We start from the raw sequence: 114,805 nt of genomic DNA, 5'->3' as shown, positions 1-114,805 counted from the left end.
ACGGCCCCCACGAACGGCGCGGCCGGCATCATCCCGGCGGTCCTGCACTACTACATCAACTTCGTCCCGGGCGCGGATGAAGAGGGGGTCGTGAGGTTTTTGCTGGCGGCGGGCGCGATCGGCATGCTCTTCAAGGAGAACGCGTCCATCTCCGGCGCCGAGGTCGGCTGCCAGGGCGAGGTCGGCTCGGCCTGCTCGATGGCGGCGGGCGCCCTCGCGGAGGTCCTGGGCGGCTCGCCCGAACAGGTCGAGAACGCGGCGGAGATCGGCATGGAACACAACCTGGGCCTGACCTGCGACCCCGTCGGCGGCCTGGTCCAGATCCCGTGCATCGAACGCAACGGCATGGCGGCGGTGAAGGCGGTCACGGCGGCGAAGATGGCGATGCGGGGGGACGGCTCGCACAAGGTGTCCCTCGACAAGGTCATCAAGACGATGAAGGAGACGGGGGCGGATATGAGCGTGAAGTACAAGGAGACGGCTCGGGGTGGGTTGGCTGTGAACATTATTGAGTGCTGAGGATCCCCGGCCCTGGCCCGAACTCACCCGATATCCACAGCCAGTTCACAGCTTGTGAAGTTCGTCCCGCCTCTACCGGAAGGTAACCATCCACTCCTAGGCTTCCGCCCGCCTGGACAACTGTGAAGCACTCGGGAGTGGTTGATGCGCGGGATCAGACGGATGACGGCGGTGTGCGGGGTGGTGGCCGCGCTGTTGGTGGCGGGGCCGGGGAACGCCGAGGCGGCTTCGCCCAAGTTCTCCGAGACGACCACCATCGGGACGCACAACGCGTACGACAAGAGCAAGTACACGTACTGGGCACAGGCGTTGGACTCCGGGGCCTCGCTGCTGGAGCTGGACGTGTACGCGGACAGCGTCAGCAAGCGGTGGCGGGTCAGCCACGCCAAGCCGCTCGCGAACGACAACAACTGCGAGTACGCGAGCACGCCGGCCGACCTGTACAGCAAGGACCGCAACCAGGACCTCGGCAGCTGCCTCGACAACATGGCGGCGTGGAACCAGCTGCACCCCGACCACGCGCCGATCATCGTCAAGGTCGAGATGAAGGTCGGCTTCAACAACGACGTCGGCCTCGGCCCGTCCGCGTTCGACACCCTCGTCTCGCAGAAGCTCGGCAGCTCCGTCTACAAGCCCGCCGACCTGCTGGGTTCCTCGTACTCGTCGCTCGACGCCGCCGCGAAGGCCAACGCGTGGCCGACCCGGGACGCCCTCAAGGGCAAGTTCATCTTCGAGCTGATCCCCGGCACGGTCGAGATGAAGAACCCCCTCGACACGTACTGGACGGACCAGGAGTACGGCGACCACCTGCGGGACCTGTACGCGGCCGGCGACATCTCAAGTGCCCAGGCGTTCCCGGCGGTTCTGGGCGCGGCGAGCGGTGACCCGCGCATCAGCCGGTACGACTCCTCCATCCGGCCCTGGTTCGTGTTCTTCGACGGGGACGCCGCGACGTACGTCAACAACGCGTACGACACGTCGTTCTACTCGACGAACCACTACATCCTGATCATGACGGACGCGTACGCCGTCGCGCCCGCGATCTCCTCGACCACGCCGACGGACGACGAAGTCGCCGCGAAACTGGCGCTGTTGGCCGGGGATCACGCGAGTGTCATCACCTCGGACTGGGCGGGGAAGTCGGCGGGGGTGCTGAGCGAGGTCGCGACTCGGGGCTGAGGCCGGCCCTGGCGGGCGGTCTCGGGAGGGGTGCGCGGTTGTGCCTGAAGGGGCGTGCGGCTGTGCCCGAAGGGGCGTGCGGCTCAAGGGAGTTGAGCCGCACGCCGGGCGGTTGACCGGGACGCCGGGCGGTTGACCGGGACGCCGAGCACTTGCCCCGCGCGCCGGGCAGTCCAGCCGCATGCCGGGCCGTCCAGTTGCGCGCCGGGCAGTCCAGCCGTCCGCCGGGCAGTCCGGCCGCACGCCGGGCAGTCCGGCCGCCCGCCGGGCAAGAGCCGCACCCCCTCACCCCGCGCAGCCCCAGACCTCAGCCCTTGAACCCCTCCGGCCGCTCCGGCGAAGCCTCCGCCAGTGCCTTCGTGACCTCCTCGACCCCGCCCCGCAGCCCGTACACCGGGCTGTCCGGCTGCTGCCGCCACGACTCGTCGATGCTCCCCGAGTCCACCGTGTCGAAGCCCAACTCCTCGATCAGCGCCCGCACTTTGGCCTTCGCCGCCGCGTCGTCGCCGGCGACGGGCAGCGCGAGGCGGTCGGTGGCGCCGGCCGGACGGTGGCGGTCCAGGATGTCCTGGGCGAACGTCCCGTTGAACGCCTTGACCACCTCGTGCCCGAGGTGGTCGGAGACCCAGCGGCTCTCGGTGATCCCGCCGTCCTCGATCTCAGCGATCCGGCCGTCGCGCTCACGCGGGTAGTAGTTGTTGGTGTCGATGACGGCCACGCCCTCGGCGGCCCCCGCGAGCAGATCGCCGGGCAGCCCCGGGACCGCCTTCAGCGGGACGGTGACGACGACGACCTCGGCGCCCTTGGCCGCCTCGCCGGCCGTGACGGGGGTCGCCCCGGTCTCGGCGGCCAGCTCGGCCAGCGTCTGCGGACCCCGCGAGTTCGCGACGGCCACGTCGTGCCCCAGCGCCGCCAGCCGCCGCGTGAGGTTGCCGCCGATGTTGCCCGCCCCGATGATGCCGATCTTCATACCGGACCCTCCAGATGGATGCACACGCATACGATTCAGGGGCGACAACGGGGAGCGGCGGAGGTCTATTCCGGGATTGCGCCAAACGGACGGGGAACTCCGGCCGGGGAGGCGCCGAACGGACGGGCGAGCGCGCCCCGGGACGCGCCGAACGGACAGGCGAGCCGCACCCCGGGGACGCGCCGAACCGACAAGCGAGCCACACCCCGGGTACACACCGAACCGACAAGCGAGCCACACCCCGGGTACACACCGAACCGACAAGCGAGCCACACCCCGGGTACACACCGAACCGACAAGCGAGCCACACCCCGGGTACACACCGAACCGACAAGCGAGCCACACCCCGAGAACGCGCCGAACATACGGGCTCCGCCCTCGAAAACCCCCGCCCCCTACCCCGCCCCACCGAACGGATCCGCCAGCTCCCCCCGCAGCACCTCCGCCGCCCCCTCCCCATCCCCCTCCCGCACCGCCCTCACCAACGCCTCATGTGCCGCCTCATGGACGTTCGCCTCCTGCTCCCGCCACGGCGTCAGCGCCAGCAGTTCGGTCAGGCCCTCCCGCAGCACCGGCGTGAAATCGGCGAACAGCCCGGCCAGCACCGGATTGTGCGCGGCCCCGACGACCGCCGCGTGGAACGCGATGTCCGCCTCGACGAACACCCGGTCGTCCTCCCGGGCAGCCGCCCGCCGCGCCGCCAGCGCCTCCTCGATGACCGTCAGATCCTCCGGCGTACGACGCCTCGCGGCGAGCCGCGCCGCGTGGACCTCCACGGCCGCGCGGACCTCGTACACGTCCGAGACGGCGGCCTTCCGCAGCCGGGCGGGCCAGTCGCCGAGGGCGGGTTCGGTCGCCACGACGAACACGCCGGCCCCCTGCCGCGCCCGCACGAACCCCTCCCCCGCGAGCCCCCGCAACGCCTCCCGCACCGTCGACCGGCCCACCCCCAACTGCGCGGCGAGCGTGGTCTCCCCGGGCAGCCGGCTCCCAACTGGCCACGCCCCGGCCACGATCTCGGCGCGCAGCCGCTGCGTGGTCTGCTCGACCAGCGGGCTGGGACGGAGGGGTTCCAACGGCATCGGGGATCACCCAACTCGGGGAGGGGAACGGCGACTTGCCCGAGATCCACGCCAACTTGTCCGAGGACCTGAGGAGTGGCTAGCGTACCGCCATGTCCGACACCCTCGTCCTGCACGCCGCCGGCACCCACGTCGTACGCGACGGCCGCCCCATCCTCCAAGAGGTCGGTCTGGAGGTCCGCGAAGGGGAGCACTGGGCGCTGCTCGGGGCCAACGGGGCGGGGAAATCAACCCTGTTGGGGCTGCTCGGGGCGCGGGTGCATCCGACACGGGGGACGGTGGACGTGCTGGGGCGCCGGCTCGGGCGGGTGGATCTGCGGGAGTTGAGGACGTACGTCGGCCATGTCGACCCCCGGCATCCGCTGCACGAACCGCTCACGGTCCGGGAGGTCGTCCTCACCGGACTCACCAACTCCGTGGCCCTGCTCCCCCGTTGGCGCCCGACGCCCGAACAGGCCGACAGGGCCGAGCAGTTGACCGGGACGCTGGGGCTGGCGGCACTCAGGGACGCCCGCTGGCCGACCCTCTCGCAGGGGCAGCGCGGGCGGACGCTCATCGCGCGGGCGCTGATGCCGAGTCCCCGGCTGCTGCTGCTCGACGAACCGGCGACGGGGCTCGACCTGCCGGGCCGGGAGCAGTTGATCGGCGCGCTGGGGACGCTCGCCGCCGAGCACCCCCGGCTGGCGACCGTCCTGGTCACCCACCACCTGGAGGAACTCCCCCCGCACACCACGCACGCCCTGCTGCTGCGCGAGGGCCGCGCGCTCGCCCAGGGCCGCGCGGACGCGACGCTCACGCCGGACCTGGTCGGCGAGTGCTTCGGCCTGCCGCTGGCCCTGGACCGGCACGCGGACGGCCGCTGGAGCGTACGCGTCCAGCGGCCGTAGCGCGGCAACTCCCGGTCGGCGCCCGGGAGTTGCCGTGAACATTTCTCAGGCGTTCAGGTGCGCCCAGAACTCGTCGAACGACAGCTTCTTGTCGCCGTCGAGGTCACGGGAGTTGATGATGGCCTGCGCGACCGTCTCGGTGACGTTCCAGTCACCGCCCTGCGCGAGGGCGGTCTTGAACTCGGCCGCGGTGATCTCGCCGTCACCGTCCGTGTCGATCCGGTCGAATTCCTTGCGCGCCTCGTTGATGTCGGCCACCGATCCGCCCCTTTTCCACTGCTTTACGGGTCTAACTGTCGTACTGACGGCAGTCAGACTAACCGCCCACGGCCACCCTCAGCGCCGCCGGCGTCGTCGTAGAGCCGGTAGCCGCCCGTGGTGCGGCTCGCCGATGGTGTGCGGCCCCGTACCGTGGTCGGTCATGTGAGCGAGTCTGTGGGTGGAGACTCTGGAGAGGACGCGTGTGGAGAGCTTGCGGGATGTCCTGGAGGCGGCGGCGGGCGGGCGGTTCCCGGCGGCGGACGGGCGGACGGCGGTCGTGCCGCAGGCGTGCGCGCGGGACGCGGGGGTGCTGTCGTTCACGGCGCACGCGGTGGTGTTCGTGGACGAGGACCCTGAGTGGGTGCGGGCTCAACTCGCCGCCGTGGACTGCGATCCGCTGTCCGCCGCCATGAACCCCCGTTTCCTGACCGCCCTGTTGGAGCGGACCGGGCGGGTGGCGGAGACGGTGGACGCGATGCTCGTCGCCGGGCCCCTCGGCGGTCGACTGCCGCTGGAGATGCGGGAGATCGAGCCCGCCGCGCATCCCCGGATCTCCTACGCGCTGCGCCGCCGCGACGAGGTGCGGGCCTGGCAGGCCGAGGGCGGGGTGCTGGTGCTCGGGCGGGGCATCGGGGGACGGCTCGAAGTGTCCGTCGAGGTCGACGAAGACGCGCGGGAGAAGGGGCTGGGGCGGCAACTCGTGCGCGCCGCACGGCATTTGGCGGGCGAGCCGGTGTGGGCGCAGGTCGCGCCGGGGAACGCCCGCAGTGTGCGGGCGTTCCAGGCGGCGGGGTATCAGCCGGTGGGCGCCGAGGTGTTGATGATCAGTGCCAGGTCTCGTAGTACGGGTTGCTCTCGCAGTGATCCATGATCTCGATCTTCTTGACCTTGTCGACCGGGCAGACGCCGATGATGTACTGCCGGGCGACACCGCCGGGGAAGGCGACCTCGACCTGGTCGGCCCATTTGTGGGTGTCGCCGATGGTCTTGTTGACGTCGACGCCGCCGGGGGCGTCGATGTAGTAGTTCCAGCCCGACTTGTACCAGGTCTTGTACAGGTCGTGGTCGTAGGTCGTCGAGACGTACGGGGAGGGCTGGTTGACCAGGACGTACTTCTCGATGTCGTACTGGCCGTTCATGTCCTTGGGGAAGAAGCCGACGGGGAAGACCTTGTCGGGCGAGCGGCTGTCGCTGCGGTAGAGGGTGCCGCAGGTGGTGCGCCAGACCGGCTTCGGGGTGATGCGGTGGAGGTCGAGGTCGTGGTCGGCGGCGGCCTTCAGCTTGTCCTCGAACTGGGGGCACTTCTCGGGGGCGACGGCGGCCGGCGCGGGCGCGGGGGCGGCGGCCGAGGTGGCGAAGACGGCGGACAGGCACAGGACGGCGGCAGCGGCTCGCCGCCGCAGGGAGCTGGTGATCATGCCGGGCAGCCTGCCGGTCGCGGGGCTGCCGGGGCGGGATTCACCCTTTCGGCGGCGAGTCAACTGACCCCGGTTTACCGGGGGTTCAGCGGAAGATGCCGGTGTGGCCCAGGGAGTAGCGGCCCGGCTGGGGGTAGACGGCGAGGCCGTGGGGTCCGCTGCCGACCTTGATGCGGGCGAGCTGCTTGCCGGTCGCGGTGTCGACGGCGTACACCTCCGCGTCGTAACGGCCCGACAGCCAGAGGACTTTGCCGTCGGCCGAGACGCCGCCCATGTCGGGGCTGCCGCCGTGCGGGAGGTGCCACTTCTTGGTGAGCTTGCGCTGGCGGAAGTCGAAGATGGAGATCGAGCCCTCGCCGCGGTTGGAGATGTACATCTCGTGGGAGTCGCGGCTGACGTAGAGGCCGTGGCAGCCCTTGCCGGTGGGCAGGAACTCCGGTTTGCCGAAGGTCTTCCCGTCGACGATCCACATCCCGTCGGCCATCATGTCGGCGATGTAGAAGCGGCTGCCGTCGGGGGCGATCTTCACGTCCTGCGGCATCGCGCCCTTGAAGGGCAGCTTCTGCTGGCCGACGACCTTCATGTGCTCGGTGTCGACCTTCAGCAGCTCGCCGCTGAACTCGCAACTCACGATGAAATAGCGGCCGTCGGGCGAGAAGTCGGCGTGATTGACGCCGTAGCAGCTGACCGGGACGGTCTTGACGGGGGCCATGGTGTGCGCGTCGCGGAAGACGAGTTCGCGGTCCATGGAGGCCATGACGACCGCGTACTTGCCGTCGGGCGTGAAGTACAGGTTGTACGGGTCGTGCACGTCAACGGGCTCGCCCGCCTCGCCCGTCGCCGGGTCGATCGGCGTAAGGGTGTGCCCCCGGTTGTTGTTGACCCACAGCGTCTTCAAGTCCCAGGAAGGCACGACGTGTTGGGGCTGGCGGCCGACGTGGATGGTGTCGATGACCTCGTACGTCTTCGGGTCGATCACGGAGACCGTGTCGGACTCGGTGTTCGGGACGTACACGCGGGAGGGGAAGTTCTTGACGACCGGGGAGAGTTGGCCCGGCCGGTCGGCGGCGTACACGTCCTTGGGGTCCAACAGGGGTGGCATGCCCGGCAGTCCGGCGGGCTTCGCCGGAACGGGCGCCGCCGCCTTGGTCGTCGGGGCGTCCGACTTGTCGTGCGCGCCCTGGCCCCCGCAGGCGGTGAGCAGCAACGCGGCCAGGAGGAGGGCGGATCGGGTGTGTCGCATCAGCTGAGCAGCTCCGTGGTGGTGACCGCGCGCAGCCCGCGGCGGTCGAGGGCGGTCAGTACGCCGGGGAGGGCGGCGACGGTGTCCTCGTACCCGAAGTGCAGGCTCACGACCGAGCCGGGGCGGACGGCGTCGAGGACGTTGCGGGTGACGGCGTCGCGGCCGGGCGAGGTGAAGTCCAGCGAGTCGACGTCGTACGACAGGATGTGCGGGTAGCCGGCCTCGCGGGCCAGGCGGACGACCAGCGGGGAGGCGCGGGCCGTGCGGGAGGGGCGGAACCAGTTGCCGATGCCGCCGGTGAGCTGCTTGAGGCGGGCGGCGCAGGCGGTGATCTCCTGTCTCGCCTCGGTCTCGCCCATCTCGTTGACGCTGAGGTGGCGCTGGGTGTGGTTGCCGAGGTCGTGGCCGCCGGACAGGATGCGCCGGGCCAGCTCCGGGTGGGCGTCGAGCCAGGTGCCGACCGCCAGCACGGTCAGTTTCGCGCCGTGCCGCTCGGCCTCGGAGAGCAGGGCGAGCGCGGTGGCCGGGTCGCCGCCGCCGTGGAAGGTGAGGGCGACCTGGGGGCGGCCGCGGGGGCCGCTGTCGATCTGGGCGGGGAGTCTGGGCAGGGCGCGGGGGACGGGAGGGCCGGGGTGCGTGCCCGGTTGCGGGTCCGGGGAGGCGGTGGGTCTCGCGGGGGCGGCGCGGGTGGCGGAGGGGGCGGACGCCTGGCCGCCCCCGGAGCACGCCGCGACGAACACGCCCCCGGCGAACAGCCCGGCACCTGCCCGCAGCGCGGCACGACGGTCGGTGGGAGTCACCTGGACCATTTAAGGGGGTTGGGCGGTGAAATGGGGTTATTTGCATTCACTCGACATCGGGGCGCCGTTCCTTCATCCTTCGGCCAGCACCAGGAGGTACGCAGCCGCATGAACACCCCCGACATCCACCGCCTCAGCCGGCGCCAGCTCATCCTTCCCATTGTGGTGGGCTACCTGCTGGCCTACGCCCTCGTCTTCACCCTCTTCGCCGTCACCGAAGGCCCGCTGACCCTCCGTGAAATGGGATCGATGCTGGCCGGCCCCACGCTGGCCATCGCCGTCGTGTCGCTCCTCCCACGCCCGTGGATACGGCTCACCCCTCAGGCGCTCATCGCCCGGGGCGGGTTCCGCAAGCTGACGATCCCTTGGACGGACGTCAGACACATGGAGATCCGGAAGCTGCTCGGCATCCGCACGCTGACCGCGCACACCGTCTCCGGCAGGGCGTACAAGCTCCCGGCACCGATTGCCCTGGGCGACCCCGAGTTCGACGCCAAGGCGGAGGCGGTGCTGGCGTACTGGCGGCGGGCGGTGTCCGGCTGAGCGAAACCCCTGCCGAGCGAAGCCCACTGCCGAGTCGCCCCCGTTCCAGGAAGGCGAACCCTTTCCGCTCCCCCTACCGGTCCGAGACCCGCATCTCGAACCACGTGGTCTTGCCGCGCGGCAATAAGTCGACGCCCCACCGGTCGGAGAGCTTGTCGACGAGGAACAACCCCCGCCCGCTGACGTCGAGTTCATGCACCGGCATCAGACAGGGCAGCCCCCGCGAAGGGTCGCGGACCTCCACCCGGATCCACCCCCGCCGCCGCCGCATCCGCAGCCCGAAGACCCGCGCCCCGGTGTGCCGCACGGCGTTGCCGACCAGTTCGGAGACGAGCAGCACGGCGTCCTCGGCGAGCTTGGGCGAGAGGTTCCAGTGGCTCAGTACGACGACCTGGGTGAGCCGGCGGGCCGCGGCGGCGGACTCGGGGCGGGAGGGGAGCGGAACCTCACCCTCCGTCGGATCCCCGAACAACTCGACCGCTTTGAGCGCCCGGTCGTCCTCGACCGCGGGCGACCAGCGCGCCGCGTCGTCCACACGTCCGTGTCCCCGCGGCTGTTCGATACCCTCCAGCCCCGCCATGCCCCCATCATGGCCGCCCGAAGCGCCTTCCGTGGCCGTTCCCGAGGAATACGCCCCCCGCAAGCCCCCACCGGATTCGACGCCCCCGGCATATGCCTCCGGCAGTACGGGACCCGGTAAACCCCCGTTGAGCTGCGACGACTGCTCGCGCTGGGGCAATGACGGCTCCCTCGGCAAGGCGGGCTTCCAAGTCAGCCCAAGGCTCCCACAAACCGCCCCAACGAGGGACCCGGATGAGACATCCCGTCAATTGCAAGCCCCGGTAAGGGACTTCCGGAAAAAATTTCCCCGCCGGGGCGAACTCCCGCATATGCAGACGAACTTCGCCGCCTCAGGCCGACTTCGCCGCCCAGCCTCTCTTCAGACGAACTTCGCCGTCCCGGGCCCCTCCTCGACTCAGACGAACTTCGCCTTCCCAGGCCCCTCCTCCACGAAGCTCCGCATCCCCCGCTCCCGGTCCTCCGTCGCGAACAGCCCCGCGAACCAGTTGCGTTCGACGGTCAGCCCGGTCTCCAGGTCCGTCTCCAGACCCGTGTCCACCGCCTCCTTCGCCGCCCGCAGCGCGATCGCAGGACCCTGCGCGAGCCGGGCGGCCCAGGCGTGCGCCTGCTCGTACACCTCGGCGGCCGGGACGACCCTGTCGACCAGGCCGAGCGCCAGCGCCTCGTCCGCCTTCACCATGCGGCCGGTGAAGATGAGGTCCTTCGCCTTCGACGGGCCGATGAGGCGCGGCAGGCGCTGGGTGCCGCCGGCGCCGGGGATGACGCCCAGCAGGATCTCCGGCTGGCCGAGCTTCGCGTCGTCCGCGGCGATGCGGTAGTCCGCGCACAGCGCCAGCTCGCAGCCGCCGCCGAGCGCGTAGCCGGTGACGGCGGCGACGACCGGCTTGGGGATGCGGGCGACGGCCGTGAACGCGTCCTGGAGGGCGCGGGCCCGCAGGACCATGGCGGCGTGGTCCATGGCCTGCATCTCCTTGATGTCCGCGCCCGCCGCGAACACCTTCTCCCCGCCGTAGATCACCACGGCCCGCACATCAGCGCGCCGCGCCGCCTCCTCGGCGGCCTCCTTCAGCCGGTCCTGCATGGCGGCGTCGAGCGCGTTCATAGGCGGCCGCTCCAGCCGCAGCGTGCCGACACCTTCGGAGACTTCGAGATTCACGGTCATGCGGCCAGGCTAACGGGGGCTAACGGGAGCCGTCTTGGTGCCGTGGACCACAACCGGCCGGGGGTCCGGGGGTTGCCCCCGGGCAGGCACAGCACGGGGGCTAACGGCAGCCGTCTTGGTGCCGTGGACCACAACCGGCCGGGGGTCCGGGGGTTGCCCCCGGGCAGGCACAGCACGGGGGCTGACGGAAGGCGCCCCGGTGCGGTGCGTCACAGCGCGAGCCCACCCCGAGGCGCCGAAAGGTTCCCTCAACCCGCTACTTGATCCACTCCGCCCACGGCATGTTCCACCCGTTGAGCCCGTTGGACGGATCGACGACCGGGTCGGTCGAGTTCTTCACCGTCACCACGTCCCCGATCAGCGAGTGGTCGTAGAACCACGCGGCCGGGGCGCTCTTCTGGTAGCCGCCGCGCACGTCCCGCAGCCCGATGCAGCCGTGGCTCGCGTTGTAGTTCCCGAACGCGTCGCCGCCCCAGTAGTTGCCGTGCGCGAAGGTCCCGGAGTCGGTGAGGCGCAGCGCGTGGGGGACGTCCTTGATGTCGTACTCCCCGTTGTAGCCGACGGTGTCCCCGTTCATCCGGGTCACCTCGTACTTCTCGCTGATCACCATCTGCCCGTTCCAGGTGGCGTACCCGGGCTTGCCGGTCGTCACGGGGATCGTCTTGACGGTCCTGCCGTCCTGCTGGACGGTCATCGTGTGCTTCTTGGCGTCGACGACCGAGACCTGGTTGCGGCCGATGGTGAAGGAGACGGTCTTGGACTGCTCGCCGTAGACGCCCTTGCGGCCCTCGACGCCGTCGAGGTCGAGCTTGACGGTGACCTTGGTGCCGGACTTCCAGTAGGTCTGCGGGCGGAAGTCGAGGCGGTCGTTGCCGAACCAGTGGCCGCGGACGTCGACGGCGGGCTCGGTCTTGACGCTGATGGCCTTCTCGACGGCGTCGGGGGCGGTGATCCCGCGCGTGAAGCGGATCGAGAAGGGCATCCCGACGCCGACGGTGGAGCCGTCCTCGGGGGTGAAGTTGCCGAGGAACGTGTTCTTCGGGCTCAGCGTGGTGAAGGCGGAGTCCTCGGCCGCGGTACGGCCCTGGGAGTCCTTCGCGACCGCGTGCACCTGGTACTCGGTGGCGGCGGCCAGATGTGTGGCGGGCGTCCAGCCGGCGCCGTCGGCGGCGAGGGTGCCCGGGACGGCCGTGCCCTTGGCGTCCTTGACGGTGACCTCGGTCAACTTGCCCTTGGCGGCGGTCACTTTGAGGGCGCCGCTGGTGTCGACGGCCGTCGCCCCGTTCGCGGGCGCGATGCTGACGACCGCCTCGGACTGCTTGCTCTGCGCGCTGCCGGCCGGCTGGGCCTTCGCGTCGCCGCCGCCGCCCTTGCCGTCGTCGCCCCCGCCGCAGGCGGTGACCGTCAGCAGCAGGGCGCCGGATATGAGCGCGAGCCTGCGCCGCGCGGAGCCCCGCCGCGCAGAGCCCCGCCCCGCGAGCGCCTTCCTGTTCCCGGACGTCCCCGGCATCGACCGCACGTTCACTTGTTCTCCCCTCGCGAAGCCCTGGTCAGGGCCCCCACCCCCGCGCATCCCGCGCGATCATGCGCCGCATCCTAACCTCAGGCCCCCGCGCGGATCGCCGGTCAATTGTCACCGTCTGGTCGCAAACCTGATCCCTACCCGACCGCACCTCCCGCGACCCACTCCTTCCAGCCCATGTTCCAGCCACCGAGCCCGTTGTCGGCGGCCACCGTCTTGTCCCGGCTGTTGACGACCTCGACGACGTCCCCGACCAGACTCCGGTCGAAGAACCACCCCGCCGGCGTCTCCGAAGAGCCCCCCTTCACGTCCAGCAGCCCCACACACCCATGGCTGACGTTTGCCTTCCCAACGGCCGACGGCAGCCAGTAGTTCCCGTGCAGGAAGGTCCCCGAGTCGCTGAGCCGCATCGCGTGGGGGACGTCCGGGATGTCGTACTCCCCGCCGAAGCCGACCGTGCGGCTGTTCATCCGGGTCACCTCCAGCATCTCGGTGACGACCATCTTCCCGTTGTAGGTGGGGGTCTTGGGGGCGCCGGCCGTGATCGGCACGGTCGACACGAGTTCCCCGTCCCGGCGCACCTCCATGGTGTGCTCGGCGGCGTCGACGAGGGAGACCTGGCTGCGGCCGACGGTGAAGGAGAACGTCTTGTACTGGAGGCCGTACACCCCGCGCGCGCCCTCGACGTCGCGCAGCCGCAGGGAGACGGTGACATGGGTGCCGGGCTTCCAGTACTCCTGCGGGCGGAAGTCGACGCGGTCCTTGCCGAACCAGTGCGCGCGCACCTCGACGGGCGGCTGCGCGGTGATCTCCACGGCCCGCTCGACGGCCGCGCGGTCGTCGAGTTCGCGGTTGAACTTCAGGGAGACGATCATCCCCGTGCCGACGGTCGAGCGGTTCTCCGGGGTGACGTAGGCGATGAACCGCTCCTCCGGCACGAACGTCGTGAACGTGCTGTGCCGGGCCAGCCGGTTGCCGGACTCGTCCTTGGCGACGACGTCGACGGTGTACCGCGCGGCGAGCGCGAGCCGGTCGTCGTCGGGCCGCCAGCTCTCCCCGCCGTCCACGATCCGCCCGGGTACGACGGTCTCCTGCGCGTCCTGCACGCGCGCGACCCGCACCGACTCCAGCCGCCCGAACGGCGCGCGCACCCGCAGCCCGCCGTCCGCGCGCACGCCTTTGGCGCCGTCGTCGGGGCTGACCCGGATGATGTCCTGGGGCGCCGCGGGCTTGCCCAGCATCCGGTCGAGCTCACTGCGCCCGTCCCCGGACGTGCAGCCGGTCACCAATGCCATTCCGACCGCCAGCGCGGCCCCCGCGCGCGTCGCGCGCCCATGTCCATGCGTCACACCCTGCCCAACGAGCGGGTGCACTCCGGGGAAACGTGAGTGCGAGGCGCGGTCTGGGCGAGCGGAGCGCTGGGCAGAACTTCTGGGCAGGGACGACGACATCGCGCGGGGCGTCCGCAGCGTCCGGCGCGCACGAGCCGACGACAAGAGGGGCCTCACCCGTGTCCAGCGCAGCCGAGCGGAAGGCGGTCACCGCCGAGGGCCTGCCCCCTCTCGGCGCCCGCGTCCGCCCCGGCGCCCCCGTCCCCCTGGGCGCCCGCTCCCACACCGCCCCCGACGGCACCGCGGGCACCAACTTCGCCCTGTGGGCGGCCGGCGCGGAGGCCGTGGAGCTGTGTCTGTACGACGACCGGGGCGCCGAGACCCGCCTGTTCCTCACCGAGCTGACGCACGGGATCTGGCACGGCTTCGTCCCCGGCGTCCGCCCGGGCCGGCGTTACGGCTACCGCGTGCACGGCCGCTGGGACCCCTGGACCGGCGCCCGCTGGAACCCGGCGAAACTCCTCCTCGACCCCTACGCCCGCGCGGTGGACGGCGAGTTCTCCCTCCCGCCGGAGGTGTACGGGCACGTGCGGGACTGGCCGCAGCAGCAGTTCGCGGACACCGTGCGCGACGAACGCGACTCGGCGCCGTACGTCCCCAAGGGGGTCGTGGTCGACGATGACGACGACTGGGAGGACGACCGGCGGCCCAAGACGCCGTGGGCGGACTCCGTCATCTACGAACTCCATGTGCGCGGCTTCACCAAGGCGCACCCCGGGATACCGCCCGAACTGCGGGGCACCTACGCGGGGTTGGCGCATCCGGCGGCGGTCGGGCATCTCGTCCGGCTGGGTGTGACGGCCGTCGAGCTGCTGCCCGTGCACCAATTCGCCCACGAGGACCACCTGTTGCGGCGGGGGCTGCGCAACTACTGGGGGTACAACTCGATCGGCTACTTCGCGCCGCACGCCGGGTACGCCTCCTCGGGGACGACCGGGCAGCAGGTCGGGGAGTTCAAGCGGATGGTGCGCGCGCTGCACGCCGCCGGGATCGAGGTGATCCTCGACGTCGTCTACAACCACACGGCGGAAGCGGGCGAGTTGGGGCCGACGCTGTCGCTGAAGGGCATCGACAACCGGGGCTATTACCGGCTCCAGCCGGACGCGCGCCGGTACGCCGACTACACCGGCTGCGGCAACACCCTGCACGTCGTCCAGCCGCAGGTGCTGCGCCTGATCACCGACTCGCTGCGCTATTGGGTCACCGAGATGGGCGTCGACGGCTTCCGCTTCGACCTCGCGGCGGCGCTGGCCCGCTCGATGCACGACGTCGACATGCTCTCCCCCTTCCTCGCGGTGATCGCCCAGGACCCGGTGCTGCGCCGCGTCAAACTCATCGCCGAGCCCTGGGACGTGGGCTCCGGGGGCTACCAGGTCGGCGCGTTCCCCCCGCTGTGGACCGAGTGGAACGACCGGTACCGCGACACGGTGAGGGACTTCTGGCGCGGCGCGCTGCCGGACGTGCGGGAGATGGGGTACCGGCTGTCGGGCTCCAGCGACCTGTACGCGTGGGGCGGACGGCGCCCGTACGCGTCCGTCAACTTCGTGACCGCGCACGACGGTTTCACCCTGCGGGACCTCGTCTCCTACGAGCGCAAGCACAACGAGGCCAACGGGGAGGGCAACCGGGACGGGACCGACGACAACCGCTCCTGGAACTGCGGGACGGAGGGCGACACCGCCGACGCGGCCGTACTCGCCCTGCGGCGGCGGCAGTTGCGGAACCTGCTGACGACGCTGCTGCTGTCGACGGGGGTGCCGATGCTGGTCGCCGGGGACGAGATGGGCCGCACGCAGGGGGGCAACAACAACGCCTACTGCCAGGACGACGCGACGAGCTGGCTGGACTGGGGGCTCCTGGACGACCCCGGCTGGCAGGGCCTGTTCGCGCTGACGGCCCGGCTGATCTCCCTGAGACACCGTCACCCTGTCTTACGCAGACGGGCGTTCTTCTCCGGCCGGGCCCATTCCGCCGACGGATTACGGGACTTGGCGTGGTTCACCGCGCGGGGCGAGGAGATGAGCGAGGCGGACTGGTACGCGCCCGCCGCGACGCTGGGCATGTATCTGTCCGGGCGGGACATCCCGGGGCGCGACGAACTCGGGGAGCCGGTCGTCGACGACAGCTTCCTGGCGGTGCTGCACGCGGGCGCGGACCCGGTGGAGTTCCTGCTGCCGGGGGCGCCTTGGGCGGAGCGGTACGAGGTGGTCGTCGACACCGCCGAGGAGTCGTCCGGCGAGGGGCGCGTGCATCGGGCGGGGGTGAAGGTGAGCGTGCCGGGGCGGGCGGTGCTGCTGTTGCGGGTGCGGTCGTGAGTGAAGGGGGCTGCCGCGAGGGGCTGTTGCCGTGTGGGCGGGCTAGCCGAGGATGCCCCGCTCGTACGCGGCCGCGACCGCCGCCGCCCGGTCCTTCGCGCCCAGCTTCGTGTACAGGTGGGTGAGATGGGTCTTCACCGTCGCCTCGCTGATGAACAGCTCCCGGGCGATCTCCCGGTTGGAGGTGCCCTTGGCGACCAGCGCGAGGACCTCGCGTTCGCGGGCGGAGAGCGGTTCGGCGGCGGGTGAACGGACGGCTGTGACAAGGCGGGTGGCGACGGCCGGCGAGAGGACCGTACGGCCCTCGGCCGCCGCCCGTACGGCCGTGAACAGCTCGTCGCGCGGGGCGTCCTTGAGGAGGTAGCCGGTGGCGCCCGCCTCGATCGCGGGGAGGGTGTCGGCGTCGGTGTCGTAGGTCGTCAGGACAAGTACCTTGGCCCGCGCGCCCCTTCGGGTCAGCTCGCGGATCGCGTCCACCCCGCCGCCGCCGGGCATCCGCAGGTCCATGAGGACGACGTCGGGGTCGAGGGCGGCGGCGCGGGCGAGGGCCTCGACGCCGCTGGCGGCCTCGCCGAGGACGCGGAAGCCGGGCGCGGACTCGAACATGCCGCGCAGGCCGTCGCGGACGACGGGGTGGTCGTCGACGATCAGCAGGGAGATGTTCTTGAGGGGGGCGTCGTCACTGGTCATGGCGGACCAACGGTACGCGAGCCGACAGGGCCGTGCCGCCGCCCGGTTCGGACTCGACGGTGAGGGTGCCGGCGATGCGTTCGGCGCGGGCGCGCATCCCGGGCAGGCCGAACCCGCCGCTGCGGCCGGGCAGTCGGACGGCGTCGGGGTCGAATCCGGTGCCGTCGTCGCGGATGTCGAGGATGACCTCGTCGCCGAGGTAGCTCAGGGTGACGCCGACGCGGTGGGCGCGGGCGTGGCGGGCGGTGTTGGAGAGGGCCTCCTGGGCGATGCGCAGGAGGGTCGCGGCGACCTCGTCGTGCAGGGGTTCGGGGCGGCCGGTGAGGGTGAAGTCGGCGCGGGTCTCGGTGCGCGCGGACCAGGCGGCGGTGGTCTTCTTGAGGGCGTCGGGCAGGTCGTCGCCGCACAGCGCGGCCGGGGAGAGGTTGTGCACGGAGCGGCGGGCCTCGCCGAGGCTCTCGCGGGCCAGCGTCGAGGCGCGGTCGAGATGGCGGCGGGCGGTCGCCAAGTCCCGGGCTCCTGAGACGACTTGGAGCTGGGCGATGATCCCGGTGAGGCCCTGGGCGAGGGTGTCGTGGATCTCGGCGGCGAGCCGGCGCCGCTCGTCGGCGACCCCGGCTTCCCGCGCCTGGACGAGGAGTTGGCTGTGCAGGGCGGCGTTCTCGTCGAGGGCCTGCTGCAACGCCGTGTTGGTGCGCTCCAGTTCGGCGATGGTGGCGGCGCGTTCCCGGGAGCGGGTCTCCTCCTGCTCGACGAGGTGCGCGATCGCCGACTGGAGCAGGAAGTTGGCGCCGACGAGCCCGGTGAACGCCATCCCCTGGGTCACGCTCTTCAGCGGCAGCCCGCCGGACTGCGAACCCGCGAGGGTGATCGCGGCGGCGAGCAGCCCCGCCCGTTTCCAGCGGCCGGGCAGCAGTTCGTCGGCGTCCATGAAGCCGGCCGCCGCGTAGAACCCGAAGAACGGGTTCAGCCAGGTCAGCCCGAAGGCGATCGCCGTGCGGGTGAGGTAGTAGGCGGTGCCGGCCGCCGAGGGGGCGCGGCCCCGGTCGCGGCGGCGCGGCCGGCTGGCGTTCCACCACACCTGGAGCAGCAGCGCGGCGGCGACGAGGGCCCCGGCCGCGTACCAGGCGGCGGAGCCCTTCGTCAGGTCGTGGGCCACGGCCGACAGGACGACGCCGATGCCGAGCAGGGCGTAGGGGGCGAGCGCGTGCGTCTGCTCCCAGCGCCGGTCCATCTGCGGGTCGCCGGTGTTCATGGGCCCAGTGTCCGGCACATCGGGGCTCACTCCCAGCGGAACCAGCGCGCGGCGCCGGCCGTCAGCAGGGCCGTCCAGGCGGCCAGGACGACCAGGTGGGTGCCGCCCGGCCAGTTCCCGGCGGCGGCCTGGTTGAGGGCCTGCGCGGCGGCTCCCATCGGCGTGTAGCCGACGGCCATGGCGAGGGCGTGCGGCATCTGCTGCACGGGCAGCCACACGCCCGCGCAGAACATCGACGGGAAGAACACCCCGGACCCGATGGCCGTGGCGATCTTCGTGGTGGGCGCCAGCGCGCACACCAGGGCTCCCAGGGCCAGCGCCGCGAGCACCGCGAGCAGCAGCGCCAGCGCGTACCCGGCGCCCTGCTGCGGCAGCCGCACGGCGAACGCGAGCCGGCCGACGGCCAGGGCGAGCAGCGCGGAGACGAGGGCGGCGCCGCCGTAGACGACCATGTGCGCGCCGATCAGCGCGGACGGCCGGACGGGGGTCGTCGACATGCGGCGCAGGATGCCGCGTTCGCGGTAGCCGGTGAGGGTGGCCGGCATGGATTGCAGTCCGCCGACGATCAGCCCCAGGAGGACGGCGACGGGGACGTAGGCGTCGACCGGGCGCAGTCCGCCCAGGGCGGGGTCGGCGTGCCGGAACGACGGGATGGAACCCAGGATGACCAGCAGGACCGTCGGGAAGAGGAGGATCCAGAAGAGGGCGCCGGGTTCGCGGCGGAAGAGGCGCACTTCGGTGCGCAGGACGTCGGTGTTCATGAGGTGGTCCTAGGGAGGGCGGTTTCGGCGGTGGTCATGGGGTGGCCGTCTCGGTGAGGTCCAGGAAGGCGTCGTCCAGGGTGGCGTCGGTGACGCGGAGCTGGTGGGCGGTGACGCGGTTGCGGGCGAGGAGGGTGAGGACGGCGTTGACGGTCTCGTCGGTGCCGGAGAGGGTGACGCGGCCGTCCTTGTGCTCGGCCGACGCCAGGTGCGGCAGCCCGGCCAGTTCGCACTCGTCGAGCGGGGCGGAGGGGGTGAAGCTGATGACGGTGGCCCCGGCGGAGCGGCGGATCAGCCCGGCGGGGGTGTCCAGGGCGGCGACGCGTCCCTTGTCGATGACGGCGACGCGGTCGCACAGGCGCCGCGCCTCCTCCATGAAGTGCGTGACGAGCAGGACGGTCACGCCCCGGTCGCGGACGTCCTCGATGAGTTCCCAGGTGTCCCTCCGCGCGCGCGGGTCGAGGCCGGTGGTCAGCTCGTCCAGGACGACGACCTTGGGGTCGCCGATCAGCGCGAGCGCGATGAACAGGCGCTGTTTCTGGCCGCCGGAGAGCTTCGCGAACCGGGTGGTCAGCTTGGCGGTGAGCCCGAGGCGTTCGGCGAGGGGGCGCCAGTCGGCGGGGCGCGGGTAGAACGAGGCGTACAGCTCCAGGGCCTCGCGGACGGTGAGTTTCGGCTGGAGCTCGCTCTGCTGGAGCTGGGCGCCGAGGACGCGGGCGACGTCGGCGTGCTGGGTGACGGGGTCGAGTCCGGTGACGCGGACGCGGCCCGCGTCGGGGACGCGCAGTCCCTCGACGCATTCGACGGTGGTGGTCTTCCCGGCCCCGTTGGGTCCGAGCACCCCGAAGATCTCGCCCTCCTCCACGGAGAAGGACACCCCGTCCACGGCGGCGTGGGCGCCGTAGCTCTTGCGCAGGTCGGTTACTTCGATGACGGACATGAGTCCAGGTTCCCGGCGGGGCCGGGGGCGGCACATCGGACGTCGGGGTGGGGCGGGTCGGCCGATCGGTTGATGCGGGGGTACGACTGCCCTGATGTGACCCTGAGTTCTGCGGGGGCGAGCCCTGGTCTTGGCCTGGGGGCGGTCCCTGAGCGAACCCTTACCCGGCCGGTGAAACCGCAGGTCGTAGGACCAGCGACGGAGGGAGGTGGGGCCGAAACTCGGTGGGCGTTGTCAGTGCGGGTCCGTAGCTTTGTCGTCGTGATGACTGCGAAGCCTGTGGGCGCGAAGGAACAGTCCGCGACGCGGACGCTGCTGCGGATGTGGCCGTACGTCCGGCCGGTCCGGGCGCGGCTGTTCGCGGCGGCGTTCGTGGCGGTGCTGGCCTCCTGTGTCGGCCTGGTCATCCCGCTCGTGCTGAAGTGGCTGGTCGACGGGCCGGTCGCCGAGGGGGACACCGCCGGGGTGTGGCTGGGGGCGCTGTATCTGCTGCTGCTCGGGTTCGCCGAGGCGCTGCTGTTCGGGCTGCGGCGGTGGCTGGTCGCGCGGCCCCTGTCGCATGTCGAGGCGGAGATGCGGGCCGATCTGTACCGGCATCTCCAGCGGGTGCCGGTGTCGTTCCACGACCGGTGGGCATCGGGTCAGCTGCTGTCGCGGGGGACGACGGATCTGATGCTGCTGCGGATGTTCCTCGCCTTCCCGCTGACGTTCCTCTTCGTCAACGCGGTCACGATCCTCGTGGGCCTCGCCATCATGCTGGCCCAGGACTGGACGCTCGGCCTGGTCATCCTGGGTCCGGCGGTCCCGGTGATCGCGGTGTGCGTGGTCTTCGAGACGAAGTACGCGCGGGTGGCGCGGCTCGCGCAGGATCAGGTCGGCGATCTGACGACGGTCGTCGAGGAGAGCGTCCTCGGTATCCGCGTCATCAAGGGTTTCGGCCGCCACCGCAGCCAGGCCCGCGCCTTCCGCGAGCTGTCGGGCGGGCTGCGGGGGACGGAGCTGCGCAAGGCGCGGCTGCTGGCGGCGATCTGGGGCGTCATCGTCACCCTGCCCGAGGTCGCGATCGGCGTCGCCCTGGTGGTGGGCGCGATCCAGGTCTCCGACGGCTCCCTGTCGGCAGGCACGTTGGTGGCCTTCCTGTCCACAGCCCTGGCCCTGCGCTGGCCGGTGGAGTCGATCGGCTTCCTCCTGGCAATGAGCCAGGAGGCGGCGACGGCGACGGCACGGTATTTCGAGGTGCTGGACGAGCCGGCGGAGGTGGAGGGGGCTCCGGGATCGGGCGAACGGGGAGGCCCGGCGGGTTCGGGGGACGGTGGTCTCCGGTTCGACGGGGTCGTCTTCCGGTACCCCGATGCCGCCCCCGACTCCCCGCCGCTTCTGGCCCGTGTCGATCTGCATGTCCGGCCCGGTGAGTCGATGGCGCTGGTCGGGGCGACGGGGAGTGGTAAGACGACGCTGACCGCGCTGGTGCCGAGGCTGTACGAGGCGACGGGTGGGCGGATCACGCTGGACGGGCGGGACATCGCGGCGATGTCGCGGCAGGAGCTGCGGCAGCTGGTCGCGGTGGCCTTCGAGGAGCCGACGCTGTTCTCGGCGAGCGTCGGGGAGAACGTCCTGATGGGCGGCGAGGGGGACTTGGGGCGGGCGCTGGAGGTGGCGCAGGCCGGCTTCGTCGAGGCGCTGCCGCAGGGCGTCGACACGCAGGTCGGTGAGCAAGGACTCAGCCTGTCCGGCGGCCAGCGCCAGCGCCTGGCGCTGGCCCGCGCGGTCGTGGGCCGCCCCCGTTTCCTGGTCCTCGACGACCCGCTGTCCGCGCTGGACGTGCACACGGAGGCGGCGGTGGAGGCGGCCCTGCGCGAGGTGCTGGCCGACACCACGGCCCTGATCGTCGCCCACCGCCCCTCGACGGTGCTGCTCGCCGACCGGGTGGCGCTGCTCTCGGAGGGCCGGATAACGGCCGTGGGCACCCATCAGGAACTGCTGCGCACGAACGCGGAGTACGCGCACCTGATGTCAGGTTCACCCGACCACCCCCTCGACACCCCGGCCGACCACGCGTACGAGCAGGAGGACGCCCGCCGATGAGCACCCCCACAGCCGCCGCCCCCGGGCAGACCGCCAAGACGGACCCCTTCGACAAGGACGAGCTGCCCACCCCGCCGGGCGCGACCGGCGCCCTGCTGCGCTCACTGCTGGCGCCGATGAAGGCGCGGGCGTCGTTCACCGCGCTGGTCCTGCTGCTCCAGCAGGCCGCCGTGCAGGTGGGCCCACTGCTGGTGGCGTACGCGATCGACACGGCGGTGCCGGCGTTCCGGGCCGGGAACCACGGCCCCCTGATCGCGGTCGGCGCCGGATATCTCGGGGCCGCGCTGGTCTCGGGCCTGCTCCAGTCCGCGTTCATCGTCGTCTCCGCGCGGGTCAGCCAGGACGTGCTGCTGGATCTGCGCGGGCGGATCTTCCGGCACGCGCAGGCGCTGAGCGTGGACTTCCACGAGCGGTACACCTCGGGCCGGCTGATCTCGCGCTCGACGACGGACGTCGAGTCGCTGCGGGAGCTGATGAACGACGGCCTCCAGGAGCTGACGACGGTCGTGCTGTCGTTCGTGTACATCGCGGCGATGCTGCTGTGGCTGGACGTGGGCCTCGGCGCGGTCGCGGTGGCGTCGTTCGGGCCGCTGTATCTGATGGTGCGGATGTACCAGCGGCGCGCGGGGCGGGCGTACCGGGCGCGGTCGACGGCGATCGCGGCGGTGATCGTGAAGTTCGTGGAGACGATGAACGGCATCCGCCCGGTGCGCGCGTTCCGCCGGGAGGCGGTGAACGAGGAGCGGTTCGCGGAGCTGAACCGTACGCATGAGCGGTCCAACGGGGACGCGCTGCTGGAGATGGCCCGTTATGTCGTCGGCTCCCGGCTGATCGCGAACGCGGCGGTGGCGCTGATCGTCCTGTGGGGCGCCTACCGGGTGACGGAGGGTTCGCTGGAGCTGGGGGTGCTGGCGGCGGCGGTGCTGTATCTGCGCCGGCTGTACGACCCGATCGACCGGCTCGGCATGTTCCTCAACTCGTACCAGTCGGCGGCGGCGTCCCTGGAGAAGATCGCCGGTCTGCTGGCCCAGACCCCGTCGGTCCCGGAGCCGAAGGCGCCGCGTGAACTGCCTGTGCGGCAGGGCGCGTCGCCGGGCCGTGAGGTCGTCTTCGACGGGGTGTCCTTCGGGTACCGCACGGGCGGCGAGGTCCTGCCCCGCTTCGCACTGACCCTCCCGGCCGGGCAGACGGTCGCGGTGGTGGGCGCGACGGGCGCGGGCAAGTCGACGCTGGCGAAGCTGCTGGCGCGGTTCTACGACCCGTCGGCGGGCCGGGTCCTGCTGGACGGCGTGGACTTGCGCGAGCTGTCGACGGCGGAGCTGCGGCGCGGGGTCGTGATGGTCACCCAGGAGGCGTTCCTGTTCTCCGGGACGGTCGCCGAGAACATAGCCATCGGCCGCCCCGACGCCTCCCGCGAGGAGATCGAGCGGGCCGCGAAGGCGATCGGCGCCCATGAGTTCATCAGCGCCCTGCCCGACGGCTACGACACGGACGTCCGCAAGCGCGGCGGCCGTATCTCCGCCGGTCAGCGTCAACTCGTGGCGTTCGCGCGGGCGTTGCTGGCCGATCCGGCGGTGCTGATCCTCGACGAGGCGACGAGTTCGCTGGACGTCCCCGGTGAGCGGGCGGTGCAGCGCGCGATGTCGACGGTCCTCCAGGGCCGTACCGCCGTCGTCATCGCCCACCGGCTGTCCACGGTGGAGATCGCCGACCGGGTGCTGGTCATGGAGCGCGGCCGGCTCGTCGAGGACGGCTCCCCGGCCGAACTCATCGCGGGCACCGGCAGGTTCGCGGATCTGCACCGGGCGTGGCGGGACAGCCTGGCGTAGGGGGCGGCGCCGGTCAGCCCGGCAGCGCGCCGCCCAGCGCGAGTGCCGCGTACGCCGCCGAGGCGAGCGTCATGTGGCGGTGCCAGCCGGCGTAGGAGCGGCCCTCGAAGTCGCGCAGTCCGGCGCGGACTCCGGTGCGGGCGGCGGCGCGGGCGACCTGGGCGGCGAGCGCGGTCAGGCGGTGGAGTTCGGCGGGGCAGGGCCGCTGGAGGTTGGTCAGCCAGTACTCGGCGCGGCCGGGGCGGTCGTAGGGCCACTGGGCGTACAGGCAGAGGGGGTCGGCGGGCGGCGGGCCGGGGAGGGCGACGCGGGTGAGGGCGCCGCGCAGGCCGGGGGCGACCTCGCAGGGGCGGGCCGCGGCGGCGAGGCGCTCGGTGGGCAGGACGGTGCCGGGGCCGAGGGTGCGCAGCGGGGCGGTGCCCGCGAGGCGTACGGCGCCGGGGAGCCGGTCGAGCGCGCGGAGCGCGTCGGTGGCGTCCTCCGCCGGTACGTCCCACAGCAGCGGCGCGGACGGGAGGGTGCCGGCCCGCAGCATCGCCGTGACCGGGCGGTGGCCGGGGCCGAGGTCGACGGCCCGGCCGCCGGGCGGGCTCAGGCACCAGTCGACGGGGGCGTCGACGCCGTCGCGGGCGTACCAAAGGCCGTGCGCCTGCTGCCCGTTGGCGGTCTGTCCGGTCTCGGGCACGAAGCGGCGCTGCACGCCGACCGACTTGTCGCCGGACTTGGGGATGAGGAGGGTGCGCACGACCCAGCCGCGCGGCGGGGCGAGGCTCGCGAGGTGGGCGGCGAGGGCCTCGCGGACGGGCTGCCAGTGCCAGGGGGAGTTGGAGACGAAGTGGTGCAGGCGCTGGGCGGCGCCCGGATCGCCCAGCGCGCGGGCGATGTTGCGGACGGATTTGCGGCCCGGGGTGGTGAGCAGTCCGCGCAGGTACTGCTCGCCCTTGAGCCGGTGCCCGGCGCGGGAGAACGACGGGAAGAGACCTGCGCAGAGCGGGCCGATCAGGTGTTCCGCCTCGCGGGCGGGGGGTGACTCCAGGAGCGCGGGCATGGCACACCCTTCCGGGTCGGAACGTCCAGAAGAACGTCAAAAAGTCGGTGAGACAGGAGAGTTGACGTGGTGGGGGATTCAGGCGCCGCGCGCCAGCTCCCCGGGGCAGCTGCGCAGGACCGCCTGGGCGTGGGCGACGGACGCGAGCGTCATGTGCCGGTGCCAGCCGGGGTAGGAGCGGCCCTCGAAGTCGGAGAGCCCGAAGTCGGCGTCCAGCACCTCGAGCGCCGTCTGCGCGGCGTCCGCGTGCCGCAGCAGCGCGCGGACCGAACCGGCGGGCAGCTGACGGGAGTTGGTGACGGCGTACCGCATCGGCTGCCCCGGGGCGCGCAGCCGCCACAGCCGGAGCACCTGCGCCGCCGCCGCGTTGCCCTCGACGGGCCGGACGAGGGCGGTGGCGACGGTGCTGTCCCCGTCGTAGGGCAGCGCGTCCAGCCGTATCGGGCGGGCGGCGCCGGTCAGTGGCAGGGCGCGCTGGCTGGGGCAGGTCTCGGCGAGGAACACCGTGCCGCGCCGGGTGAGTTCGGCCGCGAGCGGGGCGAGCTGTTCGGCGCAGCGGGCGTCGACGACGACCGGCAGCCCGTCGCCGGCCACGCCGATCGCGAGGGACAGGGCCTGCTGCCAGGTGCGGCGGGGTACGGCCGTCTCGGGGAGCTTCGCTCTGCGGCGGCGTTCGGGGTCGGCGCACCACTCGTCGTCGAGCACCAGCCGCCAGTCGACGGCCACCGCCCGGCGGCCGGTGGACAGGAAGAGTCCCACGCCGAGCTGGGCGTTGACGGTGCGGCCGGAGTGGATGTCGAAGTAGGGGGCGGTGCCGACGGAGTGCGCTCCGCGTTTCGGTATCAGCACGGTGCGCAGGACGTGGGCGCGGACGGCGAGGCGGGCGCCGACGTGCTGGGCGAGGCGGCTGCGGACCGGGGTCCAGTCCCAGGTGCTGTTGCCGACGAACTGGTGCAGTGAGTGGGCGGCGTCGGGGGAACCGGTCGCCGCGAGCGCCAGGTTGCGCGGTGATTTGCGGCCCTGTGCGGTGCGCAGTCCGCGTACGTAGGTCTCCGCCCAGTGCCGCTGGTCGCTGCGCGGCAGGTGACCGAAGAGGTCGTCCACTCTGCACCCCCGTTGCCGACGCCGACTTGCCAAGGCTGTCCCCAGGCCGCCTCAAAGAATACAGAACGGTCTCTTTGTTTTTAACCCCACCCCTTGGACCGATACGACTTAGCCAAGTTACCGGGGAAACCGGCCAGTCAGGGGTGGGGGCGGGGGTGCTTCGGGGGGAGGGGGGTGTTTTTTGGGGTGCTTTGGAGGGAGGGGGTGTTTGGCGGGAGGGGAGCTTTGGGGGCGGGGATGCTTTGGCGGGAGGGGGTGCTTTGGGGGCGGGGGTGCTTTGGGGCGGGGCACTTCGAAGGGAGGGGAGGCTTGGGGGGGCGGGGGTTAGGAGGGGGGCGGGCTCCGGAGAGGGCCGGGGTCGGGAGAAGCGGCGTTGGGAGGGCCGGGGTTCGGGAAGGGGCGGGCCAGGAGAGGCGGGGGCCAGGGGGCGGGGGCCAGGGGGGGCAGGGGGCCAGGGGGGGCAGGGGGGCAGGGGGGCAGGGGGGCAGCGGCCAAGAAGGAGCGAGGCCAGGGGGCGGGGCCCGGGAGAAGCGGAAGCTAGGAAGGGGCGAGGGCTAGAAGGGGCGAGGGCCAGGGGGGCGGGAGTAAGGAGGGGGCGGGCGCCAGGAGAAGCGGCGTCGGGAGGGCCGGAGTTCGGGAAGGGGCGGGGACCAGGCTCGGAGGAGCCCCGCTTCGAGGTGACCCCGGCTCAGAGACAAGCGCTCGCTTCAACGCGCCCCCGGCTTAGCGTGCCCCTATCCCAGAGTGACCTGCCGCAGAGCGACCCAAGCTCGGACCAGCTCGCGCCCCAGGACAGCTCCGTTCTGGAGCGACTCAAACTCAGAACGGCCGCGCCCAGGACAGCCCCGCTCTGGAGCGACCCAAACTCAGAACGGCCCACGCCCAGGACAGCCCCGCCCTGGAGCGACCCAAACTCAGAACGGCCCACGCCCAGGACGGCCCCGCTCTGGAAGCAACCCAAACTCAGAACAGCGCACGCCCAAGACAGCCCCGCTCTGGAAGCAGCCCAAGTTCAGAACGCCTCCGCCTCAGAGCGACCCGAGTTCAAAGCCCCCGCGCCTCAAGAAACCCTCTCCCCCGGCCGGCCGCTCAGTGCCAGTTCCCACACCAGCGCCGCCTGCCTCGCTGGCGCCAACTCCGGTCCAGCGCCCGGCATTTCGGCCAGTCGTATGACCGCCTCGGCGCCGGCGACGACCGACAGCGCGAGGGCGGTGACGGCCTGCGGGGAGGCCCAGGCGGCGAGTTCGTCGTCGGCCCGGTCGACGAGTCCGCGCAGCAGCGGCAGCCAGGTCGCGTACCAGTCCCGGGTCCCGGGCCGGTCCCACGTCAGCCGAGCGGCGGCCCGCACCCCGATCTCGTCCTGAAGCAGCCGAGCGAGGGTACGGGTGAAGGCGGCGACGTCGGTGAGGGTGGAGGGGGAATCCAGGGCGGAGTTGAGGGTGGGGGCGGGGCAGGTGCCTTGATCTGGAGTGGAGTTGAGGGTGGGGGCGGAGCAAGAGGCTTGGTCTGGAGCGGAGTTGACGTCGGAGCTGGACTCGGAAGTAGAGCCGGAGTCGCTGCCAGAGCCGGAAGCTGCACTGGAGCTACGGCCGGAGCCGGAGGCATCGCCGGAACCGTCGGCACAGCCGGAAGCCTCGCCGGATTCAGCGCCCGGACCGGATTCAGAACGGGAGCCGGAGCTGCTGTCGGAGCCGGAGCCCGAAGCCGAGCCGCTGGCGAAACTCGAGCCCGAGCCCGAGCCCGAGCGCGAAGCCGAGCCACTGCCGGAGCCCGAGCCACTGCCACTGCCACTGCCACTGCCGGAACTCAAGCCGGAGCCGGAGCCGACAGCCGAGCCGCCGCCGGAGCCCAGGCCCGAGCCGGAAGCCGAGCCCGAGCTGGAGCCACCGCCAGAACTCAAGCCCGAGCCGGAGCCGACAGCCGAGCCGGAGCCGCCGAAGCCCGAGCCGGAGCCGGAGCCTGAGCTGGAGCCGAAGCCCGAGCCGGAGCCGACAGCCGAGCCGGAGCCGCCGGAGCCCGAGCCGGAGCCCGAGCTGGAGCCGAAGCCCGAGCTGGAGCCATCACCGGAATCCAAGCCCGAGCCGGAGCCAGAAGCTGAACCCGAGCCGGAAGCCTCGCCGGAGCCGCCACCCGAGCCCAGAACCAAGCTGAAAGCCGAGCCGGAGCTGGAGCCGCCGCCGGAACTCAAGCCCGAGCCGGGGCCAGAAGCCTCGCCGGAGCCACCGCAGCCCAAGCCGGAAGCTGAGCCGGAGCCCAAGCCGGAGCCGAAAGTCGAGCCCAAGCCAGAAGCCTCGCCGGAACCGCCGCCCGAGCCGGAAGCCGAGCCCGAGCCGCCCCCGACACTCACCCCTCCACCGGCACCCGCCCCTCCGCCGGCACCAGAACCACCCCCGGCATCACCCCCCAACCCCACCTCCCCCTCTCCCCCCACCCCCAACGCCGCACAAGTAAGCTCAACCCCCCACTCCTGCACCGCATCCGCAAGCTCGGCCTTGGTGGCGAAATGGAATGTGACCGCCCCCATGGTCACCCCCGCCGCCCCGCAGATCCGCGACAGCGAAGTCCCCGCGAACCCGTGCCCGGCGAATTCGGTCGCCGCCGCCGCGAGCACGGTGCGGCGGGTCCGCTCGGCCCTTTCCTGTCGGGTCACTGTCGTCTCCGATCCACGAAGACGCGCCGCCCGGACACCGGGGCCGGTGCCGCGCGCACGGCCTGCCAGTCCAAGTTTGCCGATCCTACGGGCCGACAGAAATTTCGGACGCCCCGGGGAAAAAGACCCGCCGACTTTGTCACTTCCCACCCCACGCCCCCACCCTCAGGCCGCACCGACTTTGCCACTTCCACCTCGCGACCCACCCCCCGGCCACGCCCTCTCCGTCACCTCCACCCCGCGACCCGCGCCCGGCCACACCCTCTCCGTCACTCCCGCCCCCGCGACCCGACCTTCAGCCGCACCCTTCCGCCACCTCCACCCCGCGACCCGCCCTTCAGCCGCGCCCCTTCCGTCACCTCCACCCCCGCAACCCGCGCCCCCACCCCGACCACGCCCCCTCCGTCACTTCCACCCCCGCAACCCACCCCTCCAGCCGCACCCCCTCCATCACCCCCCGCCCCCCAACCCACCCCCAACCACACCGACTTTGCCACTTCCCCCCGACAAACCGGCCCGCGCCCCCGTCCCGCGACCCCACCCCACCCCCTCAGCCCCGACTTCCCCCCCACCCCCCTCACGCACCCCCCTTACGCCAAAACCCCCGCCCTCCCCACATCCACAACCAACCCCCGCCGCACCCCCATAGGCGCCAACCCCGGCAGCAAATACCGCCACAACGCCGCGATCCGCTGCGGCAGATCCGCCCGCTTCGTCGCCACCTGCGCCATCACTTGCGACCCCGTGAAGCTCGCGACCAGCACCCGCGCGAACTCCTCCTCCTCCACATCCGGCAGCAACTCCCCCTGCTCGCGCGCGACTTCCAGCTCCTGCCGGAACTGGTCGATCCACATCTCGTACACGGAGTACTCGTTGAGCCCGGACTCCTCCTGCTCGACGGCCAGCCGTACCCCCGCCTTGAGCAGCACGTTCCGCTGTAGCTCAACGGCCAAGTACATGGTGAGATCGACGAGTTGCTGAAGCCCCTCGGGCTGCTCGGGCAGGGCCAACCCCTCGGCCTGGTTCACCATGACCGCCCGGGCCAGGTCTTCCTTGGACTTGAAGTGGAAGTACATCGCGCCCTGGGTCGAGCCGGCCCGCTCCAGGATGCGGGTGATGCTCGTGCCGGCGTACCCGTACTCGTCGAAGACCTCGGCGGCGGCGAGAAGGATCTGTTGTTTGGTGCGGATCGCCCGCTCCTGCTTGGGCCGTGCCATCGACTCTCTCCCTGATGTCGTTCGCCCCTTCGACAAAAAAAAGAACGTACTCTATTTTTTGGTGAGGTGCAGCTGACTGCTGTGTCCATGCCTATCGGAGGCGGGGAGATTTTGTCATGACCACCCTTGTGAGGGAGCAGGCGCAGGCCGCCATCCCTACCCACTCCGTCACCCCACGACTCGTCCACAAGCAGGACCCGTCCGAAGTCCTGCTGACCCACTGGCGCACCCCGGCCCCCGACACCTTCGAAGTCACCGCCGACTGGCCGGACGCTCACCCCTTTTACACGGCCCCCGACGGCTCGTACGCGGCCCTGCTCGTGACCGAGACGGTCCGCCAGCTCTTCCCCCTGCTGTCCCACGCCGGGTACGACATCCCGGAGGGCCACCACCTGGTCTGGGAGACGTACGACTGTACGGTCCGCCCCGAGGCGCTGCGCCCGGGGCGGGTGCACCCCGAACTCCGGGTGGGCTGCCATGACTTGATCCGCAGACGGGGTCTGGTGGCCGCGCTGACGATGGACGTCGAGCTGCTGCGCGACGGCGCCCCCGCAGCCCTCGCCCGCTCCCGTTTCACCATCCAGGCCCCGGCGATCTACACCCGGCTGCGCGGCGAACTCGCCAACGACCACGGGGCGATGGCCTCGGCGGCAACACCCCCCGCACCGATATCCCCGGCGGAGGTCGGCCGCCACCGCCCGGAGGACGTCTTCCTCGCCCTGCCCCGAGAAACCCCGGCACGAGAAACCCCGGCCCAAGACACCGACACCCCCACCCAAGAAACCCCGCCGCACAACACCGCCCCGCCCCAAGACGCCACCCCCCACACCACCCCCCACCGCTGGCAACTCCGCATCGACCCCACCCACCCCCAGTTCTTCGACCACCCCGTGGACCACGTCCCCGGCCTCCTCCTCCTCGAAGCCGCCCGCCAGGCCGCCCACTCCCTCGGCCGCCCCGCGCTCACCCTGGAGTCCGCCTTCCACCGGTACGTCGAGTTCGCGACCCCCTGCTGGATCGAGGCGGAGCGCGTGGACGCGGAGACCGTACGGGTCGTCGCCCGGCAGGACGGCGAGGTGAAGTTCTCGGCCGACGTCCGCTGACGCCGGCGAAGCGAATCCGGCCGAACTGGAGTGCGACAGCGTCCAGTTGACCGGTACTTATTGGATGGGCAAGCCCCCGGCCCCCTCGGTAACGTGCGACTTCTCCGATTCTCAACGGGGGAGCAAGTTGATCGACGCTTACGAGGATCCCGGGACCCCCCGCTGCAAAGGCGGCTTCGGCTATCTGTGGTGGCTGGTGCGCAGCCAGCCCGGACGGGCGCTCACCGGCGCCGCGCTCGGGATCGTATGGATGATCCTCCTGGCGGTCGCCCCCTGGATGATCTCCAAGGCCGTCGACGACGGTCTCGCCCCCGGTGACCTGACGGCGCTGACCGCGTGGAGCGGCGCGCTGTTCGTGGTCGGTGCCTTCAACGCGTGGCTCAGCATCATGCGCCACCGCACGATGACCCGGCTGCGCATGGACGCCAACTTCCGTACGGTGAAGGTGGTCGTGGGCCAGGCAATCCGCCTCGGCGCCGCGCTGCCGCGCCGCACGAATGCCGGTGAGGTCGTCACCATCGGCGTCGGCGACGTCCAGACCATCGCGTTCGCCCTGACGGCCGTGGGCCCGGGGCTCGGTTCGATCGTGATGTACGTCTTCGTCGCCGCCCTCCTCCTCGACATCTCCCCGATGCTCGCGGCCGTCGTCCTGCTCGGGATGCCCGTACTCGGCGTGCTGGTGGGCCCGTTGATGGCCCGGCTCCAGGGCGCGGAGACCGAGTACCGCGAGCGGCAGCGGCCGCTCACCGCCCGGATCGGGGATCTCGCGGGCGGGCTGCGGGTGCTCAACGGGCTTGGCGGCAAAGGGCTGTTCGCGGACGGGTTCGGGCGCGACTCGGCCGCGCTTCGCGAACAGGGTTACCGGGTGGGCGCGGTGACCAGCTGGATCCAGGCGCTCGGGCTCGGGCTGCCGACCCTCTTCCTGGCCGTGGTCACCTGGCTCGCCGCCCGGCTCGCCGCTCAAGGGGACATCACCGTCGGCCAGTTGGTCTCCGTCTACGGATTCGTGGCCGTGCTGGTGACCCCGGTCTCGTTCCTGGTCGAGATGGGCTATCAGCTGAGCCGGGGCGTGGTGGCCGCGCGCCGCGTCGTCCGGCTGCTGGCGGTCGAGCCCGACCCGGACGAACCGACCGCCGAAGCGCCCCCGGGACCGGCCGAGTTGTACGACCCGGTGTCCCAAGTGCGCATTACAGAAGGTGAGTTCACGGCTCTTGTGGGGGCCAAGCCGGCCGACACCGCCGCGATCGTCGACCGGTTCGGGCGGTATCTGCCCTCCGACGTGACCTGGGGCGGCGTACGGCTCGACGCGGTGCCGCTCGCCGATGTGCGGGAGCGGATCCTCGTCGCCGATCACGAGGCCGACCTGTTCGCGGGGACGCTGCGGGAGATGGTGTCCGGGCGGGAGGCGGGGCGCGATCTCGACGAGCTGAGCCGCGCGGTGTGGGCGGCGGCCTCCGAGGACATCGTGCGCGGACTGCCCGACGGCCTCGACTCCCCCGTCTCCGCGCAGGGCCGCAGCCTCTCCGGCGGCCAGCGCCAACGGGTGCGCCTCATAAGGGCGTTGCTCGCCGATCCGGAAGTGCTGCTCGCCGTGGAGCCGACGTCCGCGCTGGACGCGCACACGGAGGCGGCGATCGCGCGGCGGCTGGGGACGGCGCGGCGGGGGCGGACGACCGTGGTGACGACGACGTCGCCGCTGGTGCTGGACCGGGTGGACCGGGTGAGTTACGTGGCGGACGGCCGGGTCGTCGCGGTCGGGCGGCACCGGGAGCTGCTGGACCAAGTGCCGGAATACCGGGGGCTGGTGGCCCGGGACACAGAAGGGGCCGTCCGGTGAGCATTCCCGTGCAGAGCCGCAAGAAGCCGGATCAAGTCCCCCTTCCCGACGGCCAGTTGCCCGTCGCCGGGGTCCGCGAGGTCCGTTCCGCGCTCCAAAGACTGCTGCGCGCCGACCGCAAGGCGATCGCCGCCGTCCTCCTCCTCAACGTCCTCGCCGCCCTCGCCGGCCTCGCCGGCCCCTGGCTGCTGGGCCGGATCATCGACGAGGTGCGCGGCGGGGCCGGGACGGGAGTCGTCGACCGGCTCGCGCTGGCGCTCGTCGCCGCCGCCGTCGTCCAGTTGCTGCTCGCGCGGTGGGCGCGGTACGGGGCGCACCGGTTCGGGGAGCGGACGCTGGCGCGGGTGCGGGAGGAGTTCGTGGCGCGGGCGCTGGCGCTGCCGGCGGCGGTCGTCGAGCGGGCCGGGACGGGGGATCTGACCACCCGGGGGACGGCCGATGTGGCGACCGTCGGGACGACGCTGCGGGATGCCGGGCCGCAGATGCTGGTGAGCGGGGCGCAGGCGCTGTTCATGCTGGGGGCGGTGTTCTTCGTCGATCCGCTGCTGGGCGCGGTCGGGGTGGTGGGGCTGCTGCCGGTCTGGGGCGGGCTGCGCTGGTATCTGCGCCGGGCGCGGGCCGGTTATCTCGCGGAGGGCGCGGGGGTCTCCGGGGTGTCCGAGGCCGTCACCTCAACCGCGGGCGGGGCGCGGACCGTTGAGGCGTTCCGGCTCGGCGGCGAGCGAACCGCCGTCAGCCGCAGGGCGGTTGCCGAGTCGCTGCGGACCCGGCTGCACACGCTGTATCTGCGGTCGGTGTTCTTCCCGGTCGTCGAGGTGTCGTACGTGCTGCCGGTGTCGGCGGTGCTGATCCTCGGCGGGGTGCTGCACGCGCGCGGGGAGATGAGCCTGGGGGCGGTGGTCGCGGCGACCATGTATCTGCGGCAGTTCTACGAGCCGCTGGACGAGATCCTCTCGCGGGTCGAGCAGTTCCAGTCGGGCGCGGCGTCGTTCGCGCGCGTCGAGGGGCTGGCCCGGATCCCGGATGCGGCGCGGGAGGAGGCGCCCGTCCCGGACGGCGACCGGATCGACGTGCGCGGGGTGGGGTACGCGTACGAGCGCGGCGGTGAGGTGCTGCGGGGGGTGGAGCTGACCGTACGGCCGGGCGAGCGGCTGGCGATCGTCGGGCCGTCGGGCGCGGGGAAGACCACGCTGAGCCGGCTGCTGGCCGGGGTGGACGCGCCGGCCTCGGGGACGGTGACCGTCGGCGGGGTGCCCGTGTCGGCGCTGGGCCCCGAGCAGCTGCGCCGGCAGGTCGTGCTGGTCACGCAGGAGCACCACGTCTTCCTCGGCACGGTCCGCGACAACCTCCTCATCGCCGAACCCGGCGCGTGCGACGAGGAGTTGTGGACGGCGCTGGAGGCGGTGGGCGCGGCGGAGTGGGTGCGCGAGCTGCCCGGCGCGCTGGACGCCGCGCTGGGTACGGGAGTTCACGAGCCGGACGGTTCGCAGGCGCAGCAACTCGCGCTGGCGAGAGTGGTGTTGGCGGATCCGCACACGCTGATCCTGGACGAGGCGACGGCGCTGCTGGACCCGGCGACGGCCCGGCACACCGAGCGCGCGCTGGCCGCCGTGCTGAAGGACCGGACGGTGATCGCGATCGCGCACCGGCTGCACACCGCGCACGACGCGGACCGGGTGGCCGTGATGGAGGGCGGGACGGTCACCGAACTGGGCACGCACGAGGAGCTGGTGGCGGCCGAGGGGGCGTACGCGGCGCTGTGGCACTCGTGGCACGGGGACCGGGCCTGAACCCCCCTCATTTACCCGTCTCTCAGAAATCGGTCTTACCGCCCTCTCATCAACCCTTCAGATGAGGGGGCGGTTTTCGGCCAACCCCCCGATGTGACCGGCCAGTAGACCGGCCTTCCGGTGAACTCCCTGAGAGGCCCCCGAAAAGCCGCCGTTCAGGCCGCAAGCACCAGCAAGGCGCCCTCTTTTTGCCACGCCATTGCCCGCCTGTTGTTCGCCTTTGGTTCAGGTCAAGGCGCTTTACATTGCTGAAACGTTCACCAAAAGAACGACTTTCAGCCAACATGGAGTCCGGGTCCTGACATGTACGCGCCCTCGATGCAACTCTTCCCTCACCCGCCGCACAACTTCACGACCCAACCCGGCCGGTATGCCCCACGCCGGACCCGGACTCCCCCACCAAGGAGCTTGTGTGACCCCCTTCTACGCGCGTCGCCAGCGGACCACCCTCGCGATCGCGACCGCCGTCGCCGCCGGAGCCCTGCTGACCACCGGGCTCACCTCCGCCAGCGCCGCCGAACCCAAGGCGGACTCGCTCAAGGCGGAGCGCACCCTGGCCGCGGCCCCGCTCGCCCTGACCAACTCCGCGCGTGTCGCGCTGGTCAAGGACAAGCAGGCCGACGCCGCCGAGACCGCCCAGGAGATAGGCCTCGGCACCAAGGAGGCGCTCGTCGTCAAGGACGTCGTCAAGGACGTCGACGGCACCACGCACACCCGCTACGAGCGGACCTACGCGGGCCTGAAGGTCCTCGGTGGCGACCTGATCGTCCACCAGACCCCGGCCGGTGCCACCAAGGGCGTCACGAAGGCGACCGGCAAGGCCATCAAGGTCGCCAGCCTCACCCCGAAGGTCACCCCGACCACCGTCGAGAAGCAGGCCGTCGGCCTCGCCAAGGCGGCCGGCTCCGCCGACACCGCCGCGGACGCCGCGCCCGCCAAGGTCATCTGGGCCGGCAACGGCTCCACCCCGACCCTCGCCTACGAGACGGTCGTCGGCGGTCTCCAGGACGACGGCACCCCGAACCAGCTGCACGTCATCACCGACGCCGCCACCGGCAAGAAGCTGTACGAGTGGCAGGGCATCGAGACCGGCACCGGCAAGAGCCTGTACTCCGGCACCGTCACCCTCGGCACCACCCTGTCGGGCTCGACGTACCAGCTGACCGACGGTTCGCGCGGCGGCCACAAGACGTACAACAAGGCCCGCTCGACCAGCTCTTCGGCCGGCACCCTGTTCACCGACGCGGACGACACGTGGGGCACCGGCGCGGCCTCCAGCTCCTCCACGGACCAGACGGCCGCCGTCGACGCCGCCTACGGCGCCCAGACCACCTGGGACTTCTACAAGAACACCTTCGGCCGCAGCGGCATCAAGAACGACGGCGTCGCCGCCTACTCCCGCGTCCACTACGGCAACGCGTACGTCAACGCGTTCTGGGACGACAGCTGCTTCTGCATGACGTACGGCGACGGCACCGGCAACGTCAAGCCGCTGACCTCGCTGGACGTGGCCGGCCACGAGATGAGCCACGGCGTCACCTCCAACACCGCGGGCCTGAACTACTCGGGCGAGTCCGGCGGCCTGAACGAGGCGACCTCGGACATCTTCGGCACGGCGGTCGAGTTCTACGCGGCCAACTCCTCGGACCCCGGTGACTACCTCATCGGCGAGAAGATCGACATCAACGGCGACGGCACCCCGCTGCGCTACATGGACCAGCCCTCCAAGGACGGCTCCTCCGCCAACTACTGGTCCTCGTCGCTGAAGAACCTCGACGTGCACTACTCGTCGGGCCCGGCGAACCACTTCTTCTACCTGCTGAGCGAGGGCAGCGGCAGCAAGACGATCAACGGGGTCAGCTACAACTCCCCGACGTCCAACGGCTCGACGATCACCGGCATCGGCCGCGCCAAGGCCGTCCAGATCTGGTACAAGGCCCTGACCACGTACTTCACCTCCACCACCAACTACGCCGGCGCCCGCACCGGCACCCTCAGCGCCGCCGCGTCCCTCTACGGCTCCGGCAGCACCGAGTACAACGCGGTGGCGGCGGCCTGGTCGGCGGTCAACGTCAGCTAATCGGCCGAGGCCAGCTGACCGGTCAACGTCAGCTAACGGTTTCACCAGCGAAGTGATCAAGGCGGCCCCCGGGAGGAAGGCATCCCCGGGGGCCGCCTTACGCTTGGGCCCCATGTCCGACAGGCACTTCACGTACGAAGACGTAGGCGCGACGCGCGATCCCGGATTCTGTCCGCCGGGCTTCCACCACATGCGTGAACGCACCCGGCTCGGCGAGGGCGAGAAAGTCTTCCGGCGGGCCGCGGAAGCCCTCCTGACCTGGGAGATGCACCGCGCGATGGGCGTCGGCATCACGGCCGGCGCCGACCGCGCGGCCCCCGAGGTCGACGTCACGGTGACGCTGGCCGGCCTCATCAAGGCGCCCTGCCGCGTCATCTGGACGACGGAGGAACCCCGCCGCGCCGGCTGGGCCTACGGCACCCTGACCGGCCACCCCGAGTGCGGCGAGGAGTCCTTCCTGGTCGACCGCACCGGCGACGGCACGGTCTGGCTCACCGTGACCGCCTTCAGCCGCCCGGCCAAGTGGTACGCGAAGGCGGGCGGCCCGGCGACGAGGGGCTTGCAGCACGCGTACGCGCGAAGGTGCGGGGCGGTGCTGCGGAACCTGTGCGCGGAGGTCGCGGAGTAGGAGCAGGAGTAGGAGCCCCTTCAGGCTCTGGGGTCCCTCAGCGCATCAACACCCCGCCCCCCTCGACGAGTTCGTCCGACGGCACCGCCACGAGCCCCACCTCCGCCGGATGCGCGAGCAGCCGGTGCGCGGGCAGGACGCGGACCGTGTAGCCGAAGGGCCCGGTCCGGTCGAGGGCGAGCGGGCCCTCGTACGACCAGCGGCCCTCCGGGTCGGGACCGCCGACTGGCTTGAGGGGGACAGTGGTCGCGTCCGCGATGTGGTCGCCGGAGTCGACGCGGCCGGAGAGCGCCTGGACCTCGACGTCGTCGGGGCCGAGCGCGCCGAGGCGGACGCTGACGCGCAGGGACAGGGCGGAGCCCAGTTCGGCGGTGGCCGCGGTGGTGGCGGTCTCCACGTGGTCCACGGCCACGTGGTGCCAGGCGCCCCGCACCCGCGCCTTCCACCGCGCCAACTCCCGCGCCCGGTCCGCGTCCAGGGCCCGGTGGGCCTGCGCGGCGGGCGCGTACAGGCGCTCCACGTACTCGCGGACCATCCGCCCGGCGAGGACCTTCGGCCCGAGGAGGGTGAGGGTCTGGCGGACCATCTCGATCCACCGGTCGGGCAGCCCCGCGGGCCCGCGTTCGTAGAAACGGGGGGTGACGCGCTGCTCCAGGAGGTCGTAGAGGGCCGCCGCCTCGATGTCGTCGCGCCGGTCGGGGTCGGTGGCCGCGCCGTCGGCGGTGGGGATCGCCCAGCCGAAGTCGGGCTGGAACCACTCGTCCCACCAGCCGTCCAGGACCGACAGGTTGAGCCCGCCGTTGAGCGCCGACTTCATCCCGCTGGTCCCGCACGCCTCCAGGGGCCGCAGCGGATTGTTGAGCCAGATGTCGCAGCCGGGGTAGAGCTTCTGCGCCATGGCCATCCCGTAGTCGGGCAGGAAGACGATCCGGTGGCGCACCCGGGGATCGTCGGCGAACCGCACCAGCTCCTGCACGAGCCGCTTCCCCCCGTCGTCCGCCGGATGCGCCTTCCCCGCGACGACGATCTGCACCGGCCGCTCCGGATGCAGCAGCAACTCCGCCAGCCGCTCCCGGTCCCGCAGCATCAACGTCAGCCGCTTGTACGACGGGACGCGCCGCGCGAACCCGATCGTGAGGACGTCGGGGTCCAACACCCCGTCGATCCAGCCGAGTTCGGCCGTCCCCGCGCCCCGCTGCCGCCAGGACAGCGCGAGCCTCCGGCGCACTTCGACGACCAACTGCTCCCGCAACTCCCGGCGCAGTTCCCAGATCTCGCCGGCCGCGATGTCCTCCAGGGCGTCCCAGCGCCGCCCGCCCCCGACGCTCAGCGCGTCCTCGGCCCGCTCGGGCCCGACGTGCCGGGCCCCCAGCCGCAGCACCTCCGGCGCGACCCACGTGGGCGCGTGCACCCCGTTGGTGACGGACGTGATCGGCACCTCTTCCGGGTCGAACCCCGGCCAGAGCCCGGCGAACATCTCCCGGCTGACCTGCCCGTGCAGCAGCGACACCCCGTTGGCGCGGCCGGCCAGCCGCAGCCCCATCACCGCCATGTTGAAGAGGTCCGGCTCACCGCCGGGATAGGTCTCCCGGCCGAGTGCGAGGACGTCCCCGGCGTCCAGGGACGGGAGTTCGGCGCCGGGGCCGAAGTGCCCGGCGACCAGTTCGCGGTCGAAGCGGTCGATGCCGGCCGGGACGGGGGTGTGCGTGGTGAACACCGTCCCGGCCCGCACGGCTTCGAGTCCGGCGGCGAAGTCCAGCCCCTGGGCGTGGAGTTCGGCGATCCGCTCCAGGCCGAGGAACCCGGCGTGGCCCTCGTTGGTGTGGAACACCTCGGGCTCGGGGTGCCCGGTGAGCCGGCAGTAGGCGCGCACCGCGCGCACCCCGCCGATCCCGAGCAACATCTCCTGGAGCAGCCGGTGTTCGCTGCCGCCGCCGTAGAGCCGGTCGGTGACGCCGCGTTCGCCGGGCCCGTTCTCCTCGACGTCGGAGTCCAGCATCAGCAGCGGGACCCGGCCGACCTGCGCGCGCCAGATCCGGGCGTGCAGGCGGGCTTCGCCGGGGAGGGCGAGGGTGACGTGGGCGGGGCTGCCGTCGGCCTCCTTCAGCAGGGCGAGGGGCAGTTCGTGCGGGTCGAGCACGGGGTAGTGCTCCTGCTGCCAGCCGTCCCGGGAGAGGGTCTGGCGGAAGTACCCGTGCCGGTACAGCAGTCCGACCCCGATGAGGGGCACGCCGAGGTCGCTGGCCGCCTTGAGGTGGTCGCCGGCGAGGATGCCGAGGCCGCCGGAGTACTGCGGGAGGGCGGCGGTGACGCCGAACTCGGGGGAGAAGTAGGCGACGGCGGCGGGGAGTTGGGCACTGGAGGGCTGGCGCTGGTACCAGCGGGGCCCGTCGAGGTAGTCCCGCAGCTCGTCGGCGGTCGCGGTGAGCCAGCGCAAGAACCGCCGGTCGCCTGCGAGTTCGGCCAGCCGCTCGGCGCGCACCCCGCCCAGCAGCCGGACGGGGTCGCCCTCGGCGGCGTCCCACCGCTGCGGGTCCACCGCCCGGAACAGCTCCCGTGTCTCCGTGTGCCAGGACCAACGGAGGTTGTGCGCAAGGTCGTTGAGGGCCCGCAGGGGTTCGGGGAGTACCGGCCGGACGGTGAATCGACGGATCGCCTTCACATGCCACCTCGTCCTGCTCGTCGTGTTCGCGGGTTCGGCTCGTCCGACGGTAGCCCCCGGGCCCCGGCCGCCCGGCCGATATGGCCGATTCCCTCCCCGTAGGCCACCTTGTGGCCCCCCGCCGCGCACGAGAAGGTGCCACGGGGGCGTACCGAACCGAAGAGGGGGACGTGAGCCATGGCACGGACGCGGCTGCGGCGGCTGCGCCGGGCGGGGGGTCTGGGGGCGGCGGTCACGGCCGTGCTGCTCGGCGGCCTCACCGTTCCCGCGCAGGCCGCACCGGAGGGGACCGTCATCGGCGCGGGGGGTCAGGACGCCGTCCACGGAAGCTACTTGGTGACGTTGAAGGGGGCGCTCGAAGCCGCCTCCCCGCAGGGCAGACGCGTCGCCGAGCGCTACGGCGCGCGGATCGGCCAGACCTACGGCACTGTCCTCAACGGGTACGCCGTCGAGGCGGGCGCCCGCCAGGCCCGCCGGCTCGCCGCCGATCCCCGGGTCGCGTCCGTCGTCCAGGACACCCGGGTGGCCGCCGACGGCGCGCGGGACGTCGTACGGAAAGACCTCCCCTCGTGGGGACTCGACCGGATCGATCAGGCCTCGCTGCCGTTGGACGGGGTGTATCGGGCGCCGGTGTCGCAGGGGGGTGGGGTGACCGTGTACGTCATCGACACCGGGGTGCGTGTTTCGCACAAGGAGTTCGGGGGGCGGGCGAGTTACGGGTGGGACTTCGTCGGGAAGGGGCGCGACGCGAGTGACCGGAACGGGCACGGGACGCATGTCGCGGGGATCGTCGCGGGGGCCGGCACCGGGGTGGCCGCCAAGGCGGAGGTCGTGTCGGTGCGGGTGCTCGACAGCGCCGGGGCGGGGACGATCGCGCGGGTCGTCGCCGGGGTCGACTGGGTGACCCGGCACGCGCGCAAGCCCGCCGTCGCGAACCTCAGCCTCGGCGGGCCGTACAACGCGGCGCTCGACGCGGCCGTGCGGGCGTCCGTCAGGTCGGGGGTGACGTACACGGTGGCCGCCGGGAACGACGGGGAGCCGGCCGCGCGGCACTCGCCCGCCGACGTGCGGGAGGCGATCACCGTCGGCGCGACCGACCGGCGGGACGCGCGGCTGCCCTCTTCGAACTACGGTCCGTGCCTCGACCTGTTCGCGCCGGGTGGCTCGATCACGTCCGCCTTCTGGACGAGCGACACCGCGCGGGCCGTGTACTCGGGTACGTCGATGGCGGCGCCGCACGTCGCGGGGGCGGCGGCGCTGTATCTCGCGGATCACCCGAAAGCCACACCGGCCCAGGTGACCAAAGCTTTGCTCGCGACTGCGGTGAACGGGAAGATTTCCGGTGCCAACACGGGATCGCCGGACAAACTCCTTCAGGTGCCGTCGCCCTAGCAAAGGAATTCCTTCGACCGGGGGGCTCACCCGGACGGCCCCGGCCGGCGGGGAAGGACTACGCGCCAGTAGTTCGCGGGGTGCCGGATTGCTCACCCGAATACGGTGGGAAGGCTCCCTCGGTACCGGACTCCCAAGCCCCCGCAGGACCTTTTCTCCGCCCACCCTCAGTTGACGCGGACAGGAGCGGTCATGCCCGCCACGCACCCCTCGTCGGCACCCCCGACGCACCAGCCCGCCCAGGAGCGATCCTCACCGGGCGGCACCCCACCGGCCATCGGACGGATACCCGTGCTGGACGTCCGCCCGGCCGTCCAGCGGGGCCGCAGGCCCGCCAAAGCCGTGACCGGCGAGACCTTCGAGGTCACGGCCACCGTCTTCCGCGAGGGCCATGACGCCGTCGCGGCGAACGTCGTCCTCAGGGACCCCCGGGGCCGGCCGGGGCCCTGGACCCCGATGCGGGAACTCGCCCCCGGCACCGACCGCTGGGGCGCCCACGTCACCCCGGACGGACCGCCGGGCCGCTGGACGTACGCCGTCGAGGCCTGGTCCGACCCGGTCGCCACCTGGCGCCACCACGCCCACATCAAGATCCCGGCCGGGATCGACACGGAGCTGGTGCTGGAGGAGGGGGCGCGGCTGTACGAGCGGGCGGCCGAAGCCTCCCCCGCAGACGCCGCCGAAGCCTCCCCCGCAGACGCCGCACCCGGAGACACCTCAGCCCACAGCGCCGCGCTCCGCTCCGCCGCCCGTACCCTCCGCGACCCCGTCCTCCCCCCGCTCGACCGCCTCCGCGCCGCCCTCTCCCCCGAAGCCGAGGCCGCCCTCGCCGCCCGCCCCTTGCGTGAACTCGTCACCTCCTCCGAGGAGTTGCCCCTCCTCGTCGAGCGGGAGCGGGCGCTGTACGGGTCCTGGTACGAGTTCTTCCCGCGTTCGGAGGGGACGCCGGAGGTGCCGCACGGGACGTTCCGCACGGCGGCGCGGCGGCTGCCGGAGATCGCGCGGATGGGCTTCGACGTCGTCTATCTGCCGCCGGTCCACCCGATCGGGACGACGTTCCGCAAGGGCCGCAACAACTCGCTGACGCCGGCGCCGGACGACGTCGGGGTGCCGTGGGCGATCGGCTCGCCGGAGGGCGGGCACGACGCCGTGCACCCGCAACTCGGCACGCTGGAGGACTTCGCGTGGTTCGTGCGGGAGGCCGCTTCCGAGGGACTTGAGGTGGCGCTGGACTTCGCGCTTCAGTGCTCGCCGGACCACCCGTGGGTGGAGAAGCACCCGGAGTGGTTCCACCACCGGCCGGACGGGACGATCGCGTACGCCGAGAACCCGCCGAAGAAGTACCAGGACATCTACCCCCTGGCCTTCGACGCGGACATGGACGGCCTGGTCGCGGAGACGCTACGCGTGCTGCGGCACTGGATGGGGTACGGCGTGCGTATTTTCCGCGTCGACAATCCGCACACGAAACCGGTCGTCTTCTGGGAGCGGGTGCTGGGCGAGATCGGCCGCAGTGATCCGGACGTCATCTTCCTGGCGGAGGCGTTCACCCGCCCCGCGATGATGCGCACGCTCGGCGAGATCGGCTTCCAGCAGTCGTACACGTACTTCACCTGGCGCCACACCAAGGCTGAACTCACCGAATACCTCACGGAGTTGACAGGTGAGACGGCCGCGTCGATGCGGCCGAACTTCTTCGCCAACACCCCGGACATCCTGCCCGCCTACCTCCAGGACGGGGGGCGGCCGGCGTTCGAGGCGCGGGCGGTGCTCGCGGCGACGCTGTCGCCGTCCTGGGGCGTCTACAGCGGCTACGAACTGTGCGAGAACACACCGCTGCGGCCGGGCGGCGAGGAGTATCTGCACTCGGAGAAATACCAGTTGAAGCCGCGAGACTGGAACTCCCCTGATTCGATCGCCCCGTTCCTCACCCGGCTCAACGAAATCCGCCGCGCGAGCCCGGCGTTGCGGCGCTTGCGCAATCTCCGGTTCCACGACGCCGACAAGGACGCCGTGCTCGTCTACTCGAAGACGAGCGGTACGAACACGGTCGTGACCGTCGTCAATCTCGACCCCCACCACACCCAGGAGGCCACGGTCTCGTTGGACCTGCCGGCGCTCGGCCTGGACTGGCACGAGCCGGTGCCGGTCCGTGACGAGCTGACCGGTGAGACCTATCACTGGGGCAGGGCCAACTACGTGCGCCTGGAACCGGGTACCCGGCCGGCCCACGTTCTGACCGTCCTGCGACCGTCCCACCCGCAGATCGGAGGGTCAGCCACACGATGATCGTCAACGAGCCCGTACCGGACACCTTCGAGGACACCCCGGCCAAGGACCGCGACCCGGAGTGGTTCAAACGCGCGGTCTTCTACGAGGTCCTCGTCCGCTCCTTCCAGGACTCCAACGGCGACGGGGTCGGCGACCTGAAGGGGCTGACCGCCAGACTGGACTACCTCCAGTGGCTCGGCGTGGACTGCCTCTGGCTGCCACCGTTCTTCAAGTCCCCCTTGAAGGACGGGGGTTACGACGTCGCCGACTACACGTCGGTGCTGCCCGAGTTCGGTGACCTCGCCGACTTCGTGGAGTTCGTGGACGCCGCCCACCAGCGCGGGATGCGCGTCATCATCGACGTCGTCATGAACCACACCAGCGACCAGCACCCGTGGTTCCAGGAGTCCCGGCGCGACCCCGAAGGGCCGTACGGGGACTACTACATGTGGGCCGACGACGACAAGCGCTACCCGGACGCGCGGATCATCTTCGTCGACACCGAGGTCTCCAACTGGACCTTCGACCCGGTCCGCAAGCAGTACTTCTTCCACCGGTTCTTCTCCCACCAGCCGGACCTCAACTACGAGAACCCGGCCGTGCAGGACGAGATGATCTCGGCGCTGAAGTTCTGGCTGGACCTCGGCATCGACGGGTTCCGGCTGGACGCGGTGCCGTATCTGTACGCGGCCGAGGGCACCAACTGCGAGAACCTGCCCGCCTCCCACGAGTTCCTGAAGCGGGTGCGCAAGGAGATCGACGCGAGCTATCCGGACACGGTGCTGCTGGCGGAGGCCAACCAGTGGCCGGAGGACGTCGTCGACTACTTCGGCGACTACTCCTCGGGCGGCGACGAGTGCCACATGGCGTTCCACTTCCCGGTCATGCCGCGCATCTTCATGGCCGTACGCCGCGAGTCGCGCTACCCGGTCTCGGAGATCCTCGCGAAGACCCCCGCGATCCCCTCGCACTGCCAGTGGGGCGTCTTCCTGCGCAACCACGACGAGTTGACGCTGGAGATGGTCACCGACGAGGAACGCGACTACATGTACGCGGAGTACGCGAAGGACCCGCGGATGCGCGCCAACATCGGTATCCGGCGCAGGCTTTCGCCGCTGCTCGACAACGACCGCAATCAAATAGAGCTGTTCACGGCCCTGTTGCTGTCGCTGCCGGGCTCGCCGATCCTCTACTACGGCGACGAGATCGGCATGGGCGACAACATCTGGCTCGGCGACCGGGACGCCGTGCGCACGCCGATGCAGTGGACCCCGGACCGCAACGCGGGCTTCTCGTCCTGCGATCCGGGCCGACTGTATCTGCCGACCATCATGGACCCGGTCTACGGCTATCAGGTCACCAACGTCGAGGCGTCCATGTCGTCGCCGTCGTCGCTGCTGCACTGGACCCGGCGGATGATCGAGATCCGCAAGCAGAACCCGGCGTTCGGCCTCGGCTCGTACACCGAACTCCCCTCCAGCAACGCGGCGGTTCTGGCGTTCCTGCGGGACTACGAGGACGACCTGGTGCTGTGCGTGCACAACTTCTCGCGGTTCGCGCAGCCGACCGAGCTGGATCTCAGCCGGTTCGCGGGGCGGCATCCGGTGGAGCTGTTCGGCGGGGTGCGCTTCCCGGCGATCGGTGAACTGCCGTATCTGCTCACGCTCGCGGGGCACGGCTTCTACTGGTTCCGGCTGCGGGAGAACCGGGAGGGCGGTGCGTAGCACACTGTCCAGAACCCGCTGGGCGGGGCGGTTTCCGCCGCTCCGCCCGGGGCACCCAACAGTCACACCCCGGACCCTCTTCGGCCTCCTCGGGGAAAGGACGTGAACGTCATGGCGGACGTCGGGATACGTTCCGGCCCGGCGGGCCCCGGTCTCCTCGCCTCGCTGGAGCCGCTGCTGCGCGAGTGGCTGCCCCGGCAGCGGTGGTTCGCCGGGAAGGGCCGCCCGGTCACCGGCTTCACGCCCGTCTGCGTGACCGAACTCCTGCCCGCCGGGGGCCGGTTGGGCCTGCACCACCTCCTGGTCCGGGCCGAGCAGGGCGCCGGCCCCGGCGACTGCTACCAGCTCCTCATCGGCGTCCGCGAGGCGCTCCCGCCCCGGCTGGCCCCGGCCCGGATCGGCGAGATCGACGGGCGGACCTGCTACGACGCCCTGTACGACGGCCGGCCGGCGGAGGTGCTCCTGGAGGCGGTACGGGCGGGCGCCCGCGTCGGCGCGCTGCGCTTCTCCCGGGGCCCCGGCGTCGACATACCCTCCGGCCTCACCCCACGCCTGATGACCGCCGAGCAGTCCAACTCGTCGGTGGTGTACGGGGATGCGTACATCCTGAAGGTCCTGCGGCGGGTGGTCCCCGGCGTGAACCCGGACCTGGAACTGCCGCTGGCACTGGCCCGCGAGGGCTGCGGGCGGGTGCCGGCGCCGGCGGGGTGGGTGGGGGCCGATGTGGAGGGTCAGACGTGGGTGCTGGGGGTGTTGCAGCCGTTCGTACGGGAGACGGTGGACGGGTGGGAGCTGGCGTTGCGGGGGTTGGCGGGGCGGGGGGAGAAGGCGGGGCAGGGGGACGGCTTCGGGGGGTCTCGGGGGGCGGGCTTCCCGGACAGCTTCGGTGGGTCCCGGGGGGCCGGCCTCCCGGACAACTTCGGAGGGGCCCGGGGCGCCGGCCTCCCGGACAACTTCGGAGGGGCCCGGGGCGCCGGCCTCCCGGACAACTTCGGAGGGGCCCGGGGCCCCGGCCTCCCGGACGGCCTCGGGGGTTTGCGCGGCCCGGGTTTCCCCGACTCCTTCGCCGGCCGGCACGCGGACCCCTTCGCCGCCGCCTCGCCCGACACCTTCGGTGAAACGTTTCGTGACGATGACGCCCCCGCCCCCGCCGACTCCGGATTCTGCGCCGAGGCGCGGGCCCTGGGCCGGGCCACCGCCGAGGTGCACCGCGCTCTCGCGCACGCCCTCCCGACGGCGACTCTCGGCCGTGCCCAGCTGGAGCCGCTGGTCGACGGCATGGTGAGCCGGCTGGAGGCGGCCGTCCAGGCGGTCCCCTCGCTGCGGCCGTACCAGGAGGGCCTGCGCACGGCGTTCAGCGCGCTCGGGGAACTCGCCGGGGAGGGGCACACCTGGACCGCGCAGCGCGTGCACGGCGACCTCCACCTCGGGCAGGCGCTGCGCACGCCCGCCGGGCAGTGGCTGCTGATCGACTTCGAGGGCGAGCCGAGCCGCCCGCTGGCCGAGCGCCGTATGCCGCAGCCGGCGGTCCGCGACGTCGCCGGGATGCTGCGCTCCTTCGACTACGCCGCCCACAGCGCCGACCCCCCGGCCGTGAAGTGGGCGGCGTCCTGCCGGGCGGCGTACTGCTCCGGCTACGCCGACGTCACCGGCGTCGACCCGCGCACCGACCCGGTCCTGCTGCGCGCCTACGAGACCGACAAGGCGATATACGAGGTCGTGTACGAGGCCCGGCACCGCCCCGACTGGCTCCCCGTCCCCCTCGCCGCGATCCGCCGCCTGGCCGCACCCGAACTGCCCTGACCCCCCGCCCCCCTGAAACTCCTTGGAAAGGAGGCCCGCCTGTGCCGAACGGCTCGCCGGAACCGAGGAAGAGGACGGCCGCACAGAAGAAGACGGCTACCGCCGAGAAGGCCGAGCCGAGGGAGAAGGCCGAGCCGAGGGAAGAGGCCGCCGCCGGGCAGCCGGCCGACGCCGACAAGTCACCCGGCGCGAAGAAGGCCGCACCGCAAAAGAGGCCCGCCACGAAGAAGCCTGCCGCCGTCAGGAAAACAGCCGCCCCCAAAAAGCCGACCGCCCCTCAGCAAGCCGCCACACGGAACGCCGCCGCGGAAGAACCGCCGCCCCCGCCCTACGACCCCGCGCTCCCCTCCCCCGACCGCGACCGCCTCCTCACCGGCACCCACCACGACCCCCACTCGGTCCTCGGCGCGCACCCCGCCCCCGGCGGTACGGCGGTCCGCGCCTTCCGCCCCCACGCCCTCGCGGTCACGGCCGTCACCGAGGACGGCCTGCGTCATGAGCTCACGGACGACGGCGACGGCTTCTTCAGCGCGCTCCTGCCCGACCCCGCCCACCACCTCTCGGTCGCCTACGAGGGCACGGTCCACGACACCCCCGACCTGTACCGCTTCCTGCCCACCCTCGGTGAGCTGGACCTCCACCTGATCGGCGAGGGCCGGCACGAGGAGCTGTGGACGGTGCTGGGGGCGCACCCCATGACGCACGAGGGGGTGAGCGGCACCCGGTTCGCGGTGTGGGCGCCGAACGCGCGGGGCGTACGGGTCGCGGGGACGTTCAACTTCTGGGACGGCACCGGTTTCCCGATGCGCTCGCTGGGCTCCTCCGGCGTATGGGAGCTGTTCGTGCCGGGCGTCAGCGAGGGCGAGCTGTACAAGTTCGAGCTGACCCGCCCCGACGGCTCACGCACGCTGCGCGCGGACCCGCTGGCCCGCCGCACCCAGACCCCGCCGGAGACCGCGTCGGTCGTGCACGCCTCGCACTACGCGTGGGGCGACGCCGACTGGATGGCGCACCGGGCGGACACTCCGGTCCACGAGGCGCCGCTGTCGGTGTACGAGGTCCATCTGGCGTCCTGGCGACCAGGATTGACGTACCGTCAACTGGCGGAACAACTCCCGGCCTACGTAAAGGACTTGGGCTTCACGCACGTGGAGTTCATGCCGGTCGCCGAGCACCCCTTCGGCGGCTCCTGGGGCTACCAGGTCACCGGTTTCTACGCGCCGACAGCCCGCCTGGGCACCCCGGACGACTTCAAGCACCTGGTGGACGCGCTGCACCGGGCCGGCATCGGCGTCCTCATGGACTGGGTCCCGGCCCATTTCCCGCGCGACGACTGGGCGTTGGCGGAGTTCGACGGGCGGCCCCTGTACGAGCACGAGGACCCCAGACGCGCCGCGCACCCCGACTGGGGCACGCTGGAGTTCGACTTCGGCCGCCGCGAGGTACGCAACTTCCTGGTGGCGAACGCCGTTTACTGGTGCGAGGAGTTCCATGTCGACGGGCTGCGGGTGGACGCCGTCGCGTCGATGCTGTATCTGGACTACTCGCGCGAGGCGGGCCAGTGGTCGCCGAACGCGTACGGCGGCCGGGAGAACCTGGACGCGGTGGCGTTCCTCCAGGAGATGAACGCGACCGTGTACCGGCGCTGCCCGGGGGTCGTGACGATCGCGGAGGAGTCCACGGCGTGGGACGGCGTCACGCGCCCAACTGACCAGGGAGGCTTGGGTTTCGGGCTGAAGTGGAACATGGGCTGGATGCACGACTCGCTGGGTTACATGGCCCATGACCCGGTGCACCGCGCGTACCACCACGGCGAGATGACGTTCTCGATGATCTACGCCTACAGCGAGAACTACGTGCTGCCGATCTCCCATGACGAAGTGGTGCACGGCAAGCGGTCGTTGGTGTCGAAGATGCCGGGCGACTGGTGGCAGCAGCGGGCGAACCTGCGCGCGTACCTGGGCTTCATGTGGGCCCACCCCGGCAAGCAACTCCTGTTCATGGGCCAGGAGTTCGCGCAGGGCGCGGAGTGGTCGGAGGCGCACGGCCCGGACTGGTGGCTGCTGGACCCGGCGTACGGCGCGGAGCCCGACCACCGGGGGGTACGCGATCTGGTCCGCGACCTGAACGCCAACTACCGTACGGCGCAAGCCCTTTGGCAGCGGGACACCACCCCGGACGGCTTCGAGTGGATCGTGGGCGACGCGGCCGACGACAACGTCTTCGCCTTCCTGCGCCGCGCCGCCGACGGCACCCCGCTGCTCGCCGTCACCCACCTCTCCCCCGCCGTCCGCCACCACTACACGCTGGGCGTCCCCGCCGAGGTCCCCGCCTGGCAGGAGATCCTGAACACGGACGCGGCCCGCTACGGCGGCGCCGGCGTACTCAACTCCGCCCCCCTGAAACCGGACACCACCCCGTCCCACGGCCGCCCGGCGAGCCTGCGGCTGACCCTGCCGCCGCTGGCGACGGTATGGCTGCGCCCCGCGTGACCTCCCCCACCAGGCCCTAGTTAGCCGTAGTTGTCCTTCTTCACCCCGAACATCATCCGTTTCAGCGCCGCCAGCAGCCCCTTCGCCTCCGGTTCGGCGTCCGCGGCGGAGAGGGACGCCGGGCGGGGCGGGACGGTGTAGCGGTCCAGTTCGTAGCGCACCGGCAGCACCCGCAGCCCCCGTACGACCGCCCCCGACCGCCACGGCAACTGGTCGTGCGGCAGGGCGAGTTCGAGCTGGGTGAAGTGGTCGAAGACGCGCCCGACGGCGGTCGTGACCAGTAAAGTCCCGAGCTCGCGGGCGGCGGCCGGACATTGGTGCTGACCCGCGCCCCAGCCGAGGTGGGCGCGGGTGGAGACGGTGGAGCCGACCATGTGGGAGGCGCCGAGGGCGAGCAGGTCCCGGTGGGCGGCGGCGGCCGAGGCGCAGACGGCGTCCCCGGCGCGGATCAGGTAGTTGCCCATCTGGATGTCGCGGGCGGCGAAGCGGAAGCACATGTTGGCGACCGGCGGGTTGGCGAGGGCGGCCCGGTTGACGGTCTCGCCGAGCTGCCCGGCGGAGAGGCTGCGGCGGACGGTCGCGTTGCCGCGCAGCACTTCGAGGAGGGTGTTGAGGACCATGTTGCCGGTGATGTCGTTCAGGTAGACGGCGTGCATGAAGAGTTCGCGGGCCAGCTGCTCGTCGCTCAACTCCGGGTCGGCGAGCAGGAGATAGGAGGTCAGGTCGTCGCCGGGGCGTTCGCGGCGGTGGGCGGCGAGGCGGGTGAAGGCGGTCAGGGCACGGCCGGTGGCGGCGCCGGCGTCGGGGCCGCCGTCGAGCATCCGCCAGAGGTCCATGACGAGTTCGTCGCCGAGGTCGACGGGGCAGCCGAAGAGTTTCGTGGTGACCATCAGCAGCAGCGGCCGGGTGTACTGGGCGCCGAGGTCGGCGGAGCCGGTCGTGCCGGACTCGGCGGCGAGCAGTCCGACGAGCTGGTCGGCGTACCGGGACACGGCCTGGCGCAGCTCCCAGCCCTGCGGGGTGCGGGCGTTCTGGAAGGGGGCGAGGGCGGTGTGCAGGGTTTTCCGGGCGGCGGCGTGCTCGTCGGCGTCCATGAACATCGTCTGCCGGACCTCGTACCCGGCCAGCAGCGGCCAGTCGGCCGGGAGCCGGCCTTGCGCGTGGGCGCGCCAGTAGCGGACGTCCCGGCGCCACTGGCCTTCGTTGCGCAGCACGTCGAGGACGTCGCGGTAGTCGAGAACGAGCCATACGGGCACGCCGAGCAGGGAGACGGGGGCCACGGAGCCGTGGGCGTGGCGCAGGCGTTCGTAGACGGCGCCGGGGTTGGCGTCGAACTCGGCGGTGAGCAGGGGTTCCACGGGTATCCCGGAGATCTCTCGGTCGTCGGCCGGTGGGGTGGTGCGCGGTGGGGGGTTCATACCGCCACGCTTACCTCACCGGCCGTGCACGAGCGGTGACCATGACAAGAACTGTTACTGCTTGGTGATCCTGCGTGGCATAAGCGTCCCGGCAAGTGCGCGCGGCAACGGCCTGGTGTGGACCACGCCGAGCCGCTGGGTGGCCCGGGTGAGCGCGACATACAGGTCACTGGTGCCGTACTCGCCCGGCTCGACGACCAGCACGGAGTCGAATTCCAGCCCCTTGGACTGGCGGGGGTCCAGCAGGACGACGGACCGGGTCAGGTCGGGTTCGGCGCCGGCGGTGACCCCGTCGAGGCGGGCGGCGAGCGCCCGGTGCAGGGCGCGCGGCGCGATCACCGCGAGCCGCCCCTCGGCGGGCGTCAGTTCGCGGGCCGCCTCGGCGACGGCGCCCGGAAGGTCGTCCGCCTGCCGGGACCAGGGCTCGACTCCCGTGCCGCGGACGGACTTCGGCGGTTCGAAGCCGGGGCGTTCGGCCTGGACGACGGCCGCGGCGACCGCCATGATCTCGGCGGGGGTGCGGTAGTTGACGCCGAGGCGGGTGTGGGCCCAGCGGTCCTCGACGTACGGCTGGAGGATGTCCTGCCAGGAGCCGACGCCGGCCGCCTCGGCGGTCTGCGCGGGGTCGCCGACCAGGGTCATGGACCGGGTCGGGCTGCGCCGCATCAGCAGCCGCCACGCCATCGGGGACAGCTCCTGCGCCTCGTCGACGATGATGTGCCCGAACGCCCAGGTCCGGTCGGCCGCCGCGCGTTCGGCGGCGCTGCGCAGGTCCTCCTCCTCGTGCCGCTCGGCGAACCGCTCGGCGTCGATGATGTCGTGGGCCGACAGCACCTCGGAGTCGTCGTCGTGCCGGTCCTCGAACTCGTACGTCCGCGAGGCGTAGGAGACGTCCAGCACGCCCTGCGCGTACGCGATTTGCTCGGAGCGCTCCTTGTCGGCCCGCTCGCGCCGCAACCGGTCGTCGGCGCCGAGGAGTTCGGCGAGTTCGTCGAGGAGGGGCACGTCGGCGACCGTCCAGGCCCGGGTGACGGGCCGCCGGATGGCAGCGGCGTCGGTGGTGGTCAGATATTTCTCCGGCTCGGCGAGGAAGTCGGCGAGGACCCGGCGGGGGGACAGCACCGGCCACAACTCGTCGACGGCGGACCAGAATTCAGGGTTCTCGGCGAGTTCGTCGCGGATCTGTGTGACGTCGCTCGCGTCGAGCAGGCTGGACCCGTCGTAGGGGTCGGTGCCGACGCGCTCGGCGTACAACTCGGTGAGCGTGTTGAGGAGATGGCCCTCGAAGTACTCGCGCGCGAGGTTGTGCGGCAGCCCGGCGGCCCGCGTCCGCTCCCGGGCGACGGCGGCCAGCCCCTCGTCCAGCATCAGCACCTCCCGGTCGTGCTCGACGGTCACCACCGGATCGGGCAGCGCCTGCCGGTCGCGGACGACGGCGGCGAGCACGTCCGCCATGTCCGCGCGGCCCTTCACGGCAGCCGCCTCGGGGGTGTCGGCGGCGCTCGCCTTGACGCCCGGGTAGAGCTCGCCGACGGTAGCGAGCAGCACGCCGGTCTCGCCGAGCGCGGGCAGCACCTCGCCGATGTAGCCGAGGAAGGCGGGGTTGGGGCCGACGATGAGGACGGCCCGCTTGGCGAGCAACTCCCGGTGCTCGTACAGGAGATACGCCGCCCGGTGCAGGGCGACGGCCGTCTTGCCGGTGCCGGGGCCGCCCTCGACGACGAGCACTCCCCGGTGCGGGGCCCGGATGATCTCGTCCTGTTCGGCCTGGATGGTCTGCACGATGTCGCTCATCCGGCCGGTGCGCGCGGCGCCCAGGGCGGCGAGGAGGACGGCGTCGCCGGTGGGGTCCTCGTGGCCGGTGCGCTCCTGGTCGCCGAGGTCGAGGATCTCGTCGTGCAGCGCGGTGACCGTACGGCCGTCGGTGCTGAGGTGCCGGCGGCGGCGCAGGCCCATCGGGGTGTGGCCGGTGGCGAGGTAGAAGGGGCGGGCGACGTCGGCGCGCCAGTCGATGAGGACGGGGGTGCGCTCGGCGTCGTCGAGGCGCAGGCCGATGCGGCCGATGTGGTGGTGCCTGTTCCCGGATGCCTCCCCCGCGAGGTCGATCCGCCCGAAGCACAGCGACCCGTCGACCGCGTTCAGCGCGGCGAGCAGCCCCGACCGCTCGGCGACCAGGATGTCCCGCTCGAGCCGCGCCTGCATCGGCGTGTTCCCCTGGGCGAGGGCGTCCGTGACGGACGTCTCCGCGTCCCCGCGCAGGGCGTCCACGCGCGCGTACAGTCCGTCGATGAATTCCTGCTCCGCGCGCATTTCACGGTCTTGAAAGTCGGCGTTTGACAATTCCACTCCCGGCCGGATACACTGTGTTTATCGAGCTTCTTCGCGATCCCATTTAAATGAAGTCGCGAATCATTGAATATACCCAGAGAAAACCCCCGGGCGCAATGCCCGGGGGATTTCTTTATGCCGTGGAACTACTGGGGCGGGAGCACCTGCCAGATCTGCTCGTCGCCCGTACCGCAGTCGGCGAGGACCAGGTCGGTGCCGTCGGCGGACGCGGCCGCGCTGACGGCGGCGCAGCGGCCGGCGGCCGTGTTGCGCAAGGTGCCGGCGCGCTCCACGAACCAGTGCTGCGACTCGCTGGTGGTGTCGCAGACGGCCAGCTCCAGCGGGGTCCCGGCGTCGGTGCCCGAACTCGCGGCCAGGCATTTGCCGAGAGCCATCAGCCGGCCGTCGCCCCGGCCCACGCTCCAGCGCTGCCCGGCGGATCCGTCGCACTCCCACAGGGTCACGCGGGAGGTGAACGCGGTGTCGCGGCCACCGGCGTCCATGCACTTGTCGGCCAGGCCGGCGACCGGCTGCCCCGGCGGCGCGGCCCATGACTCCTTCGCCCAGCGCTGGGCGGAGACGGTCGGGTCGCAGTCCTGCATGGTGATGCCGCCGCCGTCGACGCCCGGGGCCATCGCCTGGAGACAGCGCCCGGACCAGGGGTTGACGAGGGTGCCGTCCGGACCCGGCGTCCACTTCTGCCCGTTGCTCCCGGCACAGGTGGACAGGACCGCGCCGGTCCCGGCGTCGACGCCGTCCCCGCGGACGGAGACGCACTTGCCGGCGAGGCCGCGCAGCGTCCCGTCGTCGTAGTGGGTCCAGATCTGGTTGGGCTGGCCGTCGGGCCCGCAGCTGTAGGTGATCAGGTCGGAGTTGTCGGCGGTGTTCCAGTTCAGGACGACCAGACACTTGCCGTTCTCCGCCAGGATCGGGCCGGTGGCGCCGGTCGGCTGGGGGTCGGCGGCGGCCGGGCCCGGCGCGCACAGCAGCGCCGCCGCGAGCGCCGCGGCGAAGGCGCCTCGGAGTCTTCTCATCGGCCGGTCCTCTCTAGGCTTCGGCATCGGCGGGCAGGGACCACACCTGGGACGCGGACTGGTCGCAGGTCTTGGCCTTGAGCAGGTTCTTCTCGCCGAGCGGGGACACGGCGGAGGTGTCGGCGGCCAGGCAGAGCCCGGTCGCCGGGCTGAGCAGCGACCCGTCGGACTGCGGCCACCACTCCTGGGTGGGCGTGCCGTTGCACTGCCATACGGTGACGTCCGCGCCGGAGTCGGCCGCGCCGCCCGCGATGCCCAGGCAGCTGTGCGACTCGGTGGCGGCCCCCTTGCCGTCCAGGTACCAGGCGCGCAGGGAGCCGTCGGCGCCGATCGTCCACTGCGGCACCTTGACGCGGGACTCGTCGCACGGGTTGACCTTCACCGAGGAGCCGTTCGTGGGCTGTGCGCCGTCGACGAGGTAGAACCACACCGCGCACTGGCCGCCGAGGCCGAAGACCTTGCCGGTGGTCAGGGAGTTGTCCGTGCCGCGGTAGGCGTCGAAGATCCAGTTCTGGCCGGTGTCCCCGTCGTCACAGGTCCGGGTCTGGAGGTCCTGGGCGGAGTTCACCTGGAACGCGGTCAGGCAGAGGTTCGTCTCCGGGTTGTAGAGCTGGCCGCCGAAGCCGCGCCGCCACTGCTGGTCGGGGTTGCCCGAACAGTCCTGGATCTTGGCCCAGCTGCCGTTGGCGAGGCCGCCGCGCTGGAGGCAGTAGCCGTTCACCCGCAGGGTGCCGTCGGCGGCGAGGGTCCATTTCTCCGCCACGTTGGTGTCGAAGTTCGCGCAGTAGTAGTCGACGATCTCGATGTTGTTTCCGGCGCTGAAGCTGCCGTTGGCGATGTTCATGCACAGGGCGGGGTTCGTCTGGGCCTTGATCTTGTAGACGATGCCGGAGCCGGGGTCGATGTCGCCGGTGGCGGCGCGGGCCGGGGCGGGGGCACCGAGCAGCAGCGCGAGGGCGGCGCCGAGCACGGCGGCCCGCCGGCCGGTGAACCGGCTCATTCGGCCGCCGCCTTCAGCCGCGTGACCTTCATCCGCTCGTAGTCCTTCCCCGGTGTGTTCTTGCACGTGTACTGGCCCGAGGCCTTCGCGAACAGCAGGCTCAGGCACTTGCCGAGCGCTTTCTGGCCGAAGGCGTTGGGGTGCAGGGACTCCTGCTGCTGGCCCTGGCCCGGCAGCAGGCTGCCCTCGGAGCCGAGGGTGACGTAGCGCACCCACTCCATCGTGGCGCTCGTGCCGTCGGAGGCGCGGTGGCTCTCGTCGGCCTGGATGATCGCGGTGGAGCCGGACTTGGCGGCGCACACCTCGTGCCCGTCGAACGCGTGGGTCAGCTGGAGGAAATCGATGTTGACGCCGTCCTCGCTCGCGGCGTGGGCGGCCTTGCGCAGGGCGCGGGAGAACTTGGTCACCCACTCGCGGATGGTGCGGAGGTCGGCGTCGCTGTAGGGGCAGCCGCCGGCGAGCAGCCGCTGCCGGGGCCAGAGGCCGTTCCCGGCGTAGCGGTTGTTGTTCACGGTGGACAGGAACTGCGGATAGCCCTGGAGGACGATGCGGTAGTCGTCGTAGTCGGCCTCCGCCATCGTCTCCTTGATCTTCTTGAGCACGTCCGTGACGCTCGCCTGGGTCGTCTTCAGCCCGGCCTCCAGCTGGGCCGTCCGGCGGCCGACGCACTTGGCCAGCCGGCCCAGGGCCACGTACTCCTTGGCGCAGCGCTCGGCGATCGGGCCGAACTGCATGTCGTTGCCGCCGATGGAGAGCACGATCAGCTTGACGTGGTTCTTGCCGGCGTGCGCGCGCAGATCGGCGAGCTGGCTCTGCTGGCCCTTGAAACCGCCGTTGAGGATGTCCTTCGTCTCGGCGCCGGAGCAGGCGAGGTTGGCCGGCTGGTAGTAGCCGGCGGCGCCGGGGGTGAGGCCCGTGTTGAGCCGCCGGGCGAGTTCGCGGATCTCCGCGATGTCCGAACGGTCGCAGCCCTGCTCGGAGTTGGCCGGGTCCCAGTTGACGCCCCGGTCCATGTAGCTCTGCGGGTAGGCGAGGCCCGGCTGGTAGCAGTACAGCCCCGTGGTCGCCTTCGCCCCCGACGCCACACAGCCCGCGCCGGTCCCGTCCCAGCCCCGGTCGGTGCCGTACCGGTCGCCGGGGATCTTCTTGGCGCCGGCGGCGTTGCCGTACCAGCGCCCGCCTTCACCCGAGATGTAGCTGTCGCCCAACGACACGACGGACCAGGGGAGTTCATCGCGGGCGGCGGCCGGGGGCGCGGCGGTCAGCGCCCCCACGACGGCGAGCAGCGCGGCGGCGGCGACCGGTGCGCGGGATCTTCTGCTACGACTGACGCGGCCAGGGGACATGCGGCCACCTTTCGGGTCTCGGGGACATCTGCGGTCGATATATCCCTGCGCCCTGACCCGATCAGCCGATGATCGCCGAACACGCTTGCGCTTTCACCCGAACACAGCAGCGAGGCCGGCCGTCGCTAGGCCGGTACCCCCGCCGAAGCCTCCACCTCCAGCAGTGAAGCGCTGCGCCGTTCCTCCTCGAACGCCCCGCGTCCGCCGCGCAGGCCGAACAGGCGTTTGGCGACGGCGATATAGAGCACCGCGAGGATGTTGAGGACGAGGGTCGCGATCTTCAAGCCGCTGACGCGTTCGGTGAGTTCATAGATCTCCAGCGGCAGGAAGGCGGCGGTGGCGACGACGGTCAGATACTCCGCCCAGCGCTTGGCGTACCAGAGCCCGCCCGCCTCGACGAGTTCGATGAGCGCGTACACGAGCAGCAACGAGGCGACCAGGACAAGGGTGTTGTGCCGGTACCCGAACGCCTTCTGCACCGACCCGACCACCGGCGAGTGGTCGAGGTCGTAGTGGAAGTGCCCGAACACCGGCCGCAGCACGTCGAGATACTCGTTGAAGAGCCTGCGCACGGCGTCCTGGCTGTTGCTGAACTTCCATACGGCGACGGCGACCAGGACCACGAACACCCCGCGCACCGCCCGTTCGACGGCGAGGAAGCGCAGGATGAACAGGTCGCGCAGCACCTTCCCGCGCGCCACCAGCGGCGCCTCGCCCGCCGGACCCGAGCCGTGCGGCTCCCCCAGCGCGAAGTCCCCGCAGCGCAGACAGCGCCAGGCGTCCCCGAGGGCGGTCCTGGCGTGCAGTCGGACGCGCAGCCGGGGATCGTCGGGCGCGTAGGTGACATGCCCCTTGCGCGCGCAGGTCCGCCGGTCCCAGTCGATCTTCATCCCCCGTACCTCCAAAAACGTGCCGCTCCGGTTTCGATCCGGAGCGGCACGTTAGCGGTTACGGGTGAGAGGTTTCCGTGAAGCTCAGCCGACCGGCTCCTTCTCCTTCTCGGCGGAGGGCTCCTCGGCAGCCGCCCCCTCAGAAACAGCCGCCTTCTCCTTCCCCGGCAGCAACACCGTCACCAACACCGTCCCCACCCCCAGAATCACAGCCCCGACCAGACTCGTGTGCGCGACCGCGTCCGAGAACGAAGCCCCCACGGCATCCGCCATCTGCCGCGCCCCCTTGGCGAGCCCCGCCGCCTGCTCCTTCAACTGAGCCGCCTGCGCGGGATCCGTGGCCTTCGCCGCCTGCGCGGCGACCTGCTGCGCCTTCTCGGCGACCCCCTGCGCGACCGCGTACCCGGCGCCCACCGAATCCTGCGCCGTCTCCAGGGTCTTGGCGGAGAGCCCGCTCCCCTTGGCCGCGTCCGCGAGGTGATCGGAGTACGAGGTCGCCAGCAGCGAACCGAGGATGGCGATGCCGAGCGAGCCGCCCAGCTCCAGCGAGGTGTCGTTCACCGCGCCGCCGACGCCGAGTTCGGACTCGGGGAAAGCGCCCATGATCGCGTCGGTGCAGGGCGAGAGCGCGAGCCCGATGGCGAGGCCGAGGATGATCAGAGGGGCGACGAGGTCGGCGTACGAGGAACCGGAGTCGATCCGGGTCAGCAGCGCCAGGGCCGTCGTACCGCCCAGCATCCCTGCGCCGACGGTCCACTTCATGCCGAGGCGCGGGGTGAGGTAGGCGGTCAGGGCCGAGCCTACGAAGACCGCGCCGGCCAGGGGGAGCATGCGGACGCCGGTGGCGAAGGCGTCGTAGCCGAGGACGAACTGGAGGTGCTGGGTCAGGTAGTAGAAGGCGCCGAAGACGGCCAGGAAGAAGAGGGCGACGGCGAGGTTGGCGCCGGCGAAGCGGCGGCCGGTGAAGCGGCGGACGTCGACGATCGGGTGCGCGGCGCGCAGCTCCCACAGGACGAACAGCACCAGGCCCACAGCCGCCACCACCGCGGCGCCGATCGCCTTGGCGTGCCAGCCGAAGTGCGGGCCCTCGATGATCATGTAGACGAGCGCGGCGATCCAGACGACCGACAGCAGCCCGCCGGTGTAGTCGATCCGGCCCTTGCCGTGCGCCTTGGACGGCGGGACGAGGACGAAGGCGCCGACGAGGGCGAGCGCGGCGACGGGGACGTTGATGAGGAACGTCGAGGACCAGCCGTTGTGCTTGAGCAGCGCGCCCGCGACCAGCGGTCCGGCGGCGATGGCGAGCCCGGCGGTGGCCGTCCACAGCGTGATCGCCTTGGCCCGCTCGGCGCGCGGGAAGGTCGCCGCGAGCAGGGAGAGCGTGGCCGGCATGATCATGGCGGCGCCGACGCCCATGACGGCGCGGGCCGCGATGACGGTCGCGGAGCTGTCGGCGAGGGAGCCGAAGACCGCGCCGCCGCCGAAGATCACCAGACCGAGGACGAGCGCCCCGCGCCGGCTGTACTTGTCGCCGATCGCGCCGAGCACGAGCATCAGCGCGGCGTAGGGGACGGTGTAGCCGTCGATGACCCACTGGAGGTCGGCGCTGGACAGGCCCAGATCACGGGTCATGTCGGGGGCGGCGACGGTGAGCGCCGTGTTCGCCATGACGATGATCAGCAGGCTCAGGCACAGGACGAGGAGCGCCCACCAGCGGCGGGCGTAGGGCCGCTCCATCTCCTCGACCGGCTGGTTCATGACGAGTCGCATGGATGTCGCCTTCCTCTTCCTCACGGAGCTGGTTTGCACATGGCCGTGCAATTGCACAACACTGTGCAATGTACGCCCGCTGCACAGCACTGTGCAAGTCAAAGGACCGAGTGAGGGGAACGGCAGAATGAACGCCATGACGACCCCCGGGAGCCCACCGACCACCGGCAGCCGAGCCGACGCCAACCGCCGCCGCATCCTCGACGTCGCCCTGGCGGAGCTGCTGCGCGACCCCGACGCGTCCATGGACCAGATCGCCCGCGCGGCGGGCGTCGTACGCCGGACCGTGTACGGCCACTTCCCCAGCCGGGAGGCGCTGATCGCGACCCTCGTCGACGAGGCCGCGCAGTCGCTGGCCGCCGTGCACGGCGCCGCCCGCGAGGGGATCGGCGATCCGGCGGAGGCGGTGGCGCGCTCGGTGATCGCGATCTGGTCGATCGCCGACCGCTACCGGCTGCTGGTCGCCCTCGCCCAGCGCACGGTCACCATGCAGGGCATCCGCGAACGGCTCAGCCCGGTACGGGAGTTGAACGTCCGTACGCTGCGGCAGGCGCTGGACGACGGCGTCTTCGTCTCCCCGCTGTCGGCGCCCGCGCTCGCGTACGTCCACGAGCAGATCGTCTTCGGGCTGATGGAGGCCGTGAACGACGGGTATCTGGACACGCGGGAGGCGGGGCGGTCGGCGGCGGTGGCGGTGCTGACGGCTTCGGGGGTGCCGGTGGGGAGGGCCACGGAGCTGGTGGAGCGGGTCGGGGCGTAGGCGAGGGCAGGAAAGAACCCCGGACCAGGCGGTCCGGGGTTCTTCGGCAAAAGCGGCTCTTCAATACAGCCGGAGGCCCGGCCCCGGTTCAGGCGGGGCCGGACCTCCGGAGTCCAGGGGGCGTCAGGCCTTCGCCAGCGCCTTGTCGCCGTTGCCGTGCCGCTCGTCGGCGCCGGCGTCACCGTCACCGGCGTCGTCCGAGGCGGCGGGCCCGTTGTGGTCGTCGAGGAGCGTCTTCTCGTCGAACGGCAGCTCACCGGCGAGCACCCGGTTCACCCGCTCCTTGTCGATCTCCTTGGTCCACGTGCCGACCAGGACGGTCGCGACGGCGTTGCCCGCGAAGTTGGTGAGGGCGCGGGCCTCGCTCATGAAGCGGTCGATGCCGACGATGAGGCCGATGCCGTCCACCAGGGCCGGCTTGTGGGACTGGAGGCCGCCCGCGAGGGTCGCGAGGCCGGCGCCGGTGACACCGGCGGCGCCCTTGGAGGCGACCAGCAGGAAGAGCAGCAGCGGGATCTGCTCGCCGACGGCCATCGGGGTGCCCATCGCGTCGGCGATGAACAGGGACGCCATGGTCATGTAGATCATGGTGCCGTCGAGGTTGAAGGAGTAACCGGTCGGGACGGTGATGCCGACGACCGGCTTGCTGACCCCCAGGTGCTCCATCTTCGCGATGAGCCGCGGCAGCGCGGACTCGGAGGAGGAGGTCGACAGGATCAGCAGGAACTCGCGGGCCAGGTACTTGAAGAAGACGAAGATGTTCAGCCCGGCCACGATCCGCAGCAGCGCGCCGAGGATGATGAAGACGAAGAGGAAGCAGGTGATGTAGAAGCCGATCATCAGCACCGCGAGGCTCTTCAGCGCGTCGACACCGGCCGAGCCGGTGACGGCGGCCATGGCTCCGAAGGCGCCGACCGGGGCGGCCCACATGATCATCGCGAGGACGCGGAAGACGAGCTTCTGGATGTGCTCGATCCCGCGCAGGACCGGCTGCCCGGCGTTGCCCATGGCCTGGAGCGCGAACCCGCAGAGCAGGGCGACCAGCAGGGTCTGGAGGACCTCGCCGCCGGTGAAGGCGGACACGATCGTGGTCGGGATGATCCCGAGCAGGAAGTCCGTGGTGTCCTTGGCCTCGGCCGAGACCTGCGCCTGACCCGAGTGCTTGATCGCCTCGGTGATGTGCAGCCCGGTGCCCGGCTCCAGGATGTTGCCGACGACCAGGCCGACGGCGAGGGCCACGAACGACATGACCACGAAGTAGCCGAGGGCGATCCCGCCGACCGCGCCGACCTTGGCGGCCTTGCGGACCGAACCGATGCCGAGCACGATCGTGCAGAAGATGATCGGCGAGATCATCATCTTGATCAGATTGACGAACCCGGTCCCGATGGGCTTCAGCTCGACGGCGAAGTCGGGGGCGATCAGGCCGACGGCGATACCGAGGGCGACCGCGGCGATCACGGCGATGTACAGATAGTGGGTGCGGTCCCGCTTCACAGCGGGAGCGGCGGGTGCCGTATCGGGGGTGCTGGCGGCCACGGCTGCCCTCCTTGACGTCTTCGTCGGCATCACAACCGGCGTGCGGCTCACGTCCGGGCGAGATAAGGGAATGCGGTGACTATCTCCCGGCTTGTGAGGGCGGTCACCCTTCCGTTCATTTAGTTCACGCCATCGCCGGGGGGCAGACTGGCCGTATGCGCATCCCCCTCCCGAGACCCCGCAGCCTCGCGGGCCAGCTGTTCGCCATGCAGGCCGTGCTGATCGCGGTGCTCGTGGCCGGGTACGCGCTCTTCAGCTACGTCAGCGACGAGCGCCAGGCCGAGGACGCCGCCCGCCGCCAGGCGATGGCCGTCGCCCGCGCGGTGGCCGACTCCCCGTCGGTGCGGGAGGCGATCGGTACGTCCGACCCGTCGGCGCGGTTGCAGCCGTACGCGCTCCAGGTCATGAAGGACACCGAGGTCGACTTCGTCACGATCATGAATCCGCGGGGCATCCGCTGGACGCACCCCGATCAGTCGCAGATCGGGCAGAAGTTCCTGGGGCACATCGAGCGGGCGGTGCGCGGGGAGTCGTTCACCGAGACGTACAAGGGGACGCTCGGGGAGTCGGTGCGGGCGGTGACGCCCGTCTACGCCGAAGGGGCCGGGGGCAACGAGGTCGCCGGGGACGACCGGATCATCGGGCTCGTGAGCGCCGGCATCAAGATCGAGGTGATCAGCGAGCGGGTGCAGGAGCAGGTGACGGCGCTGCTCGGGGTGGCGGCCGGCGCGCTGGCCCTGGGCGCGGTCGGCACGTACGTCGTCAACGCCCGCCTGCGCCGCCACACCCACGGCATGAACGCGGGCGAGCTGAGCCGTATGCACGACTACCACCAGGCCGCGCTGCACGCCGTGCGCGAGGGGCTGCTGATGCTGGACGGGCGGTACAAGGTGGCGCTGATCAACGACGGGGCGCGGGAGTTGCTCGGGGTGTCGGGGGCGGTGGTCGGTGACTCGGTCGCCGGCCTCGGGCTGCCCGCGCCGCTGACCGGGGCGCTGCTCTCCTCCGAACCGCGCGTGGACGAGGTGCACTTGACGGCCGAGCGGGTGCTTGTGGTCAACACCTCCCCCGTCTCCGGCGGTGAGCAGCGAGGGACGGTCGTCACTCTTCGGGACGTCACGGAACTCCAGTCCCTCATGGGCGAGTTGGACTCTGAGCGGGGCTTCACCCAGGCGTTGCGCTCCCAGGCGCACGAGGCGGCCAACCGGCTGCACACCGTCGTCTCGCTGATCGAACTCGGGCGGGCGGAGGAAGCGGTGGATTTCGCGACGGCGGAGCTGGAGCTGGCGCAGGCGCTGACCGATCAGGTGGTGGCGGCGGTGAGCGAGCCTGTGCTGGCCGCGCTGCTGCTCGGCAAGACGGCGCAGGCCAATGAGCGGGGGGTGGAGCTGGTGGTGACCGAGGAGAGCCGGCTGGACGACGGGGTGCTGCCGGGGTCGCTGCCCGCGCGGGACCTCGTCACGATCCTGGGGAACCTCATCGACAACGCCGTGGACGCGGCGCAGGGGAGCGTGGGGGCGAGGGTGTCGGTGACCGCGTTCGCCTCCCCCGAAGGGGAGTTGGTGCTGAAGGTGTCCGACACCGGGGAGGGCGTCGGGGCCGGCGACACCGAGCGGGTCTTCGAACTCGGCTTCACGACAAAGCCGTCCGGTCCCGGGGGCCGGGGGCTGGGGCTGGCGCTGGTCCGGCAGGCGGTGCAACGGCAGGGCGGGACGCTGGTGGTGGCCGGGGCCGAGGGGGGCGGGGCGGAGTTCGTGGTGCGGTTGCCGTTGGGGACGAACGCCGCCCAGGTCTCCGGTGCCTCTGGAGGCAGACGATGAGTACAGGTGAGCCTGGGATTCGAGTGCTGGTCGTCGAGGACGACCCCGTCGCCGCCGATGCCCATGTCCTGTACGTCGGCCGGGTCCCGGGTTTCGTCGCGGTCGGGAAGGCGCACACCGGGGCCGAGGCGCGGCGGCTGCTGGAGCGTACGGCCGTCGATCTGCTGCTGCTCGATCTGCATCTGCCCGACGGGCACGGACTCCAGCTGGCCCGTTCCCTGCGGGCGGCCGGATATCACGCGGACGTGATCGCCGTGACGTCCGCCCGGGACCTGGCGGTCGTACGGGAAGGGGTCTCGCTGGGCGTCGTCCAGTACGTCCTGAAACCGTTCACCTTCGCAACGCTGCGGGACCGTCTGGTGCGCTACGCGGAGTTCCGCGGCGCCGCCGGGGAGGCGAGCGGCCAGGACGAGGTCGACCGCGCGCTGGCCGCCCTCCGGGCCCCGTCCCCGGTGACCCTGCCCAAAGGGTTGAGCGGCCCGACCCTGGAGCGGGTGAGTGTCGCGCTGCGGGACGCGACGGAGGGCCTCACCGCCGCCGGGATCGCCGAGGTCGTCGGCATCTCCCGCATCACCGCCCGCCGCTACCTGGAACACCTGGTGGAGGCGGGCAGAGCGGGCCGCAGCCCGCAGTACGGGGCGGTGGGGCGGCCGGAGTTGCAGTACCGGTGGGTGCGGGGGGAGTGAGGGGCGTTTTCAAGAGGGCGGCGGCAGCTTGGGCGGTGGCGGCTTCTCGGGGAGCGTTGGCGCGGATGTAGGCGTCGGCGGCATCGAGATAAGCAGTGCGGGCCTGGGCAAGGTTCTCAGACTTCTCGCGGGAGAGAGCCATGCCGAAGAGTGTCCGCCCCTCGCCGTACCAGTCCTCAAAACCCTGGCACGCTTTTAGAGCCCGGTCATACGCGTCAAGCGATTCCTCCACTCGCCCAATTTCGCGCAGGACTCTGCCGAGGTTTTTCCACGCCCTGCCCTCACGGTTGCGGTCGCCGACGGCTCGATACAAGTCGCGGGCCTCGATGTGAGCCTGTCTCGCTTCTTTCAGCCGGCCGGTCATCCGCAGGGCGATGCCAAGGTTGTTCCACGCCACCCCTTCACAACGCTGATCGCCGAGCTCCCGATACAGGTCACGAGCCTCGGTATGAGCCCCGATCGCTTCCTCGCTCCGGCCGGCCTCCCTCAAGGCGGTGCCGAGGTTGTTCCGTGTCAGAGCCGCACCCCATCGGTCTCCGGCCATCTCAAACAGCTCGCCGGCTCGATTGAAGCATTCGATCGCCTGTGCCGTCTTTCCTGTCTCGCTGAGGGCGATTCCGTAGTTGGTCCACGCAACGGCTTCTCCCTGGTCACCCATACGATGAGCTACTTTCCGCGCGGCGTCCGCGACCTCGACCAGATCGTCGAGATATCTCCGTCGGCGCAGATACAAGGACAGGCTCGCCGCCAGTTTCACCGGCAGCTCCACCGATGGCATTTCCCGCGCCCACCCCACCGCCACGACCAGCCCCGCCCGTTCCGTATCCAGCCAGGTCAGTGCCCGCCCGAGACCCTCGAACAACTCCGGCTGCGGCTTGCCCGGCAACAACCGCAGCCAGTCATCTGCCGCACCGGCCCGACGCAGATAGAACCTCAGCACTCGTGCCCGCCCCGCATCCCTCTCCCCTCGTTTCCCCGCTCCCACGCCGAACACCCGCACCAAGTCATGCATCCGCCACCACCCCGCCCCGCTCCCCCGCTCCACCAAATGCGCGCGAGTCAAAGCCCTCAGCTCCCTTTCCGGAGACGCCTCGCCGCCCGCAAGAGCGGAGATGACCTCAGTGCTGACCTCAGTGCCGGGTGCGATGGCGAGCAGTCTCAACAACCTTGCCTGCTCAGACGGAAGCCGCCGATAAGAGAGGTCGAAAGCCGCGCGAACGCTGCGTTCACCGTCGTCGAGATGGTCGAGCCGGTCATGGGACTCCCCCAACTCCGCGACCAGGTCCGCAACAGATCTCCCCGGGTCCCCCGCCAGGAGCGCGGCGGCGATCTGCAGGGCCAGCGGAAGATGTCCACACAGATCCACGAGGTGTTGAGCCGCGTGCGAGGCTTCGGCGATACGGCTGTCCCCCGGATCGGCGATACACAACGCCCGATCAAGAAGGTCATACGCATCCTGAGGAGCGAGCTGGTCCAACGACACCAGTCGTGCGCCGAGTTGGGGCAACCGGTCTCTGGAAGTGACCAAGACATGGTGCCGCGCGTCATTCGGCACCAAGGGACGCACCTGCTCCGGGGCCGACGCGTTGTCGGCCAGGACAAGAACAGGCCCGCTCTTCGCAGCCAGCGCGGACCGGTAAAGCCCCGCCCGCTCATCCAGACTCCCCGGAATGTCCTCGGGCTGAATCCCCAACGCTCGCAGCAACGCCTGAAGCGCCCGGTCGGCGGTAACCGGCTCGGCGTCGTACCCATGCAGGTCGATGAAGAGCACACCCCCGGAAAACCACCCCCGCCCACAAGCCAGATGAGCCGTCTCCACAGCGAGTGCCGTCTTCCCGATCCCCCCGAGGCCGGAAACCGCAGCCACGAGCGTCGTCGACCCGCCAGTCACCCGCCCGGGAGCAAGCTCCCCCAACAACATCTCGATCTCCCGCTCCCGCCCGGTGAACCCACCTGGCCGGGGCGGCAGACCAGACAACGATTCGAGAGCAGTGACGACTTGATGAATGACGGTCTGAGTGCCGACCACCTCTCCCGAAAACACCCCACCGCGAAAGTCGACGTGATCCTGTCCGTACCGAGCGGCAGCATTATCCGAAACGCTCACGGCATCACCCCATCGGCCGCGCCGCGTACAGCACGACCTGCGCCCCTAGCCCTACCACGCCCATCGCCTCCAGCACGGACAGGGAGAAGAGCAACTCGCCGACGCCTCTGTCCGCCCAGAACACTGAATCACCTTGCGAGACCCGCGCCGAGCATCGGCCCGATGTGTCCGCTCCCACCCGAATGCCTCGAACTCACCTTCAGATGGTTCCAGTTGAGCAAATTGAGGCCCCGACTCGGCCCTGATGTATCGCCCGATGGCGGAAATCTTCCCTTCGTTGACCAGGTACATCCACCCCAGCACCAAGCACACCAGCGACAACGCCAGCAGCATCTGCGCCTGTTCGGCCTGCCCGACTTGCCCCTTCCCTCTGCGGCTTGGCAGTACCTTAAAGGGGTGCCGCAGACAGCTCACACTGCCGTGATCCTGACCGCGCTGCCGGTCGAGTACGACGCCGTGCTCCGGCATCTGAAAGAGCCGCAGGAAATCACGCTGGCTGACGGAACTCTCATGGAGCAAGCGCGACTTGAGGGTGCGCGATGGACAGTCGCGGTCGCAGATCTGGGCGAAGGCGCGGCGAACGCGGCTTCTCTCACGCCGCAGATCCTCAACGTGCTCAAACCCGAGGTCCTGCTGTTCGTCGGCGTGGCGGGCGGTCTCAAAGACGAGCTCCAGATCGGCGATGTCGTCGTCGGCACCAAGGTGTACGCCGTCCAGGGCGGCAAGCAGGGACCGGGGAACTTCTCCGTCCGGCCCGAGGCATGGCAGGGCTCGCACCGTCTTGTCCAGGCGGCCCGTTCGGCGCTGCGGCAGCTGCCTGAGGTGCGGAACTTCCTCAAGCCGATCGCCTGTGGAGATGTCGTCCTCGCCGATGACCGCTCCGCCTTCGCCGAGTTCATCCGGCACAACTACAACGACTCCTACGCCATCGAGATGGAGAGCGCCGGGGCAGCCCGCGCAGCGCATAACCATGGCCGGGTGGACTGGCTGGCGGTCCGGGGGATCAGCGACTTCGCCAACGCCGACAAGCACTTGGCCGATGCTTCCGGTTCCCAGGAACAGGCTTCCGTCCAGGCCGCGTTGGCGGCCATGGCGATCCTGCGCAAGCATCAGCCGCGCGCGGGGGCGGGCTCCGACTCCGAGGAGGAGTCCCATCGCCCCAAAGGGGCTGTCTACGGCGGGGATCACATCGACCTCAGCGGGGGCACTTTCTACGGAACCGTCGTCGGGAAGCAGACCGGGGAGTGAATGGGGCACGCCCATGGCCCGGTCCGGCGTGCGACGACCACTCTTCCGCCCCGGCCGCCCGATTTCACCGGCCGGGTAACGGAGTTGGACGATCTGCTCTCGCCGTGGAGGCGGGGCACCGGGCACGTGATCAAGGCTGGTTTCCCGGCGGCTCTCTCTTCGTCGACCTTCGCGGCTACGACGAGACCCTTCCGCCGGTGACTGCCGAGCAGGCGGTGTTGGCGTTGCTCGATGCGCTGGGGTCCAGGGCACAGAGCTGCCGCAGACGGCAGAACGTCAGCATGATCTGCACTGCGCGCTTCTCGATGAACGGGCGTCAACTGGCAGGCTGACCTTGCTGATTCTGGACAATGCCGCGCATCCGGAACAGTACGTCCCGTTGCTCGCCGGCGCACAGCATCACCGGGTCCTGATCACCTCCCGGGACCGTCCGGATTCCTTGCCGGTCCGGGTCATCCCCTTGGGACCCTCCGTCCACAGGACTCCGTCGAGCTGATCACCAACGCCCTTCATTCGACCGATCCGAGGGACGATCGGCCTGAGCGGGAGCGGGATATCGCGTCGCTGGTCGCTGGGATCCGCAAGGCAAGTGATCCGACGGCCGCGCTGGACAAGGCTGTTCCCGGCCCGGACCTCTATGGGCGCTCGCTCGCGCTACGGCCGGTGTAGAAACGTCGTACCGGCGTCTGCCGCCCGAACTCGCCCGGTTGTTCAGGTTGCTGTGTCTGGCACCGGATGCAGAGGTGAGCACCGAGGTCATCACCGCTCTGGCTGACCTCGACGCGGATGTCACGCCTGCGCTGCTGGAGGACCTGGCCGCCCGGCACCTCGCCGCAGCGCTGAGAAACGGCCACGGGAAGTGGCAAGTACACGACTTGGTAAGGGCGTTCGGGGCCGAACTGAGCGCGGCAGACGAAGAATCGGCAGCAGAGGACGACGCTGGGCGGGGCCGGATGCTGGAGTTCTTCGAGAACTACAGGCAGGCATTGGACCGGCTGGACAGGGAACGGCCGGGTTTGGTGGCCGCTGTGCGCTGGGCCGGGGAGAAGCAGTTCGCACGAGAAGTGATACAGCCGGCCCGGCATCTGGCGATATATCCGGACCGACAGCGATACACCGAGGACTGGCTGACGGTCTCGGCCATCGAGCGAGAAGCGGCTCACCTCATCGGCGACCGGTACGGCAAGGCCCTGAGGTCCGCCAGGACTGGTACAGCGACGGAGGAACCCTCAGCAACCTTGCCCATGCCTACAAGGGCATCGGCCGCCTCGACGAATCCCGAGCCGCCTACCTGCAAGCCGCCGAAGCCTTCGCCCGAGCCAACGTCCCCAAAGCCCAAGCCGCCCGCCGCCCCGCTCCCCCTAGAACACCGACTCCGCCTCATCCATCCGGTCCTTGGGCACCCGCTTCAGCTCAGTGACCGCCTCCGCCAACGGCACCATCACCACATCCGTCCCCCGAAGCGCCGTCATCCGCCCGAACTCCCCCCGGTGCGCGGCCTCCACGGCGTGCCAGCCGAAGCGCGTCGCCAGGACGCGGTCGTACGCGGTGGGCGTACCGCCCCGCTGGACGTGCCCGAGGATCACCGGCCGCGCCTCCTTCCCCAGCCGCCGCTCCAGCTCGTGCGCGAGGGCCGTCCCGATGCCCTGGAACCGCTCGTGGCCGAACTGGTCGATGGCGCCCTTGCCGTAGTTCATGGTCCCGTCGGCGGGATGCGCGCCCTCAGCCACACAGATGACGGCGAACTTCTTGCCGCGCGCGAACCGTTCCTCGACCATCTTGACCAGGTCGGCGGGGTCGAAGGTCCGCTCGGGCAGGCAGATCCCGTGCGCGCCGGCCGCCATCCCGGACTCCAGGGCGATCCACCCCGCGTGCCGCCCCATGACCTCGACGACCATCACCCGCTGATGCGACTCGGCGGTCGTCTTGAGCCGGTCCATCGCCTCGGTGGCGACCCCGACGGCCGTGTCGAAGCCGAAGGTCCGGTCCGTGGAGGAGATGTCGTTGTCGATGGTCTTGGGCACCCCGACGACCGGCAGCCCGGCGTCGGACAGCATCCGGGCGGCGGTCAGCGTGCCCTCGCCGCCGATGGGGATCAGGGCGTCGATGCCGAACTGGTGGATCATGTCGGAGGCGTTCTCGCACGCCTCCCGCAGCCGGTCCCGCTCGAGGCGGGAGGAGCCGAGGATGGTGCCGCCGCGGGCGAGGATGCCGCTGACGGACTCCAGGTCCAGGCCCCGGTAGCGGCCGTCGAGGAGGCCGGCGTACCCGTCCTCGAAGCCGATGACCTCGTCGCCGTAATTGTCGACGGCCCGGTGTACGACGGACCGGATGACTGCGTTCAGGCCGGGGCAGTCGCCGCCTGCGGTGAGAACTCCGATGCGCATCCTGCTGTGTCTCCTGCTCGGTGTCGGAACCGGTGAGCCGGGCCGATTCTTTCATGTCCCGGTGACACCACTGTGTCCCCCCTTGCACCCCGGACACTGACGGGCGCTTTATCCAGGCCCAGAGGTATTGTCAAGAGGGTTTCGCTCACCCGTGTGGGCGATTTTTGTACGGTCGATGTGACGAAGACGAAGAGGAAACGGAGTCCCGCGTGACGCGCAGCGTATACGTGACCGGAATCGACCGCGGCGACGGCCGCCAAGTCGTCGACCTGGGCGTCATGGAACTCCTGACCCGCCAAGTGGACCGGGTCGGCGTCTTCCGCCCCCTCGTCCACGACAGCCCCGACCGCCTCTTCGACCTGCTGCGCGCCCGCTACCGCCTCGCGCAGGACCCGGCGACGGCGTACGGCATGGACTACCACGAGGCCGCCGGCCTCCAGGCGGCGCGCGGCACCGACGAGCTGGTGTCCACCCTGGTCGACCGGTTCCACCAGGTCGCCCGCGACTACGACGTCGTCCTGGTCCTCGGCACCGACTTCGCCGACACCCAGCTCCCCGACGAACTGGCCCTGAACGCCCGGCTGGCCAACGAGTTCGGCGCCTCGGTGCTCCCCGTGGTGGGCGGCCGCAAGCAGACGGTGGAGTCGGTCCGCGCCGAGACCCACAACGCGTTCCGCGCGTACGAGGGCCTGGGCTGCGACGTGCTGGCGATGGTCGTGAACCGGGTCGCCCGCGAGGACCGCGACGCGCTCGCCGAGGCGCTCGCGGACAAGCTCCCCGTCCCCTCCTACGTGCTGCCCGACGAACCCGCCCTCTCCGCGCCGACCGTCGCCCAGGTCCAGCACGCCCTCGGCGCGAAGGTCCTCCTCGGCGACGACTCGGGGCTGGCCCGCGACGCGCTCGGGTTCGTCTTCGGCGGCGCGATGCTCCCCAACTTCCTGGCCGCGCTGACCCCGGGCTGCCTGGTCGTCACCCCCGGCGACCGGGCCGACCTGGTCGTCGGCGCGCTCGCCGCGCACAGCGCCGGCACCCCGCCCATCGCCGGCGTCGTCCTGACCCTGGACGAGATACCCGGCGACGACGTCCTCACCCTCGCCGCCCGCCTCGCCCCCGGCACGCCCGTGCTGTCGGTCGCCGGGACCAGCTTCCCCACCGCCGAGCAGCTCTTCTCCCTGGAGGGCCGGCTCGGCGCGGCCACCCCGCGCAAGGCGGAGACCGCGCTGGGCCTCTTCGAGCGGTACGTCGACACCGCCGGCCTCCTGAGGCGGGTCTCCGCGCCCAGCAGCGACCGCGTCACGCCGATGATGTTCGAGCACAAGCTCCTCGAACAGGCCCGCTCCGACCTGCGCCGGGTCGTGCTGCCCGAGGGGACCGAGGAACGCGTCCTGCACGCCGCCGAGGTGCTGCTGCGGCGCGGGGTCTGCGAACTGACCCTGCTCGGCCCCGAGGACGCGATCCGCAAGAAGGCCGCCGACCTCGGCATCGACCTGGGCGACTGCCGGCTGATCGACCCGGCCACGAGCCCCCTGCGCGACACTTTCGCCGAGAAGTACGCCCAGCTCAGGGCGCACAAGGGGGTGACCTTCGAGCTGGCCTACGACGTCGTCGCCGACGTCAACTACTTCGGCACCCTGATGGTCCAGGAGGGCCTCGCCGACGGCATGGTCTCCGGCTCGGTCCACTCCACCGCCGCGACCATCCGCCCCGCCTTCGAGATCATCAAGACCAAGCCGGACGCCGCCATCGTCTCCTCGGTGTTCTTCATGTGCCTCGCCGACAAGGTCCTGGTCTACGGCGACTGCGCGGTCAACCCCGACCCGGACGCGGGGCAGTTGGCCGACATCGCGGTCCAATCGGCCGCCACCGCAGCCCAGTTCGGCGTGGACCCCCGGATCGCGATGCTGTCGTACTCCACCGGCACCTCCGGCTCGGGCGCGGACGTCGACAAGGTCCGCGAGGCCACCGAGTCGGTCCGCGAACGCCGCCCCGACCTGAGGATCGAGGGGCCCATCCAGTACGACGCCGCCGTCGAGCCCTCGGTCGCCGCGACCAAGCTGCCGGGGTCCGAAGTCGCGGGCCAGGCCAGCGTGCTGATCTTCCCGGACCTCAACACCGGCAACAACACGTACAAGGCGGTCCAGCGGTCCGCCGGCGCCATCGCCGTCGGGCCGGTGCTCCAGGGGCTGCGCAAGCCGGTCAACGACCTCTCGCGCGGCGCCCTCGTCCAGGACATCGTCAACACCGTCGCCATCACCGCCATCCAGGCCCAGACCCCGAAGGACCCCGCCCAGTGACCGCCTCCCGTGTCCTCGTCCTCAACTCCGGCTCCTCGTCGGTGAAGTACCAGCTGCTGGACATGGCCGACGGCGGCCGGCTCGCGACCGGGCTCGTCGAGCGGATCGGGGAGCGGACGTCCCTGCTGAAGCACACGGACGTGCGGCACGCCAGGACCCGGGAGACCGTCGGCCCCATCGCCGGCCACCAGGCCGCCCTGAAGGCCGTCGCCGAGGAGCTGGCCAAGGACGGACTCGGCCTGGACTCACCGGAGCTGGCGGCGATCGGGCACCGGGTCGTGCACGGCGGGCAGACGTTCACGCAGCCGACGGTCGTCGACGACGCCGTCCTCGCCGAGATCGAGCGGCTCATCCCCGTCGCCCCGCTGCACAACCCCGCCAACCTCACCGGCATCCGCACCGCCCAGGCCCTGCGCCCCGACCTCCCCCAGGTCGCCGTCTTCGACACCGCGTTCCACACGACCATGCCGGAGTCCGCCGCCCGGTACGCGATCGACGTGAAGACCGCCGACGAGCACCGCGTACGCCGCTACGGCTTCCACGGCACCTCCCACGCGTACGTCGCCCGCGCCACCGCCGCACTGCTCGGCAAAGCGCCCGAGGACGTCAATGTGATCGTGCTGCACCTCGGCAACGGGGCCTCCGCGTCGGCCGTGCGCGGCGGCCGGTGCGTGGACACCTCCATGGGGCTCACGCCGCTGGAAGGGCTGGTGATGGGGACCCGGTCGGGCGACCTGGACCCGGCCGTCATCTTCCATTTGGCGCGGGTTGGCGGATTGTCCATCGACGAGATCGACACTCTTCTCAACAAGAAGAGCGGGCTTGTCGGACTGTGCGGTGACAACGACATGCGGGAGATCCGGCGGCGGATCGACGAGGGTGACGAACAGGCCCGGCTCGCCTTCGAGATCTACATTCACCGGCTGAAGAAGTACATCGGCGCGTATTGCGCGGTGCTCGGAAAGGTCGACGCGATCGCGTTCACCGCCGGGGTCGGGGAGAACGCCGCCGAGGTGCGGGAGGCCGCCACAGCGGGCCTCGGCGCCTTCGGCATCGGGGTCGACCCGGCGCTGAACGCCGTACGCGGCGGCGACGCCCGGCTGATCTCGCCGGCGGGGGCCCCGGTGGCGGTCGCGGTCGTGCCGACGGACGAGGAGCTGGAAATAGCGGCTCAGGCGTACGCACTGGTTACCGAAATAGAAAGCAACTGAGCAGCACCCCGCCCATTTGTATCTTCCACCAGCCGGAATATTCCGCAGCGAAACAAACCGATAGGATCGCCCCATGCGCCGTTCGAAAATCGTCTGTACTCTCGGCCCCGCGGTCGACTCCCACGAACAGCTGGTGTCGCTGATCGAGGCCGGCATGAACGTGGCCCGCTTCAACTTCAGCCACGGCTCGCACGCCGAGCACCAGGGCCGGTACGACCGGGTCCGGGCCGCCGCCAAGGAGGCCGGCCGGGCCGTCGGCGTCCTCGCCGACCTCCAGGGCCCCAAGATCCGCCTGGAGACCTTCGCCGAGGGCCCCGTCGAGCTGGTGCGCGGTGACGAGTTCACCATCACCGCCGAGGACGTCCCGGGCGACAAGACGATCTGCGGTACGACGTACAAGGGCCTGCCGGGCGATGTCGCGCCGGGCGACCAGATCCTCATCAACGACGGCAACGTCGAGCTGAAGGTCCTCTCCGTGGACGGCCTCCGGGTGCGTACGACGGTCGTCGAGGGCGGTGTCATCTCCGACCACAAGGGCATCAACCTGCCCGGCGCGGCCGTGAACGTGCCCGCGCTGTCGGAGAAGGACATCGAGGACCTGCGGTTCGCGCTGCGCATGGGCTGCGACATGGTCGCGCTGTCCTTCGTCCGCGACGCCAAGGACGTGGCCGACGTCCACCGCGTGATGGACGAGGAGGGGCGCCGGGTCCCCGTCATCGCCAAGGTGGAGAAGCCGCAGGCGGTGGAGAACATGGAGGACGTCGTGATGGCGTTCGACGGTGTCATGGTCGCCCGCGGCGACCTGGCCGTCGAGTACCCGCTCGAGAAGGTCCCCATGGTGCAGAAGCGCCTGATCGAGCTGTGCCGGCGCAACGCCAAGCCGGTGATCGTCGCGACCCAGATGATGGAGTCGATGATCACCAACTCCCGGCCGACCCGCGCCGAGGCGTCCGACGTCGCCAACGCGATCCTCGACGGCGCCGACGCGGTCATGCTCTCCGCCGAGTCCAGCGTGGGCGCCTACCCGATCGAGACCGTCAAGACGATGTCGAAGATCGTCACCGCGGCCGAGGAGGAGCTGCTGAGCAAGGGCCTCCAGCCGCTCGTGCCCGGCAAGAAGCCGCGTACGCAGGGCGGTTCGGTCGCCCGCGCGGCCTGCGAGATCGCCGACTTCCTCGGCGGCAAGGGCCTGGTCGCCTTCACCAAGTCCGGTGACACCGCCCGCCGCCTCTCCCGCTACCGCGCCTCGCAGCCGATCGTCGCGTACACGACCGACGAGGCGACCCGTAACCAGCTCACCCTGAGCTGGGGCGTCGAGTCCCACGTGGTGCCGTTCGTCAACAGCACCGACGAGATGGTCGACATGGTCGACTCCGAGATCGCCAAGCTCGGCAGCTTCAACCCCGGTGACACCCTGGTCATCACCGCCGGCTCGCCCCCCGGCGTCCCCGGTACGACCAACATGGTCCGCGTCCACCACCTGGGCGGCACGGCCAACTGACGTACGGCAGACACCGAGGGCGCCCTCCCGCTTCAGCGGCGGGGGCGCCCTCGGTGTCTGTGCGGCTCCCGGAGTGGTCTATGCGCGTCAGCTCGTGTACTGACTCATCTGCGGGATCGTCAAAGTGCCGCCGAACTGGCCGGCCTGCTGGACCTTGACGTTGGTGAAGTAGATCAGGGGGATGTTCAGCGGCGGCGGGCTCTTCGGGGTGAACGTCACCGGGATCAGGCCGAAGAGGTTGCCCGAGATGCTCTCGGTGTACATCACGGTCTGGCCGTCGCGGATCGTCGACGTCGTCCCCTTGCCGCCCTGCACGTGGTACGTCTTGCCGGCCCGCTTGTCGATGACCGTCTGGTGCAGGTCGCCGATGTCGGTGCCGTCGGAGATGACGTACTTCAGGACCTCCTTGACCGTGCCGTCGGCCGTCTTCACCTTCACCACGCCCTGGTAGTCGGCGCCCTTCAGCAGCAGCGAACTGGCGTTCAGGAACCAGGGGTCGGTGGGGAGGAGGAGCTTGTTGTCGATGCCGGAGCCGGTGTCCGTGGTGGCGACGGGGCAGTCGTCGGTGCTGGTGCTCTCGCTCGCGCTCGCGCTCGCTGAAGGCGTCGGGCTCGGGCTCGGGGAGGCGTCCGCCTCGGCCGGGTCCTTCGTGTCCGCCGGGTCCTTGGTGGCACCCGATGCCGACGGCGACGGCTCGTCCTTCGGCGTCTCCGACTTCTCGGACGACGACTTGTCCGACGTCGACTTCTCCGACGCGGACGGTGACGGGGACGCCGACGGGGTCGTCGTACCGGAGTCGTCCGTCTTCGAACCGCCGCCCGTGAAGACGTCCGTCAGCGCGTCCCCGATGGTCTCCAGGACGCCCTTCTGGGACGCGGAGGGGGACGGGGACGGGCTCGGGGACGTGCTCTCCGAAGGCGAAGGTGACGGGGACGGGGACGAGGCGCTCGTACCGCCCTTGTCCGACGTCCCGCTCTGCTCCTCGGAACCTGAATCCGAGGAGGAGCTGTCCTTCGCGGTCTCCTTCGCGGCCGAAGTGCCCTTGGAGTCCTTGGAGTCCTTGGAGTCCGTCGAGGGCGACGCCGAAGGCGAAGGCACCTGCGACTTCGACGCGTCCTTCGCCATCGCCGCCACGCAGTCCTTGTACTCCTCCGCCGTGAGGCTGTTGGAGGAGGACTGGTCGTCGGCGCGGGCGAGGGTCGGGGTGAAGCTCATGCCCATGATGACGGCCGTCGGCATCGCCGCCAGGGCTATGGCCTTGCCGGCCGGCATGTGGAGTCTCGCGAACAGGGGTTTTCTGGGAGCCGCGTGGCGCGGTCCGGTTCTCTCCCGGAACGTGGCCGCGTGTCCCCCGGGGGTGTCCTCGTCAGTCGGCACTGCGCCTCCCGTTCGGCCCGTTCGCCGGGCCCGTTCCTGACAGATCGTCTCGCCCGTCCACCGCGTCCGCCGGCCGCTCCCGCGCCTCTTCCGCCGGGGCCGGCGGCTGCGGCTTTCCCTCCGCCCAGGACACGGCCATCGCCCCGCCGAGCATCGCGAGCAGGAAGCCGACGACGAAGCCGCCGAAGTTGGACACCGGCAGCGAGACCAGGGCCAGCAGGATGGAGGCGACGCCCGCGAAGACGCGGATGTGCTTCTGGAACCACAGGCTCAGCCCGAGGGTGACCAGCAGGACCCCGATGATCAGGGAGCCGGCGCCCGCGGTGGTGGCCATGGCCAGCGTCAGATGACCGATCTGGACGTGTGCGTAGGGGAAGTACATGATCGGGAAGCCGCTGAGCGCGACGTACAGGCCGGCCCAGAACGGCCGCGTGCCCCGCCAGGCCCGGAACTGCGACCTCCGGCGGGCGAACTGGCCGGGTGCGGCAGAGATCTCGGCGCTCATGGAAAACAGCTCCCTGGTGCGGCGTTTCTGTGATGTGAAGCGGTGACGCGATGGTGGTGCAAGGCGGGCGGGGGGCCCGAACCGCTCCCCCCGCCCGCCCCCGTCATGCCTAATAGCACTCGTGGCCGGGACCCACCTGAAGACTCATCTTCAGCTTCGGAAGCGTGAAGGTTCCGGCGGTGGTCGCCCACGCCGTCTGCCGCACGCCGTACAGGTCGGCCTTCTCCGCCTGCTGAGCGAAGCCGTAGGGGTTGACCTGGTCCTTGTCCCGCAGCGCGGGGCCCTGGCCACCCTTGTCGGGGGTGGTGTTGCCCGCGGCCACGCCGATGTCGATGCCGGTGAAGACCGCGCTGCCCGTGGTCTCCAGGTCGGCGATGTCGATGTACAGGTTCTGCGCGGAGACCTGCTGCTTCTCGTCGTCGCTCTGGCCCGCCTTCAGCGTGAGGGTGACCGAGCCGAGCAGCGGGATGTTCGGGGTGACCACCGACTGGCACAGGCTCTTGATGGTCGCGCTCTTGAACGCCGAGACCGCCACCGGGTGACCTGTCTTCTCACCGGTGAGGGTGTAGCCGTTGTCGATCGCGCCGTACTGCGAGAAACCCTGGCCGTGCAGTTCATCGGCCGTGACCTTGAACGACTGGCCCGAGACGCTGAACGATGCCGCCAGCGCGCCCTGCGCGAGAGCGACACCTATACATGCCGTGGCGGCCACGCTGGGCACCATGACCACAGCGAACCGCTTCCATCTGGTCCCGCCACGCACCTGGGACTCCATATTTCCTCCTTCTCGGACGTACATCGCCCGCCGGGCGCCCGCCCCTCGCGAGAAGCGGCCGGCCGTGCAGGGATGGGAGAAGTGCTACGTCCTCGGGTAGGGGAGCGCCTGCGCCCGTGAGGGGCCGCCTGCGGTCACCCCCGAGCGACTACCACCGGCCGTGCCTGACACGCATCACGCACAGCCCTGCCGGACAGGCTCCGCCGCACGGGCGAAGACCCCCCTGTCCGAGGAACCGGCGCCACTGCCGTCGGCTCCTGCCCGGTGGGGACCCACGAGTTCACCGTGTCCCGGCCGGCTGCCGGGGAACGGGGAAATGGACCGAGCGTCGCCGATCGTGGTGCATTCTCGCCGCCCGCACAAGGGGGTTCGTTACTGGCTAGTAACGGCCGGATAACCGTCCGACGACCCAGAGATCTCGACCGGCGACGCAGCGCGATATCACTGCCCAGGACAAATCGCTTGACAGCCGGACAGATCTCGACAGGCCGACGCCCCTGACTTACTTCCAGTAACAGCGGCCGCGATTACCAAGATTTGGTAAAGCACGGCCGCAGGGGTGCTCCTCCGGCAGAACTTTCCCTCCGGTACCGGGGCGCCGGAGGTTTAACGACTGGTCACGGCCCGGTCAGAACAGGGCGCGCGCCAGGGCCCGCCGGGCGGCCGAAACACGGGGGTCGTCCGGGCCGATCACCTCGAACAGCTCCAGCAGCCGCAGCCGTACGGACTCCCGGTCGGCGCCGGCCGTGCGGCGGACGGTGTCGATGAGCCGGCCGAACGCGTCCTCGACGTGACCGCCCACCAGGTCCAGGTCGGCGGCGGCGAGTTGGGCGGCGGCGTCGCCCGGCTGCTCGGCGGCGTCGCGGCGCACGCCCTGCGGGTCGAGGCCCTGCACCCGCTGGAGCAGCTCGGCCTGCGCGAGGCCCAGCTTGGCCTCCTCGTCGGCCGGGGACTCGGCGAGGACGTTCTTGTACGCCTGGACCGCGCCGGCCATGTCACCGGCGTCCAGCGCCTGCGCGGCGGCGGACAGCAGCGCCTCGTGCGGGCTCACCGGGAGCGCGGCAGGCTCGGGGACTCCGCCTGCCTCGGCGTCGGGGTCGACGCTCAGTCCGGTGATCCCGAACCGCTCCTCGGCGACCTGGACGAGCTGGTCGAAGGCCTGGCGGATCTGGGCCTCGGGGGCGGCGCCCTGGAAGAGCGGCAGGGCCTGGCCGGCGACGACGGCGAAGACGGCCGGGATGCCCTGGATGCCGAACTGCTGCATCAGCATCTGGTTGGCGTCGACGTCGATCTTGGCGAGCAGGATCTTGCCGTCGTACTCGACCGCGAGCCGCTCCAGGACCGGGCTCAGCTGCTTGCAGGGCTGACACCACTCGGCCCAGAAGTCGATGACGACGGCGACCTCGGCGGACCGCTGGAGGATCTGGCTCTCGAAGCCGGCCTCGTCGACGTCGATGACGAGGTCGGCGGGGGCGACGGCCCCCGTCCCGCCCTGGCGGGCCGTTTCGGCGCGCGCCTGCTCCGCCTTCGCCTTGGCCTCCTGGGCCGCCTTCACCGCGGCGAGGTCGACGACTCCGCTCATGGACATGTTCCGTGGCTGCATGCGTCTATCCTCCCCCGTTCCCGCGCATCGATGAAAAGCGGTCCGAAATCTTGTGGTCGCCCGCCTCGCGGTCACCCGTCTCGTGGTCAACGGGCGGGCTTTCGCTACGAGTCGTAGCGTAATGGCACCGCGTGCCTCCCGTCCCGCCCCTCCCGGTGATCTCCCTCACTGCTCCACAACCGCCGCCCGTTAGGGTCGGGGGATGCACAGCCGCAGCCCCGCCGGACGTCCCGGCCGCCCCCGCAGCGCCGCCGCGGACGCGGCGATCCTGGCGGCGACCCGGGCGGCGCTGGTCGAACTGGGCTGGTCGGGGCTGACGTTGGGGGACGTCGCGCAGCGCGCCGGGGTCGCGAAGACCACCCTGTACCGGCGCTGGGCGGGCAAGAACGAACTGGTCGTCGACGCGGTCGCGGAGCTCTTCGACGAGCTGCGGCTGCCCGACTCGGGGACGCTGGCCGCCGACATCGAGGGCGTGGTCCTCCAGTTCGCGGCGATCCTGGACCGGCCGGAGGCCAGGAGCGGGCTGATGGCCGTCGTCGCCGAGTCCCTGCGCGACGACGGGCTGCGCGAGCGGATCCGCACCTCGATCGTGGAGCGGCAGAAGCGGCTGGTCCTGGAGGGCCGGGCGCGGGCGCAGGAGCGCGGCGAGCTGCCCGCGGCGGCGGCCGGCGACGGGACGGCGGACCTGATCTTCGACATGGTCGCGGGCACGGTCGTGCACCGCACCCTGGTCAGCGCGCAGCCGGCGGACGAGGAGTGGGTGCGCGCGTTCACGCGGCTGCTAGTAGCGGGGCTGGCCGGAACCCTCGCATAGGGCACCGGCTACTCTCGATCGCATGAAAAAGAGCGTCCTGACCCGTTACCGGGTGATGGCCTACGTCACCGCCGTTCTCCTCGTACTGCTGACGATCGGCGTGATCGGCAAGTGGGTGCTGAAGATCGACGGATTCGGGGATTTCGTGTCGGTCGTGGGCACCGCGCACGGCTGGCTGTACGTCATCTACCTCGTCTTCGCCTTCGACCTCGGCAGCAAGGCGAAGTTCCCGCTGGGCAAGCTGGCGTGGATGCTGCTGGCGGGGACGATCCCCACGGCGGCGTTCTTCGTGGAGCGGAAGGTGACGCGTGAGGTGCAGCCGCTGATCCTGGGCGAGCCGGTGCCGGCGAAGGTCTGAAGGAGTTCTCCGGCGGCCGGGGCCTACTGGTCCTCGAAGTCTCCGGCCGCCACCCGCAGCGGGCGCAGGGCGGCGAAGATCTCCACGCACTCCTCGTCGTCGTAGGCGCTCATGCCGAAGTCCATGGCCATGAGGTCGCGGGTGGCGGCGTCGACGGCGTCGCGGCCCTTGGCGGTGATGCTGGCCAGGGTGCCGCGGCCGTCGTTGGGGTTGGGGCGCTTGGCCACCAGGCCCGACTTGACCAGCCGGTCGACGGTGTTGGTGACGGACGTCGGGTGCACCATCAGCCGCTCGCCGATCTTCGACATCGGCAGTTCGCCGGCCTTCGAGAAGGTCAGCAGCACCAGCGCCTCGTAGCGCGCGAACGTCAGCTCGTACGGCTTGACGACCGCGTCCAGCTCGGCGAGGAGGATCTGCTGGGCCCGCATGACGGACGTGATCGCGGCCATCGCGGGCACGTTTCCCCAGCGCTGCTTCCACAGTTCGTCGGCGCGGGCGATGGGGTCGAAAGGGAGACTGAGGGGCTTCGGCACGGTCCCGACAGTACCCGCCGGTCATATCTTGGTCAGCACCGTCTCGCCTTTCGGGCCGGGGGGCGGCGGAGCGAGTTTTCCCGCGGTGACGGCGATTCGCCTTCTTCGGCACGGGTTTTCGCGTTATGCAACGAGTCACACCGATCGTCCTCCGTCGCAGGGAGCGGCATGACTCGTTCAGCCCGGATTCTCAGTGTGCTCGCCGCTCTCGCCCTCGGGGCCGGCTGCTCGGGTCCGCCCGGCGGCACCGACGCGGCCTCGGTGACCAGGCCCGAGGCCCCCGCCCCCGCCGCCGCCCCGTTCTGGGTCGACCCCGACAGCAACGCCGCGCGCCAGGTCGAGCTGTGGCAGCGGGAGGGCCGGCACTCCGACGCCGAACTCCTGCGCAGGATCGCCGACCAGCCGGTGGCCCAGTGGCCGGCCGGCGAGATCGACCCGGGCCCCGGCGTCTCGGCCGCCGCCCGCGCGGCCTCCCGCGAGGGCCGTACGGCGCTGTTCGTGGCGTACGACATCCCGCACCGCGACTGCGGGCAGCACTCGGCGGGCGGGGCGGGGGACGCGGCGGCCTACCGGGAGTGGATCGGCAAGTTCGCGGCGGCGATCGGGGAGGCGAAGGCGCTGGTGGTGCTGGAGCCGGACGCGGTGGCGCACATCGTGGACGGCTGTACGCCGGGTGAATATCACGACGAGCGGCAGCAGTTGCTCGGCGAGGCGATCGCCCGCCTCAAGCTCCAGCCGCACACGAAGGTGTACCTGGACGCGGGCAACCCGTCCTGGATCCGCGAGCCGGAGAAGCTGGTGTCCCCCTTGAAGCGGGCGGGCGTCGAGGCGGCCGACGGGTTCGCCCTGAACGTCTCCAACTTCCAGCCGGACGCCGTGGTCAAGGAGTACGGCCTGCGCCTTTCCGCACAGCTGGGCGGCAAGCACTTCGTGGTCGACACCAGCCGCAACGGCAACGGCCCGCAGCCGGGGGTGTGGTGCAACCCGCCGGGCCGCGCGCTCGGCACCCGTCCGACGACCGCGACGGGCACGCCGGCCCTGGACGCCTACCTGTGGGTCAAGCGGCCCGGGGAGTCGGACGGGACGTGCGAGGGAGGGCCGGACGCGGGCCAGTGGTGGCCGCGGTACGCCTTGGAGCTGGCGCGCAACTCCAAGGCGTAGCGGCTCACTTGACCTGGACCCACTTGGCTTCCGAGGGGGTGCCGGCCGCGTCCGTCACGAACAGCATGTACCAGCCGGGCGGGACCAGCGCGGGGTCGTCGGGGACCTGGAGGGTCACCGCCTTGCCCTGTTTCTCCAGGCCGAGGGCGATGGAGCGCTGTTCGACGTCCGTGGTGTGGGTGACCGCGCTCGGGCGCATCAGGCGGGCCGAGACGATGCGTTCGGGGTGCCGGGTGCGGTAGGTGAGCCTGCGGTCGGACGGGAGCTGCTGCGGGCCCTCGTCCAGGGTCGGGCGGTCGGCTGCGTTCTTGTGCAGCTGCGGCGGGGTGAAGATCTCCATCCGCTGTTCGAAGTGGCCGAGTTTGGTGTTCTGCCGGTCGTCGAAGAGGGGGTCGGAGCCGAAGGTCGCGACCCTGCCGTCGGGCAGCAGGAGGGCTTCGGAGTGGTAGTTGCGGCCCACCGCCGGGTCGGCGGCCTCGCGGAAGGTGTTCGCCTTGGGGTCGTAGAACTGGGCCTTGAGGATGTTGCTGGCGCTGCGGCCCCGGTAGTCGGAGGAGCCGTTGGAGGTGAAGACGGTGTCGTCCGGCATGATCACGCTGTTCAGGTAGCGCGTGCCCTGCGGGAGGTCGGGGCCGTCCTTGAACGTGGGGTTGTCCTCCTTGAGGTCGATCACCGCGGTGCGGGGGGTGGCTTTCTTGGACTCGCCGACCCCGCCGCCGCCCAGGATCATCACCTTCTGGTCCTGCGCCGGGGGCAGCAGGAGGGAGGCCGAAGTCTCCGTCTGTGCGGGGTCCTTGAGGCCGGGGACCTTCTCGAAGGTGTTGGTCTTCAGGTCCCACAGGCCCGGTTCGCGGCCCTTGTCGGCGGGGCCGTAACCGGCGTTGGAGGCGGGGTAGAAGAGCTTGCCGCCCTTGGTGAGGAACAGCGCCGGGTAGGTCGGGAAGTAGCGCTTGGGGCCCGGGGTCCACTTCTTGGTCCTCGGGTCGTAGATCTCGTTGTCGCCGGGGTCGATGACGCCGACGTCGTCGAGGCCGGAGACCGCGAGGACGCGTCCGTCGTCGAGGCCGACGAGGGTCGGGTACCAGCGGGCCTTCTTCATCGGGTCGACGGGGATGTACCGCTCGGCCACCGGGTCGAACTCGTAGGCGGCGCGGATGCCCTGGAAGTCCTGCTTCTCCAGGGTGATCTTCTCGCTGAGCCCGTAGGTGTTGCTCGCGTCCTTGCCGGTGAGGCCGACGATCTCGTACTGGGCCTGCTTGTCGGTGGCGGACATCGGGCCCGGCTCGGTGGCCTCGACGAAGACGCGGACCTCGCTGGCGGTGACCTTGGTCTGCCAGGGCTGCATGACGCCCCGGCTGTTGTAGGTGACGTCGAAGTCGCGTTTCGCCTTGGGGACGGTGACGTCGAAGCGGCTGACGTACTCGACGCCGGCGGGCGAGCGGAAGCGGGTGCCCTTCTTCAGGACGATCGCCTTGTCGGGGTTCTCGTTCTTCACCCGCATCCCGCCGCCGGCCTTCTCGACCTCCCCGTCGAGGAGTTCGTACCGGGCGGTCCCGCCGGCCACCAGCATCCGGCCGTCGGGGAGTTGGGCGTGCCCGGAGCAGAAGAAGTCGTCGGGGGTGGGGATCTTCTTGAAGGTGTTCGCCTTCGGGTCCCACAGGACGGTGTCGAAGGACCCGGCGTCGAACTTCTTCTGCTCGTTGCCGGAGCCCGCGACGATCAGGACCTTCCCGGTGTGCAGCAGCGCCGCGTGGATCGCGTTGGTGCGGTACTGCTCGGGGATGTCGAGCTGGGCCCAACTGCCGTACTTGGCCTGGTACTCGGGCTGGGCGATCTTGTAGGCGTGGTACTGGGTGCCGACGAAGTCCAGCGCGGCCGGGGCGTTGAGGCTGGCCAGGACGACGATCCCGCCGATGCCCAGCACCGTCTTCTTGGTCTTCTGGGGGGTGGTCTGGAAGGCCATCAGTTGCCTCCTGTCGGGGTGCCGGAGACGGGAAGGGCGGCGAGGCTCGCCTCGGGCTCGGGCGCGCTCTCCTGCACCAACTCCCTGGTGCGCTTACGGAGTTGCCGCTCCCGGCGGGCGGGCTCGCGGCGCGCGTGGACCAGTCCGCCGAGCCAGATGGCCACCGGCGCCAGGGAGATGACGATCGCGAGGACCGCCCAGGTCCGCATCGCCGCGTGGGTGTGGCCGAGTCGGACCGAGGCGACGAGCGACGCGATGAGGACGGCCGCCCAGAAGAGGTGGATGCGGAAGGTGAGGACCCGGTCGGGGCTGGCGTCGCCGCCCTTGGGAGTGACGACGAACCGGCTGGGCAGCCGCAGCAGCGCCTCCCCGAAGGACTTGAGGTAGATCGGCGCCGACAGCGCGGACATCGCCATCCCGGCGAGCCCCCCGGACCCCTCGGGTTCGTGCGGGGAGACGTTGTGCCGCCGGTTCCACAGATAAAGACCGATCTGGAGCGCGGCGGCGTCCGAGTACAGCATCAGCCACACCGAGGCGGAGACCTGCGTCCCCGACGCCCCGAACCACAGGAACAGGACGCAACTCAGAATGCCCAGCAGCCAGTTGACGGCCGTCATCGGGTAGTAGACGAGCATCATCGTGTACGAGAACAGCCGCCCCGGAGGCATCGTGAACGGCGCCTTCCAGTACTGCTTGAACAGCGTCTCGTACGTCCCGCGCGACCACCGCAGCTGCTGCGTGAAGAAGTCGGTCCAGGAAGCGGGCCCCTCCCCCACCGCGAGCACGTCCGGCGTATAGACGGACCGCCAGTGCCGTCCCGTCTTCGGATTGCGCCGCCGGTGCAGCTCGAACCCGGTGGCCATGTCCTCGGTGATCGAGTCGTACAGCCCCCCGATCTGCCGGACGGCCGCGATGCGTACGACGTTGTTGGTGCCGACGAACATCGGCGCCCGGTAGCGGTTGCCGGCCCGCTGGATCAGCGCGTGGAAGAGGAACTGCTGGGACTCGGCGGCCTTGGTGACGGGGTTGTGGTAGTTGCCGTACACCTGCGGTCCGACGACGAACGCGACGTCCGGGTCGCGGAAGTACCCCATCATGCGGTGCAGGTAGTCGGGGTGCGGGACGTGGTCGGTGTCGACGGAGGCGAAGAAGTCGTAGCCGCCGCCGTGCATCGCGATCCACGCGTTGTAGTTCCCGTGCTTGGTACGGGCCTTGTGGACACCCTTGGGCCGGTTCCACTCCGGGACGCCGTGCCGGGTGAAGTGCCGCACCCCCAGCTCCGCGCAGAGCGCCTTGGCCTGCTCGTCGTCGCCCTCGTCGAGGAGCCAGACGTCCAGGGGGCCGCTGTGGTGGACGCGGACGGCGCCTTCGAGGGTCGCGCGGACCATCGCGAGGGGCTCGCGGCCGGGGACGTACGTCGTGAGGAAGGCGACCCGGGTGCCCGGTTCGGGGACGACGGGGACGGGGTCGCGGGCGACGAGGGTCGCGTGGGCGACGGAGGCCACGTTGACGACCATGAACAGCTCGATCAGGCCGATGGCTATGAGCATGGTGATGTCGAGGCCGACCAGCCATTCGTCGCCGCCCTCGCGCTCCACCCAGTGGGTGGGCCACACCAGGTACACGAGCAGCAGCCCGGTCAGCACCGGCGCCAGGCTCATCAGCAGGACGGCGCGTATTCGGTGGGGCTCACGCGAGAGCAGGGGTATGTACTGCACCCGGTACGACGCTCCGGCCGGCTCCGTCAGCGGACCGGCCAGCCTGCTGTGGGTGTCGTAGTCGTAGCCCTCAGGCCGCACAACGCCCTCCAAGAAGTGGGGAGTGTTCGAGACCCGGGGCCCCGCCGGCGGCGGGACGTGACGGGCCGATAACCTCACCAAAAGGGACATATGCCAGGCGTGTCGAACGGGGTGCCGCCAGCCGGGTGGGAGGTTCGGCCAACGGGGTCGTGAGGGGGCCGCCGGGGGCGGGGGTTCGGGGCGGGCGCGGGCCGGGAGGGCGGCTTCCGGAAGTCCTGCGGGCGCGGAGCCGCGAGGCGGCTTCCGGGAGAGCCCTTACGGGTACAGCGCGCGCAGCCCCATCACGTCGCCCTTGCCCAGCGTGCGCGCACGCGTCGAGCAGGCGAAGGAGTTCGTGTACATCGTCAGGTTCTCGTGGCCGGCGCCGACGTGGCCGAGGCCGAAGACGTGCCCGGCCTCGTGGGTCGCGACCGCCTGGATGTCGTAGGCGTTCTCGCAGTGCTCGCCGGGCCGGTCGGTGAAGCGGTAGTAGCGGGTGTTGAAGCGGACGTCGGCCTCGATCAGGTCGCCGGGGCCGCCGCCGGGCGGGGTCACGGCCCAGGAGCAGGTCACGGCGACCATGTCGGGCGGCAGCTCGCCGGCGTCCCACACGCTGACCCCGTCCCGCTTCACGCACCGCCCGTTCCTGTCGATCCCGGCCTCCCGGTCGGTCGGCGACAGGAACCGCGCGGACAGCCCGGTCCGGTCGGTGAGCCCGCACTTGTTGCGCGCCGAGGTCACCGTGGCGATCGCCGCCTCGACCACCTTGCGCATCTCGCCCCGCGAGAGCCCGCCCGGCATCGGCCCGTCCCCGATGTGCCAGAGGTAGGTCCCGTACTCCTTGTGCCCGGCGGTCGTGTACGCGGTGTCGACACAGGCCGCCCGCGCCGCCCCGGCCTCCGCCACCGCCGCCGAGGCCGCGCTGTCCTGCCCGTACGACCCCCGCTCCCCCGTCATCAGCGCCCCGAGCAGCATCAGCGCCGCCCCCGCCCTGCCGAACAGCCCCAGCACTATGCGCCCCCGTGGTCCCTCGTGGATATGTCGACATCAGTTCGGTGTGAACGCCCGCCTGTGGTGCGGGAGTTCGCGTGAACCCGGCGAAGCGTAGCCGCAGCGGCGGGCCCGGCTTCCCGCCTTCGAAGCGGCGTTGAGCGATCGCTCAAATACGTGTACCGTCTGCCGCAGAGCATTTGAGCGGACGCTCAAACACCGTCCCGACCTGGGGGATTCAGATGGGGCTCTATATAGAGGCGCGTATTCACGCCGACCTGGACGAGCTGTGGGACCACACGCAGGACCCGGCGCGGCATCAGCGCTGGGACCTACGGTTCACCGGAATCGACTACCTCCCGCGCGCACGTGACGAACCGCAGCACTTCCGGTACACCACACGCGTCCTGCCGTTTCTGGCCGTGTCCGGTACGGGAGTTGCGGCCGGCGAGCGTCAACGCCCCGACGGCACAAGGACGTCGGCGCTGCGCTTCGCCTCCCCGCATCCGCTGTCCCTCCTCAAGGAGGGCTCGGGGTACTGGCGTTACGTCCCGGTGCGCGACGGGGTGCGGTTCATCACGGGGTACGACTACGAGCCGCGCTGGGGACGGCTCGGACGTTGTGCCGACCGGCTGGTGCTGCGCCCGCTGATGGGCTGGGCGACGGCGTGGTCCTTCGACCGGCTGCGGCTGTGGCTGGAGCGGGGGATCACGCCGGAGCGGGCGCGGTGGAACTGGATCGCCGAACTCGCCTTCCGGGGGCTGGTGTTGGGGCTGGTGTGCACGTTCTTCGGGCTCGGCCCGCTGGCCGCGTACGCGCCGCCGGTGGTCTATGTGTTCCCTCAACTCCTGCTGGTGGCGGCGGGGTTGGCGCTCTTCAAGTCACCGCTCGCCTGCACCCCGGCGGCCCGGCGCTGCCTGCGGCGGCCTCCGGCGGGGATGCGGGCGCCCCGGCTGCCAGGGCGGGCAGGGTCCGCCGGACAGGCTCTGAGGGCGCTGCGGTGACGTCGGTCTTCCGGGCGGCGATGGGCGCGTCCTTCGACCGGCTCCACCCGGAGCTGCGGCGGCGTTTCTCGGTGGGGCTGGCGAGCGGGGAAGCCTGCGTCGGCCGGGGCGCGATGGACCGGATCTGGCACGGTCCGGCGTTCGTGAAGCCGTTCCTGGCCCTCGGCGCGACCCGCAACATCCTGCTCCCGCGCACCGGCCGCGACGTCCCGTTCGTGATCGAGAACGTGCCCTACCGGGACGCGTACGGCCGGGAGACGGTCAGCTTCGTCAGGACGTTCGCCTTCCCGGGCCGCTCGTTCCGCTTCGACGCGCAGATGGTGCTGGCCCCTTCCGGCGACCGTGTCCTCGACTACCTGGGCACGCACCAACACCTCGCGACGGAACTCCACTTGACCGCCGAACCCGACGGCTCCCTGCTGATCCGCTCGGGCGAACACCGCTTCCGTGAGGGCTGGTTGGACACCCGGGTGCCCGAACTCCTCGGCGGGGAAGCGGAGGTGAGGGAGTCCTTCGACGAGAGTTCGGGCCGCTTCCGGATCAGGGTGCGCGTGACGAACCGGTACGTGGGCGAACTCTTCGGCTACGAGGGGTCGTTCAGGGCGTCGTACGAGGATGTACGACACTGCGGGGTACGCCCTGACCTGCGCTCGCACCGAGAGGAAGCCCGTACATGAGCCCGTCCCAGGAAACCCGAGTGAAGCTGCTGGAAGGGGCGCTGCGGACGCTCACCGAGCAGGGGATCGCCAAGGTCTCGGCGCGGTCGGTCGCGGCGGCGGCCGGCGTCAACCAGGCGCTGGTCTTCTACCACTTCGGCTCGGTCGACGAACTCCTCGCGGCGGCCTGCCGGTACGGGGCGGAGCAGACGGTGTCCCGCTACCGGGACGACTTCGCGGAGGTCGGCTCGCTCTCCGAACTCCTCGCGCTGGGGCGGGAGATCCACGCGACGGAGCGGGAGGCCGGCAATGTGACGCGGCTGGGGCAGCTTCTGGCCGGCGCCCAGACCCACGCGAACCTCGCCCCGGCGACCGCGGCCGGCCTGGACCTGTGGATCACGGAGATCGAGAAGGTCCTGGTCCGCGTCCTGGCATCCACCCCCTTCGGCGAGTTCACCGACCCCAAGGGCCTCGCCCGCGCGGTCGCCGCGTCCTTCGTAGGGCTTGAGCTGTACGAGGGGGTGGACCCGGAGAGCGCGGACTCGGCACTGGCCGCACTGGACCAACTGGGGCTGCTGGTGGGGGCGTTGGAGCAGCTGGGGCCGGTGGCGCAGCGGGCGGTTCGGCAGTATTTGCGGCGCCGTTGAGGGGGACGGCACACTCCGGTGCATGGACGAAAAGCCTCAGGAGACGACGACTCGCAGCGCGTACCTGTCGACGCTCAGAGACGAAAAGTCGGGCCAGGTCTATCTGACGTGCCCGCGCAGCTGCGGACGGGTCATGACAGGCGTGGCGGACGGGCCGCTGGTCCGCTGGTCGTGCGGATGCGGCTACTCGATCCACTCCTAGCGCCGAGAGGAGGTTGGCCGCTTGGAACGCCCTCAGTGCGGCACGCAGATGCAGCCCCTGCCGGAAGGTAAGGGCGTGATGTGGATCTGCTCGAACTGCGGATACACGGCGCATAGCTAGGCCCCCGCGGCGCCGAGCCGTGAGGCAAGGCGCCGCAGGCGACGATCATGCGTTCACCGTGCCTTCCTGGCGGGCGCGGGCGGCGATGACGGCGTCCTCGGACTCACGGCGCAGCTTGCGCTCGGCGAAGAAGCCGCCGGTGGGCAGGACGGAGAGGACGAAGTAGAGGATGCCGGTCTTCAGCGGCCACTTGGTGCGGTTCCAGGCGTCGGCCCAGAAGATCACGTAGAGGACGAACAGGACGCCGTGGATCATGCCCATGACCGGCACCGCGTTGAAGTCCGTGGTCCGCTTCAGCACCGAGCAGACGAGCAGCAGGAGGAACGAGACCGCCTCGGGGGCGGAGACCAGGCGGAGGCGGCGGAGGGCGGAGGCTGTCTTCAGGTCCACGGGTCACCTTCGAAGGGGGAATTTGTGAATGCACGCACAAGCGTTCTCCCATTGTGACAAACGCGTCCCCTAGGGGTCCGTTCAGGGTAGGTCTCCACCCGAAAGCCCTGGTCTCTCCACCCGCGGGCCCGATACCTTCGGCGTCGTGGCGATGTTCCGACTGCAAGACAGCAAGGTGCTGGCCGTCGACATGACCGGGGATGCCGTGAAGGCCAAGAACGGCTCGATGGTCGCGTACGACGGACGGATGACGTTCAAGAAGCTCACGGGGGGTGGAGAGGGTCTGCGCGGGATGGTGACCCGGCGGATCACCGGTGAGCAGATGACCGTGATGGAGGTGAAGGGCGAGGGCACCTGCTGGTTCGCGGACCGGGCTTCCGAGATCAACCTCGTACGACTCCAGGGGGACAAGCTGTACGTGGAATCGAGCAATCTGCTGGCGACCGAGGCGGCGCTGCGGACGGGTACGACGTTCACGGGCCTGCGCGGGGCCTCGCAGGGCAACGGGCTGTTCACGACGACGGTGGAGGGCCACGGCCAGGCGGCGCTGCTCTCCGACGGACCGGCGGTGGTGCTGCGGGTCAGCCAGCAGTACCCGCTGATCGTCGACCCCGGCGCCTACATCGCGCACCAGGGGAACCTGCGCCAGACCTTCCAGTCCGGTGTGACGTTCCGCACATTCCTCGGCGAGGGCGGCGGCGAGGCCTTCCAGATCCGCTTCGAGGGGGACGGCCTGGTCTACGTCCAGCCCAGCGAGCGGAACACGATCGCGGGGGACGTCTGATGGCCTTCCGCGAGATCAACTCCAAGATGGTCGAGGCGACCGTCATGCCCGGCCAGCGGCTGTTCTCCCAGCGCGGCGCGATGCTCGCCTACCGGGGCGAGGTGTCGTTCACGCCGAACATCCAGGGCGGCCAGGGCGGCGTGATGTCGATGATCGGCCGCCGCCTGGCCAACGAGGACACCCCGCTGATGACGGTCGAGGGCAGCGGCACCGTGCTGTTCGGCCACGGCGGCCATCACGTCCAGGTCATCAACCTCGCCGGGGACACCCTGTACGTCGAGGCCGACCGCCTCCTGGCCTTCGAGGGCACGCTCCAGCAGGGGACGATGTTCATGGGCTCCCAGGGCGGTGTGATGGGCATGGTCCGCGGCCAGGTCAGCGGGCAGGGGCTGTTCACGACCACGCTGAAGGGGCACGGCTCGGTGGCCGTGATGGCCCATGGCGGTGTCTTCGAGGTCCCGATCACCCCGCAGCGCCCGGTCCACGTCGACCCCCAGGCCTACGTCGCGCACCACGGCGACGTACGCAACAAGCTCTCCACCGCGCTCGGCTGGCGCGAGATGGTCGGCCGCGGCTCCGGCGAGGCCTTCCAGCTCGAACTGAGCGGTCACGGCGCGGTGTTCGTCCAGGCCTCGGAGGAGAAGCTGTGAGCCACCACGCGGGCGCCGACCTGGTGATCCACGACCCGATGACCCTCCCGGCCGACGACAACGTCACCCCCTACACCTTCTGCGTGGAGCTGAAGGGCGGTCAGTGGTTCCTCCAGAAAGGCAAGATGATCGCCTATTACGGGGCGATCGAGTTCAACGGCTTCGGGCACGGGCGGCTTGACCATCTGCTGCGCACGTCGTTCCATTCGCCTCTGCACGTGAGCGACTGGGTGGTGGCCGAGGGCTCCGGCAAGATGCTCCTCGCCGACCGGGCCTTCGACGTCAACTCCTACGACCTCGACGACGGCAACCTCACCATTCGCGCCGGCAACCTCCTCGCTTTTCAGCCGAGTCTGGCGCTGAAGCAGTCGATCGTGCCGGGGTTCCTGACGCTCATCGGGACCGGCAAGTTCGTCGCCGCGTCCAACGGTCCGGTGGTCTTCATGGAGCCGCCGATCCGCGTCGATCCGCAGGCCCTCGTCGGCTGGGCCGACTGCCCCTCGCCCTGTCATCACTACGACCACGGATATATGACCGGCTTCCTCGGCGGGCTGCGCGGGATGACGGGCATCGGCGGGGCCTCCGGTGAGGAGCATCAGTTCGAGTTCGTCGGCGCGGGGACGGTGCTGCTCCAGTCCAGCGAGTCGCTCATGCCGGAGCGGGCGACCGGGGTCGTGCCAGGTGAGCCGGGGGTGCCGGGCGGCGGCTCCGGGCAGTCCGGCGGGCACGGCTCTCAGCCAAGCGGACAGCGGCTTCCCGGACAGCTCGGTGACCTCCAGCGTCGCTTCGGGCTGTGAACGGTAGTCTGCGGAGTGTGACGTCGAACGCGTGCGCCCTGTCACGTGCCCCTTATTGGTTTATATTTAAACATCTTAGGTAGACTTCATTCATGGAGACCGAGACGGCCACGCAGTGGCTGACCGACGCGGAGCAGTGTGCCTGGCGCACCCATCTGGAGGTCAACAAGCTGTTGACCTATCAGCTGGAGAAGGATCTCCAGCCGTTCGGGCTGACGATGAACGATTACGAGATCCTCGTGAATCTCTCCGAGTCCGAGGGGTTTCGGATGCGGATGAGTGATCTTGCGGCTATGACGCTTCAGTCCAAGAGCCGGCTCTCTCATCAGATCACTCGGATGGAGGGGGCGGAGTTGGTGCGGCGGGAGAACTGTGAGTCCGATCGGCGGGGGTTGTACGCGGTGCTGACGGAGCAGGGGATGGAGTTGATGAAGAAGGTGGCGCCGTATCACGTGGCTTCTGTGCGGCGGCATTTCATCGGGTTGATGTCGGGGGAGGCGCTGGAGGGGTTGAGTGCTTCGCTGGGGCCGGTTGCCGAGCATCTCCGGGCGAGCCGGGGTAAGCCGTAGCGCCCAACAGCTCGGTCCTACTTCGCCGTTGGCGGGTGCGGGTTCGTTGTGGCTGGTCGCGCCGTTCCTCGCGCCCCTTGAAGGGGCTGCGCCCCTTCGACCCCCTGCGCAGTTCCCCGCGCCCCTGAAGTCGGTTCCCTGCGCCTTCCTTTCAAGTCCCCGTAATTTCCCTCACCAATTCATCCGCCGCCCCATACGCATCCAACTCCCCCTCCACCACCCTCTCCGCCAGCGCCCCCAATCTCCTGTCCCCGTGCAGGTCCCCGATTCTCTCCCGCAATTTCGTCATCGCGATCGTTTCCACCTCCCTCTCCGCCCGCGCCCTTCTCCGCTCCCCCAGCACCCCGTTCTTCTCCATCCACGTGCGGTGTTTTTCCAGAGCCGTCAGTAGTTCTTCCGTGCCCTCTCCTCTTGATGCCACCGTGCGGATGATCGGGGGGCGCCAGGCGCCCGGGGATCTTGACTCGCCCAGGGCCAGCATGTGGTTCAGGTCCCGGGCCGTCGCGTCGGCGCCGTCTCTGTCGGCCTTGTTGACGACGTAGACGTCCCCGATCTCCAGGATTCCCGCCTTCGCGGCCTGGATTCCGTCGCCCATTCCGGGGGCCAGCAGGACCACCGACGTGTCCGCCTGGGCGGCGATCTCCACCTCGGACTGGCCCACCCCTACCGTCTCGACCAGGATCACCTCGCAGCCGGCCGCGTCCAGGACCCGGATCGCCTGGGGGGCCGACCAGGCGAGTCCGCCCAGGTGGCCGCGTGTCGCCATCGAGCGGATGTAGACGCCGGGGTCGGAAGCGTGGTCCGACATGCGGACGCGGTCGCCGAGGAGGGCGCCGCCGGAGAACGGGGACGACGGGTCGACGGCGAGGACGCCGACCCGCTTGCCCTGTCTGCGGTACGCCGTGACCAGCGCCGAGGTGGACGTCGACTTGCCGACGCCCGGCGCTCCGGTGAGGCCGATGACGTAGGCGCCGCCGGTGAACGGGGCCAGTGCCGCCATCACCTCTCTGAGCTGCGGGGACGCCCCCTCGACCAGGGAGATCAGGCCGGCCGGCCCTGGCCTGCGCGACCAGCGAGGAGACGTCCTGCATCACAGCTCCGTTCGGATCATCGGCCCGGTCCGGGCGGCGGCGCCCCCGCCGTCGTACGCAAAGGGCGCCCCCGCCCTCGTACCCGGCACCAGCACAGGCACGCCCACAACCACCCCTACCCGCCTACGACTTGGGCACCCGTACGATCAGCGCGTCGCCCTGGCCGCCGCCTCCGCACAGGGCCGCCGCGCCCACTCCGCCGCCCCTGCGCTTCAGTTCCAGGGACAGGTGGAGGACCAGGCGGGCGCCGGACATGCCGATCGGGTGGCCCAGGGCGATGGCGCCGCCGTTGACGTTCACCTTTTCCGGGGTCACGCCCAGGTCCTTCATTGACTGGACGGCCACGGCGGCGAACGCCTCGTTGATCTCGATCAGGTCCAGGTCGGCGACCTCCAGGCCCTCCTTCTTCAGGGCGTGCTGAATCGCGTTGGAGGGCTGGGACTGGAGGCTGTTGTCGGGGCCCGCGACATTGCCGTGCGCGCCGATCTCCGCGATCCAGTCCAGGCCCAGCTCCTCGGCCTTGGCCTTGCTCATGACGACGACCGCGGCGGCGCCGTCGGAGATCTGGGAGGAGGTGCCCGCCGTGATCGTGCCGTCCTTGGTGAAGGCCGGGCGGAGTGTGGCGAGGGACTCGGCCGTCGTCTCCGCGCGGATGCCCTCGTCCTGGCTGAAGAGGACCGGGTCGCCCTTGCGCTGGGGGATCTCGACCGGGGTGATCTCCGCCTCGAACAGGCCGTTCTTCTGGGCCGCCGCCGCGCGCTGGTGGGAGAGGGCGGCGACCTCGTCCTGCGGGGCCCGTCCGATGCCGAGGCGCGTGTTGTGCTTCTCGGTCGACTCACCCATCGGGATGTTCTCCCAGGGGTCGGTGAGGCCGTCGTACGCCATGGCGTCGAGCATCTCGATCGCGCCGTACTTGAAGCCCTCGCGGGACTTCGGCAGCAGGTGGGGGGCGTTGGTCATGGACTCCTGGCCGCCGGCGACGACGATGTCGAACTCGCCGGCGCGGATCAGCTGGTCGGCCAGCGCGATCGCGTCCAGACCGGAGAGGCAGACCTTGTTGATCGTCAGGGCCGGGACGGTCATCGGGATGCCCGCCTTGACGGCGGCCTGGCGGGCCGGGATCTGGCCCGCGCCGGCCTGTAGCACCTGGCCCATGATCACGTACTGCACCTGGCGGCCGTCGATCCCCGCGCGGTCGAGGGCCGCCTTGATCGCGAAGCCGCCGAGGTCGGCGCCGGAGAAGGACTTCAGGGAGCCGAGGAGGCGTCCCATGGGTGTGCGCGCACCCGCGACGATCACCGATGTGGTCATGAGCTGCGATCCCCTTACCGGCGTCAGCGCCGAGACGAGAGATGTGAACGAGGGTTTACTGAATGTACTGACGAGTACCTACCCCGTCACCGGGCCGTCGGTGTGACAGCGCGCACGTTGCGTGACCATCCTTTCGGCGCTGCACTTGAGTCCATGCTGACGCGAATCGACCACATCGGGATCGCCTGTCACGACCTCGACGCGACCGTCGAGTTCTATCGGGCGACCTACGGCTTCGAGGTGTTCCACTCGGAGGTCAACGAGGAGCAGGGCGTGCGGGAGGCCATGCTCAAGATCAACGATACGTCGGACGGCGGGGCTTCCTACCTCCAGCTCCTGGAGCCGACCCGGCCCGACTCCGCGGTCGGGAAGTGGCTCGCCAAGAACGGCGAGGGCGTGCATCACATCGCCTTCGGCACGGCGGACGTCGACACGGACTCGGAAGGCATCCGGGACAAGGGCGTCCGGGTCCTCTACGACCAGCCCCGGCGCGGTTCGATGGGCTCCCGGATCACCTTTCTGCACCCCAAGGACTGCCATGGAGTCCTCACAGAACTGGTCACTTCGGCACCCGTTGAGTCCGACGAGCACTGACCCACGTACATAAGGGCCGGTAGGGTTGGGGGCGGTTGCCCGCTGAAGGGTGGGCGACCGCATGCCGGGGTCCAGGTTTCGGGGGTAGGAGCGGCGGACGCGCAGTCCGTGGTCCGCCGTTGATCTGACACCATTCCCCGGGGGCCCCGTCCGGCGGATGGACGAAGGCTCGTTGGAGAAGCTTGCGACCAGGGGACGGATGGGACCGCGCAGTGCGGGGCTACGAGAGCCAGGAGCGGGAGCCGGCGGCTGACGTCGACCACCTCACTCGGTTCGAAGCCGAGATGAAGCGGCTGAAGACCGAGCGGGAAAAGGCGATCCAGCACGCCGAGGACCTCGGCTATCAGGTCGAGGTGCTGCGCGCCAAGCTGCACGAGGCGCGGCGCACCCTCATGACCCGGCCCGCCTTCGACGGCGGCGATCTGGGGTACCAGGCCGATCAGTTGCTGCGCAACGCGCAGATGCAGGCCGACCAGCTGCGCCAGGACGCCAAGCGCGAGCTGTCCCAGGCGCGGGCGCAGACCCAGCGCATCCTCCAGGAGCACGCCGAGCAGGCGGCCCGGCTCCAGGCGGAGCTGCACCAGGAGGCGGTCAACCGCCGCCAGCAGCTCGACCAGGAGCTGGCGGAGCGCCGACAGACCGTCGAGTCGCACGTCAACGAGAACGTGGCGTGGGCCGAGCAGCTGCGCGCCCGTACGGAGGCGCAGGCCCGCCGGCTGCTCGACGAGTCGCGGGCGGAGGCCGAGCAGTCCATGGCGGCGGCCCGCGCCGAGGCGGAGCGGGTCACCGACGAGGCCCGCCAGCGCCTGACGACGGACGCGGAGGCGGCGCGCGCGGAGGCGGAGGCGCTGCTGCGCCGGGCCCGTACCGACGCGGAGCGGCTGCTGAACGCGGCCGGGGCGCAGGCGCAGGAGGCCACCGACCACGCGGAGCAGCTGCGCACGGCGACGGCGACCGAGTCGGACTCGGCGCGCCGGCAGGCCGGTGAGCTGTCGCGGGCGGCCGAGCAGCGGATGGCGGACGCCGAGGAGGCGTTGCGCAAGGCGCAGGCCGAGGCGGAGAAGCTGCTCGCGCAGGCGCAGACGGCGGCCGAGAAGGCGCTGTCGGGCGCGGAGTCGGCGAACGAGCAGCGCACGCGCACGGCGAAGGAGCAGGTCGCCCGGCTGGTCAGCGAGGCGACGAAAGAGGCCGAGGCGACGAAGGCGGACGCCGAGCAGCTGGTCGCCGACGCGCGCGCCGAGGCGGAGAAGCTGGTCGCGGAGGCTTCGGAGAAGGCTCGTACGATCACCGCCGAGGAGTCGGCGACGCAGCTGTCGAAGGCGGCGAAGACCGCCGAGGACGTGCTGAACAAGGCTCAGGAGGAGTCGCAGCGCACGCTGAAGGCGGCGGCCGAGGAGGCCGAGCGGGTCAGGACCGAGGCGGAGGCCGAGGCGGACCTGCTGCGCGGTGAGGCGCACGACATCGCCGAGCAGCTGAAGGGCGCGGCGAAGGACGACACGAAGGAGTACCGGGCCAAGACGGTCGAGCTCCAGGAGGAGGCGCGGCGGCTGCGCGGCGAGGCCGAGCAGTTGCGCTCGGACGCGGTCGCGGAGGGCGAGAAGATCCGCGCGGAGGCCCGCAAGGAGGCCGTCCAGCAGATCGAGGAGGCGGCGCGGACCGCCGAGGAGCTGCTGTCGAAGGCGCGGGTCGACGCGGACGAGCTGCGGCAGAAGTCGGCGGCGGACAGCGAGAAGGTCCGCACGGAGGCCATCGAGCGGGCGACGAGTCTGCGCCGGCAGGCGGACGAGACGCTGGAGCGCACCCGCGCGGAGGCGGAGCAGCAGCGTGACGAGGCCGTGGAGCTGGCCCGGACGATCACGGACAACGCCGAGGACGCGGCGCGTGAGCTGCGGGCGGAGACGGAACGGGCGATAGCGGCCCGGCAGTCGGAGGCGGCGGACGAGCTGGCCCGGCTGCACACGGAGGCGGAGACCCGGCTGGCGTCGGCCGAGCAGGCGCTGACGGAGGCCCGCGAGGAGTCGTCCCGTATCCGCCGGGAGACGGCGGAGGAGAACGACCGGCTGCGCGCCGAGTCGGCGGACCGTATTCGCGCGTTGCAGCAGCAGGCCTCGGACGAGGCGGACCGGCTGCGGGACGAGGCCGCGGCGGACGCTTCGGCGTCGCGCGCGGAGGCCGAGAGTGTCGCCGTGCGGCTGCGGTCGGAGGCCGCTGCGGAGGCGGAGCGGCTGAAGTCGGAGGCGCAGGACACCGCGGACCGGGTGCGGGCGGAGGCGCAGGCCGCCGCCGAGCGGTTGCAGGCGGAGGCGTCGGACGCGCTGGCCGCCGCCCAGGAGGAGGCGGTCCGGCGGCGCCGGGAGGCCGAGGAGACGCTGGGCACGGCCCGTGCGGAGGCCGGGCAGGAGCGGGAGCGGGCGCGGGCGCAGAGCGAGGAGCTGCTGGCGTCGGCCCGTAACCGGGTCGAGGAGGCGCAGGCCGAGGCGGTGCGGCTGGTCGAGGAGGCGGACCGGCGGGCGTCGGAGGCGGTCGCGGCGGCCGAGCAGCACGCGCAGCAGGTGCGGGACTCGGTGGCGGGGCTGCACGAGCAGGCGCAGGAGGAGATCACCGGTCTGCGGTCGGCGGCCGAGCACGCGGCGGACCGTACCCGCCGGGAGGCCGAGGAGGAGGCGGACCGGGTCCGCGCCGACGCCTACGCCGAGCGGGAGCGGGCGGCGGAGGACGCGGGCCGGGTGCGGCATCAGGCGCGCGAGGAGTCCGAGGCGGCGAAGGCGCTCGCGGACCGTACGGTCGGCGAGGCGATCGCGGAGGCGGAGCGGCTGCGGTCGGAGACGTCGGCGCACGCCCAGCGGGTGCGCACCGAGGTGTCGGACGCGATCGCGCAGGCCGATCAGGACGCGGCGCGCACGCGGGCGGACGCCCGGGAGGACGCGAACCGGATCCGTTCGGACGCGGCGACGCAGGCGGACACCCTCATCACGGAGGCGCGCGGCGAGGCCGAGCGGCTCCAGACGGAGACGCTCGCGGAGGCGGAGCGGCTCCAGATGGAGACGGCGGCCGAGGTGGACCGGGTGCGCGGCGACGCCCACACGGACGCGGAGCGGATGCGGGCGGAGGCGGCGGACACCGTCGGTTCGGCGCAGGCGCACGCGGAGCGGCTGCGCGGTGAGGCGGCGCGGCAGCGGGCGGAGGCGGACGCGGAGGCCGAACGGCTCGTCAACTCGGCGCGCGAGGAGGCCGACCGGACGCTGGACGAGGTGCGCCGGGAGGCCGCCAAGCGGCGCGCGGAGGCGGCCGAGCAGGTCGACACGCTGGTCACGGAGACGACGGCCGAGGTCGACAAGCTGCTGACGGAGGCTCAGGAGCAGGCGCGCAAGATGGGCGCGGACGCGGAGGAGCGGGCCGATTCGATGGTCGGCGCGGCGCGTACGGAGGCGGACCGGCTGGTGTCGGAGGCGACCGTCGAGGGCAACTCCCGGGTGGAGCGGGCCCGTACGGACGCGGACGAGCTGCTGGTCGGGGCGCGCCGGGACGCGACGGCGATAAGGGAGCGGGCCGAGGAGCTGCGCGACCGGATCACCTCGGAGATCGAGGAGCTGCACGACCGGGCCCGCCGTGAGGCCGCCGAGACGATGCGGACGACCGGTGACCGCTGTGACGCGCTGATCACGGCCGCTGAGGAACAGCTGAACAAGGCACAGGCAAAAGCGAAGGAACTGGTTTCTGACGCGGGCTCCGAGGCGGGCAAGGTCCGCATCGCCGCGGTGAAGAAGGCGGAGGGGCTGCTCAAGGAGGCCGAGCAGAAGAAGGCGACGCTGGTGCGGGAGGCCGAGGAGCTGAAGGCCGAGGCGATCCGCGAGGCGATGCTCACGGTCGAGGAGGGCAAGCGGGAGCTGGAGGTGCTGGTGCGCCGCCGCGAGGACATCAACGCCGAGATCTCCCGTGTCCAGGACGTCCTCGAGGCGTTGGAGTCTTTCGAGGCGCCGTCGTCAGCGAAGGACGGGGGCGTCAAGGCGGGCGCGGCGGTCGGGTCCCCTCGTTCGGGTGGTAAGTCGGTGGAGAACTGACGAAGTGTGTGGATTCCGGGAGAATCCTTCGGCCGTGGAGGGTGAATCGGCCACCCCTGGGCCCACCGGCCACTCAAAAGGGGTGTCATTCTCCAGATCAAACACGCATCCGCTCGATGACACACCGCCTCGGCCCCTAGGATTCCACCTATCACCTCACCGGTCTCATTCGACAGGAACCCCATGAGCGACACTTCCCCCTACGGCTTCGAGCTTGTGCGGCGTGGGTACGACCGCGCTCAGGTGGACGAACGCATCTCGAAGCTCGTCTCCGACCGCGACAGCGCTCTGGCCCGGATCACCGCGCTCGAGAAGCGCATCGAAGAGCTGCACCTGGAAACGCAGAACGCGCAGGCGCAGGTCTCCGACGCCGAACCGTCCTACGCCGGCCTCGGCGCCCGCGTCGAGAAGATCCTTCGCCTCGCCGAGGAGGAGGCCAAGGACCTGCGCGAGGAGGCCCGGCGCGCGGCCGAGCAGCACCGTGAGCTCGCGGAGTCGGCGGCCCAGCAGGTCCGCAACGACGCCGAGTCGTTCGCGGCGGAGCGCAAGGCCAAGTCCGAGGACGAGGGCGTCCGGATCGTCGAGAAGGCCAAGTCCGACGCCTCGCAGCTGCGTTCGGAGGCCCAGAAGGACGCGCAGTCCAAGCGGGAGGAGGCGGACGCGCTCTTCGAGGAGACCCGTGCGAAGGCCGCGCAGGCCGCCGCCGACTTCGAGACGAACCTCGCCAAGCGGCGTGAGCAGTCCGAGCGTGACCTTGCCGCGCGGCAGCAGAAGGCCGAGAAGCGGCTCGCGGAGATCGAGCACCGCGCGGAGCAGCTGCGGCTCGAGGCGGAGAAGCTGCGCACCGACGCCGAGCGGCGGGCCCGGCAGACCGTGGAGACGGCCCAGCGGCAGTCCGAGGACATCGTCGCCGACGCCAACGCCAAGGCGGACCGCATCCGTTCGGAATCCGAGCGGGAGCTGGCGGCGCTCACCAACCGCCGCGACTCGATCAACGCGCAGCTGACGAACGTGCGCGAGATGCTGGCGACGCTGACGGGCGCGGCTGTTGCCGCCGCCAGTGCTCCGGTGACCGACGACGAGCCGATCTCCCGCGGGGTTCCGGCTCAGCAGTCCCGGTAGTCTCCGGCGTTCCCGGTTCCCGAGGAGTGGCGCGAAGGGGGCGGTGGGGCTCGTGGCCTCATCGCCCTTTGCGTTGTGCGGTGGGGGGTTGAGGGGGTCGGGGGGCTGTCTTCCGGGGTTCTCGGGGGAGTTGGGGCGGCGGGGTTCTCGAGGGAGTTGGGGCGGCGGGGCGGAGCAGGGCTCAGCCCCGCTTGAAGAACTCCACCTCCGCGAGGGCGAGTTGGCGGCCCTGGGTGAGGCCTGCCGGGGAGTTGAGGGTGAGGCGTACGGTCTTCACGTCGCTGTAGGCCGTGGTGATGGTCTGCGGGCCCGCTTTGTCGGCGAGGCTCAGCTTCTTGGTCTGTTTCTCGCCGGTCGGCGTCGTCACCTCCATGTCGATCTCCAGGGCCCGGCCTTGGGCCGCGTACTCCTGCGGGGTGTCGCCGGCACCGTTGGTGATGATGACGTCGACCAGGCGGAAGGGGGCGCGGAAGGTGTACGTGATCGAGGCGCCCGGGGCTGTGGTGCCCCAGTAGCTGTTGCTGACGCCGTCCGAGGTGTTCGCCGGCGGGTGATGGGCCGTCTCCGCGGTCGCCGTGATCCCGACCGGCGTGATCGGCTCCGCCTTGCTCAGCTTGTCCCTGGTCTCCTCGAAGAGGGCGCGCCCGGCGGGCAGCAGAAGCACCCCGGCGACGCAGAGCCCGACCACAACCCCCAGAATCACGACGAACCGCACCCACCGCCCCGACCCACCCCGCACCCGCCGCCGCCTGAACGGCCACACCGTCCGCCACCAAGGCAGCGGTTCCGGCTTGACGGAGACGGTCAGCTCAGCGGCACAACGCCGGCAGAAGCGCCGGCCCGGGGGGTTGGGGGTACCGCAGACGGGACAGGGCGGTCCGGTGATCTCGTCGGGGGCGGGGGTGGGGCGGACGGTGGGGCGGGGGGTGACGGCTTTCGCGGGGAGTACGGGGACTATGGGGGTGGGGTCGGGGGGGCTTGGGGGTTGGGGTGGAGGAGGGGCTTGTGGGGGGCGTGCGGCGGGGGGTGGTTCGGCGGGGGCGGGCGCCTCGCCTCGCCGTTGCTCGCCGGGGGCAGGCGCAGCGGCGCCCGGCTGACCTCCGGGGGTGGGCGCCGCCTCGCCTCGGGCGCGGGAGGTCAGGCGGGCCCGCAGCGAGGAGGTGCGGGGCGGGGCGGCGGGGTCTGCCTCGGAGGGTGCCGTGGCGGGGGGTTCCGAGGGCATCGGGGGTGCGGCGCGGGGTGGCGCGTCCGGGAACGGCGGGGCGGGCGGGGCTGGGGGTGGCGTGTCTGGAGCGGGGGGACGGGGGGGCGGGGTGCTGGGAGTTGGCGTGCCTGGAGTTGGTGTCCCTTGAGTTGGCGTACCCGGAGTCGGTGTCCTTGGAGTCGGTGCGGCTGAGGGCCTCGCCCGCCGAGCCGCAGGGCCCGAAGCTGACGTGTCCGAGGCGGGCGTGCCTGGAGTGGGCGTACCTGGAGCCGGCGGGCGTGAAGTTGGCGTGCGGGAAGCCGGCGGGCGTGAAGTCGGCGTACCGGAAGCGCGCGTACCCGAAGCCCCCGCCCCCGGCACCGAGGCATCCGACGCCGAAGCCCCCGGACTCGGCGTACCCGAACCCCTCGCCCCCCGACCCCCCGCGCTGGAAGCGGACCCGCCCTGGGCCGGCGTACCCGAGCCGCGCGTACCCGAACCCCCCGCCCCGGGCGCCGGCCCATCCGGAGCCGGCCTCCCCGAGCCGCGCGCACCCGCAGCCCCCGCCCCCGCCCCCGCCCCCGAAGAGCCCTCCTCCCCCCGAACCCCCTCCTCGGCCGCCCCTCCCCCCTCCGACCACCCCAAATACGTCCCGCAGTTGCCGCAGAAATCGTCTGTGGGCCCGTTCAGCGCCCCGCACACCGGACACGCGCGCATGGCGGTCAGCTCCCTTCCTCGGTCGGTGGGCCGGGGAGCAGCAGGACCCGGCAGTCGATGTGGACCGGGCACATGGCCCGGACGATCTCGTGGACCCGGCCGGGGTCGACGTACGGCTCGCGGCCGGGCCAGACGCGGACGACGGGCCCGGTCTCGGACGGCGGGGGCGCGGCGGCGCCGGGCGACGACGACCAGGCCGCACCCCCGTCGCCCACGACATCCGCGTACACCCCGAGCGCGAGCGCCAACGCCTCGGTCAGCCCACGCCGTGTCCCGCGCCGCCGGTGCAACTCGACCGCGCGGGCGACCGCTTCACGCCGGACCTCGGGCGGCTGGCCGGAGCCGTCCCCGGCGCCGACCCAGAACGCCAGCCAGCTGACGAAGTCGTCGGGGGCGACCCGGGGATCGAGGTAGGAGGGGAGGTTGTCGAGGGTGGCGAAGACGGGCGCGAGGACGGTGTCCAGACCGGAGGTGAACCGCTGGGCGAGATCGTCGTCGGCGTAGAGCGCGGGAAGCTGCTCCCCGATCGGATACCGACTGGGCAGCCCGGGAACGGCGGCACGGCTCATCGCGAGACCCCCACCCGGGCAACGGCACCCGCCCAGACCCAGGCACCGGCACCCGCTTTCCCCTGCACTCCCCCACTCACCCCTCCACCCCCGTCACCGACACCACCACCTGATGCTGATACGAGAACACCAACGCCCCCTCCCCCACATCGATCCGGTCCGTAGGACTCCCCCGCCGCCCGGTGATCGGATCCGCCGCGAACAGCCGTACATCCTCCACCAGCACGTTCCCGGTGGCCTGTTGGAGGATGCCGAAGATCTCGCCGTACTGGACGGGTCGGCCGAAGGGCCAGCCGGTGCCGTCGGGGCCGCCGTGCAGGGGGTTCAGGTAGCGGAACAGGGCCGCCAGCGCGGCCTCCCGCACCCGGTCCGCCTCCGCGGCGGACGCCGTGAACCGGGCCACCACCGTCACCCCCTGATACACCGGCGGCTCCACCACCAACCGCGTCCCGATCAGCCGCCGTTCGTCGAGGGTCCGCGCGATCGTCGCCAACACCTGCTCGGACGGCACGAGTTGCTCGAAACGCAGCCGGTCGTCGCCCTCGTCGGCGAGCGCGTCGGGGACGACGAGGACGCGGACGGCACCGGGATCACCGGCGGCCGGAAGGCACCGCACCCGGCGCACGGACGGCGCCGCCTGCCGGGTCAGGATCTCGAAGTCCTCGGCGGTGACGGCCCGTTCCTGCATCCGCAGGGCCTGCGGGGCGCGGAGTCTGGCGTTCTCCAGGGTCTCCCCGGCGACCCCGCCGAGCGCTGCTTCCCGGTTGTCGACGCGGGCGATGTACGGGACCGAGCTGCGCAGTACGGAGATGGCGCCGCGCGCGACGTTCCCGGCCGGACCGCCGCCGGTGCGGTAGCGGGCCACCCGGATCTGGGCCCCCTTGGGCGGTACGGCCCCGCAGTGGCGCAGCGTGCCGTCGGCCTCCCGCAGCACCGGCGGGAAGGTGAACTCCCCGGTGGTGGCGTCGACTTGGACATGCCGGTCGGCGGGCCCGGAGCGGCCGAAGTGGTCGACGACGTCCCAGCGCTGCCAGCCCTCCGCCGAGGAGACCTCCACCTCGGGCGGCCCGCCGTCGAGGAGAACGGGCGGCCGGGTGAGCCGGTACGACTGTCCCGCGACCCCTTCCGACACCCCGAGCGGCACGTCGGACACCGTCTCCGCGTGCTCGACGGACATCGTCCCGCCGATGGTGAATACCGTCGCCTCACGGACAGTTGGGGACTCGGAGTAGAACGGCTGGCCCGGCTCCGGCGCGGTGACCCGGCAGCGCAGCCAGCCCGCGCGGGTCCCGCCGACGACGGACGCGGTGTGCCCGGCGGGGACGTGGACGACGACCTCACCGGGCCTGTTCAGCCCGCCCGTTGTGTCCGCGCCGGTCTCGCACTCCGCCCAACGCGCCCCGTCCCAGGCCTCCCAGACCAGCGGCGGCTGCCTCGGGTCGACGCCGATGCCCTCGACGCGGCTGTCGAGATGGACGGCGACGATGCAGCGGGGCACGGCAGTTGGGAGCCCGAAGAGAAGCGCGTCGCCCGGTTCGGGGGCCGCCTGGAAGGCGGGTACGTCACCGCCCTCGGCGAGGGTGCGGGTCCGGTCGGTCTGCTCGCCGGTCCGGTGCGCGGTGACCAGCCTCGTCAACTCGCTGGGGATGATGCGCAGTTCGGCGACGGTCGTGAAGACGACGGCCTCCTCGCCCTCGCCGCCGGCCGTGGTGACCTCGGTGCCGGGCGGCAGGGCCACCACGTCGGGCTGCGGGGCCGACAGCCAGAAGTCGACCTCGGCGGAGGAGGCCGTCGGCGGGAACAGGCGGATGCCCAACAGGTCCAGGAACGCGGTGTAGTTCTTGTCGGGGACCCGGTTCAGCCGGTACAGGAGCTGGTCGACGAGGTAGGCGAACGTCTCGATCAGGGTGACGCCCGGGTCGGAGACGTTGTGGTCGGTCCACTCGGGGGCGCGCTGCTGGACGTACCGCTTGGCCTCGTCGACGAGTTGCTGGAAGCGGCGGTCGTCCAGGTTCGGGGAGGGCAGGGCCATCAGCTAGCGCTCCTGTCCCCGGTCTCGGCCGTGGCTTCCGAGGGGATCGTGTAGAAGGGGAAGACCAGGTTGCGGCGGTCGTTGGTGGAGCGCACGGTGTAGTGCACGTCGATGTAGAGGGTGCCGGCCTCGACGGCGTCGTAGGCGACGACGACCTGGTCGACCGCGATGCGCGGTTCCCAGCGTTCCAGGGACTCGCGGACCTGCTGGGCGATGCGGCCGGCGGTGGCGCCGTCGCCGGGGGCGAAGACGTACTCGTGGATGCCGCAGCCGAACTCGGGGCGCATGGGGCGTTCGCCGGGCGCGGTGCCGAGGACGAGGCGGATCGCCTCCTCGATCTCGCGGTCCTTCTCGACCATGCCGATGCCGCCGGTGGGGCCGACCCGCAGCGGGAAGCCCCAACCCCGGCCGATGAAGCGCTCGTTCACCAACGGCCCCTGTCTGTAAGGGTGTTCATCACACGCCCCCGATCAGCACGTTCAGCGCGCCCATGACGATCGTCGCCCCGCACGCCGTCTTGTCGCGCATCTTCGCCGCCGGCAGCCCGCCGATGTAGACACCGGCGGTGAGCGTGCCCGGGCCGGGCAGGACGACGTTGGCGGGGCCGAGGGCGAGGTGGGGCGGCATCGCGCAGGTGTGGAGGCTGCCGACGACCGCCGCCGGACGGCCGCCGATGAGGACGGTCACCACGGACCGCGCGGCGGCCGGCGGCGGGGTGGCGATCACTCCGCCGTGGTCGGTGGGGTCACCGGTACGGGCTGCGGCCGGCATGGAACTCTCCTTAGTACAAAGGCCAGTTGGCGCTTTTCCTTGCCGCACGGTTCAGTTGATGCGGATGAGCTTCGCCTTGAGGACGCCGAGCAGTCCGCCGTCGACGGTGACGCCCGTGGTGCCCTTGACGTTGACGTTCTGCCCGTCGACCGTCACGCTGCGGCCGCCGATCTTCACGTCGACCCGCCCCTGGATGTCGACGTTGCGCCCGGACACGCTCACGTCCCCGCGCCCGGCGTCCAGGGTGATGCCCTCGGTGTCGAGCACGACGGACGTCAACTGCCGCCGCCCGCGCGCGAACACGGTCAGCTCGATGCGGTCGCGCCGGTCGTCGAGGAAGACTTCGAGCCGTTCGTCGGCGGTGCGCAGCCGCAGCCCCGAGGGCCCCGGCGCCCGCGCGTCGAGCAGTTCGACCCGGTGCCCCGAACGGGACACCACAGAACGCCGGTTGACCCTGCCGGTCGTCTTGTCGACGAGGGGGACGTCGTGCCGGGAGGGCTGGTCGACGCCGTTGTAGAGGCCGCCGATGACGTACGGGCAGTCCAGCAGCCCCTGTTCGAAGCCGACCAGCACTTCATCGTTGACCTCGGGGCTCACCACCCCGCCGCCGCCCTTGCCGCCCCACTGCACGGTCCGCACCCAGTCGGTGACGTAAGTGTCGTCCAGCCAGGGGAACTTGAGCCGTACGGCACCGCGTTCGCCGCCCGCCGGATCGCGGACGTCGGTGACGACCCCGATGGCCAGCCCCGGCATCCGGGGCCCGCGCGAGGGGGCGTTGGCGCCGGTGACGAGCCCGGTGAGCGAGCGGTCGGGGCTGGCGCTGACCCAGACGGTCGTACGGTAGCCGCCGTGCGGTTCGAGGATGTGCTGGACGGCCGTCGCCGTGTACTTGCCGGAGAACGCCTGCCCGACCCTGCCGAACGCGACCGGCTTGCCCGCCCGCAGCAGCGGGTTGCCCAGCACGACAACCTCCAACTCGGCGAATCCGGCGCTGACTTGGTCCGCCACGGCCTCGGCGACGGCGTTCGTCTCGGCCTGCGTGCGGTAAGGGGTGTCGGTGACGGTCAGCTTGGACCGGCCGAACCGGGCGGCGAACTCCGGTGCCAGGCCCGGCAGTACGGTGTCGCTGACGACGGACGGCTTGGGCGAGGTGAGCGGCTTCTTGTTGGTGACGTCCCACCCGCGCACCTCCACCTGGGCGGCCCCGTCGGCGGCCGACAGCGCGGCCCGCAGCGAGATCAGATTGCTCCCGTACTCCAGCACCATCGGATCCCGGACGGCCGACGTCGCGGGCGAGGGCGCGCCGGAGGCCTTGACCGGCTTGGTGAACTGGAGCAACCCCTTGTCGTCCACCCGGACTTGGGCGCCGCTCTCGGCGGCCAGGTACTGGAGGAAGTCCCAGTCGGAGACGTTGGCCTGGGAGAGCTGCTGGTAGGTGATCGGCGCCGCGTCGACCGTACCGACGGCGAGTCCCGCCCCCGCGGCGACCTTCCGGACGATCGCCGACGCCGTCATGTTCCGGTACGCGACGACCTTGCGCCCCCGCTGGAGCCGGTGCGCCTTGGAGTAGGCGCGCACGACGGTGAACGTCCCGGTGCGGTCGTGGTCCAGCTCCAGCGCCGTCACCTCACCGTTGAACAGCCGCTCGCGGGACTGCCCGGAGACGGTGACGACGGACACCCGCAGCGGGGTCCCGATGGTGATCCCGGTGGCGGCGAGGAACTCGTGGCCGGGATCGCGGACGGTGACGACGGCGGCGTCGGGCAGCCCGACGTTCTCGTCGACGACACAACTCACCACCTGCGCGGCCCAGATGGGGGGCAGCTCGCCCGGGGTCTCGATGACGGGGTCGGCGGCGAAGGCGCGCCCGCTGAGGTCGGTCACGGCAGCTCCGTCCGGGATTCCCCTGGTCTGTAGGTCACTGCTGCTCCTCCTCCGCCCCCGCGTCCCGCAGCCCCGGCACCACCAGCTCGGTGCCGGGCACGAGCGCCATCGGATCGTCGATCCCGTTCGCCTCGGCGATGACCCGCCAGGCCGTCGCGTCGCCGTACTCCCGCCAGGCCAGCATGGCGAGGCTGTCGCCCGCGACGACGGTGTGCGTGGAACGGGCGGCCCGCGCGCCGGACGTCGGGTTCTGCCCCGCCGGGTCGACGGTCGCCTCCTCGACGGTCAGCGAACAGGTGGCCCGCAAAGGGGTGCCGTCCACGTCGAACAACGTGTACGACACCGACAGACTCGACAGCACCCCGTCGAACGACGTCGTACGCGCCGTCCCCCACTCGAACCGCACCCACGGGCTGGCCGGCTTCTTGCGCCCCAGGCTGACCGGCGTCGGCACGCACCCCTTCAGCAGCGTCTCCACCGCCTGCTCGACGGAGTTGTCGTGGGTGGCGGTGGCGTCCAGGAACACCTCCAGGCTGAGTGTGCGGGGCCCGCTGCCGACGAACTCCGGCAGCGCGGACTGCCCCGCCGTACGGGAGGGGGTGCGGCGCCACTCGGTGCTCTTGCTGAGCTGGAGTGTCGAGGGGTTGAACTGGAGGTCGAGGCGCGCGATGGTCCCGCCGGGTTTGGCGCCGACGGACGGCGGGGGTTCTTTGAGGGTGAGGCGGGCGCGGACGCGGGTGGGACGGGTGGACATGGTCGGGCCTCCTTTCTGAGGGTTCGGGAGTTCGGGTCGGCGGCGGTGTGTTCATCGGCGGCGATGTGGGCGCCCGGGTCAGGACGGCCGTAGCCCTTGGTGGGCGATCTCCAGGGTTTCCATCGCCGCCGAGGAGTCGGCGGGGTCGAAGGAGGGGCCCTGCCAGCGGACGGGGACGATGCCGAAGACCTGCCAGCTGATGATCTGGCTGAGGTCGGGGCGCAGGGCGACGATCTCGCCGTCCTTCGGCTCGACCCTGCGCAGGGTCTTGTCGAGCCAGCGGGCGATCTTCGCCGTGTCGGCGGTCACGGGGCGGCTGAGGGTGATGTTCGACCAGGTGACGCGGCCGGGGAGCTGCCAGGTGAAGTCGTTGTTGCCGCCCTCGGCGTACGTCTCCATCTCCACCTCGGCGCCCATTCCCGAGCAGGTGTGAAACGCGCCGAGGTCGTTCCCGCCGATCGCCAGCCGGAAGTACACGCTGGTCGCGAAGATGCTGTCCGTCATGCGTCATCCGTTCCGTGCTTCAGCGGCGTCCGTCGTAGGGGCGGCCCGTACGGTCGCGGCCTCGGCGCAGTTCGGTGCGCAGGAGGCGGGCGAGGGGGTCGAGGAGCCGGCGGGCCAGGTCGTCGAGGTCGGGGTCGGGTGGGGTGGGGGGTTGGGGGGTGTTGTTGTTCGCGGTGCGGGTGGTCTTGGTGGGGGTGGTTCTGGTGTCTTTGGTGAGGGGGTTCTTCGTGAGGGAGGTCTCTGTAAGGGCGTTCTCGGTCAGGGGGTTCTTTGTGGCCGGCGGGGGTGCGTCGCGTTGGACTGTGGGTTTGGTGGTGAGGGGGGTTCGGGGCGGCGGGAGGGGGGCTGTCGCCGGGGCTTGTGGGGTGGCCGGGGGGAGGGGGCGGGCGGGGATGATCGGTGGGGGCTGGCGGTCGGGGGGTGGGAGGGGGCGGATCAAGGGGGTGGAGCGTTGTATGTGGGGTGTGGGGGTGGCGGATCGGCGGGTGGGTGTCTGTGTGGCGGGGTGGGAGACGGTGGCGGGTGGGGTGTTGGTCCAGCGGGCCGGGACTACTGGGGGGCGGGGCGGGGTGGTGGCTGCGGAGGGGGACATGCCTTGGGCGGTGCGGGTGTTGAGGGTGAGGGGGCGGGAGGGGAGGAGGGCTCGGGAGAGGAGGGGGGTGGCTGCGGTGCGTATGTCTCCGACGGCTTTGGCGGGGGGGCGGGCGGTGACGAGTGGGGGCGGGGTGTGCGGATGGTTCTGCGGGCCGTTGGGGGTGTCGCCTTCGGCGTGGGAGTTGCGGCGAGCGGAGTCTGTGGATATTGCCCGGGCCACGATGAGGGGGGACTGGGAGTTCTGCGGGCGTTGGCGGGCGCCGTCTTCAGTGGCTCCGGCTGGGGGGCGGGAGCTGACGAGGGGAGTCGGGGGGCCGGGGTGCAGGGAACTCCGGGTGCCTGTATCGCCTGCGGCGTGAGTGTCTCCGGTGCCTCCGGGCGAGGGCCGGGAGTTGACGACCGGAGTTGGAGTACCGGGGTACAGGGAGCCCTGCGAGCCTGCGGCACCGGTGTCTCCGGGAGCCCCCACGACTCCGGCCGACGGACGGGCGCCGACGAGCGGAGTCGAGGTGCCGGGGTACAGGGTGCCTGCATCGCCTGCGGCACGGGTGTCTCCGGTAGCTCCGGGCGAGGGCCGGGAGTTGACGACCGGAGTTGGAGTACCGGGGTACAGGGAGCCCTGCGAGCCTGCGGCACCGGTGTCTCCGGGAGCCCCCACGACTCCGGCCGACGGACGGGCGCCGACGAGCGGAGTCGAGGTGCCGGGGTACAGGGTGCCTGCATCGCCTGCGGCACGGGTGTCTCCGGTAGCTCCGGGCGAGGGCCGGACGCTGACGACCGGAGTCGAAGTATCGGGGTACGGGGAGCCCTGCGAGCCTGCGGCACCGGTGTCTCCGGCAACCCCCGCGACTCCAGCCGACGGGCGAGCGCCGACGAGCGGAGTCGAGGTGTCCGGGTACAGGGAACTCCGGGAGACCGCATCGCCTGCGGCGCTCGTCTCTCCGGTCCCTCCCCCAACTCCCGCCGGGCCACGTGCGCCGACAATCGGGGCCGAGGCATCGAGGTGCGCGGAGTTCCGTACCCCCCTGACCGCATCGCCTCCGGCGCCTGCGGCACGCGCCGCCCCGGAGCCGTCCGCAGCTCCGGCCGAGGTAGGGGCGCCGCTGCTCCGAGTCGGGGTACTTGAGTCCGGGGACCTCTGCACCCCGCCGCGCGCATCGCCCCCTCCCCGGGCACTGGAGGCGACAGCCGGTCCCGCACCTCCGGCCCCTTGACGGCCGGAGTCCGTACGGCCACCGTCCTTGCCTCGGGCGGAAGTTGAGCGCTGGGAGTACTCCGAGACGGCTCCGTTCCCGGCGCCTTCAGCCGGGGCCCGGGATACGACTACGGGGTCCGGGCCTTGGGTGCGAGGCTGGCCGGGGTTCGGGTCGGTGGGGGTGACGACGAGGGGGTTCGGGGCGGATGGGGTACGGGGACGGCCGGGGCTCACGTCACCGTCGTCCGGGCCGCGACCGGGGTGCGTGTTGCTTCCGGAACCCTCAACTACGGTCTGGCCAACGGTAGTAGGGGACTTGGCGCCTTCGGCCAGAGCTCGGGATACGACGACCGGACCGGGAGCTGCCAGTTCTGGGGTTCCGTGTCGCCCGGGGTCGGTAGGAGTGACAACGAGGGGACCGGCATCCGAGGAGCCCCGGGCCCCCTGACGCCCAGCGCCCACATCACTCCCAGCGCCCCCAACTCCAGCCCCACCAACGGTGGCATTACCAGCCCCTTCACTCCCAACACCGCCAACAGCAGCACTGCCGGCCCTGCCGACGCCAGCACTCCCAGCACCCCTGCCCCCATCAACTCCAGCCCCACCAGAAGCAGTCGAGCCATGAGACGACTGCCGCCCCTCACCCCCAGCAACTCCAGCCCCGCCAGCGCCAGCGCCCCCATCAACTCCAGCTCCACGAGAAGCAGTCGAGCCACGAGAGGACCGCCGCCCCTCACCCTCAGCCAGCGCCCGGGACACAACAACCGGACCCGAAGCCGCCAACCCCGGACTTCCCTGCCCCCCAGAGCCGACATCAGCAGGAGCGACGACGACAGGACCGCCACCCGAGGAACCCCGAACACCCTCCCGCCCAGCACCCACACCACTCCCAACACCCTCGCCCCCATCAACTCCACTTCCGCTAGGACCAGTTAGCCCATGAGACGACTGCCGCCCCTCACCCCCAGCCGAGGCCCGGGACACAACAACCGGGTCTGAAGGAGCCGAACCCCGAACCGGCCGACCGGCGTCCGCATCGGCCGGAGTGACAGCAGAACCCGCACCCGAAGGACCCCGAGCACCTTGACGCCCAGCACCCCCAGCATCAGCCCCGCCAGCACCCCCATCAACTCCAGCCCCGCCAGAAGCAGTCGAGCAACGAGAAGACTGCCGCCCCTCACCCTCAGCCAGCGCCCGGGACACAACAACCGGACCCGAAGCCGCCGATCCCGGAGCTCCCTGCCCCCCAGAGCCGACATCAGCAGGAGCGACGACCACAGGACCAGCACCCGAAGAACCCCGGACACCCTCCCGCCCAGCACCCACACCACTCCCAACACCCCCCGCTCCAGCCCCATCACCCCCAACAGCAGCACCTCCAACTCCACCCCCGCGAACAGCAGCGCCACCCGCCCCAGCACCGTCAACGCCAGCACTGCCACCCCCACCGACCCCAACACCCCCGCCCCCAACACCTCCAGCCCCACCAGAAGCAACCAGCCCACGAGAAGACCGCTCCCCCACCCCACCCCCTTCAGCCAACGCCCGCCCCACAACAGCCGCCCCCAACTCCCCCCCACCCTCAGCCCCCCGCAACGGCACCACCAACGGCCCCGCCCCAGAAGCCACTTGCTCAGCCCCACCCACCCCCGAAGCCCCCCCAAGACTCCGCCGCACCCCCACCTCCCCAAGCAACGGCGCACCACCCACCCCCCGACCACCCGCCACCTCCGCAGTAGCAGGCAACGCGGCCAAAGGCGCCCCCAACCCACCCCGAACCCGAGCACCAGACCCACCCCCCGAAGCCGAACCACCCAACCCCTCAGCCGCACCCCCCGCTTCCACACCCGCACCCCCCACCTGCCGCTGCACAACAGGCAACACAGAACCGCCCCCCGCACCAGGAACAACCTCCCCCGACGCCAACGGAGTAGCAGTAGCCGGCAACTCCCCCAACGGAGCCCCCAGCGCCCCAACCTCCCGCACACCGCCACCCACCACGGAACCACCACCATGAACCAACCCCGCACCACCGCCCCCTCGACCCCCCTCGGAGGACCGCACCACAGCAACCCGCCGCACAACCCCAGCAGGCCGCCGAGCCACAGTCAGCGCCCCGGACACAGCCCGAGGCCGCACAAAAGCCCGACCCGCCCCCTCAGCAGAGACCCCACCGGACCCCCCGCCAGGCACCCCGCCGGACGACGTACCAGACAACACACCGGACGTCCCCCCAGCCCCCCCACCGAACGCTCCGCCGGACGCCCCTCCAAACCCCCCACCACCAGATACCCCGCCGGACACCTCACCAGCCCCACCACCCAACTCCCCACCAACCCCCCGCCCCCGCACCCCTCCCCCACCCAACTCCCCATCCCCAGCCCCCACCCCCACCTTCACCTTCACCGCCCGCAACAAAACAGGCCCCCCACCACCCGAACCAGCCCCTCCCGCCACCCGAGCCACCCCCCGCACCACCCCCGCCGGCGCCCCCTCCGACACCCCATGCCCCATCCCCCCGCCAAACGAAGGATCCTGCCAAGCAGCCAACCCCGCCCGAAAACTCAGCCCATCACTGACCCCCAACACCCCCCGGGAAACAGTGAGCGCAGGCGGCGAGGTACGACGCCACCCCCCATCCCAGTCACCAGGCACCCCACCGGAACCCACCCCACCAGACCCCGCCTCAGAACCCGAGCCGCCCCCACCGAAACCCCCGGCCTCCGAACCCGAAGCCGAAACAGAACCCGAGGCCGCACCCCCACCCGAGGCAGAACCCGGAGCCGACACCACACCCGAAGCCGAAACCGACCCCGAACCCGACCCCTCCCCCGGAGCCAAGCCGGCACCCGCCCCCACCCCCAACCCCGCACCCCCACCCACACCAACCCCCCCACCCCAACCCCCCCGAACCCTCTCCCACCACCCCACCCCTCAACCCCCTTCATTCACACGCACATTGATCCGAGCAATCTCCGCCACCCACAACCGCCGCTCCTCATGCGTCAAATCCAATATCTCCTCCCGCTGCCAGTGAAAGTGATAAGCGACGTACGCGACCTCCTCCCGCAACCGACCAGCCGCGTACGTCACGATTCCCCCAGGCGCCCACCAGAAAGATCGACCTCGAACCCGCCCTCACAATGCGGACAGGTCACGGCCGCCCGGGTATGCCCCTCACTGTTGATCCGCCGATAGAAATCCTGAAGAAAAGCGACATCGGTGGCATACATCCGCTCGACAACCCCCGCATGCACATCACTGATCCCCCCGAGCCGGGTAATGACCTGACTCAGCAGCACGACACTCAAATACGCGGGATTCTCCTTGACCCGAAGGTCGATCTGCGGACGCAGCTCATCGCGGGCGGTGGCGAGCCGCATCACGCCGTGCCGATGGACGGTGCCGGCCTCGTCGACGTACCCACGAGGCAACTCGAACTCGAACTCGGTACGCAGCCCGGAATCCCCCGCCCCCGAAGCCGAGCCGGCACCCGACCCCCCGGAGCCAGGAGCCAGGACAGAACCCGGACCCACCTGCGCGGTCCCCGCGACAGCGGCAGGCTCGGTCGCCTGGAGAATCTCCTCCAGGTTCCCCGCCGAAACCGTACGACGCCTCATTCGACGACGATCTCCTCGAACACGATGGTCACGGTCTCGGTCGCGGCGGAGGACTCCCCCGCCTTGAGCGACGGCCCCTCCCACTTGGACGCCCACCCCTGCATGAGCTGGATCCGCCGGACGGTGTTCCCCTCGGTGTCCATGATCTCGATCGTGAGGTTCTGCCGGGCGGCGTTGACGGCCCCGTTGTTGAGGGTCTCCTTGATCCAGTCGGTGAAGTCGCCGCTCTGGTCGAGCCCCCGGGTGATGGTGATCTCGCCGGCCTGCCGGGCGCCGGGCTGCTTGCGGATGATCTGCTTGCCCTCGGAGGTGACCTGCCGGATCTCGACGACCTCCTCCTCGACGGTCAGCCCGCTGATCTCCTGGATCGACTCGACGAGATACCCGCCGAGCTGCACACCGAAGACATGGGTGGAAAGAGCATCACCAGTTGCCATGACTATTCGTCAACCTTCCTCACAGAAACCCGAAACCGAACCGAATCCCGCCGCCGGCCGCTTCACTCGTCGATAAGACTGGTGCTGTCCGAGAACTGAGCCAACCGGAAGATCAC

Annotated in this window: 93 protein-coding genes and 3 pseudogenes (2 of these 96 only partly in view); 40 read left to right on the top strand and 56 right to left on the bottom strand. The window is 71.2% G+C overall.

The genetic code is table 11. The annotated features are described in order from the left end of the window. A protein-coding gene (locus tag ACYUD3_RS26380; protein WP_470974577.1) for an L-serine ammonia-lyase crosses the window boundary here: on the top strand, positions 1–519 show its end. It extends 849 nt beyond the left edge of the window; only the last 519 of its 1,368 coding nucleotides appear in the window; its start codon lies off the left edge, out of view; its stop codon occupies positions 517–519. A gap of 144 nt (positions 520–663) precedes the next feature. Then, the gene (locus ACYUD3_RS26375; RefSeq protein WP_470974574.1) at positions 664–1,698 is read left to right on the top strand and encodes a phosphatidylinositol-specific phospholipase C domain-containing protein; all 1,035 of its coding nucleotides are present in this window, start codon (positions 664–666) and stop codon (positions 1,696–1,698) included. Positions 1,699–2,005: 307 nt separating this feature from the next. Here ACYUD3_RS26375 and ACYUD3_RS26370 read toward each other — a convergent pair whose 3' ends face one another. Continuing rightward, a complete protein-coding gene (locus ACYUD3_RS26370) occupies positions 2,006–2,668 on the bottom strand; it encodes an NADPH-dependent F420 reductase (protein WP_470974572.1) in 663 nt (220 codons plus the stop codon). A gap of 395 nt (positions 2,669–3,063) precedes the next feature. Next, positions 3,064–3,750 carry a FadR/GntR family transcriptional regulator gene (locus tag ACYUD3_RS26365; RefSeq protein WP_470974569.1) on the bottom strand — a complete coding sequence of 229 codons (687 nt, stop codon included), beginning with the start codon at positions 3,748–3,750 and terminating at the stop codon, positions 3,064–3,066. A 92-nt stretch (positions 3,751–3,842) separates the two neighbouring features. Here ACYUD3_RS26365 and ACYUD3_RS26360 point away from each other — a divergent pair, with 92 nt between their 5' ends. Beyond that, the gene (locus ACYUD3_RS26360) at positions 3,843–4,637 is read left to right on the top strand and encodes an ABC transporter ATP-binding protein (RefSeq protein ID WP_470974568.1); all 795 of its coding nucleotides are present in this window, start codon (positions 3,843–3,845) and stop codon (positions 4,635–4,637) included. A gap of 45 nt (positions 4,638–4,682) precedes the next feature. Here ACYUD3_RS26360 and ACYUD3_RS26355 read toward each other — a convergent pair whose 3' ends face one another. Then, the gene (locus tag ACYUD3_RS26355) at positions 4,683–4,895 is read right to left on the bottom strand and encodes an EF-hand domain-containing protein (RefSeq protein WP_470974565.1); all 213 of its coding nucleotides are present in this window, start codon (positions 4,893–4,895) and stop codon (positions 4,683–4,685) included. Between the two features lie 205 nt (positions 4,896–5,100). On the opposite strand from ACYUD3_RS26355, the gene ACYUD3_RS26350 reads away from it, so the two are divergent. Continuing rightward, complete coding sequence (locus ACYUD3_RS26350) at positions 5,101–5,769, top strand: GNAT family N-acetyltransferase (protein ID WP_470974561.1); 669 nt, start codon at positions 5,101–5,103, stop codon at positions 5,767–5,769. Here ACYUD3_RS26350 and ACYUD3_RS26345 read toward each other — a convergent pair. The 3 genes from ACYUD3_RS26345 to ACYUD3_RS26335 form a co-directional block, all read right to left on the bottom strand. After that, positions 5,723–6,316 (bottom strand): ADP-ribosyltransferase, encoded by a 594-nt coding sequence (locus ACYUD3_RS26345; protein WP_470974559.1) that lies wholly within the window; start codon positions 6,314–6,316, stop codon positions 5,723–5,725. The two genes, ACYUD3_RS26350 and ACYUD3_RS26345, sit on opposite strands and share 47 nt — an antisense overlap. Before the next feature lie 85 nt (positions 6,317–6,401). Continuing rightward, positions 6,402–7,559: a YVTN family beta-propeller repeat protein gene (locus ACYUD3_RS26340; RefSeq protein ID WP_470974556.1), complete on the bottom strand. Its 1,158-nt coding sequence runs from the start codon at positions 7,557–7,559 to the stop codon at positions 6,402–6,404. Then, on the bottom strand, positions 7,559–8,368 hold the full coding sequence (locus ACYUD3_RS26335; protein ID WP_470974553.1) for a polysaccharide deacetylase family protein: 810 nt from the start codon (positions 8,366–8,368) through the stop codon (positions 7,559–7,561). The genes ACYUD3_RS26340 and ACYUD3_RS26335 overlap by 1 nt, the downstream gene beginning before the upstream one ends. Before the next feature lie 99 nt (positions 8,369–8,467). Here ACYUD3_RS26335 and ACYUD3_RS26330 point away from each other — a divergent pair, with 99 nt between their 5' ends. Beyond that, entirely contained in the window at positions 8,468–8,902 is a 435-nt protein-coding gene (locus ACYUD3_RS26330) for a hypothetical protein (RefSeq protein ID WP_470974550.1), read from the top strand. Between the two features lie 73 nt (positions 8,903–8,975). Here the strand turns inward: ACYUD3_RS26330 and ACYUD3_RS26325 are convergent, their stop codons facing one another. The 4 genes from ACYUD3_RS26325 to ACYUD3_RS26310 form a co-directional block, all read right to left on the bottom strand. Next, on the bottom strand, positions 8,976–9,587 hold the full coding sequence (locus ACYUD3_RS26325) for an ATP-binding protein (RefSeq protein ID WP_470974968.1): 612 nt from the start codon (positions 9,585–9,587) through the stop codon (positions 8,976–8,978). A gap of 291 nt (positions 9,588–9,878) precedes the next feature. Further along, complete coding sequence (locus ACYUD3_RS26320) at positions 9,879–10,646, bottom strand: enoyl-CoA hydratase/isomerase family protein (protein WP_470974548.1); 768 nt, start codon at positions 10,644–10,646, stop codon at positions 9,879–9,881. Between the two features lie 256 nt (positions 10,647–10,902). Further along, positions 10,903–12,171: a L,D-transpeptidase gene (locus ACYUD3_RS26315; RefSeq protein ID WP_470974545.1), complete on the bottom strand. Its 1,269-nt coding sequence runs from the start codon at positions 12,169–12,171 to the stop codon at positions 10,903–10,905. Between the two features lie 134 nt (positions 12,172–12,305). After that, positions 12,306–13,463, bottom strand: coding sequence for a L,D-transpeptidase (locus ACYUD3_RS26310; protein WP_470974542.1), 1,158 nt, complete (start codon positions 13,461–13,463; stop codon positions 12,306–12,308). Positions 13,464–13,678: 215 nt separating this feature from the next. Between ACYUD3_RS26310 and glgX the strand changes: the two genes are divergently transcribed. After that, positions 13,679–15,874, top strand: coding sequence for a glycogen debranching protein GlgX (gene glgX / locus ACYUD3_RS26305; protein ID WP_470974539.1), 2,196 nt, complete (start codon positions 13,679–13,681; stop codon positions 15,872–15,874). Positions 15,875–15,916: 42 nt separating this feature from the next. On the opposite strand, the gene ACYUD3_RS26300 is transcribed toward glgX, so the two are convergent. Genes ACYUD3_RS26300 through ACYUD3_RS26285 form a run of 4 tightly spaced genes read right to left on the bottom strand, consistent with a single transcriptional unit; the run spans position 15,917 to position 19,520 of the window. Further along, positions 15,917–16,564 (bottom strand): response regulator, encoded by a 648-nt coding sequence (locus tag ACYUD3_RS26300; RefSeq protein ID WP_470974536.1) that lies wholly within the window; start codon positions 16,562–16,564, stop codon positions 15,917–15,919. Beyond that, positions 16,554–17,819, bottom strand: coding sequence for a sensor histidine kinase (locus tag ACYUD3_RS26295; RefSeq protein ID WP_470974534.1), 1,266 nt, complete (start codon positions 17,817–17,819; stop codon positions 16,554–16,556). The genes ACYUD3_RS26300 and ACYUD3_RS26295 overlap by 11 nt, the downstream gene beginning before the upstream one ends. Before the next feature lie 26 nt (positions 17,820–17,845). Continuing rightward, a complete protein-coding gene (locus ACYUD3_RS26290) occupies positions 17,846–18,580 on the bottom strand; it encodes an ABC transporter permease (protein WP_470974532.1) in 735 nt (244 codons plus the stop codon). Between the two features lie 34 nt (positions 18,581–18,614). Beyond that, positions 18,615–19,520, bottom strand: coding sequence for an ABC transporter ATP-binding protein (locus ACYUD3_RS26285; RefSeq protein WP_470974529.1), 906 nt, complete (start codon positions 19,518–19,520; stop codon positions 18,615–18,617). A 264-nt stretch (positions 19,521–19,784) separates the two neighbouring features. Between ACYUD3_RS26285 and ACYUD3_RS26280 the strand changes: the two genes are divergently transcribed. Together ACYUD3_RS26280 and ACYUD3_RS26275 are read left to right on the top strand one after the other, a co-directional pair. Beyond that, a complete protein-coding gene (locus ACYUD3_RS26280; protein ID WP_470974526.1) occupies positions 19,785–21,605 on the top strand; it encodes an ABC transporter ATP-binding protein in 1,821 nt (606 codons plus the stop codon). Next, positions 21,602–23,434 (top strand): ABC transporter ATP-binding protein, encoded by a 1,833-nt coding sequence (locus ACYUD3_RS26275; protein ID WP_470974524.1) that lies wholly within the window; start codon positions 21,602–21,604, stop codon positions 23,432–23,434. The genes ACYUD3_RS26280 and ACYUD3_RS26275 overlap by 4 nt, the downstream gene beginning before the upstream one ends. 13 nt (positions 23,435–23,447) lie before the next feature. Here the strand turns inward: ACYUD3_RS26275 and ACYUD3_RS26270 are convergent, their stop codons facing one another. From ACYUD3_RS26270 to ACYUD3_RS26250, 5 genes and pseudogenes are all read right to left on the bottom strand, one after another. Continuing rightward, positions 23,448–24,482 (bottom strand): transposase, encoded by a 1,035-nt coding sequence (locus tag ACYUD3_RS26270; protein WP_470974521.1) that lies wholly within the window; start codon positions 24,480–24,482, stop codon positions 23,448–23,450. A 78-nt stretch (positions 24,483–24,560) separates the two neighbouring features. Then, positions 24,561–25,571, bottom strand: a pseudogene (locus tag ACYUD3_RS26265) (IS701 family transposase); the annotation flags it as partial. Positions 25,572–26,646: 1,075 nt separating this feature from the next. After that, entirely contained in the window at positions 26,647–26,934 is a 288-nt protein-coding gene (locus tag ACYUD3_RS26260) for a hypothetical protein (RefSeq protein ID WP_470974980.1), read from the bottom strand. A 1,134-nt stretch (positions 26,935–28,068) separates the two neighbouring features. Then, positions 28,069–28,197: pseudogene (locus tag ACYUD3_RS26255) on the bottom strand (TetR family transcriptional regulator); the annotation flags it as partial. Positions 28,198–28,826: 629 nt separating this feature from the next. Further along, on the bottom strand, positions 28,827–29,453 hold the full coding sequence (locus ACYUD3_RS26250; protein ID WP_470974517.1) for a ScbR family autoregulator-binding transcription factor: 627 nt from the start codon (positions 29,451–29,453) through the stop codon (positions 28,827–28,829). Positions 29,454–29,569: 116 nt separating this feature from the next. On the opposite strand from ACYUD3_RS26250, the gene ACYUD3_RS26245 reads away from it, so the two are divergent. The 5 genes from ACYUD3_RS26245 (at position 29,570) to ACYUD3_RS26225 (ending at position 36,891) form a co-directional block, all read left to right on the top strand. Continuing rightward, complete coding sequence (locus ACYUD3_RS26245) at positions 29,570–30,556, top strand: AfsA-related hotdog domain-containing protein (protein WP_470974514.1); 987 nt, start codon at positions 29,570–29,572, stop codon at positions 30,554–30,556. Between the two features lie 127 nt (positions 30,557–30,683). Further along, positions 30,684–32,393: an ABC transporter ATP-binding protein gene (locus ACYUD3_RS26240; protein WP_470974512.1), complete on the top strand. Its 1,710-nt coding sequence runs from the start codon at positions 30,684–30,686 to the stop codon at positions 32,391–32,393. Next, positions 32,390–34,183 (top strand): ABC transporter ATP-binding protein, encoded by a 1,794-nt coding sequence (locus ACYUD3_RS26235; protein WP_470974509.1) that lies wholly within the window; start codon positions 32,390–32,392, stop codon positions 34,181–34,183. The genes ACYUD3_RS26240 and ACYUD3_RS26235 overlap by 4 nt, the downstream gene beginning before the upstream one ends. Positions 34,184–34,595: 412 nt before the next feature. Further along, positions 34,596–36,263, top strand: a complete 1,668-nt coding sequence (locus ACYUD3_RS26230; protein ID WP_470974506.1) for a M4 family metallopeptidase — start codon at positions 34,596–34,598, stop codon at positions 36,261–36,263. A 112-nt stretch (positions 36,264–36,375) separates the two neighbouring features. Beyond that, complete coding sequence (locus tag ACYUD3_RS26225; protein WP_470974503.1) at positions 36,376–36,891, top strand: DUF1990 domain-containing protein; 516 nt, start codon at positions 36,376–36,378, stop codon at positions 36,889–36,891. 37 nt (positions 36,892–36,928) lie between these two features. Here ACYUD3_RS26225 and glgP read toward each other — a convergent pair whose 3' ends face one another. Next, positions 36,929–39,553, bottom strand: coding sequence for an alpha-glucan family phosphorylase (glgP, locus tag ACYUD3_RS26220; RefSeq protein WP_470974500.1), 2,625 nt, complete (start codon positions 39,551–39,553; stop codon positions 36,929–36,931). Positions 39,554–39,730: 177 nt separating this feature from the next. On the opposite strand from glgP, the gene ACYUD3_RS26215 reads away from it, so the two are divergent. The 5 genes from ACYUD3_RS26215 (at position 39,731) to glgB (ending at position 49,235) form a co-directional block, all read left to right on the top strand. After that, positions 39,731–40,945 (top strand): S8 family peptidase, encoded by a 1,215-nt coding sequence (locus ACYUD3_RS26215; RefSeq protein ID WP_470974497.1) that lies wholly within the window; start codon positions 39,731–39,733, stop codon positions 40,943–40,945. A 192-nt stretch (positions 40,946–41,137) separates the two neighbouring features. After that, on the top strand, positions 41,138–43,234 hold the full coding sequence (locus ACYUD3_RS26210; protein WP_470974494.1) for an alpha-1,4-glucan--maltose-1-phosphate maltosyltransferase: 2,097 nt from the start codon (positions 41,138–41,140) through the stop codon (positions 43,232–43,234). After that, positions 43,231–44,940: a maltose alpha-D-glucosyltransferase gene (gene treS, locus ACYUD3_RS26205; RefSeq protein WP_470974492.1), complete on the top strand. Its 1,710-nt coding sequence runs from the start codon at positions 43,231–43,233 to the stop codon at positions 44,938–44,940. The genes ACYUD3_RS26210 and treS overlap by 4 nt, the downstream gene beginning before the upstream one ends. 111 nt (positions 44,941–45,051) lie before the next feature. Continuing rightward, complete coding sequence (locus ACYUD3_RS26200; RefSeq protein ID WP_470974965.1) at positions 45,052–46,743, top strand: maltokinase N-terminal cap-like domain-containing protein; 1,692 nt, start codon at positions 45,052–45,054, stop codon at positions 46,741–46,743. Between the two features lie 41 nt (positions 46,744–46,784). Next, positions 46,785–49,235, top strand: coding sequence for a 1,4-alpha-glucan branching enzyme (gene glgB / locus ACYUD3_RS26195; RefSeq protein WP_470974490.1), 2,451 nt, complete (start codon positions 46,785–46,787; stop codon positions 49,233–49,235). Positions 49,236–49,255: 20 nt separating this feature from the next. On the opposite strand, the gene ACYUD3_RS26190 is transcribed toward glgB, so the two are convergent. The 7 genes from ACYUD3_RS26190 to ACYUD3_RS26160 all read right to left on the bottom strand — a co-directional run bounded on the left by ACYUD3_RS26190 (position 49,256) and on the right by ACYUD3_RS26160 (position 59,021). Then, positions 49,256–50,653: a cytochrome P450 family protein gene (locus ACYUD3_RS26190; RefSeq protein WP_470974487.1), complete on the bottom strand. Its 1,398-nt coding sequence runs from the start codon at positions 50,651–50,653 to the stop codon at positions 49,256–49,258. A gap of 54 nt (positions 50,654–50,707) precedes the next feature. Then, the gene (locus tag ACYUD3_RS26185) at positions 50,708–52,963 is read right to left on the bottom strand and encodes a HelD family protein (protein ID WP_470974485.1); all 2,256 of its coding nucleotides are present in this window, start codon (positions 52,961–52,963) and stop codon (positions 50,708–50,710) included. 164 nt (positions 52,964–53,127) lie between these two features. Next, a complete protein-coding gene (locus ACYUD3_RS26180) occupies positions 53,128–54,015 on the bottom strand; it encodes a ricin-type beta-trefoil lectin domain protein (protein ID WP_470974483.1) in 888 nt (295 codons plus the stop codon). Positions 54,016–54,028: 13 nt separating this feature from the next. Continuing rightward, positions 54,029–55,015, bottom strand: coding sequence for an RICIN domain-containing protein (locus ACYUD3_RS26175; RefSeq protein ID WP_470974480.1), 987 nt, complete (start codon positions 55,013–55,015; stop codon positions 54,029–54,031). Then, positions 55,012–56,361 carry a GDSL-type esterase/lipase family protein gene (locus tag ACYUD3_RS26170; protein ID WP_470974477.1) on the bottom strand — a complete coding sequence of 450 codons (1,350 nt, stop codon included), beginning with the start codon at positions 56,359–56,361 and terminating at the stop codon, positions 55,012–55,014. Before ACYUD3_RS26170 ends, ACYUD3_RS26175 begins: the two co-directional genes overlap by 4 nt. Before the next feature lie 125 nt (positions 56,362–56,486). After that, positions 56,487–57,251, bottom strand: coding sequence for a DUF2127 domain-containing protein (locus ACYUD3_RS26165; RefSeq protein ID WP_470974475.1), 765 nt, complete (start codon positions 57,249–57,251; stop codon positions 56,487–56,489). Between the two features lie 84 nt (positions 57,252–57,335). After that, positions 57,336–59,021, bottom strand: coding sequence for an MFS transporter (locus ACYUD3_RS26160; RefSeq protein WP_470974473.1), 1,686 nt, complete (start codon positions 59,019–59,021; stop codon positions 57,336–57,338). A gap of 127 nt (positions 59,022–59,148) precedes the next feature. Here ACYUD3_RS26160 and ACYUD3_RS26155 point away from each other — a divergent pair, with 127 nt between their 5' ends. Beyond that, a complete protein-coding gene (locus tag ACYUD3_RS26155; protein WP_470974470.1) occupies positions 59,149–59,781 on the top strand; it encodes a TetR/AcrR family transcriptional regulator in 633 nt (210 codons plus the stop codon). 123 nt (positions 59,782–59,904) lie between these two features. Here ACYUD3_RS26155 and ACYUD3_RS26150 read toward each other — a convergent pair whose 3' ends face one another. Continuing rightward, complete coding sequence (locus ACYUD3_RS26150; protein WP_470974467.1) at positions 59,905–61,350, bottom strand: cation:dicarboxylate symporter family transporter; 1,446 nt, start codon at positions 61,348–61,350, stop codon at positions 59,905–59,907. Between the two features lie 125 nt (positions 61,351–61,475). Here ACYUD3_RS26150 and ACYUD3_RS26145 point away from each other — a divergent pair, with 125 nt between their 5' ends. Further along, entirely contained in the window at positions 61,476–63,140 is a 1,665-nt protein-coding gene (locus ACYUD3_RS26145; RefSeq protein WP_470974465.1) for a sensor histidine kinase, read from the top strand. Continuing rightward, positions 63,137–63,826: a response regulator gene (locus ACYUD3_RS26140; RefSeq protein ID WP_470974463.1), complete on the top strand. Its 690-nt coding sequence runs from the start codon at positions 63,137–63,139 to the stop codon at positions 63,824–63,826. Before ACYUD3_RS26145 ends, ACYUD3_RS26140 begins: the two co-directional genes overlap by 4 nt. On the opposite strand, the gene ACYUD3_RS26135 is transcribed toward ACYUD3_RS26140, so the two are convergent. Beyond that, on the bottom strand, positions 63,711–65,933 hold the full coding sequence (locus ACYUD3_RS26135; RefSeq protein WP_470974461.1) for a tetratricopeptide repeat protein: 2,223 nt from the start codon (positions 65,931–65,933) through the stop codon (positions 63,711–63,713). The two genes, ACYUD3_RS26140 and ACYUD3_RS26135, sit on opposite strands and share 116 nt — an antisense overlap. 420 nt (positions 65,934–66,353) lie before the next feature. On the opposite strand from ACYUD3_RS26135, the gene mtnN reads away from it, so the two are divergent. Both mtnN and ACYUD3_RS26125 read left to right on the top strand, forming a co-directional pair. Next, complete coding sequence (gene mtnN, locus ACYUD3_RS26130; protein ID WP_470974458.1) at positions 66,354–67,181, top strand: 5'-methylthioadenosine/S-adenosylhomocysteine nucleosidase; 828 nt, start codon at positions 66,354–66,356, stop codon at positions 67,179–67,181. A gap of 104 nt (positions 67,182–67,285) precedes the next feature. Continuing rightward, a complete protein-coding gene (locus ACYUD3_RS26125) occupies positions 67,286–67,513 on the top strand; it encodes a hypothetical protein (RefSeq protein WP_470974456.1) in 228 nt (75 codons plus the stop codon). Between the two features lie 1,029 nt (positions 67,514–68,542). Here the strand turns inward: ACYUD3_RS26125 and ACYUD3_RS26120 are convergent. Then, positions 68,543–69,568, bottom strand: coding sequence for an ATP-dependent 6-phosphofructokinase (locus tag ACYUD3_RS26120; protein WP_470974453.1), 1,026 nt, complete (start codon positions 69,566–69,568; stop codon positions 68,543–68,545). A 209-nt stretch (positions 69,569–69,777) separates the two neighbouring features. Between ACYUD3_RS26120 and pta the strand changes: the two genes are divergently transcribed. The 3 genes from pta to pyk all read left to right on the top strand — a co-directional run bounded on the left by pta (position 69,778) and on the right by pyk (position 74,574). After that, the gene (pta, locus tag ACYUD3_RS26115; RefSeq protein ID WP_470974450.1) at positions 69,778–71,862 is read left to right on the top strand and encodes a phosphate acetyltransferase; all 2,085 of its coding nucleotides are present in this window, start codon (positions 69,778–69,780) and stop codon (positions 71,860–71,862) included. After that, the gene (locus tag ACYUD3_RS26110; protein WP_470974447.1) at positions 71,859–73,073 is read left to right on the top strand and encodes an acetate kinase; all 1,215 of its coding nucleotides are present in this window, start codon (positions 71,859–71,861) and stop codon (positions 73,071–73,073) included. The genes pta and ACYUD3_RS26110 overlap by 4 nt, the downstream gene beginning before the upstream one ends. Positions 73,074–73,146: 73 nt before the next feature. Then, complete coding sequence (gene pyk / locus ACYUD3_RS26105; protein ID WP_470974445.1) at positions 73,147–74,574, top strand: pyruvate kinase; 1,428 nt, start codon at positions 73,147–73,149, stop codon at positions 74,572–74,574. Positions 74,575–74,661: 87 nt separating this feature from the next. Here the strand turns inward: pyk and ACYUD3_RS26100 are convergent, their stop codons facing one another. From ACYUD3_RS26100 to ACYUD3_RS26085, 4 genes are all read right to left on the bottom strand, one after another. Further along, a complete protein-coding gene (locus ACYUD3_RS26100) occupies positions 74,662–75,951 on the bottom strand; it encodes a hypothetical protein (RefSeq protein WP_470974443.1) in 1,290 nt (429 codons plus the stop codon). Next, positions 75,941–76,456 carry a DUF6114 domain-containing protein gene (locus ACYUD3_RS26095; protein WP_470974440.1) on the bottom strand — a complete coding sequence of 172 codons (516 nt, stop codon included), beginning with the start codon at positions 76,454–76,456 and terminating at the stop codon, positions 75,941–75,943. The genes ACYUD3_RS26100 and ACYUD3_RS26095 overlap by 11 nt, the downstream gene beginning before the upstream one ends. Before the next feature lie 109 nt (positions 76,457–76,565). Further along, a complete protein-coding gene (locus ACYUD3_RS26090; RefSeq protein ID WP_470974437.1) occupies positions 76,566–77,231 on the bottom strand; it encodes a DUF6230 family protein in 666 nt (221 codons plus the stop codon). 628 nt (positions 77,232–77,859) lie between these two features. Next, on the bottom strand, positions 77,860–78,834 hold the full coding sequence (locus ACYUD3_RS26085; protein ID WP_470974435.1) for a tetratricopeptide repeat protein: 975 nt from the start codon (positions 78,832–78,834) through the stop codon (positions 77,860–77,862). Between the two features lie 202 nt (positions 78,835–79,036). On the opposite strand from ACYUD3_RS26085, the gene ACYUD3_RS26080 reads away from it, so the two are divergent. Continuing rightward, positions 79,037–79,648 carry a TetR/AcrR family transcriptional regulator gene (locus tag ACYUD3_RS26080; RefSeq protein ID WP_470974433.1) on the top strand — a complete coding sequence of 204 codons (612 nt, stop codon included), beginning with the start codon at positions 79,037–79,039 and terminating at the stop codon, positions 79,646–79,648. A gap of 22 nt (positions 79,649–79,670) precedes the next feature. Next, entirely contained in the window at positions 79,671–80,006 is a 336-nt protein-coding gene (locus ACYUD3_RS26075) for a DUF3817 domain-containing protein (RefSeq protein WP_470974431.1), read from the top strand. A 23-nt stretch (positions 80,007–80,029) separates the two neighbouring features. On the opposite strand, the gene ACYUD3_RS26070 is transcribed toward ACYUD3_RS26075, so the two are convergent. Continuing rightward, a complete protein-coding gene (locus ACYUD3_RS26070; RefSeq protein ID WP_470974429.1) occupies positions 80,030–80,539 on the bottom strand; it encodes a MarR family winged helix-turn-helix transcriptional regulator in 510 nt (169 codons plus the stop codon). A 168-nt stretch (positions 80,540–80,707) separates the two neighbouring features. Here ACYUD3_RS26070 and ACYUD3_RS26065 point away from each other — a divergent pair, with 168 nt between their 5' ends. After that, positions 80,708–81,700, top strand: a complete 993-nt coding sequence (locus ACYUD3_RS26065; protein ID WP_470974427.1) for a glycoside hydrolase family 6 protein — start codon at positions 80,708–80,710, stop codon at positions 81,698–81,700. A 4-nt stretch (positions 81,701–81,704) separates the two neighbouring features. Here ACYUD3_RS26065 and glxA read toward each other — a convergent pair whose 3' ends face one another. The 3 genes from glxA to ACYUD3_RS26050 all read right to left on the bottom strand — a co-directional run bounded on the left by glxA (position 81,705) and on the right by ACYUD3_RS26050 (position 86,452). Beyond that, positions 81,705–83,663 carry a radical copper oxidase GlxA gene (gene glxA, locus ACYUD3_RS26060; protein WP_470974425.1) on the bottom strand — a complete coding sequence of 653 codons (1,959 nt, stop codon included), beginning with the start codon at positions 83,661–83,663 and terminating at the stop codon, positions 81,705–81,707. Further along, the gene (locus tag ACYUD3_RS26055) at positions 83,663–85,462 is read right to left on the bottom strand and encodes a glycosyltransferase family 2 protein (protein ID WP_470974423.1); all 1,800 of its coding nucleotides are present in this window, start codon (positions 85,460–85,462) and stop codon (positions 83,663–83,665) included. The genes glxA and ACYUD3_RS26055 overlap by 1 nt, the downstream gene beginning before the upstream one ends. A gap of 255 nt (positions 85,463–85,717) precedes the next feature. After that, complete coding sequence (locus tag ACYUD3_RS26050; protein ID WP_470974421.1) at positions 85,718–86,452, bottom strand: matrixin family metalloprotease; 735 nt, start codon at positions 86,450–86,452, stop codon at positions 85,718–85,720. Positions 86,453–86,673: 221 nt separating this feature from the next. Here ACYUD3_RS26050 and ACYUD3_RS26045 point away from each other — a divergent pair, with 221 nt between their 5' ends. The 4 genes from ACYUD3_RS26045 to ACYUD3_RS26030 are packed head-to-tail and all read left to right on the top strand — an operon-like array spanning position 86,674 to position 88,940. Beyond that, on the top strand, positions 86,674–87,435 hold the full coding sequence (locus tag ACYUD3_RS26045) for a hypothetical protein (RefSeq protein ID WP_470974962.1): 762 nt from the start codon (positions 86,674–86,676) through the stop codon (positions 87,433–87,435). Beyond that, positions 87,432–88,112 (top strand): DUF4166 domain-containing protein, encoded by a 681-nt coding sequence (locus ACYUD3_RS26040; RefSeq protein WP_470974419.1) that lies wholly within the window; start codon positions 87,432–87,434, stop codon positions 88,110–88,112. Before ACYUD3_RS26045 ends, ACYUD3_RS26040 begins: the two co-directional genes overlap by 4 nt. After that, positions 88,109–88,738: a TetR/AcrR family transcriptional regulator gene (locus tag ACYUD3_RS26035; protein WP_470974416.1), complete on the top strand. Its 630-nt coding sequence runs from the start codon at positions 88,109–88,111 to the stop codon at positions 88,736–88,738. Before ACYUD3_RS26040 ends, ACYUD3_RS26035 begins: the two co-directional genes overlap by 4 nt. Positions 88,739–88,760: 22 nt before the next feature. After that, positions 88,761–88,940: a hypothetical protein gene (locus ACYUD3_RS26030; RefSeq protein WP_470974413.1), complete on the top strand. Its 180-nt coding sequence runs from the start codon at positions 88,761–88,763 to the stop codon at positions 88,938–88,940. A gap of 165 nt (positions 88,941–89,105) precedes the next feature. Here ACYUD3_RS26030 and ACYUD3_RS26025 read toward each other — a convergent pair whose 3' ends face one another. Further along, a complete protein-coding gene (locus ACYUD3_RS26025) occupies positions 89,106–89,450 on the bottom strand; it encodes a DUF3817 domain-containing protein (RefSeq protein WP_470974410.1) in 345 nt (114 codons plus the stop codon). Between the two features lie 151 nt (positions 89,451–89,601). Here ACYUD3_RS26025 and ACYUD3_RS26020 point away from each other — a divergent pair, with 151 nt between their 5' ends. The 4 genes from ACYUD3_RS26020 to ACYUD3_RS26005 all read left to right on the top strand — a co-directional run bounded on the left by ACYUD3_RS26020 (position 89,602) and on the right by ACYUD3_RS26005 (position 92,250). Then, entirely contained in the window at positions 89,602–90,234 is a 633-nt protein-coding gene (locus tag ACYUD3_RS26020; protein ID WP_470974960.1) for an AIM24 family protein, read from the top strand. Continuing rightward, entirely contained in the window at positions 90,234–90,884 is a 651-nt protein-coding gene (locus ACYUD3_RS26015) for an AIM24 family protein (protein WP_470974408.1), read from the top strand. The genes ACYUD3_RS26020 and ACYUD3_RS26015 overlap by 1 nt, the downstream gene beginning before the upstream one ends. A 38-nt stretch (positions 90,885–90,922) precedes the next feature. Beyond that, entirely contained in the window at positions 90,923–91,681 is a 759-nt protein-coding gene (locus ACYUD3_RS26010; RefSeq protein ID WP_470974957.1) for an AIM24 family protein, read from the top strand. A 92-nt stretch (positions 91,682–91,773) separates the two neighbouring features. Continuing rightward, positions 91,774–92,250, top strand: coding sequence for a MarR family winged helix-turn-helix transcriptional regulator (locus tag ACYUD3_RS26005; RefSeq protein WP_470974405.1), 477 nt, complete (start codon positions 91,774–91,776; stop codon positions 92,248–92,250). Between the two features lie 151 nt (positions 92,251–92,401). On the opposite strand, the pseudogene meaB reads toward ACYUD3_RS26005, so the two are convergent. Together meaB and ACYUD3_RS25995 are read right to left on the bottom strand one after the other, a co-directional pair. Then, positions 92,402–93,341, bottom strand: a pseudogene (gene meaB, locus ACYUD3_RS26000) (methylmalonyl Co-A mutase-associated GTPase MeaB). Between the two features lie 123 nt (positions 93,342–93,464). Then, entirely contained in the window at positions 93,465–94,652 is a 1,188-nt protein-coding gene (locus ACYUD3_RS25995) for an acetyl-CoA C-acetyltransferase (protein WP_470974402.1), read from the bottom strand. Positions 94,653–94,805: 153 nt separating this feature from the next. Here ACYUD3_RS25995 and mce point away from each other — a divergent pair, with 153 nt between their 5' ends. From mce to ACYUD3_RS25980, 3 genes are all read left to right on the top strand, one after another. Next, a complete protein-coding gene (mce, locus tag ACYUD3_RS25990; RefSeq protein WP_470974399.1) occupies positions 94,806–95,246 on the top strand; it encodes a methylmalonyl-CoA epimerase in 441 nt (146 codons plus the stop codon). 212 nt (positions 95,247–95,458) lie between these two features. After that, entirely contained in the window at positions 95,459–99,307 is a 3,849-nt protein-coding gene (gene scy / locus ACYUD3_RS25985; protein WP_470974396.1) for a polarized growth protein Scy, read from the top strand. 183 nt (positions 99,308–99,490) lie between these two features. Then, on the top strand, positions 99,491–100,429 hold the full coding sequence (locus tag ACYUD3_RS25980) for a coiled-coil domain-containing protein (protein ID WP_055720167.1): 939 nt from the start codon (positions 99,491–99,493) through the stop codon (positions 100,427–100,429). A gap of 181 nt (positions 100,430–100,610) precedes the next feature. On the opposite strand, the gene ACYUD3_RS25975 is transcribed toward ACYUD3_RS25980, so the two are convergent. The 15 genes from ACYUD3_RS25975 to ACYUD3_RS25905 form a co-directional block, all read right to left on the bottom strand. Beyond that, the gene (locus tag ACYUD3_RS25975; protein ID WP_470974393.1) at positions 100,611–101,144 is read right to left on the bottom strand and encodes an NADase-type glycan-binding domain-containing protein; all 534 of its coding nucleotides are present in this window, start codon (positions 101,142–101,144) and stop codon (positions 100,611–100,613) included. 1,190 nt (positions 101,145–102,334) lie between these two features. Continuing rightward, positions 102,335–102,898: a phage tail protein gene (locus ACYUD3_RS25970; protein WP_470974390.1), complete on the bottom strand. Its 564-nt coding sequence runs from the start codon at positions 102,896–102,898 to the stop codon at positions 102,335–102,337. Positions 102,899–102,974: 76 nt separating this feature from the next. Beyond that, entirely contained in the window at positions 102,975–104,930 is a 1,956-nt protein-coding gene (locus ACYUD3_RS25965; RefSeq protein ID WP_470974387.1) for a putative baseplate assembly protein, read from the bottom strand. Beyond that, positions 104,930–105,358, bottom strand: a complete 429-nt coding sequence (locus tag ACYUD3_RS25960; protein ID WP_470974385.1) for a GPW/gp25 family protein — start codon at positions 105,356–105,358, stop codon at positions 104,930–104,932. Before ACYUD3_RS25960 ends, ACYUD3_RS25965 begins: the two co-directional genes overlap by 1 nt. 28 nt (positions 105,359–105,386) lie before the next feature. Beyond that, positions 105,387–105,701 carry a PAAR domain-containing protein gene (locus ACYUD3_RS25955; RefSeq protein WP_470974383.1) on the bottom strand — a complete coding sequence of 105 codons (315 nt, stop codon included), beginning with the start codon at positions 105,699–105,701 and terminating at the stop codon, positions 105,387–105,389. Positions 105,702–105,752: 51 nt separating this feature from the next. Beyond that, entirely contained in the window at positions 105,753–107,585 is a 1,833-nt protein-coding gene (locus tag ACYUD3_RS25950; protein ID WP_470974380.1) for a VgrG-related protein, read from the bottom strand. A gap of 34 nt (positions 107,586–107,619) precedes the next feature. Then, positions 107,620–108,339 carry a CIS tube protein gene (locus tag ACYUD3_RS25945; RefSeq protein ID WP_470974377.1) on the bottom strand — a complete coding sequence of 240 codons (720 nt, stop codon included), beginning with the start codon at positions 108,337–108,339 and terminating at the stop codon, positions 107,620–107,622. A gap of 78 nt (positions 108,340–108,417) precedes the next feature. Continuing rightward, a complete protein-coding gene (locus ACYUD3_RS25940) occupies positions 108,418–108,843 on the bottom strand; it encodes a phage tail protein (protein ID WP_470974374.1) in 426 nt (141 codons plus the stop codon). A 19-nt stretch (positions 108,844–108,862) separates the two neighbouring features. Next, entirely contained in the window at positions 108,863–109,657 is a 795-nt protein-coding gene (locus ACYUD3_RS25935; protein WP_470974371.1) for a hypothetical protein, read from the bottom strand. Between the two features lie 1,262 nt (positions 109,658–110,919). Further along, positions 110,920–111,519: a hypothetical protein gene (locus ACYUD3_RS25930; protein WP_470974368.1), complete on the bottom strand. Its 600-nt coding sequence runs from the start codon at positions 111,517–111,519 to the stop codon at positions 110,920–110,922. 45 nt (positions 111,520–111,564) lie between these two features. Continuing rightward, positions 111,565–112,137, bottom strand: coding sequence for a hypothetical protein (locus tag ACYUD3_RS25925; protein WP_470974365.1), 573 nt, complete (start codon positions 112,135–112,137; stop codon positions 111,565–111,567). Positions 112,138–113,566: 1,429 nt separating this feature from the next. Next, on the bottom strand, positions 113,567–113,725 hold the full coding sequence (locus ACYUD3_RS25920) for a DUF6760 family protein (RefSeq protein WP_470974362.1): 159 nt from the start codon (positions 113,723–113,725) through the stop codon (positions 113,567–113,569). Beyond that, positions 113,722–114,252 carry a hypothetical protein gene (locus tag ACYUD3_RS25915; RefSeq protein WP_470974359.1) on the bottom strand — a complete coding sequence of 177 codons (531 nt, stop codon included), beginning with the start codon at positions 114,250–114,252 and terminating at the stop codon, positions 113,722–113,724. Before ACYUD3_RS25915 ends, ACYUD3_RS25920 begins: the two co-directional genes overlap by 4 nt. Further along, the gene (locus ACYUD3_RS25910; protein ID WP_470974355.1) at positions 114,249–114,689 is read right to left on the bottom strand and encodes a phage tail protein; all 441 of its coding nucleotides are present in this window, start codon (positions 114,687–114,689) and stop codon (positions 114,249–114,251) included. Before ACYUD3_RS25910 ends, ACYUD3_RS25915 begins: the two co-directional genes overlap by 4 nt. Positions 114,690–114,751: 62 nt before the next feature. Beyond that, a protein-coding gene (locus ACYUD3_RS25905; protein WP_470974352.1) for a phage tail sheath family protein crosses the window boundary here: on the bottom strand, positions 114,752–114,805 show its end. It continues 1,482 nt past the right edge of the window; only the last 54 of its 1,536 coding nucleotides appear in the window; the start codon falls outside the window, past its right edge; the stop codon is at positions 114,752–114,754.

The sequence above is a fragment of the Streptomyces sp. AMJ-169 genome (assembly GCF_055597585.1).
Note: the sequence above shows the minus strand (reverse complement) of the source record. Positions and strands in the feature narration are given on the sequence as shown.

Bases quoted from the DNA above. Each gene is read 5' to 3' on its own strand.
- ACYUD3_RS25970 (WP_470974390.1), bottom strand. From the start codon at position 102,898: ATGAGCCGTGCCGCCGTTCCCGGGCTGCCCAGTCGGTATCCGATCGGG.
- ACYUD3_RS26295 (WP_470974534.1), bottom strand. From the start codon at position 17,819: ATGAACACCGGCGACCCGCAGATGGACCGGCGCTGGGAGCAGACGCAC.
- ACYUD3_RS26345 (WP_470974559.1), bottom strand. From the start codon at position 6,316: ATGATCACCAGCTCCCTGCGGCGGCGAGCCGCTGCCGCCGTCCTGTGC.
- ACYUD3_RS26370 (WP_470974572.1), bottom strand. From the start codon at position 2,668: ATGAAGATCGGCATCATCGGGGCGGGCAACATCGGCGGCAACCTCACG.
- ACYUD3_RS26250 (WP_470974517.1), bottom strand. From the start codon at position 29,453: ATGGCACGGCCCAAGCAGGAGCGGGCGATCCGCACCAAACAACAGATC.
- ACYUD3_RS26175 (WP_470974480.1), bottom strand. From the start codon at position 55,015: ATGAGCCGGTTCACCGGCCGGCGGGCCGCCGTGCTCGGCGCCGCCCTC.
- ACYUD3_RS26270 (WP_470974521.1), bottom strand. From the start codon at position 24,482: ATGCCCGCGCTCCTGGAGTCACCCCCCGCCCGCGAGGCGGAACACCTG.
- ACYUD3_RS26190 (WP_470974487.1), bottom strand. From the start codon at position 50,653: ATGAACCCCCCACCGCGCACCACCCCACCGGCCGACGACCGAGAGATC.
- ACYUD3_RS26035 (WP_470974416.1), top strand. From the start codon at position 88,109: ATGAGCCCGTCCCAGGAAACCCGAGTGAAGCTGCTGGAAGGGGCGCTG.
- ACYUD3_RS26005 (WP_470974405.1), top strand. From the start codon at position 91,774: ATGGAGACCGAGACGGCCACGCAGTGGCTGACCGACGCGGAGCAGTGT.
- ACYUD3_RS26150 (WP_470974467.1), bottom strand. From the start codon at position 61,350: ATGCCGACGAAGACGTCAAGGAGGGCAGCCGTGGCCGCCAGCACCCCC.
- ACYUD3_RS25995 (WP_470974402.1), bottom strand. From the start codon at position 94,652: ATGACCACATCGGTGATCGTCGCGGGTGCGCGCACACCCATGGGACGC.
- ACYUD3_RS26030 (WP_470974413.1), top strand. From the start codon at position 88,761: ATGGACGAAAAGCCTCAGGAGACGACGACTCGCAGCGCGTACCTGTCG.
- ACYUD3_RS26080 (WP_470974433.1), top strand. From the start codon at position 79,037: ATGCACAGCCGCAGCCCCGCCGGACGTCCCGGCCGCCCCCGCAGCGCC.
- ACYUD3_RS26360 (WP_470974568.1), top strand. From the start codon at position 3,843: ATGTCCGACACCCTCGTCCTGCACGCCGCCGGCACCCACGTCGTACGC.
- ACYUD3_RS25980 (WP_055720167.1), top strand. From the start codon at position 99,491: ATGAGCGACACTTCCCCCTACGGCTTCGAGCTTGTGCGGCGTGGGTAC.
- ACYUD3_RS26320 (WP_470974548.1), bottom strand. From the start codon at position 10,646: ATGACCGTGAATCTCGAAGTCTCCGAAGGTGTCGGCACGCTGCGGCTG.
- ACYUD3_RS26300 (WP_470974536.1), bottom strand. From the start codon at position 16,564: ATGACCAGTGACGACGCCCCCCTCAAGAACATCTCCCTGCTGATCGTC.
- ACYUD3_RS26090 (WP_470974437.1), bottom strand. From the start codon at position 77,231: ATGGAGTCCCAGGTGCGTGGCGGGACCAGATGGAAGCGGTTCGCTGTG.
- ACYUD3_RS26200 (WP_470974965.1), top strand. From the start codon at position 45,052: ATGGCGGACGTCGGGATACGTTCCGGCCCGGCGGGCCCCGGTCTCCTC.
- ACYUD3_RS26225 (WP_470974503.1), top strand. From the start codon at position 36,376: ATGTCCGACAGGCACTTCACGTACGAAGACGTAGGCGCGACGCGCGAT.
- glxA (WP_470974425.1), bottom strand. From the start codon at position 83,663: ATGGCCTTCCAGACCACCCCCCAGAAGACCAAGAAGACGGTGCTGGGC.
- ACYUD3_RS26045 (WP_470974962.1), top strand. From the start codon at position 86,674: ATGGGGCTCTATATAGAGGCGCGTATTCACGCCGACCTGGACGAGCTG.
- ACYUD3_RS26185 (WP_470974485.1), bottom strand. From the start codon at position 52,963: ATGCGCGCGGAGCAGGAATTCATCGACGGACTGTACGCGCGCGTGGAC.
- ACYUD3_RS26015 (WP_470974408.1), top strand. From the start codon at position 90,234: ATGGCCTTCCGCGAGATCAACTCCAAGATGGTCGAGGCGACCGTCATG.
- ACYUD3_RS26075 (WP_470974431.1), top strand. From the start codon at position 79,671: ATGAAAAAGAGCGTCCTGACCCGTTACCGGGTGATGGCCTACGTCACC.
- ACYUD3_RS26085 (WP_470974435.1), bottom strand. From the start codon at position 78,834: ATGCAGCCACGGAACATGTCCATGAGCGGAGTCGTCGACCTCGCCGCG.
- ACYUD3_RS26155 (WP_470974470.1), top strand. From the start codon at position 59,149: ATGAACGCCATGACGACCCCCGGGAGCCCACCGACCACCGGCAGCCGA.
- ACYUD3_RS26330 (WP_470974550.1), top strand. From the start codon at position 8,468: ATGAACACCCCCGACATCCACCGCCTCAGCCGGCGCCAGCTCATCCTT.
- ACYUD3_RS26120 (WP_470974453.1), bottom strand. From the start codon at position 69,568: ATGCGCATCGGAGTTCTCACCGCAGGCGGCGACTGCCCCGGCCTGAAC.
- ACYUD3_RS26210 (WP_470974494.1), top strand. From the start codon at position 41,138: ATGCCCGCCACGCACCCCTCGTCGGCACCCCCGACGCACCAGCCCGCC.
- ACYUD3_RS26290 (WP_470974532.1), bottom strand. From the start codon at position 18,580: ATGAACACCGACGTCCTGCGCACCGAAGTGCGCCTCTTCCGCCGCGAA.
- ACYUD3_RS26165 (WP_470974475.1), bottom strand. From the start codon at position 57,251: ATGAAGATCGACTGGGACCGGCGGACCTGCGCGCGCAAGGGGCATGTC.
- ACYUD3_RS26375 (WP_470974574.1), top strand. From the start codon at position 664: ATGCGCGGGATCAGACGGATGACGGCGGTGTGCGGGGTGGTGGCCGCG.
- ACYUD3_RS26145 (WP_470974465.1), top strand. From the start codon at position 61,476: ATGCGCATCCCCCTCCCGAGACCCCGCAGCCTCGCGGGCCAGCTGTTC.
- ACYUD3_RS26275 (WP_470974524.1), top strand. From the start codon at position 21,602: ATGAGCACCCCCACAGCCGCCGCCCCCGGGCAGACCGCCAAGACGGAC.
- ACYUD3_RS26160 (WP_470974473.1), bottom strand. From the start codon at position 59,021: ATGCGACTCGTCATGAACCAGCCGGTCGAGGAGATGGAGCGGCCCTAC.
- ACYUD3_RS25915 (WP_470974359.1), bottom strand. From the start codon at position 114,252: ATGAGGCGTCGTACGGTTTCGGCGGGGAACCTGGAGGAGATTCTCCAG.
- ACYUD3_RS26140 (WP_470974463.1), top strand. From the start codon at position 63,137: ATGAGTACAGGTGAGCCTGGGATTCGAGTGCTGGTCGTCGAGGACGAC.
- ACYUD3_RS26285 (WP_470974529.1), bottom strand. From the start codon at position 19,520: ATGTCCGTCATCGAAGTAACCGACCTGCGCAAGAGCTACGGCGCCCAC.
- ACYUD3_RS25945 (WP_470974377.1), bottom strand. From the start codon at position 108,339: ATGTCCACCCGTCCCACCCGCGTCCGCGCCCGCCTCACCCTCAAAGAA.
- pyk (WP_470974445.1), top strand. From the start codon at position 73,147: ATGCGCCGTTCGAAAATCGTCTGTACTCTCGGCCCCGCGGTCGACTCC.
- ACYUD3_RS26010 (WP_470974957.1), top strand. From the start codon at position 90,923: ATGACCCTCCCGGCCGACGACAACGTCACCCCCTACACCTTCTGCGTG.
- ACYUD3_RS25940 (WP_470974374.1), bottom strand. From the start codon at position 108,843: ATGACGGACAGCATCTTCGCGACCAGCGTGTACTTCCGGCTGGCGATC.
- ACYUD3_RS26180 (WP_470974483.1), bottom strand. From the start codon at position 54,015: ATGAGAAGACTCCGAGGCGCCTTCGCCGCGGCGCTCGCGGCGGCGCTG.
- mce (WP_470974399.1), top strand. From the start codon at position 94,806: ATGCTGACGCGAATCGACCACATCGGGATCGCCTGTCACGACCTCGAC.
- ACYUD3_RS26340 (WP_470974556.1), bottom strand. From the start codon at position 7,559: ATGCGACACACCCGATCCGCCCTCCTCCTGGCCGCGTTGCTGCTCACC.
- ACYUD3_RS26335 (WP_470974553.1), bottom strand. From the start codon at position 8,368: ATGGTCCAGGTGACTCCCACCGACCGTCGTGCCGCGCTGCGGGCAGGT.
- ACYUD3_RS25965 (WP_470974387.1), bottom strand. From the start codon at position 104,930: ATGGCCCTGCCCTCCCCGAACCTGGACGACCGCCGCTTCCAGCAACTC.
- ACYUD3_RS26245 (WP_470974514.1), top strand. From the start codon at position 29,570: ATGACCACCCTTGTGAGGGAGCAGGCGCAGGCCGCCATCCCTACCCAC.
- ACYUD3_RS26215 (WP_470974497.1), top strand. From the start codon at position 39,731: ATGGCACGGACGCGGCTGCGGCGGCTGCGCCGGGCGGGGGGTCTGGGG.
- ACYUD3_RS26020 (WP_470974960.1), top strand. From the start codon at position 89,602: ATGTTCCGACTGCAAGACAGCAAGGTGCTGGCCGTCGACATGACCGGG.
- ACYUD3_RS25955 (WP_470974383.1), bottom strand. From the start codon at position 105,701: ATGCCGGCCGCAGCCCGTACCGGTGACCCCACCGACCACGGCGGAGTG.
- ACYUD3_RS26095 (WP_470974440.1), bottom strand. From the start codon at position 76,456: ATGAGCGCCGAGATCTCTGCCGCACCCGGCCAGTTCGCCCGCCGGAGG.
- ACYUD3_RS26280 (WP_470974526.1), top strand. From the start codon at position 19,785: ATGACTGCGAAGCCTGTGGGCGCGAAGGAACAGTCCGCGACGCGGACG.
- treS (WP_470974492.1), top strand. From the start codon at position 43,231: ATGATCGTCAACGAGCCCGTACCGGACACCTTCGAGGACACCCCGGCC.
- ACYUD3_RS25910 (WP_470974355.1), bottom strand. From the start codon at position 114,689: ATGGCAACTGGTGATGCTCTTTCCACCCATGTCTTCGGTGTGCAGCTC.
- ACYUD3_RS26310 (WP_470974542.1), bottom strand. From the start codon at position 13,463: ATGGCATTGGTGACCGGCTGCACGTCCGGGGACGGGCGCAGTGAGCTC.
- ACYUD3_RS26365 (WP_470974569.1), bottom strand. From the start codon at position 3,750: ATGCCGTTGGAACCCCTCCGTCCCAGCCCGCTGGTCGAGCAGACCACG.
- ACYUD3_RS26065 (WP_470974427.1), top strand. From the start codon at position 80,708: ATGACTCGTTCAGCCCGGATTCTCAGTGTGCTCGCCGCTCTCGCCCTC.
- ACYUD3_RS26170 (WP_470974477.1), bottom strand. From the start codon at position 56,361: ATGTCCCCTGGCCGCGTCAGTCGTAGCAGAAGATCCCGCGCACCGGTC.